87 protein-coding genes and 2 tRNA genes (2 of these 89 running past the window's edge) are annotated in these 115343 nt (G+C 60.2%); 41 read left to right on the top strand and 48 right to left on the bottom strand.

Features of this window, described 5'->3' with window-relative positions:
• Positions 1-1861: the 5' portion of a methionine--tRNA ligase gene (gene metG / locus BR41_RS12250; protein ID WP_035056872.1), read on the bottom strand. The gene continues 158 nt to the left of window position 1, outside the view; 1861 of the gene's 2019 nt are visible here — the first part of the coding sequence; the start codon lies at positions 1859-1861; its stop codon lies beyond the left edge, outside the window.
• Positions 1862-1998: 137 nt separating this feature from the next.
• Here metG and BR41_RS12255 point away from each other — a divergent pair, with 137 nt between their 5' ends.
• From BR41_RS12255 to BR41_RS12265, 3 genes are read left to right on the top strand one after another with little or no spacing between them, the layout of a single operon-like run.
• Positions 1999-2364: an Hpt domain-containing protein gene (locus BR41_RS12255; RefSeq protein ID WP_035056874.1), complete on the top strand. Its 366-nt coding sequence runs from the start codon at positions 1999-2001 to the stop codon at positions 2362-2364.
• Between the two features lie 50 nt (positions 2365-2414).
• Positions 2415-3035, top strand: a complete 621-nt coding sequence (locus tag BR41_RS12260) for a trimeric intracellular cation channel family protein (RefSeq protein WP_035056876.1) — start codon at positions 2415-2417, stop codon at positions 3033-3035.
• Entirely contained in the window at positions 3032-3646 is a 615-nt protein-coding gene (locus BR41_RS12265; protein ID WP_211251735.1) for a CoA pyrophosphatase, read from the top strand. Before BR41_RS12260 ends, BR41_RS12265 begins: the two co-directional genes overlap by 4 nt.
• A gap of 12 nt (positions 3647-3658) precedes the next feature.
• On the opposite strand, the gene BR41_RS12270 is transcribed toward BR41_RS12265, so the two are convergent.
• The 7 genes from BR41_RS12270 to BR41_RS12300 form a co-directional block, all read right to left on the bottom strand.
• On the bottom strand, positions 3659-5068 hold the full coding sequence (locus BR41_RS12270) for a sensor histidine kinase (protein WP_035056881.1): 1410 nt from the start codon (positions 5066-5068) through the stop codon (positions 3659-3661).
• Entirely contained in the window at positions 5055-5756 is a 702-nt protein-coding gene (locus tag BR41_RS12275; protein ID WP_035056883.1) for a response regulator transcription factor, read from the bottom strand. The genes BR41_RS12270 and BR41_RS12275 overlap by 14 nt, the downstream gene beginning before the upstream one ends.
• A 123-nt stretch (positions 5757-5879) precedes the next feature.
• Positions 5880-6935 carry a ferrochelatase gene (hemH, locus tag BR41_RS12280; RefSeq protein ID WP_035056885.1) on the bottom strand — a complete coding sequence of 352 codons (1056 nt, stop codon included), beginning with the start codon at positions 6933-6935 and terminating at the stop codon, positions 5880-5882.
• A 79-nt stretch (positions 6936-7014) separates the two neighbouring features.
• Entirely contained in the window at positions 7015-8973 is a 1959-nt protein-coding gene (locus tag BR41_RS12285) for a transglutaminase TgpA family protein (RefSeq protein WP_051710817.1), read from the bottom strand.
• Positions 8970-9926 carry a DUF58 domain-containing protein gene (locus BR41_RS12290; protein ID WP_051710819.1) on the bottom strand — a complete coding sequence of 319 codons (957 nt, stop codon included), beginning with the start codon at positions 9924-9926 and terminating at the stop codon, positions 8970-8972. The genes BR41_RS12285 and BR41_RS12290 overlap by 4 nt, the downstream gene beginning before the upstream one ends.
• An 11-nt stretch (positions 9927-9937) precedes the next feature.
• The gene (locus BR41_RS12295; protein ID WP_035056893.1) at positions 9938-10849 is read right to left on the bottom strand and encodes an AAA family ATPase; all 912 of its coding nucleotides are present in this window, start codon (positions 10847-10849) and stop codon (positions 9938-9940) included.
• Positions 10850-10932: 83 nt separating this feature from the next.
• Complete coding sequence (locus BR41_RS12300) at positions 10933-11847, bottom strand: hypothetical protein (RefSeq protein WP_035056895.1); 915 nt, start codon at positions 11845-11847, stop codon at positions 10933-10935.
• A 313-nt stretch (positions 11848-12160) separates the two neighbouring features.
• Here BR41_RS12300 and BR41_RS12305 point away from each other — a divergent pair, with 313 nt between their 5' ends.
• The gene (locus tag BR41_RS12305; RefSeq protein WP_051710821.1) at positions 12161-13039 is read left to right on the top strand and encodes a histone deacetylase family protein; all 879 of its coding nucleotides are present in this window, start codon (positions 12161-12163) and stop codon (positions 13037-13039) included.
• Positions 13040-13268: 229 nt separating this feature from the next.
• Here the strand turns inward: BR41_RS12305 and BR41_RS12310 are convergent, their stop codons facing one another.
• Entirely contained in the window at positions 13269-14741 is a 1473-nt protein-coding gene (locus BR41_RS12310) for an inorganic phosphate transporter (protein ID WP_035056900.1), read from the bottom strand.
• 86 nt (positions 14742-14827) lie between these two features.
• Complete coding sequence (locus BR41_RS12315) at positions 14828-16288, bottom strand: protein adenylyltransferase SelO (protein WP_035056904.1); 1461 nt, start codon at positions 16286-16288, stop codon at positions 14828-14830.
• 87 nt (positions 16289-16375) lie between these two features.
• Here BR41_RS12315 and ybaK point away from each other — a divergent pair, with 87 nt between their 5' ends.
• Together ybaK and BR41_RS12325 are read left to right on the top strand one after the other, a co-directional pair.
• Positions 16376-16867, top strand: coding sequence for a Cys-tRNA(Pro) deacylase (gene ybaK / locus BR41_RS12320; protein WP_035056907.1), 492 nt, complete (start codon positions 16376-16378; stop codon positions 16865-16867).
• A gap of 76 nt (positions 16868-16943) precedes the next feature.
• On the top strand, positions 16944-17366 hold the full coding sequence (locus BR41_RS12325; protein ID WP_035056911.1) for a tetratricopeptide repeat protein: 423 nt from the start codon (positions 16944-16946) through the stop codon (positions 17364-17366).
• A gap of 256 nt (positions 17367-17622) precedes the next feature.
• On the opposite strand, the gene BR41_RS12330 is transcribed toward BR41_RS12325, so the two are convergent.
• The 4 genes from BR41_RS12330 to BR41_RS12345 form a co-directional block, all read right to left on the bottom strand.
• On the bottom strand, positions 17623-19239 hold the full coding sequence (locus tag BR41_RS12330) for a response regulator (RefSeq protein WP_035056914.1): 1617 nt from the start codon (positions 19237-19239) through the stop codon (positions 17623-17625).
• A 71-nt stretch (positions 19240-19310) separates the two neighbouring features.
• Positions 19311-22121 carry an EAL domain-containing protein gene (locus tag BR41_RS12335; protein ID WP_051710823.1) on the bottom strand — a complete coding sequence of 937 codons (2811 nt, stop codon included), beginning with the start codon at positions 22119-22121 and terminating at the stop codon, positions 19311-19313.
• A gap of 272 nt (positions 22122-22393) precedes the next feature.
• A tRNA-Leu gene (locus tag BR41_RS12340) sits at positions 22394-22480 on the bottom strand.
• A gap of 44 nt (positions 22481-22524) precedes the next feature.
• Positions 22525-22611 (bottom strand) — tRNA-Leu (locus tag BR41_RS12345).
• A 69-nt stretch (positions 22612-22680) separates the two neighbouring features.
• On the opposite strand from BR41_RS12345, the gene rnr reads away from it, so the two are divergent.
• On the top strand, positions 22681-25701 hold the full coding sequence (gene rnr / locus BR41_RS12350) for a ribonuclease R (RefSeq protein ID WP_084187101.1): 3021 nt from the start codon (positions 22681-22683) through the stop codon (positions 25699-25701).
• A gap of 98 nt (positions 25702-25799) precedes the next feature.
• Here rnr and BR41_RS12355 read toward each other — a convergent pair whose 3' ends face one another.
• Complete coding sequence (locus tag BR41_RS12355) at positions 25800-26129, bottom strand: hypothetical protein (protein WP_035056916.1); 330 nt, start codon at positions 26127-26129, stop codon at positions 25800-25802.
• A 190-nt stretch (positions 26130-26319) separates the two neighbouring features.
• On the opposite strand from BR41_RS12355, the gene BR41_RS12360 reads away from it, so the two are divergent.
• From BR41_RS12360 to BR41_RS12380, 5 genes are all read left to right on the top strand, one after another.
• Entirely contained in the window at positions 26320-26679 is a 360-nt protein-coding gene (locus BR41_RS12360) for a hypothetical protein (protein ID WP_035056919.1), read from the top strand.
• A gap of 68 nt (positions 26680-26747) precedes the next feature.
• A complete protein-coding gene (locus tag BR41_RS12365; RefSeq protein ID WP_035056922.1) occupies positions 26748-27455 on the top strand; it encodes an SIMPL domain-containing protein in 708 nt (235 codons plus the stop codon).
• 10 nt (positions 27456-27465) lie between these two features.
• Positions 27466-27891 (top strand): protein YgfX, encoded by a 426-nt coding sequence (locus tag BR41_RS22965; RefSeq protein WP_051710827.1) that lies wholly within the window; start codon positions 27466-27468, stop codon positions 27889-27891.
• Between the two features lie 271 nt (positions 27892-28162).
• A complete protein-coding gene (locus BR41_RS12375) occupies positions 28163-30805 on the top strand; it encodes a PD-(D/E)XK nuclease family protein (RefSeq protein ID WP_051710829.1) in 2643 nt (880 codons plus the stop codon).
• The gene (locus BR41_RS12380) at positions 30798-34175 is read left to right on the top strand and encodes a UvrD-helicase domain-containing protein (RefSeq protein ID WP_084187104.1); all 3378 of its coding nucleotides are present in this window, start codon (positions 30798-30800) and stop codon (positions 34173-34175) included. Before BR41_RS12375 ends, BR41_RS12380 begins: the two co-directional genes overlap by 8 nt.
• Here BR41_RS12380 and cheB read toward each other — a convergent pair.
• Positions 34076-35395 (bottom strand): chemotaxis-specific protein-glutamate methyltransferase CheB, encoded by a 1320-nt coding sequence (gene cheB, locus BR41_RS22970; RefSeq protein WP_051710831.1) that lies wholly within the window; start codon positions 35393-35395, stop codon positions 34076-34078. The two genes, BR41_RS12380 and cheB, sit on opposite strands and share 100 nt — an antisense overlap.
• Before the next feature lie 192 nt (positions 35396-35587).
• Between cheB and astA the strand changes: the two genes are divergently transcribed.
• The 3 genes from astA (at position 35588) to astE (ending at position 39216) form a co-directional block, all read left to right on the top strand.
• Entirely contained in the window at positions 35588-36625 is a 1038-nt protein-coding gene (gene astA / locus BR41_RS12390) for an arginine N-succinyltransferase (protein ID WP_035056926.1), read from the top strand.
• Positions 36626-36630: 5 nt separating this feature from the next.
• Positions 36631-38088, top strand: coding sequence for a succinylglutamate-semialdehyde dehydrogenase (gene astD, locus BR41_RS12395; protein ID WP_035056928.1), 1458 nt, complete (start codon positions 36631-36633; stop codon positions 38086-38088).
• Positions 38089-38202: 114 nt separating this feature from the next.
• The gene (astE, locus tag BR41_RS12400) at positions 38203-39216 is read left to right on the top strand and encodes a succinylglutamate desuccinylase (RefSeq protein ID WP_051710833.1); all 1014 of its coding nucleotides are present in this window, start codon (positions 38203-38205) and stop codon (positions 39214-39216) included.
• Between the two features lie 96 nt (positions 39217-39312).
• Here astE and BR41_RS22975 read toward each other — a convergent pair whose 3' ends face one another.
• Positions 39313-40206: a C40 family peptidase gene (locus BR41_RS22975; RefSeq protein WP_156970678.1), complete on the bottom strand. Its 894-nt coding sequence runs from the start codon at positions 40204-40206 to the stop codon at positions 39313-39315.
• 88 nt (positions 40207-40294) lie between these two features.
• On the opposite strand from BR41_RS22975, the gene BR41_RS12410 reads away from it, so the two are divergent.
• Positions 40295-41980 (top strand): ABC1 kinase family protein, encoded by a 1686-nt coding sequence (locus BR41_RS12410; protein ID WP_035056930.1) that lies wholly within the window; start codon positions 40295-40297, stop codon positions 41978-41980.
• On the top strand, positions 41977-42303 hold the full coding sequence (locus BR41_RS12415; RefSeq protein WP_035056931.1) for a hypothetical protein: 327 nt from the start codon (positions 41977-41979) through the stop codon (positions 42301-42303). Before BR41_RS12410 ends, BR41_RS12415 begins: the two co-directional genes overlap by 4 nt.
• Before the next feature lie 68 nt (positions 42304-42371).
• On the opposite strand, the gene BR41_RS12420 is transcribed toward BR41_RS12415, so the two are convergent.
• On the bottom strand, positions 42372-42983 hold the full coding sequence (locus BR41_RS12420) for an FMN-dependent NADH-azoreductase (protein WP_035056934.1): 612 nt from the start codon (positions 42981-42983) through the stop codon (positions 42372-42374).
• Between the two features lie 131 nt (positions 42984-43114).
• On the opposite strand from BR41_RS12420, the gene BR41_RS12425 reads away from it, so the two are divergent.
• The gene (locus BR41_RS12425) at positions 43115-44047 is read left to right on the top strand and encodes a LysR substrate-binding domain-containing protein (protein ID WP_051710837.1); all 933 of its coding nucleotides are present in this window, start codon (positions 43115-43117) and stop codon (positions 44045-44047) included.
• Between the two features lie 232 nt (positions 44048-44279).
• Here BR41_RS12425 and BR41_RS12430 read toward each other — a convergent pair whose 3' ends face one another.
• Both BR41_RS12430 and BR41_RS12435 read right to left on the bottom strand, forming a co-directional pair.
• Positions 44280-44717, bottom strand: a complete 438-nt coding sequence (locus BR41_RS12430; protein WP_051710838.1) for a SufE family protein — start codon at positions 44715-44717, stop codon at positions 44280-44282.
• Complete coding sequence (locus BR41_RS12435; protein ID WP_051710841.1) at positions 44714-45925, bottom strand: aminotransferase class V-fold PLP-dependent enzyme; 1212 nt, start codon at positions 45923-45925, stop codon at positions 44714-44716. The genes BR41_RS12430 and BR41_RS12435 overlap by 4 nt, the downstream gene beginning before the upstream one ends.
• Before the next feature lie 313 nt (positions 45926-46238).
• On the opposite strand from BR41_RS12435, the gene nudB reads away from it, so the two are divergent.
• The 3 genes from nudB to clsB are packed head-to-tail and all read left to right on the top strand — an operon-like array spanning position 46239 to position 48716.
• Entirely contained in the window at positions 46239-46682 is a 444-nt protein-coding gene (gene nudB / locus BR41_RS12440; RefSeq protein WP_035056938.1) for a dihydroneopterin triphosphate diphosphatase, read from the top strand.
• Between the two features lie 25 nt (positions 46683-46707).
• Complete coding sequence (locus tag BR41_RS12445) at positions 46708-47469, top strand: endonuclease/exonuclease/phosphatase family protein (protein ID WP_035056940.1); 762 nt, start codon at positions 46708-46710, stop codon at positions 47467-47469.
• Entirely contained in the window at positions 47469-48716 is a 1248-nt protein-coding gene (clsB, locus tag BR41_RS12450; protein ID WP_084187107.1) for a cardiolipin synthase ClsB, read from the top strand. The genes BR41_RS12445 and clsB overlap by 1 nt, the downstream gene beginning before the upstream one ends.
• Before the next feature lie 66 nt (positions 48717-48782).
• On the opposite strand, the gene bamC is transcribed toward clsB, so the two are convergent.
• The 4 genes from bamC to BR41_RS12470 all read right to left on the bottom strand — a co-directional run bounded on the left by bamC (position 48783) and on the right by BR41_RS12470 (position 55384).
• Positions 48783-49931, bottom strand: coding sequence for an NlpB/DapX family lipoprotein (gene bamC, locus BR41_RS12455; protein ID WP_169741294.1), 1149 nt, complete (start codon positions 49929-49931; stop codon positions 48783-48785).
• 58 nt (positions 49932-49989) lie between these two features.
• On the bottom strand, positions 49990-50865 hold the full coding sequence (gene dapA / locus BR41_RS12460) for a 4-hydroxy-tetrahydrodipicolinate synthase (RefSeq protein WP_035056942.1): 876 nt from the start codon (positions 50863-50865) through the stop codon (positions 49990-49992).
• Between the two features lie 148 nt (positions 50866-51013).
• Entirely contained in the window at positions 51014-54181 is a 3168-nt protein-coding gene (locus BR41_RS12465; protein ID WP_084187121.1) for an efflux RND transporter permease subunit, read from the bottom strand.
• A 66-nt stretch (positions 54182-54247) separates the two neighbouring features.
• Positions 54248-55384 (bottom strand): efflux RND transporter periplasmic adaptor subunit, encoded by a 1137-nt coding sequence (locus BR41_RS12470; protein WP_035056943.1) that lies wholly within the window; start codon positions 55382-55384, stop codon positions 54248-54250.
• A 359-nt stretch (positions 55385-55743) separates the two neighbouring features.
• Here BR41_RS12470 and nagE point away from each other — a divergent pair, with 359 nt between their 5' ends.
• Entirely contained in the window at positions 55744-57768 is a 2025-nt protein-coding gene (gene nagE, locus BR41_RS12475; protein ID WP_035056946.1) for an N-acetylglucosamine-specific PTS transporter subunit IIBC, read from the top strand.
• 158 nt (positions 57769-57926) lie between these two features.
• Here nagE and BR41_RS12480 read toward each other — a convergent pair whose 3' ends face one another.
• Complete coding sequence (locus BR41_RS12480; protein ID WP_035056950.1) at positions 57927-58907, bottom strand: malate dehydrogenase; 981 nt, start codon at positions 58905-58907, stop codon at positions 57927-57929.
• 238 nt (positions 58908-59145) lie between these two features.
• Here BR41_RS12480 and BR41_RS12485 point away from each other — a divergent pair, with 238 nt between their 5' ends.
• The 12 genes from BR41_RS12485 (at position 59146) to sucD (ending at position 72829) form a co-directional block, all read left to right on the top strand.
• On the top strand, positions 59146-59874 hold the full coding sequence (locus BR41_RS12485; protein WP_035056951.1) for a GntR family transcriptional regulator: 729 nt from the start codon (positions 59146-59148) through the stop codon (positions 59872-59874).
• 123 nt (positions 59875-59997) lie between these two features.
• Positions 59998-60372 (top strand): succinate dehydrogenase, cytochrome b556 subunit, encoded by a 375-nt coding sequence (sdhC, locus tag BR41_RS12490; protein WP_035056954.1) that lies wholly within the window; start codon positions 59998-60000, stop codon positions 60370-60372.
• On the top strand, positions 60366-60713 hold the full coding sequence (gene sdhD, locus BR41_RS12495; protein WP_035056955.1) for a succinate dehydrogenase, hydrophobic membrane anchor protein: 348 nt from the start codon (positions 60366-60368) through the stop codon (positions 60711-60713). The genes sdhC and sdhD overlap by 7 nt, the downstream gene beginning before the upstream one ends.
• Positions 60713-62485, top strand: a complete 1773-nt coding sequence (gene sdhA, locus BR41_RS12500) for a succinate dehydrogenase flavoprotein subunit (RefSeq protein ID WP_035056957.1) — start codon at positions 60713-60715, stop codon at positions 62483-62485. The genes sdhD and sdhA overlap by 1 nt, the downstream gene beginning before the upstream one ends.
• A gap of 13 nt (positions 62486-62498) precedes the next feature.
• Positions 62499-63209 carry a succinate dehydrogenase iron-sulfur subunit gene (locus tag BR41_RS12505; RefSeq protein ID WP_035056958.1) on the top strand — a complete coding sequence of 237 codons (711 nt, stop codon included), beginning with the start codon at positions 62499-62501 and terminating at the stop codon, positions 63207-63209.
• A 35-nt stretch (positions 63210-63244) separates the two neighbouring features.
• Entirely contained in the window at positions 63245-63493 is a 249-nt protein-coding gene (locus tag BR41_RS12510) for an FAD assembly factor SdhE (protein ID WP_051710870.1), read from the top strand.
• Between the two features lie 45 nt (positions 63494-63538).
• Positions 63539-64825 carry a citrate synthase gene (gene gltA, locus BR41_RS12515; RefSeq protein WP_035056964.1) on the top strand — a complete coding sequence of 429 codons (1287 nt, stop codon included), beginning with the start codon at positions 63539-63541 and terminating at the stop codon, positions 64823-64825.
• Positions 64826-64951: 126 nt separating this feature from the next.
• Positions 64952-67759, top strand: a complete 2808-nt coding sequence (locus tag BR41_RS12520; protein ID WP_035056967.1) for a 2-oxoglutarate dehydrogenase E1 component — start codon at positions 64952-64954, stop codon at positions 67757-67759.
• A 131-nt stretch (positions 67760-67890) separates the two neighbouring features.
• Entirely contained in the window at positions 67891-69117 is a 1227-nt protein-coding gene (odhB, locus tag BR41_RS12525) for a 2-oxoglutarate dehydrogenase complex dihydrolipoyllysine-residue succinyltransferase (protein WP_035056970.1), read from the top strand.
• Between the two features lie 128 nt (positions 69118-69245).
• Positions 69246-70679, top strand: a complete 1434-nt coding sequence (gene lpdA, locus BR41_RS12530; RefSeq protein ID WP_035056972.1) for a dihydrolipoyl dehydrogenase — start codon at positions 69246-69248, stop codon at positions 70677-70679.
• A gap of 62 nt (positions 70680-70741) precedes the next feature.
• Positions 70742-71914 (top strand): ADP-forming succinate--CoA ligase subunit beta, encoded by a 1173-nt coding sequence (sucC, locus tag BR41_RS12535; RefSeq protein WP_035056976.1) that lies wholly within the window; start codon positions 70742-70744, stop codon positions 71912-71914.
• A 27-nt stretch (positions 71915-71941) separates the two neighbouring features.
• Complete coding sequence (sucD, locus tag BR41_RS12540) at positions 71942-72829, top strand: succinate--CoA ligase subunit alpha (RefSeq protein ID WP_035056978.1); 888 nt, start codon at positions 71942-71944, stop codon at positions 72827-72829.
• A 496-nt stretch (positions 72830-73325) separates the two neighbouring features.
• On the opposite strand, the gene BR41_RS24195 is transcribed toward sucD, so the two are convergent.
• The 5 genes from BR41_RS24195 to BR41_RS12560 form a co-directional block, all read right to left on the bottom strand.
• Positions 73326-73496, bottom strand: a complete 171-nt coding sequence (locus tag BR41_RS24195; protein ID WP_156970679.1) for a hypothetical protein — start codon at positions 73494-73496, stop codon at positions 73326-73328.
• Between the two features lie 706 nt (positions 73497-74202).
• Positions 74203-74694 (bottom strand): DNA-deoxyinosine glycosylase, encoded by a 492-nt coding sequence (locus BR41_RS12545; RefSeq protein WP_035056980.1) that lies wholly within the window; start codon positions 74692-74694, stop codon positions 74203-74205.
• A 96-nt stretch (positions 74695-74790) separates the two neighbouring features.
• Positions 74791-76593, bottom strand: a complete 1803-nt coding sequence (locus tag BR41_RS12550; protein WP_035056982.1) for a methyl-accepting chemotaxis protein — start codon at positions 76591-76593, stop codon at positions 74791-74793.
• A gap of 90 nt (positions 76594-76683) precedes the next feature.
• A complete protein-coding gene (locus BR41_RS12555; protein ID WP_035056985.1) occupies positions 76684-77100 on the bottom strand; it encodes a hypothetical protein in 417 nt (138 codons plus the stop codon).
• Complete coding sequence (locus BR41_RS12560) at positions 77097-77534, bottom strand: acyl-CoA thioesterase (protein WP_035056988.1); 438 nt, start codon at positions 77532-77534, stop codon at positions 77097-77099. The genes BR41_RS12555 and BR41_RS12560 overlap by 4 nt, the downstream gene beginning before the upstream one ends.
• A 106-nt stretch (positions 77535-77640) precedes the next feature.
• On the opposite strand from BR41_RS12560, the gene BR41_RS12565 reads away from it, so the two are divergent.
• Positions 77641-78111, top strand: a complete 471-nt coding sequence (locus BR41_RS12565) for a universal stress protein (RefSeq protein ID WP_035056990.1) — start codon at positions 77641-77643, stop codon at positions 78109-78111.
• Positions 78101-78970 carry a radical SAM protein gene (locus BR41_RS12570; protein ID WP_051710845.1) on the top strand — a complete coding sequence of 290 codons (870 nt, stop codon included), beginning with the start codon at positions 78101-78103 and terminating at the stop codon, positions 78968-78970. The genes BR41_RS12565 and BR41_RS12570 overlap by 11 nt, the downstream gene beginning before the upstream one ends.
• A gap of 25 nt (positions 78971-78995) precedes the next feature.
• Here the strand turns inward: BR41_RS12570 and BR41_RS12575 are convergent, their stop codons facing one another.
• On the bottom strand, positions 78996-79313 hold the full coding sequence (locus tag BR41_RS12575) for a helix-turn-helix domain-containing protein (RefSeq protein ID WP_035056993.1): 318 nt from the start codon (positions 79311-79313) through the stop codon (positions 78996-78998).
• 122 nt (positions 79314-79435) lie between these two features.
• Between BR41_RS12575 and BR41_RS12580 the strand changes: the two genes are divergently transcribed.
• Positions 79436-80233, top strand: coding sequence for a ferritin-like domain-containing protein (locus BR41_RS12580; protein ID WP_084187123.1), 798 nt, complete (start codon positions 79436-79438; stop codon positions 80231-80233).
• Here the strand turns inward: BR41_RS12580 and BR41_RS12585 are convergent.
• The 8 genes from BR41_RS12585 to rpe form a co-directional block, all read right to left on the bottom strand.
• The gene (locus BR41_RS12585; protein WP_035057172.1) at positions 80223-80894 is read right to left on the bottom strand and encodes a phosphoglycolate phosphatase; all 672 of its coding nucleotides are present in this window, start codon (positions 80892-80894) and stop codon (positions 80223-80225) included. The genes BR41_RS12580 and BR41_RS12585 overlap by 11 nt on opposite strands.
• Positions 80895-80942: 48 nt before the next feature.
• A complete protein-coding gene (locus BR41_RS22980; protein ID WP_051710849.1) occupies positions 80943-81368 on the bottom strand; it encodes a hypothetical protein in 426 nt (141 codons plus the stop codon).
• A complete protein-coding gene (locus BR41_RS12595) occupies positions 81365-82669 on the bottom strand; it encodes a phosphatase PAP2/dual specificity phosphatase family protein (protein ID WP_035056996.1) in 1305 nt (434 codons plus the stop codon). The genes BR41_RS22980 and BR41_RS12595 overlap by 4 nt, the downstream gene beginning before the upstream one ends.
• A complete protein-coding gene (locus BR41_RS12600; RefSeq protein WP_035056998.1) occupies positions 82666-84414 on the bottom strand; it encodes a bifunctional alpha/beta hydrolase/class I SAM-dependent methyltransferase in 1749 nt (582 codons plus the stop codon). Before BR41_RS12600 ends, BR41_RS12595 begins: the two co-directional genes overlap by 4 nt.
• Entirely contained in the window at positions 84401-85114 is a 714-nt protein-coding gene (locus BR41_RS12605; RefSeq protein WP_051710851.1) for a lysophospholipid acyltransferase family protein, read from the bottom strand. The genes BR41_RS12600 and BR41_RS12605 overlap by 14 nt, the downstream gene beginning before the upstream one ends.
• Positions 85114-86064, bottom strand: a complete 951-nt coding sequence (locus BR41_RS12610; protein WP_051710854.1) for a phosphatidate cytidylyltransferase — start codon at positions 86062-86064, stop codon at positions 85114-85116. Before BR41_RS12610 ends, BR41_RS12605 begins: the two co-directional genes overlap by 1 nt.
• Positions 86061-86660: a CDP-alcohol phosphatidyltransferase family protein gene (locus BR41_RS12615; protein WP_035057001.1), complete on the bottom strand. Its 600-nt coding sequence runs from the start codon at positions 86658-86660 to the stop codon at positions 86061-86063. Before BR41_RS12615 ends, BR41_RS12610 begins: the two co-directional genes overlap by 4 nt.
• A 151-nt stretch (positions 86661-86811) precedes the next feature.
• A complete protein-coding gene (rpe, locus tag BR41_RS12620) occupies positions 86812-87495 on the bottom strand; it encodes a ribulose-phosphate 3-epimerase (protein WP_035057003.1) in 684 nt (227 codons plus the stop codon).
• 158 nt (positions 87496-87653) lie between these two features.
• Between rpe and BR41_RS12625 the strand changes: the two genes are divergently transcribed.
• A complete protein-coding gene (locus BR41_RS12625; protein WP_035057004.1) occupies positions 87654-89171 on the top strand; it encodes a DNA recombination protein RmuC in 1518 nt (505 codons plus the stop codon).
• A 185-nt stretch (positions 89172-89356) separates the two neighbouring features.
• Here the strand turns inward: BR41_RS12625 and ispH are convergent, their stop codons facing one another.
• From ispH to flgA, 6 genes are all read right to left on the bottom strand, one after another.
• Positions 89357-90307 (bottom strand): 4-hydroxy-3-methylbut-2-enyl diphosphate reductase, encoded by a 951-nt coding sequence (ispH, locus tag BR41_RS12630; protein WP_245615876.1) that lies wholly within the window; start codon positions 90305-90307, stop codon positions 89357-89359.
• On the bottom strand, positions 90304-90801 hold the full coding sequence (lspA, locus tag BR41_RS12635; RefSeq protein WP_035057006.1) for a signal peptidase II: 498 nt from the start codon (positions 90799-90801) through the stop codon (positions 90304-90306). The genes ispH and lspA overlap by 4 nt, the downstream gene beginning before the upstream one ends.
• Positions 90794-93664, bottom strand: coding sequence for an isoleucine--tRNA ligase (ileS, locus tag BR41_RS12640; protein ID WP_035057009.1), 2871 nt, complete (start codon positions 93662-93664; stop codon positions 90794-90796). The genes lspA and ileS overlap by 8 nt, the downstream gene beginning before the upstream one ends.
• A gap of 66 nt (positions 93665-93730) precedes the next feature.
• Positions 93731-94675, bottom strand: a complete 945-nt coding sequence (locus BR41_RS12645; protein WP_245615878.1) for a bifunctional riboflavin kinase/FAD synthetase — start codon at positions 94673-94675, stop codon at positions 93731-93733.
• A 179-nt stretch (positions 94676-94854) separates the two neighbouring features.
• Positions 94855-96039, bottom strand: coding sequence for an AGE family epimerase/isomerase (locus tag BR41_RS12650; RefSeq protein WP_035057011.1), 1185 nt, complete (start codon positions 96037-96039; stop codon positions 94855-94857).
• A 105-nt stretch (positions 96040-96144) separates the two neighbouring features.
• The gene (flgA, locus tag BR41_RS12655) at positions 96145-96855 is read right to left on the bottom strand and encodes a flagellar basal body P-ring formation chaperone FlgA (RefSeq protein ID WP_156970681.1); all 711 of its coding nucleotides are present in this window, start codon (positions 96853-96855) and stop codon (positions 96145-96147) included.
• A gap of 98 nt (positions 96856-96953) precedes the next feature.
• Between flgA and apaG the strand changes: the two genes are divergently transcribed.
• The 3 genes from apaG (at position 96954) to BR41_RS12670 (ending at position 99871) form a co-directional block, all read left to right on the top strand.
• A complete protein-coding gene (gene apaG / locus BR41_RS12660; protein ID WP_035057014.1) occupies positions 96954-97337 on the top strand; it encodes a Co2+/Mg2+ efflux facilitator ApaG/CorD in 384 nt (127 codons plus the stop codon).
• Between the two features lie 119 nt (positions 97338-97456).
• Complete coding sequence (locus tag BR41_RS12665) at positions 97457-99232, top strand: ABCB family ABC transporter ATP-binding protein/permease (protein ID WP_035057016.1); 1776 nt, start codon at positions 97457-97459, stop codon at positions 99230-99232.
• 186 nt (positions 99233-99418) lie between these two features.
• Positions 99419-99871: a hypothetical protein gene (locus BR41_RS12670; protein ID WP_035057018.1), complete on the top strand. Its 453-nt coding sequence runs from the start codon at positions 99419-99421 to the stop codon at positions 99869-99871.
• 99 nt (positions 99872-99970) lie between these two features.
• Here BR41_RS12670 and BR41_RS12675 read toward each other — a convergent pair whose 3' ends face one another.
• From BR41_RS12675 to BR41_RS12685, 3 genes are all read right to left on the bottom strand, one after another.
• Positions 99971-100189, bottom strand: a complete 219-nt coding sequence (locus BR41_RS12675; RefSeq protein WP_035057021.1) for an MbtH family protein — start codon at positions 100187-100189, stop codon at positions 99971-99973.
• Positions 100190-100404: 215 nt separating this feature from the next.
• The gene (locus tag BR41_RS12680) at positions 100405-102051 is read right to left on the bottom strand and encodes a cyclic peptide export ABC transporter (RefSeq protein WP_035057023.1); all 1647 of its coding nucleotides are present in this window, start codon (positions 102049-102051) and stop codon (positions 100405-100407) included.
• A gap of 67 nt (positions 102052-102118) precedes the next feature.
• Positions 102119-115343: the 3' portion of a non-ribosomal peptide synthetase gene (locus BR41_RS12685; RefSeq protein WP_035057026.1), read on the bottom strand. Its footprint extends 710 nt past the window's final position; only the last 13225 of its 13935 coding nucleotides appear in the window; its start codon lies off the right edge, out of view; the stop codon is at positions 102119-102121.

Here is a 115343-nt window from a genome sequence, read left to right on the forward strand (position 1 = left end):
CTTCCGGTTTGTAGGCGGATTTGATGCCGGCGAACACGTGGCGGGTTTCGGTGCCGATATCGAGCGTGAGCGAAACGAGCTTGTCCGCGCCTTCGACCGCCTTGGCTTCGACAATGCGGGCCACGCGCAGGTCGATCTTCATGAAGTCATCGATGCTGATCGTCTCGGCAATCGGCGGCACGTCGTAATCGAGCTTCGGTGCTTCTACCACCGGGGCAAGGCTTTGCTTGTTTTCTTCAACCATGGCTTCTACTTGTTTCGGGTCGATGCGGGTCATCAGGTGTTGATACGGGTTGATGACGTGGGCGAGCAGCAAGGTGCCGGCATCCGCCCAGCTGAGCGGCGCGAGATTGAGGAACGCTTCGATATCGGCTGCGAGCTTCGGCAGCACCGGCTTCAGGTAGATGGTGAGCAGGCGGAACGCGTTGATCAGCACCGAGCACACATGCTGCAGCTCGGCATCGCGGCCTTCCTGCTTGGCGATTTCCCACGGCTTGTGCTGATCGACGTATTGGTTCACCTCATCGGCCAGCGCCATGACGTCACGGATCGCCCGGCTGTATTCGCGTGCTTCGAACAGGGCGGCGATGTCTTGTGCGCCGGCCTGCAGTTTGCTCAGCAAGGGGATATCGCCGAGATCACGCGTCAGCTCGCCGCCGAAGCGTTTGCTGAGGAAGCCGGCGGCGCGGCTGGCGATGTTGATGTACTTGCCGATCAAATCGCTATTCACGCGGGCTACGAAGTCTTCGAGATTCAGGTCGATATCTTCGATGGCATTGTTCAGCTTGGCGGCAAAGTAGTAGCGCAGCCATTCCGGATTCAGATGGTTCAGGTAGCTTTCGGCGGTAATGAAGGTGCCGCGCGACTTGGACATCTTCGCGCCGTCCACGGTCAGGAAGCCGTGCGCGTTGATCGCGGTCGGCGTGCGGTAGCCGGCGTATTCAAGCATCGCGGGCCAGAACAGCGCGTGGAAATAGAGGATGTCCTTGCCGATGAAGTGGTACAGCTCGGCGTCCGAATCCTTGTTCCAGTAGCTGTCGAAATCGATGCCAAGGCGGTCGCACAGGTTCTTGTGGCTGGCCATGTAGCCAACCGGCGCATCCAGCCACACATAGAAATACTTGCCCGGCGCATCGGGGATTTCGAAGCCGAAGTAGGGCGCATCGCGACTGATATCCCAGTCGTTCAGGCCGGCTTCGAACCATTCCTGCATCTTGTTGGCCGCGCCTTCCTGCAGCTTGCCCGGTGCACGGGTCCAGCTCTTGAGGAAGTCTTCGCACTCGCCGAGCTTGAAGAAGAAGTGTTCGGAATCGCGCAGTTCCGGTGTCGCGCCGGAGACGGCCGAGTACGGGTTCTTGAGGTCGGTCGGCTGGTAGGTGGTGCCGCAGACTTCACAGTTGTCGCCGTATTGGTCTTTGGCACCGCACTTCGGGCATTCGCCTTTGACGAAGCGATCCGGCAGGAACATGTTCTTCACCGGGTCATACAGCTGCGAAATGGTGCGCGAGACGATCTTGCCGTTGGTTTTCAGTGCGTTATAGATGCGGTAGGAAAACTGGCGGTTTTCCTCGCTGTTGGTGCTGTAGTAGTTGTCGAAGCCGACGTGGAAACCGGTGAAGTCACGCAAGTGCTCACCATGCACGCGCTCGATCAGCGCCTCGGGGCTGATGCCTTCCTTCTCCGCCCGCAACATGATCGGCGTGCCGTGCGTATCGTCCGCGCAAACGTAATGGCAGGTGTGGCCGCGCATCTTCTGGAAGCGCACCCAGATATCGGTCTGGATGTATTCGACCAGGTGGCCGAGGTGGATGGCGCCGTTGGCGTAGGGCAGGGCAGAAGTGACGAGGATTTTGCGGGACATGCTCGATTCTTTTGGGCGGGCAAGGGAATCGCAGATTATACCGCAGCGACAGAGACGCCCATCGCGGCGGCGGCGATTCCAGACTAATATTCGCAGGAAGTCGCCGCAACCCAGTACAAGAGCATATCGAGAGGCCGATGGAAGACACCGTTTACCAGCATGAGCTGGCCAGTGTGGAAGCCACGTTTGTCCAGCTGCAGGAGACCTTGGGCATGGACTTGCGCAAGGAGCTGCTCGATGCGTATTTCGCCACGCAGGATGAGTGCTTGCTCAAGCTCGATCTGGCCTTGCCCGATCAATCCGCACAGGCGGTGATCGAGGCGGCCCATAAGCTGAAAGGCGCTGCGGCGCAGCTGGGCGCATTCGCCATGGCGGATCACTGCAAATGCATGGAGCAAGGTGCGCGGTCCGGACGGCTGGATCAGGCGGCTGAACATCTGCAGCCGATTCGTGCTTTGGCGTCTCAGTTGGCCTCAGACCTCAAGGCCCCTGGTTTCAAGTAAGTTCGAGCGCACACGCGTAAACTGGCGCTTTTCCGATTTCCCCGTCTTTCATGCATACGCAGTTTCAATTCGATTGGCTGTACCTGATCGGTACGGCCGCTTTTACCATTTCCGGCTACCTGATTGGCGCCAAGAAGCGCTTCGACTTGCTCGGCGTCATCATTCTCGCGCTGCTGACGGCCATTGGCGGCGGCATGATTCGCGATGTGCTCACCAATCATTTGCCGCGTGTGTTTACCGATGCCAGCCCGCTTTACACCATCTTCGCCACGCTGGCGATTGCATGGGCGATCAAACTGCACCAGAAGAACAGCCGGTTGCTGCACAGACTGTTCATCGTCGCGGATTCGATTGGCCTGGTGGCGTTCAGCATTGCCGGCGCGCAGGTTGGCATTGCCGCAGACCTCAACCTGTTTGGCGTGGCTTTTCTCGGGTTCGTAACTGCCGTCGGCGGTGGTCTGGTACGGGACATGATGGTCAACGATGTGCCATTCATCCTGCACGAAGATTTCTATGGCACCGTCGCCATTCTGGTGGCGGTCATTCTGTTTGCGCTGGATTCCTTCGGCTATTCCGGTCATATCGTTGTCTGGCCACTGTTTGTTTGCGGTCTTGCCTTGCGCCTGATTGCCCATCTGCGTGACTTCCGCTTGCCGAAGGTGGCCGATTGATTCCGCACGATGAAATGCTGATTCCGTGGCTACGCGAGCGATTGGCGGCGCATGTGCCAGCGCATGCGGCGGATCATCCCGATTACGCGGGTGCCAAACCGGCTGCGGTGCTGATTCCGTTCGTATTGCGCCCGGATGGTCCGACGTTGTTGTTGACCGAGCGCTCGGCCCATTTGCCGACGCATGCCGGCCAGATCAGCTTTCCGGGCGGGCGTATCGAAGCCGGTGATGGCAGTGTCGATGCTGCGGCATTGCGCGAAAGTCGCGAAGAAATCGGCCTGGATGCGGCTAGAGTGACGCTGGTCGGCCAACTGGGCAGCTATTCGACCATCAGTGGCTACCGCGTCACGCCCGTGGTGGGGGTGGTCGATCCGACGGGTTTGGCGCTACGACCTGATCCGGGTGAGGTGGCGTCTGTGTTTGAGCTGCCAGCTTGGCCGCTGCTGCAGCCGTCCGGCTATGAACGACGCTGGATTGAACGGCGTGGCGTGCGAGGCAAGAGCCACTTCATCGAGTGCGAGGGCCGGACAGTGTGGGGCGCGACGGCGGGGATGTTGTTGATGCTGGCCGCTGCGCTGGGTATCGACGGCAAACCGGTCGACGTTGACTAGCCGGCTGTTTGCTTATTGGCCTTGCAGCTGGCCGGGCGTGGATTTGGGCAGGGTCACCCGCACGATCAAGCCATGCGGTTGCGCATCGCGCAGTTCGACCTTGCCGCCTTGCCGTTCGGCAATTTCCTTCACGATCGCCATGCCGAGCCCGGAGCCATTACCGTCGTTCTGATTGACGCGGAAGAAGCGCTCGAAAATCCTTGGCTTCTGTTCATCCGGAATGCCGTTGCCGTCATCCTCGACTTCGACCACGTATTCCGCGCCAGCATCCGACAGCCTGACCGTGATATTGCCGCCACGTGGAATGTATTTGATGGCATTTTCGATCAGGTTGACGAACAGCTCGCGTAGCAGTGCCGGGTTGGCGTCGATCATGGCGGCTGCGAGCGAGGTATCGCAGCCCAGATCCATGCCGGCCGCCAGTGCGCGTGGCACCGATTCGGCAGTGAGCTCGCGGATCAGCTTGGCGAGATCGACCCTGACCGTTTGCATGCTGGTCTTGGTGCCGGGTTCTGAACGGGCGAGGGTGAGCAACTGGTTGACGAGGTGAATGCTGCGGGTGGCGCTGGCATGCACCATGTTGAGCCGGTCACGCAGGACTTCTGGCGATGTTTCGCGCAAGGCCAGTTCAGTCTGTGATTTGAGCCCGGCGAGTGGCGTTCGGAGTTGATGCGAGGCATCGGCAATAAAGCGCCGGTGCCGGCCAATGCTTTCGTTGGTGGTCGCCAGCAGCTGATTGAGTGCGTTGGTGATGGCGTGGATTTCTTCCGGGGCATCAACCAGCTCAAGCGGAGCCAGATCCAGTGCCGAGCGATTGCCGACCAGTTTTTGCAGCCGTGTCAGTGGTAGCAAGCCGCGGCCAATCCCCCACCACACCAGAAGACTCATGGCGATGATTAACAGGCCCAAGGGCAGGGCGGTTGCCAGCAGGATTTCACGGGAGAGCTGATTGCGGCTGACCAGGCTTTTGCCAACCTGTATATGCAGCCACTGGATGCTGCCAGGCGTGCCGAGCGAGGTATGCAATGAAACCAGTCGCAGCGTTTCGCCTTTGATTTCAACGTTGTAGAAGACGGGGGTGTCGGCGGAGACGAGCTTGGCCGGCGATGCGGGCAGGTTGCGATTGGTGAGGACGATGCCGCCGGATTCGGTGCTGACGGTGTAATAGAGCTGGTCGTCCGGGCCATCATCAAGCAGGACTTGCGCTGCGCGGGGGAAATCGACGATCAGATGACCATCGCTGATATGAACCTGGCGACCGATGGCTTTGGCAGTCTGCAACAGGTTGTTGTCGATGACTACGTTGGCATAGTGGGTCGCTACGTAATAACAAAGCGCAGCACCCGCCAGCCATAAAACCAGTTGAGGAAACAGCAGCCACAACAGTAGCTGCCGTTTCAGCGAGAACTTATCCTGCTGCATCCTGTTGCGCGAACGGCTGCTGCTTCTCGAGGAGGTAGCCAAGACCACGGATCGTGCGGATCACGACGCCGCAGGGCTCAAGCTTCTTGCGCAGGCGGTGAACGTACACTTCGATCGCGTTCAGGCCGACTTCGGCGTTGTCGGAACCCAGTTCGGAAACAATCTGTTCCTTGGTCACGACGCGGTCGATGTTGGACATCAGGATCTCAAGCACGGTCAGTTCGCGAGCCGACAAATCGAGCGGCGTATCGTTGCACCAGGCACGCTGGCCGGCACGATCCAGGCGCAGGTTGCCGAGTTGCTGTACCGATTGCGGCAGGATCTGGCTGCGGCGCAACAGTGCACGCAGACGTGCTTCGAGTTCTGCGAACTCGAATGGCTTGGCGAGGTAGTCATCCGCGCCGGCATCCAGGCCTGCAACACGCTCGTCGAGTCCGTCGAGTGCGGTCAGGATCAGGATAGGTAGCGACGGTTTGTGTTGACGCACATTCTTCAACACAGTCAGGCCATCCATATTCGGCAAGCCGATATCGAGCACGACCACGTCATAATCGTTGTGCAGCAAAATTTGTAAGGACAGTGCGCCATCATTGACGCAATCGACCTGGAAATCCGCTTGCGACAGGCTGGTTTTCAGCGCATCCGCCAGAATAAGGTCATCTTCGGCGAGAAAAAGCCGGGTGCTCATGGGGCCAAACCTCCGGTTGTAAGTTGAATCTTACTGCTGAGTTTAACTGTAATTTCGTGAATACCCAAGTTAATTTTGAGCGCCTCACGCTGCCATGCCTTACTGGCTTTCCGTTGCAGGCTTTTAGGCCGTTTCTGACAGTTGGTTGGAGGGAAGCCAAGCTGAAAGCTCACGGGTTACCAGCGCCGACAAAGCGCTGATCCAAGCAGGGGAATCGTTCAGGCAAGGGACGTAACGATAATCCCGACCGCCGGCTGTCAGAAATACATGCTTCCCCTCAATGGCGATCTCCTCCAGCGTCTCCAGACAATCAGCCACGAAGCCGGGGCAGACCATGTCTAATGACTGAATACCGTCTTTCGCCAGTTTTTCAAGCACGTCGACGGTATAAGGCTTGATCCATTGGGCTTTGCCGAAGCGCGACTGAAACGCGACGGTGTATTGCGCACTGGTCAGACCGAGTGCCGCGCCGAGCAGTTCGGCCGTTTTGAGGCAATGCCGCTGATACGGGTCGCCGAGATCGACTGAGCGTTTCGGAATGCCGTGAAAACTCATCAACAGATGTTCTGCCCGGCCGCCATTGAGTTGCCAATGCGCACGAATGCTTTGCGCCAGCGCTGCAATATAGCCCGGATCATCGTGAAAACTGCGGACAGTGTGGATCGCCGGCTGATCGCGATAGCAGGCCAGTCGGGCGGCCACCGCATCGCCCACGCTGCCGCTGGCGCTGGCGGCATATTGCGGATACATCGGCACGATCAGGATGCGGTCGCACCCGGCGGCCTTCAGCTCATCCAGCCGGGTGGCGACCGATGGCTCGCCATAGCGCATGGCATAGCTCACCACGAGCGGCGTTTGCAGCTTTTCGCCCAGATAGCCCTTGAGCAGACTGGCTTGCTTGGCGGTCCAGACTTGCAGTGGCGAGCCGTCGCGTGTCCAGATGCTGGCGTATTTGGCCGCCGATTTCTTCGGCCGGGTATTGAGGATGATGCCGCGCAAAATGGGTTGCCAGATCAGCCCTGGAATCTCGACCACGCGGGGATCAGAGAGGAATTCGCGCAGATAGGGCCGGAGTGCCTTGGCTGTTGGCGCGGTCGGTGTGCCGAGATTGACGATCAACACGCCGATCCGTGCGGCTTGGTCGGGATGATGTTGGGGCTCTTTGAGGAAGCGGGGCATGGGGCTCTATCGTTGGCGAGATCAACACAGCGACGCAGGATAGCAAGAAGCCACGATGCGCCGCAGCTGGCATTGTTGGTTATCCCGGCCGGAACGCGCTCACGTGTCGGCGTAGCTCCGCCAACGCTTCTGGGCGGTCGGCATAGCGGGTGGCGATGTAGGCCGCGCCAATGGCGTGTGCGGCGAGGGCATTGGCCGGCAAATGGCGCGCAACGCGCTGGGCAAAATCGCGTGGCCCTTCGCTGGCACTTGGAACCAGTCCCTGTTTGGCCAGCATCCGCAACCAGCGCGACCACTGTTGCCGGGCCGCATCCTGTGTTTTTCGGCTGCGCTGCGCGTTGAGGATGGCCCAGTACAACAGCAATAGCGCCAGCAGTGTGCCGCTTAGCCAGCCAATGAAGCGCGGTGAGCTGAAATCGTCGATGCCCAACTGCCCGAACAATTGCAGCTGCCGCTGCGTGTCGTAGCCGATCACCCAGCGATCCCAGCCGTACACCACCGCATCCCAGCGCAGGCGCGCTGCCGCCAGCCACGCCGCATTTTCCTGTAACAGCAAGGGCAGACGTTCCGCACCGCGCACGCTGTGAGCAATGCCCTGCGTGACTCGCCCCGGCGCGACCACTGCCGTCGGGTCGACCCGTTGCCAGCCGAGTCCGGGCAGCCAGACTTCCGCCCAGGCGTGGGCATCGGTCTGGCGGACGATCAGGTAGTTGTCGTTGAACTCGCCGCCGAGATAGCCACCGACGACTCGGGCGGGTACCCCGGCGGCACGCATCAGATACACAAACGCGCTGGCGTAGTGCTCGCAGAATCCTTCACGGGTTTGGAATAGCAGCGTATCAACCGGGTCCGGCCCGAGCAGTAGCGGCGCATCCAGCGTGTAGGTGAATTTGCCTGAGCCAAGGAAGGTCAGCGCAGCGGCGAGGCGGGCGTTGGGTGACAGATTCCGCCAGCCTTCCGCCAATGCGCGCGCACGTGGATTGCCGAGGCGTGGCAGCATTTGGTTCTGCAGCAGGTTTTGTTGGAGCGCTGGATTGTCATCCGCCATTTTCCACGTCAATACACTGCTCAAGGTGACCCGCTTGCGCTGGGTGACCACTTGTTCGCTCACCGCTTGCAAACGGGAGGTGATCCGCACGCCGCTGAGCGTCTTGCCGGGCGTTGGCAGATCGAGCCCGAGCAGCCACGAGCGGTTGTGCGGCTCCAGCGTGACCGTGTAGTTGTAGGTCGGCCCGATCGCTTCGTACGTTGGCGTTGTGGTGGTACCGAAGGCTTGCTCCCAATTGCGGCCATCGAAGCGCTCATAGACTGGGCCGCGCCAATACAGGCTGGATTTGGAAGGCGGCTTGCCCTCGAAATCGACCCGGAAAGCCACGCTGTCATCCAGTGCCAGATCGGTAAAGCTGCCCGGCGACATGCGATCGGACAAACCACTGCTCGCACCGGGTTTGTCGGCCGGCATTTGCCACAAGGGGCCGGACAAGCGCGGGAAGATCACGAACAGCAAGAGTGCGACGGGGAGGGCTTCCAGCAACATCCAGCCGGCGCGTCTGTATTCTGTCCAGGGCAGCTTGCCGTCCAGCCGCTGCCAGCCGTGCAATTGCGCCGTGATGACCAAGGTGCAGACGATGGTATAGGCCAGCATCCAGAACGACTGCGAGACCAGGAAAGCCGCGCCGGTAGTGAAGTAGGCCAGCAGGCTAAGGATACGGGCATCGCGTCGGTTGGCGGTTTCCAGCAATTTGGCGGAGACGAGGCTCGCCAGCAGGACCACCCCGCCATCACGACCGATCAGCGTTCTGAATTGCACGAAGACAATCAGCATCAGCCCCGCGGCGCACACCAGCCGCAACCAGCGCGGCGGTAGGGCTTTGCCGCGCCATGCCAGCCATGCCCGCCATGCCAGCGGCAAAAGAATGAGCGCAGCGTGCCACAGGGCAAGTTGGGTCAGATGCGGCAGCAGCACCAATGCCAGCGCCGCGACGAGGCCATAGAGCGGTTGGCGCGGCAGGTCGTCACGACGGTGTGTCGTCCTCATGCTTGCGCCTCGAATAGCGCCAGTGCCGTGAGGCAAGCGGTGCGATGGGCCGGGCCGTGATCCAGCGGTAGCGTTGTGCCGGGCAAGGTCAGGCCGTAGCGATCACCGGCGAGGTCTGCGGCCAGCACCCAGGCGGTCAGGCGGGATAGCCGGGATTCAGCGGATTGCAGCGCGAGGTCGTGCCAATCAAACCGGTAGGCGGCGCTTTGCGGGCTGTCAAATTGCTTGATGCTCAGATGCTCGTCTCGTGCCGCTTGCTTCCAGGCGATGCGCCGGATCGGATCGCCGGGCTGATAGCGGCGCAGGCCGGCGAAGTCGTCTTCACCACGCCGCCAGACGGAGCCGCCTTCGTCGCTATTGCTGGCCAGCTGGTAGGGCGGCGCATTGCTTTCCGGTTGTGGATAGACCAGTACGCGCGCGGCAAGGCGGGCGTAGCTCCAGGCGCGGCAGAGCTGAGTCGGGTAGCGGCTTTCCAGCTGAACAGTGGGCAGCACCAGCCAGCCACGCTGGATAGCGGGCACGGGCAACCAGGTTTCGTTGCTGCTGCGTGGCTGGATGTTGGCCGCAACGACGCTGTCACGCCCGGCGCTGAGGTAGATCGAGATGCGTGCCTTATCGCTGATCAGCCGGATCGGGAAGTGGGCGTTTTCACCGGTAAATACCGGTTCGGCCTGGCCGACAGTCACGTGCAAGCCCAGCAGATTGCGGAAACCCTGCAGCAGGCCGGCGTGGCCGATCCCGAACATCAGGAACGCAAAGGCATAGGCAAGGCTGAGCTGGTAGTTGATTGCGCCAATCAGCACCAGCAGCGCCGTGACGGCGAACGCGAAGCCGAAGCCCGTTGGCAGCACATAGATCTGGTTGTGCTTGAGCCGGGTGGTATCGGTGCTGGTTGGGTGGCGACGCGTCAGCCAGGTCTGTCGGCGGCGTTCGAACCAAGCGGGGCGTTTCATGCCGGGGCTGCTCAGGGCACCGCAACGGCTTGCAGTAGCTCGACTGCCGTGCGTGGATCAGGCCGGCCGCTGGAGCGGGAAGGCAGCCGATGCCCGGCCACACAGGCGAAGACCGCCTGGACGTCTTCCGGGATCACGTAATCCCGATCATCGAGCCAGGCCCAGGCCCGCGCGGCGTTCACCAGACCGAGCAAGGCGCGGGGCGAGAGGCCGTAGGCGAGGTCGGCATGGCTCCGGGTCGCGGCCGCGAGTGCCTGGATGTAGTCGAGCAGCGCGCCACTCACATGCAAAGCGGCGACTTCGGCTTGCGCCTTGGGCAGCGTGGCGGGGTCGATGTCGTTGCCGAGTTGGGCAATCAGGCTGCGCCGGTCTGCGCCGGCCAGCATGGCGCGCTCGGCTTGCGCGTCCGGGTAGCCCAGTTCCAGCCGCATCAGAAAACGGTCGAGCTGGGATTCGGGCAGCGGAAAGGTGCCGATCTGGGTTTGCGGGTTTTGCGTGGCAATGACGAAGAAGGGTTCCGGCAGCGGGTAGGTGGTGCCGTCGATGGTGACTTGCCGCTCTTCCATCGCCTCCAGCAGGGCGGATTGGGTCTTGGGCGGCGCGCGGTTGATTTCGTCGCCGAGCAGCACTTGCGTGAAGACGGGGCCGTGGTGGAAGCGGAATTCGTTGCTGTTGCGCTCGTAGATCGACACGCCGAGCAAATCGGCGGGCAGCAAGTCGCTGGTGAACTGCACCCGCTGGAACTTGAGGCCGAGGCCGGCGGCCAGCGCGTGCGCCAGCGTGGTCTTGCCGACGCCGGGCAGGTCTTCCAGCAGCAGATGCCCGCGTGCCAGCAGGCAGGCCACGGCGAGCCGTATCTGTGTTTCCTTGCCAAGAATGATCTGGTTGAGTTGATCGAGCGTGCTGTTCAGCGGGTGCGGCATTCCCTGTGTTCCCGAATCAAATGCGAAGGTGGTGGGGCCAAGTGCGTTCGCGTTTGACTGGATACAAGCGTCAAGACCGGGGTTTAGAACCGGCCGTTGAAATTGACGCCAATCATCCGCGATGGGCGATAGTGGTCTGACGATATGGCATTACCATTACTGTCGTCGACATTGAGTTTGCCGCCAAATAGAGCAGCGGCATAGATATCGATCTTCCAGCCCGGCTGCATGCTGTAGCCGAAGCGCAGATAAACCGGGACTGCGCTGGCTTCGCCCACGCCGTTGCGGGCTACGCCATTGTTATCGGACAGCCGGAACAGATCGGAGCGCCAGCTGCCCCCGGCCGCCAATTGCCACGCCTGACTGGATTGGTAACTGAGTTCGACGCCGGCCGGGCCGGTGAAGCTGGTCTGGTTCGGATTTGCTAGCCGCCACTGATTGTTGATGTGCCAATCGACCAGCACATAGGGGAAGACGCGGGTCTGGTCGGCTTGCCGGAATACCCCGGCGCCCAGGCCGAGGAGCAGATTGGGCTGAACCTGATGCGAGGCCGCGAACAACGCCCCCAATCCCATCGACGCGCTTTGATTGGCACCAGCCTCGCCGGCATAGGCGATGGAAGGCTCAACGCTATAGCGCCAGCCCGGCGAGCCTTGGTAATCAAGGCGCACGCCGACACTGCTGCGCGTCACATCGCCCCAAGGCGCATTGCCACCGAATGCGGCTGGCGAGTCGAAATGCCAGTGCTGCTGTTCCAGCCTGATGTCGATGCGGCTGTCCCAGTCAGTCGGGGGGGGCAGTGTGTTTCCGATATCGCTACCTGACGTGTCACTGCCAAAAGCAAAGCGATCCTGCGTTGCCTGCCCACCGCCACCCAGACTGCCCGGCGAGCCAAATAGCCCGTTCGCACTCCAGGACGTCTCCCCTGCAAGCGTTGCCGCCGACAGCACGAGCGGCAACGAAGCGGAGAGTAAGGCAAGCAAGCGCAGGTGCATCATGTTTGTTCCCCTGGCAAGGCGGTAAAGCTTCGGTGGTTCGAGTGGCACCGATTGCTTAATGCGAATTTTCATTCTGGTGAAAGAATTCGCACAAAGCAAAATGCAGAAAGCATATTTATTTTTGAGTGCAGATTTTGGGGATTGGTTCGATCCAAAGACATGTGCAAACCGGTCGTCCCCCCGACCAGTGAACTGGTTCGCGCTGGCGCTGCGGCGTACACTTTCGCCCTCACTCAGAGGGACGCAGATCTTGTATTCGGCAGAAGAGGGCATTACCGCTTACCTGACCCACCCATCATGCTCGATGCATGAAATGGGCCGAGGTCACCCCGAGTGCCCGGCACGATTGGCCGCCATTCAGGATCGCCTGATCGCCGCCCAGCTATGGGATTTCCTGTTGCACGTCGATGCGCAGCCGGCCACGTGGGAGCAATTGGCACGCGTGCATGATGCCGATTATCTCGACCGGCTCGCCACACTGGTGCCGGCGCAGGGCTACGTTCATCTCGACCCGGATACCGCCATCAATCCCTACAGCTTGAACGCTGCCTACCATGCGGCCGGTGCAGGCGTGTTAGCAGTTGATCTGGTGATGCAAGGCCGCGCCAATAACGCATTCTGCGCTGTGCGCCCGCCGGGCCATCACGCTGAGCATGACCGGGCGATGGGGTTCTGCATCTTCAACAACATCGCTGTGGCGGCCCGCCATGCGATGGAAGCGCATGGCATCGAGCGCGTGGCGATTGTCGATTTCGACGTCCACCACGGCAATGGCACCGAGGACATTTTCTGTCACGACGAGCGTGTGTTGATGGTCAGCATCTTCCAGCACCCGTTCTTTCCCTACTGTGGCGACGTGCCACGTGGGCCGAACATGTTGAACGTACCAATGCCCCGTGCCAGTACCGGCGTGCAGTTCCGTGAGGCGGTGACGGAAAAGTGGCTGCCGGCGCTGGATGCCTTTGCGCCGCAATTCATCTTCATTTCTGCCGGATTCGATGCACATCTGGAAGACGACATGTCGTCGATGGGCTTGGTCGAAGCGGACTATGCGTGGGTGACGCGGCAAGTGCGCCAGGTGGCGAAGAAGCATGCGCAGGGGCGCATCGTGTCGATGCTGGAGGGCGGCTACGATCTATCTGCGCTGGGGCGCAGTGTGGCGGCGCATATCAAGGAGTTATCGGGGTTGTGATTCCTTGCCCCCGTAGCCTGGACGGCTTTACCGGCCGGGGCAACGCTATTTGATGCTGAGCTCCCCGTTGGTTACGGGTCGAAACGCGCTTAATGGTGTTGTAGGAGCGAGCTTGCTCGCGATGACGACGGTCAATGAGACGATGCAATCGCGAGCAAGCTCGCTCCTACAATGTGCAAATTGAAAAGGCCACGCATCTGCGTGGCCTTTTTCATGGCGGTGCCGGAGGTCAGACAAACAGCTTGACCGACAACCAGAACAAGCCAGCGGCCAGCGCCATCGACGCCGGCAGTGTCAGCACCCAGGCGAGCAGAATCTTCTGCACGGTAGAGAGCTGCACGCCAGTACGGTTGGCAACCATGGTGCCGGCCACGCCGGACGACAGCACGTGTGTGGTCGATACCGGCAGGCCGAGGATGTTGGCCATCCCGATCGAGATCGCCGCCGTGATCTGCGCGCTCATGCCCTGCGCGTAGGTCATGCCTTGCTTGCCGATCTTCTCGCCGACCGTCAGCACCACGCGCCGCCAGCCCACCATCGTGCCCACGCCGAGTGCCAGCGCCACGGCGATGATCACCCAGAACGGCGCATATTCGGTGGTTTCGGTCAGATCCTTGCGCAGCTTGTCCAGATCGGATTTGTCTTGCGACGAGAGGTGCGGCAGCTTGGTGACCTTCTTGGCGGTGTCATCCAGGCACAACAGATAGCGGCGCACCTGTGTGCGGGTATCCGGGGAAAGCTCGCGGTAGTCCTTCACGCCATCCAGGGACTTCAACAGCGCGTTGATGGTCGGCTCGGTCAGGGTCGGCTCGCATTTGAAACGGGATGGCAAATCGCTGCCATTGCCTTTGCCGAGCGCCAGATAGTCGGTCAGGCTGGCCGCATTGCGCTGATAGAACTGTTGCAGGTGCACCGTCGCATCGCGGGTGCGCTCGATCTGATAGGTGGTGCTATCGAGGTCGAGTACGAATTTGCCCGGCACGATGCCGATCAGCACCAGCATGATCAAACCGATGCCTTTCTGACCGTCGTTGGAGCCGTGCGCAAAGCTCACGCCCATGGCGGAGAGCACCAGCACCAGCCGGTTCCAGAATGGGGGGTGTTTCTTGCCATCGAGCAGGCGGCGGGATTCGGGCGTCTTGTGCATCTTGGCCAGCGGCAGATAGCGCTTGAGCAGCCACAGCAGCAGGCCGGCGATGACAAAGCCGACTATGGGCGAAATCAGTAGCGACAGACCGATATCGATCGCTTTCTTCCAGTTGATCGAATCCACCAGCGAGGCGTGGGTGATCAAGGCATTGGTCAGGCCGACACCGAGGATCGAGCCGATCAGGGTGTGCGAGCTGGAGGCCGGCAGGCCGAAATACCAGGTGCCGAGATTCCAGAGAATGGCGGCGGCCAACAGCGAGAACACCATCGCCAGGCCACGGCCGGTGTTGACATTGATCAGCAGATCGACCGGCAGCAAGTGGACGATGGCATAGGCCACGCCCAGGCCGCCGAGCACCACGCCGAGGAAATTGAAGAAGCCGGACAGCATCACCGCCAGTTCCGGTGGCATGGCCTTGGTGTAGATCACGGTGGCAACCGCGTTGGCGGTGTCGTGAAAGCCGTTGATGAATTCGAACAGGAGAACAAAAGCAAGCGCCAGAGCCAGACTCAGGCCGACGGTCCAGTCAAGGCCGGCGAAAAGATCGAACATGAAGAACTCATGAAGGAAAAATGACAGCGCGGATTATCACAGATTACCGGGCCGGCTGTCTGCGCGACAGCCGGCCCGTTGCAGCATCAAGAAGAGCAGGACACCGAAAGTTCGCTGGCCCAGCTGGGTGGCAAAGCCGCATAGGCATCGAATTCCGGCGCATCGTCGAATGGACGCATCAAACAACGTTGCAGGCGTTCGATCTCGCTGAAGTCACCGGCTTGCGCTGCGCGGATGGCGTTTTCGGCCAGATGGTTGCGCAGAATGTATTTCGGATTGGCTGCCTTCATGGCGACGCCGCGTTCTTCCGGCGGGCGATTTTCCTGCGCCAACCGTGCATGGTAGAGGTCGGCCCAACGGTCGAAGGCATCGCGGTCGAGGAAGTCGTCGCGTAGGTGGTCGGATGTATCGAAATCGCACAGTGCGCGCCAGAAACGGGTCCAGTCGGTACGCGCGGCTTGCATCAGCTCCAGCAACTCCGTGAACAACGTCCAATCCGCTTCCTGCCACGTGATCAAGCCCATCTTGCGCCGGATCTGTTCACTGAACGCTTGTTCGAAGATCGATTGATAACCATGCAGCGCCGCAATGGCGGCATCGCGCTCCAAGAGCGGTAGCAGCGCTTGTGCCAGGCATTGCAGGTTGAACAGGCCGATTTGCGGCTGCTGGTTGTAGGCATAGCGACCGGTGTCATCCGAGTGGTTGCAGATGTGGCCGGCGTCGAAGCCATCGAGAAAGCCGAACGGGCCGTAGTCCAGCGTGAGGCCGAGAATGGACATGTTGTCGCTGTTCATCACGCCGTGGCAGAAACCGACGGCTTGCCATTGCGCGATCAGCTGCGCGGTGCGTGCGATCACGCTTTCCAGCAGTGCCTGGTAGGGATTGGCAGCATCGCGGCATGCCGGGTAGAAATGCTCGATGACCCAGTCGGCCACGGTTTTCAACAGCTCGTGCTCGCCTTGGTAGAAGAAGTATTCAAAGCTGCCGAAGCGCACGAAGGTCGGCGCAACGCGGGTGACGACTGCCGCGGTTTCCATCGTTTCGCGCCAGACCGGTTGCGGCGAGCCGGCAATGCCCAGCGCCCGCGTGGTCGGGATGCCCAAGCCATGCATGGCCTCTGAGCACAGGTATTCGCGAATCGACGAGCGCAGTACCGCGCGACCATCAGCACGGCGCGAGTAGGGCGTCGGGCCAGCGCCTTTGAGCTGGATCTCTTGCACTGCGCCGTGGACGTCTGGCGTTTCCGCGATCAGGATGGCCCGACCGTCGCCCAGCTGCGGCACGTAAACGCCGAACTGATGGCCGCAATACACGCTGGCAATGGGTTTGCTGCCGGCAGGCAACAGGTTGCCGACGAGGTAATCGGCCAAGTGCTGATGGCGGGAAGCATCGGCCATCAGGCCAAGTTCAGCCGCGAGTTCGCTGTTCCACGCCACCAGATGCGGTGCGGCCAGTGGCGTAGGTGGAACGTTGCTGAAGAAGCGGTCGGGCAGGGTGCCAAAGCGGGTTTGCAGTGGCAAATGGGCGATGCTGTGCGGGTGCGGCATGGCGGGTTATTGAGTTGCGTAGGAGGGTATTGTACGCTCGACAACCCGGCGATCCCTTAATTCCACCTTGTTTACCTTGCCTTGCTCATGAGTGAAAAAACGCCCGTCACCCCAGCCATCCGCGTGCTGCGTCAGCACAAGATCGCGTACACCGACCACTTGTATGAATACGAGGAGAAAGGCGGTACGGCGGTCTCGGCCCGTGAGCTGGGGGTGGAGGAGCATGCCGTGGTGAAAACACTGGTGATGGAAGACGATGCCAAGCAGCCGCTGGTGGTGCTGATGCATGGCGACTGCGAAGTTTCCACCAAGAATCTGGCGCGTTTCCTCGGCAAGAAAAGCATTCATCCGTGTACGCCGGAGGTGGCCAACAAGCATTCCGGCTACATGGTCGGCGGTACGTCGCCCTTCGGTACCAAGAAGGCGATGCCGGTGTACATGGAGCGCAGCATCACCGCCTTACCCAGGATTTATATCAATGGCGGCAAGCGCGGCTTCCTGGTTGGCATGACGCCGGCCGACGCAATCACCATTCTCAAGCCGGTGTTGGTAGACGTAGCCAATGCGCACGGAGAATAATCCCGGTCTGCAAGCAAGACGGTGGCTGGCTCGACCGGATTTGTATGCCAGATCGTCATAACAACGGATATTGGATATGAGTACTCTCCCGGCGATTCTTCACGAGCAGATTGCCGCCTTGCTGGAAGCGGGCGACCGACTGTTCGAGCGGGGCAACGATGATGCCGCGCTGGCCAAATACCGCGAGGCGGAAGCGCTCCTGCCGAGCGAGCGCGAGCGCTGGGAAGCCTCGACGCTGGTGTTGACCGCCATTGGCGATACGCTCTTCCAGAAAGGCGATTTTGCTTCCGCAGCCGAGGCATTGCTGGATGCCATCGATTGCGTCGGCGGCGAGGAAAACCCGTTCATCCACCTGCGGCTCGGTCAATGTGCGTTTGAGTTGAGCGAGCTGGATGGCGCAATTGCATCCCTGCGCATTGCCTATGAATTAGCCGGGCCGGATGTATTTGACGATGAAGACGAGAAATATCAGGAGTTCTTCCGCTCGCGGCAAAACTAGCATTCTCGGCGTCTGACTGAAGCATTCTGTAGGAGCGAGCTTGCTCGCGATGGCAATGGTGAATGGACCTGAGCCATCGCGAGCAAGCTCGCTCCTACATTGTTTTCCAAGTCGCAAAAGCTTGAATCTGGTTTCGTAGGGCGGGTTAGCAGCTTGCTGCGTAACCTGTCGCATGATCGGTATGCCACGGTCGTGTCCAGCGGGTTACGCAGCAAGCTGCTAACCCGCCCTACGTAATGACGTGTAGGCGTAGCGTTCAGGGCTTGGAAATCAGTGTATCCAACTCGCTACGCAGGTGATAAAGCACGCCTTCGTCCGTCGTGCCTTTCAGCCGTTCCAGAAACTGATCGATGGTGCGGATGAGCTGCTTGCGATCCGTACCCAGGACTTTCTCCTCTTGCAGGCACTTGATTGCGGCGTGTGACGCGGACAGCATCAATCGCTGGTTGAAGGTGGTCTGCGCCACCGGCAACAGCTTCTCCATCGCCAGCATGTGCTGGTTTTGCATCAGCAATTGCACCCCTTGGCGGTTGACCTCGCCAATCTCCTGCCCGACCTGTTGAATGTAGGCCCGCCATGCCGGCCGTGCATTGGCGGCGCTTTCCAGCATGCCGGAAATATATTTGGTGGTCGCAAAACGGCGTGCCAGCGCCGCCAGCCACTTGTAGGGCGGTACGCTCTCGTTGGCTTCTTCGCCCGGCATGGTTGGCGGACAGACCTGATCGGCGGTCATGATCCAATTCACGGCGAGTTCCAGCGTGAAATCGGGCCGGTCGATCAGATCGGATAGTTCGGTGAAGGCGTCGGCCTTGCCGGCGTGGATCGCGGTTGCCAGCGCGCTGACCACACGGTTTTTCAGGGTGTCTTCGCGTTGGCAGACCGAGTGGGCCATCTTCAGGTATTTCTCGGCATCGCCCAGCGCGTTGTCCCGTTTGGCGGCCAGTGCCAGTTGCAGCACGGTTTCCGGCGCGAGTACCGATGAATTGCCGCCGCAGGTCACCGCATGCTCCAGCAACTGCCGCGCCTTGCTGGAGTCGCCCAGCATATTGGCGAGGTTGCCCGCCTTTTGCAGCCGCCCGACATTGTTCGGTGTGAGCGACAGGCAGCGATCGAACACGGTCATTGCCTCGTCGAGCCGGCCCTCCGCCATGTACATGCTGGCGAGTTCTTCGTAGGCATCGACATACTGGGCGTGTTCGTTGATCGCGCCTTGCAGCATCGCTTCGGCTTGGGTCTTGTTGCCTTGCTTGTTGAGCACGCGGGCGAGGTTGAGCTTGGCCCACGGCACAACGCGGCTTTGCAGGATTTCTTCCAGCAACAGGCGGGCTTCGTCGAGCCGGCCGGTTTCCAGTAACAGGTTGGAAAGCAGTCGCAGCGCATCGGTGCGGTACTGCTCGGCGCTATCCAGAATGTCACGCAGCGCGTCGATGGCACCATTGGTGTCGTCAATGTCGAGCTTGTCGTAGACCGGCCTGAAAAACTGTTTCTTGACCCAGGCAATGGCCAACCGGTCAGTCAGCAGGGCGCTGGTGAAGGGTTTGATCAGGTAGTCATCCGGCCCGATCTCGGCGACGGCAACCACTTTTTCGTAGCTCGCCTCGGCGGTGATCATGAACCAGATGGTGGCGAGCGGTAGCTCCCCGGTGTGGCGCATTTCTTCCAGCAATTCTTGCCCGGTGCTGCCTTCGCCGAAGTAGTAATCACAGAGGATGACGTCGTACATGCCGTTCTTGAGCCGCCGGCGTGTTTCGCCCACGCTGCTGGCGGTATCCACGCGGGAAATTCCGGCTTGGGAGAGGGTCATGCGAATGGATTGGCGCACCGATGATGAATCGTCGGCGACCAGGACGCGTGCTTCGCTGAAATCCGGCATCGCTTTCTCTTGCAAAGACAACTATTTCTAATATCGCCTGAATTGGCGCAGTTTGCAGATACCGACACTCTTTATATTGTCGGAATTGACTGTGTACTGGAACGAATTGACGTCGTAAAGGGGGCGGGCCGGGCAATGCCATAGCCCTGGATGTAATCGACGCCAATTTCTTGCAGCTGTTGAATGATGGCGTCGTTCTCGGCGAATTCGGCAATGGTGCGTTTACCCATCACGTGGCCGATATGATTGATGGCGACCACCATGGCTCGGTCGGTCGGGTCGGTGGCGAGGTTTTTGACAAAGCCGCCATCGATTTTCAGGTAGTCCACCGGCAGGTGCTTGAGATAGGCAAACGACGACATCCCGGCGCCGAAGTCGTCGAGCGAGAAGCGGCAACCCAGTTGATGCAGCTCGTGCATGAAATGGGTGGCACGCTTGAGATTGGCGATGGCGCTGGTCTCGGTGATTTCAAAACAGATCGAGTCTGGCGCAACACCGCTGTGGGTAAATTGCTCGTGGATGAAGTCGAGGAAGGTGTCGTCGCCAAGTGAAGAGCCGGAGAGGTTGATCGCGCATACCAGTTTGTCCGCGCCCTGACCGTCGGGATAGCGCTCGGCAATCGTGCTCAGTGCGGTACGGACAACCCAGCGATCGATCTGCGGCATCAGGCCAAAACGCTCCGCAGCGGGGATAAAGGCGATCGGCGGGACGACCTCGCCGTGCTCGTCACGCAGCCGCAGCAGCAGTTCGAAATGCGCACCGGTCTCATGATTGCGGACCGGGACAATCGGCTGGCTGTAGAGACAGAAGCGGTCTTCATCCAGTGCCAGCCGCAGCCGGTGCACCCATTCCATTTCGCCATGCCGAATCGTCAGTTCGGCATCGTCCGGCCGGTAATGCTGCACGCGGTTGCGGCCTTTTTCCTTGGCGAGGTAGCAGGCGGCATCGGCCGAACGCAGGATGTCTTCCAGCGTGGTCAACGGGCTCTCGAAGTTGACCAGGCCAACGCTGATGCTGATCGGGAACGGTTGGTTGCCCCAGGCGAAGTGCAGGTTTTCGATGGCAGCGCGCAGGGCTTCGGCGATCCGTTCGGCGGGGTCGGGTCGACAACCGGCCAGGATGACGCCGAATTCATCGCCGCCCAGGCGGGCCAGCGTATCGCCTTCGCGCAGGTTCTGGATCAGCGCATTGCTCACCTGGCGCAACAGCTCGTCGCCGGCGGAGTGGCCGCTGGTGTCGTTGACGATCTTGAACTGGTCCATGTCGATGAAGAGGACGGCGTTGTGGGTCGGTCGCCGTTTCATGTCTTCGAGCAGTCGCGAGAGGCGAAGCTCGAACTCGCGGCGGTTGGCGAGGCCGGTCAATTCGTCGTGGCTGGCTTGCCAGGAGAGATTGGCGACGTACTGGCGTTCGCGCGTCATGTCGTGCAGAGCGAGTACGACACCAGCGACTTTGCCTGCTTCATCGTGCACGGCAGCGGCGACCAGTTGCACGGCGATCTCGCCGCCATCCGGGCAGATCAGCAGCAGGTTGCGGCCTTCGGTATCCGGTGTCTCGCCGGCGAGGATCTGGGTGGCGGGGTCGATCGGCGTCTGGCGGTTTTCTTCGTCGATGATGCGGCAGAGCGTGGAGAACGATTCGCCGCAGGCTAGTTCGTTGGTGCAGCCGAACAACGATTCGGCCGCCGTATTCATGTAACTGATCTGGCCGGTGGTGTCGGTGGTCAGGACGGCATCGCCAATGGCGGCAAGCGTGACGCTGGCGCGTTCCTGTTCTGCACGCAGCGCTGCTTCGATGCGCTTGCGCTCGGTGATGTCGTCGAAAGTGCCGGACATCCGGTAGGGCCGGCCTTGCGCGTCGCGACTGGCTTTGCCGATGACGTGAATCCAGCGATAGGCGCCCGGCAGGCCGAAGCGGTATTCGATGTCATAGGGTTGATTGTCTTCGAGGTGGGCAGTGAGCGTGGCGAGGGTCACTGCGTGATCGTCCGGGTGCAGGCGATCGACCCAATCGATATATCTGATCGGCTGATCGTTCTCCGGCAGGCCGAACAGCTTTTTGTACTGGGGCGAGATATAGGTGCGCTCAGCGGGGATGTCCCAATCCCAGATGCCATAACGACTGCCGCTAAGGGCCAGCTGCAGGCGCTCTTCACTGGTTTGCAAGGCGCGCTCCAGGGCGGCGCTCTCAGACAGCAGTTTGTAGGTGCGCCGGGTGGCAAATGAAATCAGCAAGATGGCCGCGCCGATGTTCACGTAGAGCAGTGCGTCGTGAATGACCCATGATGCCTCGCTCAGCGTGGCGGAAAACGCGGTTTCCAGCGGGGTCAGCCTGTCGTTGATCGTGCGGATTTGCGTGTGAAAGCGCATGTACGTGTTTTCGTCGATCGCGCGATGGGTGAATCCGTCGTGGATTTGCGCGGCGAGCTGATTGAGTCGCTCGATGTGTTGGTCTGCTTCCGCCCAAATGCTGATTGCCCGCTTGAGGTAGCTGACCTGCTGGAAGTTGCGGTACATCCAGATCATGACCGGAATGTCGGCCTGGCGGTTGCCGCCGCCAATCAATCCGGCACGCGCAGCCTCGAGATCAGGTTGGGGCAGATTAAGCGCCAGACGGGCAGCATGGTCGGAGAGCGGAATGGCAATGGCGGTCTGGTAGCGGACATAGTCTTCGTTCTGGCCGGTCTGCAGATAGTTGCCGAGCGCGTAGATGGCGTCTTTCTGGCCTTTGGACCACAGGCTTTCCCCGCCGACGTACGCACGTACCGCAGACATGAGATTCATGCTGAGCACGGCAAGCAGGGTGAGCAGCACCAGAATGGCAATGAACGGCCAGATCAGCCGGAAAAGCCGTCGATAGCTGCTGCCAGAGTGAACGCCCATTGCAAGTCCATACCAGTCGGCGATCAATGGAGCAACGCCGTAGTCAGAGTGGAAAGCTTGTCGAACGCTTACATCGCTTTGAGTGCCCTGACTGTCGGGCCATGCTCAAGCATCAGCCAAATATAAACCAACGATGATGGTTCGCCAGAATGACAATGGTATTGGTTGCAGGAAGGTGACAAGGGGAGGGTGGTAAATCGAATGACCGGATGGTCGGAAGGAATGACCGGAAACAAAAAACCCCGACCTGTCGGTCGGGGTTTTTGTGAAATTGGTGCCCAAGAGAAGACTCGAACTTCCACGCCCTTGCGAGCGCTAGGACCTGAACCTAGTGCGTCTACCAATTCCGCCACCTGGGCATTCTTCGTTATACAGTGCTCGATTTCATCGCTTAGGTAGTACGTGGTGCCCAAGAGAAGACTCGAACTTCCACGCCCTTGCGAGCGCTAGGACCTGAACCTAGTGCGTCTACCAATTCCGCCACCTGGGCCACGAGCTACGCTAGAATGAACCGGCGCACTGCAGTGAAGAGGCGCAATTATCAGGAAACCCTAGACCGATGTCAACCAAGAAAACAGAGAATATCGAAACATCCCGTCGACCCCGAAAACTCAAGGGCCTACGAGCCCAAGACCCCTGGCTGGAACGCGAGCGCGAGCGTTACGAAAACCCGCTGCCCAGCCGCGAATATATCCTCCAGATACTCACCGAGCGCGGCGCACCGACCGAAGTCGCCGAGCTTGCCAAGCAACTCTCCATTACCCAATCCGAACTCCCTTTCTTTGAACGCCGCATCGGCGCCATGGCGCGTGAAGCGGAGCTGATGATCAACCGCAAGGGCGCGTTGTGCCTGCCGGAAAAAGTCGATTCGATCGTTGGCCGCGTGCAAGGGCATCAGGATGGTTTTGGCTTTCTCGTGCCGGATGATGGCAGCGATGATCTCTATCTTGGCCCGAAGGAAATGGACAAGGTATTGCATGGCGACCGCGTGCTCGGCCAGCAGATCGGCTTCGATCGTCGCGGACGTCGCGAGGGCAAGATCATTGAAGTGGTTGATCGCGCCAATATCCGCCTCGTTGGGCGCTTCCATGTCGAGCGCGGCGTAGCGATCGTTGCCGCCGAAGAAAAACGCATCAGCCAGGATTTCCTGATTCCACCCAAGGAAGTCGGCAAGGCTCAGCCGGGCCAAGTGGTGATGATCGAGATCATCCAGCAGCCGGCACGCCATGTGAAACCCCTGGGCCGCGTAGTCGAAGTGCTGGGTAATTACGATGACCCTGGCATGGAAATCGAGATCGCGCTGCGCAAGCACAACTTGCCGCACGAGTTCTCCAAGGAAGCCGAAGCGCAAGGCCAGGCCACGCCCAAGAAAGTCCGCAAGGTGGATTGGAAGCCGGTCGATGGCGTAGAGCGTGTCGACCTGACCGAACTGCCGTTGGTGACCATCGACGGTGAAACCGCCCGTGATTTTGACGATGCCGTTTACGCAGAAAAGAAAGGCAAAGGCTGGCGACTGATCGTCGCGATTGCCGACGTCAGCCATTACGTGCAACCGAACGATGCGCTGGATCAGACCTCGATCGAGCGCGGTAACTCGGTCTATTTCCCGCGTCGGGTGATCCCGATGCTGCCGGAAGCGCTTTCGAACGGTATCTGCTCGCTCAATCCGGAAGTCGAACGGCTGTGCATGGTGTGCGACATGCAAGTCGCCGCTGATGGCGAAATCAAGAAATACAAGTTCTATCCGGCAGTGATGTTGTCCAAGGCGCGCCTGACCTACACCAAGGTGTGGGACATGCTCTCCAATCCAAAGGGCGACACCGCCAAGGAGTACAAGAAGGTATTGCCGCATCTGGAAACGCTGTACGCCTTGTTCCAGACCTTCGCCAAAGCCCGCCAGCAACGCGGCGCTATTGATTTCGAGACGACCGAAACTGAAATCCGCTTCGACGAATTCGGCAAGATCCGCGAAATCGTGCCGGTGGTGCGCAATGACGCCCACAAGCTGATCGAGGAATGCATGCTCGCCGCCAACGTCTGCGCGGCGAATTTCCTGATCGAGAAAAAGCACCCGGTGCTGTTCCGCGTGCACGAAGGCCCGACCGAGCAGAAGCTCGACAAGTTGCGCGAATACCTGCGCAGTTGCGGCCTCTCGCTGCCGGGCGAGGATGACCCGAGCGCCAAGGATTACGCGCAACTGCTGGAGAAGATCAAGCTGCGCCCGGATGCGTCGTTGCTGCAAACCATGCTGCTGCGTAGCCTGTCGCAAGCGGTCTACAGCCCGGATAACGCGGGTCACTTCGGCTTGAGTTACGAGGCCTACGCCCACTTCACCTCGCCGATCCGCCGCTATCCGGATTTGCTGGTCCACCGTTCGATCAAGGCCGTGCTCGCCGGCAAGAAATACAAGCCGGCGCAAAAGTGGGATCAGCTCGGCGTGCAGTGCTCGATGACCGAGCGCCGCGCCGACGAAGCCAGCCGCGATGTGCTCAACTTCCTCAAATGCTATTTCATGCGCGACAAGGTGGGCGAGTCGTTCGAAGGCACCATTTCGGCCGTCACCAACTTTGGCTTGTTCGTGCTGCTGGACGATCTGTACGTCGAAGGCTTGGTGCACATCTCCGAACTGGGCAAGGATTACTTCCAGTTCGACGACCGCCGTCACGAGCTGCGTGGCGAGCGTAGCGGCCAGATCTACAAGTTGATGGATCGCGTGAAAGTGCGCGTGGTGCGCGTCGACATGGAAACCAACAAGATCGATTTTGTCTTGCTGGAAGAGCGGGGCGTCTTCACGCCGCAGCCGGTGTCCAGAGCACCGGACAATAAATCGGGTGGCAGAAAGCCCGCGGGGAATCAACGGGGCGGCCAGCGCACTGGCGCTGCAAGCTACGGTGGCCACGGCAAAGGGCAGGCAGGAAAGCAGTTCTCTGCACCGGTAGCGGCAAAGCGGACGGAAGAGCGCAGTGCATTCACGCCACAGACGGCCCCCGGCAAACCAACCGCCAAGCCAGCCAGCAAGCAGGCTACGGTCAAGCGGATCGGTGCGACGGTGCAGACGAACCAAGCGAAGGGCGGGGCGAAGAAACAACCCGTCGTAGCCGAACCGGTCGTGACCAAGCAAGCTGCAGCGCAGGGCGTATCTGCACCGCAGGCAACCGCTGGAAAGTCCGCAGCCCAGCCAGCACCCAAGCCCGCGGCCAAACCATCGGTCAAGTCGTCAGCCCGCAAACGCGCTGGTGCAACGGGCCAGGCCGGGCAAGGTCAAGCGAAGAAGCAAGCGGTGGTGGCTAAACCGGTTGTGACCAAGCCAGCTGCAAAGCCGGCCCCACAAGTGGCCAGACTGCTGGCACCTCCGGTACCACCGGCTGTGGCCCAGCCAGTCGCTGCACCCGCTGCGAAACCGGCAAGCAAACCGGCAGCGAAATCCGCGACCAAGCCGGCAGCTCAACCGGTGGTGACGCCGACCGCTGCGCCACGAACCGCCAAGCCGCCACGTGGCAGCGCAGAGGCGAAGAGCACGGATCAATCTGCGCAACCAGCAGCGAAACCGGCCGCAACAAGGCGTCGCAAGCCGTCGTGATGAGGTTGTTAGGTAACTGGGGGCGAAAGCCCCGGTGAGTCAGGAGCAGGCCTTGTGCCTGCTCCTGTCACATTCAGCGGTCGCTAAAGCAGCGGCGGTTAGCCTAGGGCGTGATTCAGCTGGTCTTGCTGCGCCGTCGGCATGTCAACGATCTGGCCGATCAGCTTGAAGCGATCAGCCTGGAGTGTGGCGGTGGTGACTTTGAATTTGCAGTCGAGGTAGTTGCGCTGCCCGTTGGATGGCGTTGGCAAGTCGACGAAAAGGCGGCAGACGTGCCCGGCGCGGATTTCCTGCTCAGTGAGGATCACGAAGCCGGACGGCGATGCCTCGATGATGCGGCCAAGGATCGGCTGCGCCTGCGCGCCAAGCATGATGGCAGCGCGCCAACCGACAATCTTGCGTTGGTTCCTGGATGATTGGTCGTTCATGGGATATCGAGAGAGTGAAACGGTTGCAGCGGTGAAAAGGGTGTTGCTGGCCTGCAGCAAACTACCTCGGCATAATACTCTCCGCATCGGGGTGCTGTAGCATCCAAATCATTAAAATTGTGTTCCATTCAGAAGAACAGCCGGCCCGTCACGCAGGCCGGCGCTCATGTCAGCCAGGAGCTCCCCTTACATGTTCATTGTCGATCGTTCTGCCGCCCTGATTCGCCCGAAACAGCCCTTCCTGGATTGGCTGCTGGCGCTGCCCGGCAACGATATTCCGCTTACGCTGGAAGATATTCGCACTGATTGCACCGTGATCCTGATTCCGGAAGCGGCCGAACCGGAAGACGGCATTGCCTATATCGATGACGTTGCCGAGAAATTATTCGAGATGGAATTGTCATCCTGGGTAGGGGATGAGGAACTCTGGCCGAAGAAGCGCAATCTGAAGCTGTTCTGGGAGTGGTTCGACGTGGAAATTCATCTTGGCGTGATGGATAGCGTCGACGACGGGATTCACAACACCCCGTCGGACCACGGTTACCACTGATCCCGGTTTATGAACAATCTTGTGAATCAAAGCGGCGCCTGATGCGCCGTTTTTCATGGAGAGTACCGATGCGAAACTGGATGACTGGTCTATTGCTTGCCACGGCCGCTACCGCTGTTTATGCCGAGCCGCTGAACTACAACGTCGTCAATCTCGAAGCCTCAGCGAGTCGCGAGGTGAGCAACGATACGGCCTACGCCACGTTGTTCGTCGAGATGACCGACAGTAACCCGTCGCGCTTGGCCGAGCTGGTCAACACCACGCTGGCTGCAGCCTTGAAGACCGTCAAGCAAGAGCCGGCTGTGCAATCGGCTGGCACCGGTTATTCCACCTATCCGGTCTATGGCAAGACCAACAAACAGGATGGTTGGCGTGGCCGCGGCGAGTTGCGCCTCACCAGCAAAGACTTCCCGGCCCTCTCCAAACTGCTTGGCCAGTTGCAGCAGCCCCAAGCGAATGGCCAGAGCCTGCAATTGGCCGAAGTCCGTTACGGCGTATCCGAGCGGCAACGTGAGTTGGTCGAGAACGAGCTGATCCAGGAAAGCCTCAAAGCCTTCCGCCAGCGTGCCACGCTGATCGGTGAAGGGCTTTCTGGCAAGTCATGGAAAATCGTCAATCTGAACGTTCATGCCGGCCAGCCGATGCCGCCGCCGCGCCCGGTGCTCTATAAGGCCGCCGTCATGTCGGCATCTGCCGATGCCGCGCCTGCGCCGCTGGAAGGAGGCGAAAGCCGCGTTTCGGTCTCGGTGGCCGGTAGCGTGCAGATCGTTGAATGACACGGTTTGAATGACGCTGCCGCCCTCCCTGCTGCTCAATCCGTCCAAACAGGCCCGTTATCTGGGCCTGTTTTTGCACGTGGCGGCACTGATCGTCGCGGTTTGTCTGCCGTTGTCGTGGATGGTTTTCGCGCTGCTGCTGGTCGTTGCTTCGTTCTGGCTGGCGCGACGCAGTCGCCCGCAACCACAGCGGCTTGAGGCGTTGCCCGACGGGCTGGTCCGTATACGTTGGCCGGACGGGCGCACCTTGGATGCCACCGTGCATGTCAGCACGCGTGTGACCAGCTGGATTACCGTGTTGCAGCTCGACGCGGAAAAGCTTCGCACTACCTTGCTGCTCTGGCCCGATAGCGCCGCCGCCGATCCGTTGCGGCAATGGCGGGTCTGGCTTCGCTGGTCGCAGCCCAGCAAGACCGTGACCGACGATCAACACTGACGCCGGGCGTAGTAAGAACCTGTTCAAAGTCTTTTTTGGCAACGTTTACGTTGCCATTTCCCCCCTTTTTGAAGGGGGCAAGGGGGGATTTCTGCGGCATCTCCACATCCACTTGCGTCGAAATCCCCCTCAGTCCCCCTTCACGAAGGGGGAAGTAAAGCCCAGCAGCGCTTCACGTTGGCGGTTTGCGAGACTTTGAACAGCTTCCAAGAGGGACCGAGCGCCAAGCCCGGCTGCTATCATCGGCAGCGAATTGTCGAAAATGTGTGCCATGGCTGTCCTGCCCGAAGAAACTCCAATCTCCTTTGTTGACGTGCTGCGATTACCCGTCGCGGGCACCGTGCTGCTCACCGTCAACAATCGCTTGGCCCGGCGTTTGGCCGCGGATGTACTCGCTCAGCACGCCGCCAACGGCCAGCTGGTGGCGGAGTTACCCGTCATCCTGCCGCTCTCCGCCTGGCTGGCATCGCTCGATGAAGCAACCGCTTTCCTGCCGGATGTATCGTTACCCGCCCACCGCTTCGATGACTTCGCCGCCCAACTGATCTGGGCACAGGCGATCCACAGCGAAGAAAAAGAACGCCCGATCTTCGATGAACGCCAGCTGGCCGCCCTTGCAACGCAAGCCGATGCCCTGCAAGCCGATTGGGATGTGCGCATCAAGCCGGACGAGGCGACCGAAGAAGCCATTCGCTATTCCCATTGGCAAAGCCGCTACCGCAAGTTGCTGACCAAGCTGGATGGGGATGATGACAATCAACGCATTGAGCGCGTCTCACGCTTGCTGGAAAGAGGTCAGCTGACCATCCCAAGCATGCTGATTTTGGCCGGTTTCCGCGAACTCTCCCCGCGACTAACGCGCTTGCTCACAGCGATCGCTGCTCATGGCTGCCGCATCCACCATCTGCTCGACGACGGAGAGACAGCAACCGAGCCTCCGCGCCGTTTCGCCGCCACCGACCGCACGGGCGAATGGCGCGCCGCTGCTGGATGGGCCGCGCAGCAACTCGCCGCCAAGCCCGAAAGCCATTTCGCCATCCTCGCGCCACGCCTGGAAAACGATGCGCCATTCGCTCGACGCGTACTGCTGGATGCCATGGGCAGCGGGGATGCCTTCAACGTTGCCATTGGCCGTCCGCTGGCTGATTGGCCGCTGGCGCGTGCGGCGTTGGCCTGGTTGGTTGTCCTCACCGAAAACAAATCCTGGCAGCCCGCCGATCTGGGGGCCGCGTTATTGGCTGGCCATTGCGCGGGCGATGCTGGCGAGGCAGCCGAGCGGGCGCGTATTGATGCCCGTTGGCGGCAACGTGGCGTGCTGAAGGTAGATCGGCACGATTGGCTGCGTGAGCTGTTTACCTGTCCGCGTTTGTCGGCGGCTTGGTTGGCAGCGAAAGCGATCATCGACGATGGCCGGCGTAATGTACGCTGCGATGACTGGGCCAAGCGCTTCAGCTCGGCGCTCGATGCACTCGGTTTTCCGGGCGAGCGCGGGCTGGATAGTGTGGCATTTCAGGTCATGAACGAATTACAGGCTATGCTCGGGCGCTTTGCCGCGCTGGCCCCCGCCGCTGGCGAACTGAATGCCCGCGCCGCCGTGCAGCTCTTGACCCGCTTGGCGCGGGAAACGCCCTTCCAGCCCGAACGTAGCGCCACGGCCCGGCTGGATGTGTTGGGACTGCTGGAAGCGGAAGGGGGCCGCTGGGACGGGGTGTGGATACTCGGCCTGACCGACGACATCCTGCCCAGCATCCCCAAGCCGAATCCCTTGCTACCGCTATCCGCCCTGCGTGCCGCCGGCGCGCCGCGCTCGACCCCGGAGCGAGAGCTGGCCTACGCCCACGAGCTGTTCGAACGGCTCTGCCAATGCGCCCCCAATATCATCGTCAGCCATGCCGAACTGGACGGCGAACGCGAGCTGCGCGCCTCGCCCTTGATCGCGGCCTTGCCCGAATTCGACTGGATCGCCCCCGCTGCCGCATTGGCAAAGCCCGCTATCGTCGAACGCCTGCAAGACGAGCAAGGCCCGGCGCTGAATGAGCGGGATACCGTCGCTGGTGGTACAGGCGTGCTGGAAACCCAAGCCAAGAACCCGCAGTGGGCCTTTGTCCGCTACCGGCTTGGCGCGCAACAGCTGCCAGCGTACGCCGAGCAATTCACCGCCAATCTGCGCGGCATCTTTTTACACCGGGCGATGGAAGCGCTCTGGCGTGCGTTGCAAACGTCGCAAGTGCTGCAAGCGGCCCGTGCGGATGGATCGCTCGCCAGTCGCATCGGTGATGCAGTTACCCAAGCTGCAACGGATACGCTGGGCGATCTGCCCGAGGCGATTCGCGTGCTCGAAGCTGAACGCGCCGTGGTCGTGATCCGCGAATGGCTGCTGCTGGAAGCGCAACGCCTGCCATTTACCGTCGTCGCCACCGAATCGCCCCACGTGTGGCGACACGGCCCGCTTAATCTCAAGTTGCGACTGGATCGCCTCGACCGTGATGAGTTCGGCGGCGCAGTGATCATCGACTACAAGACCGGCAAAACGCTCGACACCAGCGGCTGGGCGCGCGAGCGGCCGACCGAGTTGCAACTACCGCTGTATGCAGCCGTGATCGGCGAAGATGTGACCGGGCTGGTGCTGGCTCGTCTCAACGCCCGCGAAGTCAGCGCCAAGGGGCTGGCGGCCGGTGAGTTTGGCTTGCCGGGCGTGAAAACCACAGCGGAACTCGACGAGCGCAAGGACGCGCTGGCTGGGGTGGCGTGGCATGACTTGCTCGGGCTGTGGCAAGGCCGCATCGCTGCTTTGGCGGATGAATTCGTCGCCGGCTACGCCGCCAATGTCACCGCCAACATCGGCGACCTGAATTACTGCGACGTGCTGCCTTTCCTGCGTGTGGCGCTGGAAGAGGAGGCGGACAGTGAATAAACAACCCCAAGACTGGCAAGCCCGGCTCGATGCCGTCGATCCGGCGCGTTCCTTCCTCGTACAAGCGCCAGCGGGTTCCGGCAAGACCGAGCTGCTGACGGATCGTATCCTCGCCCTGTTGCCGACGGTGACCCGGCCGGAGGAAATCGTCGCCATCACCTTCACCCGCAAAGCCGCGGCCGAAATGCATGCTCGGGTGATGCAAAAGCTCGCGGCTGGGCGCGGGCCAGCGCCGGATGCCGAACATCTGCACCGCAGCTGGCAACTGGCACGCAAGGCCTTGGAGCATGACGCAAAACAAGGCTGGCATCTGCTGGAGCACCCCGGCCGGCTCACCATCCAGACCATCGACTCCTTCTGCGCCAGCCTGGTGCGGCGCATGCCTTATCTGAGCCAACTCGGCGGCATGCCATCGACCGTGGATGACGCCCGCCCGCATTACCTGGCCGCCGCCCGCGCTACCTTGGCATTGGCCGAAGAGGAAGCGCTTGGCGCACCAATCCGCACGCTGCTGGCGCATCTGGATGTCGATCTGCGCGCGACTGAGGCGCTGATTGCCGACATGCTCGCCAGTCGCGATCAATGGCTGCCTTTGCTGGGTGGATTTTCAATCGTCGCGGACGATGCGGAGCGTGTCGCGCTGGAAGGCAATCTGCATGCGGTCGTGAGCGAAGAGTTGCAAGCCTTGGCGAATGCGATGCCGATGGGCTGGCAGTTTGAATTGCCGCCCATCGCCCGTGCGGTGGCGAGTTGCCAGCCGGAAGACTCGCAAGCCGCCGTCTTGGCCGGTTGGGAGGGGGACCTGCCAGCCACGCCAGACGCATTGCCCTACTGGCAAGCCTTGGCTGCGCTGCTACTCACCGGCAAGGGCGAGCTGCGCAAGCCGGGTGGCTTGAACGTCAAGAATGGCTTCCCCAAAGACACCGCGCACAAGGTGCAGATGGCGGAGTGGCTGGACGGGCAGGGCGTCAATCCGCAAGCGGAATGGATCATCCGGCTGGCGTCGGTCAATACCTTGCCGGAGCCGGTGTTCGCCAATAGCCAATGGACGGCGCTATCGTCACTGCTGACCACCCTCAAACTTGCCGCCGCGCAGTTGATCGTGCATTTCGCCCAGACCGGCGAAGTCGATTTCACCGAGATCGCGCAGCGGGCGTTGAATGCACTCGGCCAAAGCGATGCGCCGAGCGATTTGCTGCTCAAGCTCGATGCGAGCATCCGCCATCTGCTGATCGACGAATTCCAGGATACGAGCCAGCCGCAGATCGATTTGCTGGCACGGCTCACGGCCGGTTGGCAGACCGATGACATGGGGCGAGGCGATGGCCGCACGCTGTTTCTGGTCGGCGATCCGATGCAGTCGATCTACCGCTTTCGCAAGGCAGAGGTCGGCTTGTTCCTGGCCGCACGCGATCATGGCGTCGGTGAGATCAGTCCGGCCTTTCTGGCGCTGACCGATAACTTCCGCTCGCAAGCGGGCATCGTCGATTGGGTGAATACCAGCTTCGCCAAGCTCTTTCCACCGCATGACGACGCGGAAAGCAGCGCCATTGCCTACGCCAAATCCAGCGCCTTCAATGCGCAGCTGGAAGGTCCGGCGGTCACTTTTCATCCGGTCTGGAAACGCGATGGTTTGGCCTTGGCGCAGCCGGAAGACGCCACCGTGCTGCAGCTGGTGCAAAACGCATTGGCGGCAAATCCAGAAGGTAGCGTCGCCATTCTGGTGCGTGCCAAGAGCCATGCCCACGCGATTGCACGCTCGCTGACTGGTGCGGGTATCGCGCACAAGGCGGTCGAGCTGACCCCCCTGGCACAGCGGCCGGTGGTGGCCGATCTGGTGCAACTGGCGCGGGCCTTGTCGCATGGTGGCGATCGATTGGCGTGGTTATGCGTGCTGCGTGCGCCGTGGTGTGGCCTGACGCTCAACACGCTGGCGACCTTGTTCAGTCGCGATTTTGAAACGACCATCCCGGCTTTGCTGCGCCACTCGCCCAATGTGGCCGCCTTGCCGGATGACGAACGCCAGCGGGTCGAAGCCGCCAGCGCCATCTTACTGGACGACAGCAATGCCAGCGGCGCGTTGCCGTTTGCTGCATGGGTGGCCAGCATCTGGCGCAAATTGGGTGGGCCGAACCTGTACGCGACCGCGCGCGATGCGATGGATGCCGAGCGTTTTTTCCAATTGCTCGAGGAGCTTGCGCCTTATGGCGGGCTTGATCCGGCGACGCTGGATGACGCGCTGGCGCGCTTGTTCGCTGCTGCTGATCCAGCTGCCGGCCGGGTCGAAATCATGACCATGCACAAGTCGAAAGGCTTGCAGTTCGATACCGTGATCTTGCCGGGCTTGCAGCGCAAATCGCCGCCGGATCATCCACCGCTGCTGCGGCTGGAGTTATCGCAGGGCCGGTTGTTGTTGGGGCCGATCAAGCCACTGGCCGAGACTGAGCATGATCCCGTGTCCAGATACCTCGGTGAGCGGAACAAGCGGCGGGCGGAGTACGAAATCGACCGTTTGTTGTACGTCGCCGCCACGCGGGCCAAACATCGGCTGCATCTGGTGGGCGAGCTGAATCTCAACAGTGAAACCGGTGAGATTCGCAAGCCGCAGGCATCCAGCTTGATGGCGCGACTGTGGCCGGTGCTTGTGATCCCCGCGCCACCGGTGGCAGAAGTTGCGACAGCGGCCCCTGAATCCGCAGGAGAATGGCTCGGGCCGTTATTGACGCGCGTTGCCAGCATGCCTGGGGCCGAGTCCGCGCCAACCAGTCAGCCAGTGGCATCACCGCGTTTCGGACTCGGTCACGCCAAGGTCGAGAGTGCAGTCGGCACACTCGCTCACGCGTGGCTGGAGCGGATCGGTCAGGACGGACTTGCTCGCTGGCCGGCTGCTGCGTTGACCGCAGCGCTGCCGCAGATGCAAACCCAGCTGACGCGGAGTGGTGTGCCGGCCGTGACCGCCAGTGCGGCGGCACGCACCGTTCTGGATGCGTTGCTGGCAACGTTGGAAGACGAGCGGGGGCGGTGGTTGCTCACCCAGCCGGCACGGCGGGAATGGCGCTTGCACGATATGGCGGGTCGTCAGTCGATCATCGATCTGGCGCTGGAAACGGCGGAGGGGTGGCTCATCGTCGACTACAAAACGACACGTCGGCAGGTGGAGGAAACTGCGGAAGCCTTTGCTGCCAGACTCGTTGCCGCTTATCGGCCACAGCTGCGTCGCTACGCAATCCAGCTGCAACAGCTCACCGGCCGGCCGGCAGTCGGGGCGCTTTATTTACCGCTGGCGAGTCTGTGGCTGGATGTGCCCGTCGATGACGGACTGATGGCCGAAGTGGTCGACGGTGCAGCAGACGGGGTGCCGCGCGCGTAGCTGGCGATCAGCCGGGGCACGTCATGCAGGGATACGACATTGGTCACGCCACCTAGTCGAATCGCCTCGCGTGGCATACCGAAGACGGTGCAGGTTTTTTCGTCTTGTGCGTAGGTCGTGCCGCCCACTTCGTGCAGTTCGCGCAAGCACTTGGCGCCATCGTCGCCCATGCCGGTTAGCAAAAAGCCGATGCCGTTCTGGCCGGCCGCGTTGGCGGTGGAGCGGAATAGCACATCCACCGACGGACGATGCCGGGTGATCAGCGGCCCGTCGATGATTTCCACATGGTATTGCGCGCCATTGCGCTTGAGCAGCATGTGTTTGCCGCCAGGCGCGATCAACGCCACGCCGGGGCGCAGGCGTTCGTTATTCGTGGCTTGCCGGACTTCGATTTTCGACAGGCTATTGAGCCGCGCCGCGAAATTGGCAGTGAAGTTCTCCGGCATGTGCTGAACGATGATGATCGGCGGGCTGTTGGCCGGCAGGTGCGGCAGGATCGCCTCCAACGCCTGCACGCCACCGGTGGATGCGCCAATGGCGATCACCGGCCCGGTGAGCTGCGCCACGCCGTTGCGCGTTGGTGCGGGCAACAGCATATCGGGCGAGAGCTTGGGGCCGGACATGCGCTCGTTGATGACCGAGACCGAGGCGTTGGTAGTAGCGGGCCGGGGCGCCGGGGCGGGGGCGGAAGGTGGCGCGACATAACCCGAACGAATCTGGCCGGATGGCGTAATCGGCGTGGTGGCACGGGCGGTAATTGGTGCAGGAGGGGGCGGAGGCGGTGGTCGCATCGCCCCGATTTGCGGCATGCCACGATGACCGCCACGGCTTTGCGCAGCGGCGCGTACCGCCTGGACCAGATTCGCGGAATTGTCTTGAATCTGGCGCATCATCAACGAGGCCCGGTTCACCACCGCCACCGCGCCGTGTTCCATCATCTGCAGCGCCAGTTTGCTGGAGCGATCGGTTTGCGAGGCAATCGCGACCGCTGGGGTCTTTCGCTCGCTCTGCAAGGCGCGTAGCAGCGCCACGCAATCCAGACCGGGGATATCCGTATCGATCACTACCACGTCCGGCTGCTGACTGCGAAACAGGCTGCGCGCTGCATGCGGTTCCCCCGCCAGCCCGACCACCACGAACTCGGATACAGCCTTGAGCGAATCACTCATGGCGAGCCTGGCGATCGGCGAGTGGTCGATGATGAGGACTTTGGTGGGCATCAGTCGCTTTATAGCGTCTCGTTGGCGCTGGATTGAAATGGGCGAATGTTTCTTTATAGCGATGCTGCAGGCGAATCGTGACACGAATGCTGCAATGCCATTGGGCTAAAAATTGCCTTGATTGGTGCTTTACCGGATGGCCCGACCCTGAGGCGGTGACTAGGCTCACTAAGCAAAGACAAGGTTCAAACCATGCGAATCCGCCTTCTGAAAACCGCCGATCTGGACGCCGTGCTGATCTTGGCCGGTGCGGCTGGCGTTGGTGTCACCACGCTGCAAGCCGATCCCGAACGACTGGCCGCTCGTATCGCCGGCAGCGAGGCATCGGTCGGCGGCCGCTGGGAGTTGGCAGAGGCCGGCTACTTCTTTGCGCTGGAAGATGAAACCAGCGGCCAGCTCGCTGGCACGGCAGCCATCGAGGCTGCCGTCGGGCTCAATGACACCTGGTACAACTATCGCGTCGGGTTGTCCGTTCATGCCTCGCGTGAGTTGGGCATCTACAAGCAGCTGCCAACGCTGTTTCTGACCTCTGACCTGACCGGCGCATCCGAGCTGTGCTCCCTGTTCCTGCACCCGGATTGGCGGCGCGATGGCAATGGCTCGTTGCTGTCCAAGAGCCGCTTCCTGTTCATGGCCGAATTTCCCGACCGCTTTTCAGAGCGGGTGATTGCGGAAATGCGCGGTGTTTCGGATGAGACTGGTCGCTCGCCATTCTGGGAAAGCCTGGGCCGGCACTTCTTCAAGATGGATTTCGCCCGGGCGGATTTCCTCTCCTACGTCGGCAGCAAGTCGTTCATCGCCGAGTTGATGCCCAAGTACCCGATCTATACCGCGCTGCTGTCGGCCGAAGCGCAGGCCGCCATCGGGGAGGTTCACCCAGCGACCAAGCCAGCGCGTGCCTTGCTGGAGGGCGAAGGCTTTCGCTACCAGGGTTACATCGACATTTTCGATGCCGGCCCGACGCTGGAATGCTCGCGCAATGACATCCGTGCGATGCGCGACAGCAGCGTTTTCAAAGCATTGGCGGCGATGGGCAACGGTAGCGCGAGGGGGAAGAAGGGCGACACAACGTGGCTCGTTTCCAATCGCCGGCTGGATCGCTTCTGCGCCACGCTGGCAGCAACCCACCCCATGGAAGACGTACTGCCGCTGTCCCGGGCGGTGCTGGATCGACTCGATATTGCAGAGGGCGATAGCGTGCGCGCGGTGCCGCTATCGATCAAGGAGTAGCAAACATGTTGTTGATTAACGGACAGTGGTTGGCAGGCAACGGCGCGGCATTGGCATCGGTGAACCCGGTGACGCAGGCGCAGGTCTGGGCCGGCCATGCCGCGGACGCCGCGCAGGTCGATGCTGCAGTCTCTGCTGCGCGGGCCGCATTCCCCGCATGGCGAGATATGGATCTGGGCGAGCGCATCGCGGTCATGCGCTGCTTTGCCGATCTCTTGCGCGGCAATCAAGGGGAGCTGGCTGCGATCATCGGCCGCGAAACCGGCAAGCCGCGCTGGGAGGCCGCGACCGAAGTCACCACCATGATCAACAAGGTGGATATCTCGATCCGGGCGTATGAAGAGCGCACCGGCATCAAGGAAAGCACCCAAGGCGATGCCATTGCCGTGTTGCGGCATCGCCCGCATGGCGTGGTCGCGGTGTTCGGGCCGTATAACTTCCCCGGCCATTTGCCGAACGGCCATATCGTGCCGGCCTTGCTGGCCGGCAATACCGTGATCTTCAAGCCCTCCGAGCTTGCCCCGCTGACCGCGCAACGCACGACCGAACTCTGGCTGGCTGCCGGTTTGCCGATCGGGGTATTCGGGCTGTTGCAAGGTGGACGCGACACGGGCCAGACACTGGCGGCGCATCCGCAGCTGGATGGCCTTTATTTCACCGGTAGCGCCGCTACCGGCTACCACCTGCACCAAGCGTTTGCAGGCCATCCCGACAAGATCCTGGCGCTGGAAATGGGCGGCAACAACGCCTTGCTCGTCGATGAAGTCACGGATATTCCGGCGGCGATTCATCACGTGTTGCAGTCGGCTTTTGTCTCGGCCGGCCAACGCTGCACCTGCTCGCGCCGACTGCTGGTGCCGCAGGGTAAATGGGGGGATGGTTTTATCGCCGCGCTGAAACAGGCCAGTGAAGCGCTACGGGTTGGGGCGTGGGATGAGAATCCACCGCCGTTCATGGGGAGCGTGATCTCGCTGGCCGCTGCCAATGCCTTGCTTGCCGCACAGGCCAAGTTGATCGCGTTGGGCGGGAAGCCGGTACTGAGTTTGCGGCGGCTCCAAGAAGGTACCGCGCTGCTATCGCCGGGGTTGATCGATGTGACCGCCATTGCCGATCTGCCCGACGAGGAATACTTCGGCCCGCTGCTGCAAATCCAGCGCTACGCCTCGTTCGACGAGGCGCTGCGGCTGGCGAATGCCACCCGATATGGACTTGCCGCCGGCTTGCTATCCGACTCGGCCGAGCGCTACCGGCTGTTCTGGCGCGAAGTGCGTGCCGGCATCGTGAACTGGAACAAGCCGCTGACCGGCGCATCGAGTGCAGCGCCGTTCGGCGGGGTTGGCGCTTCGGGCAATCACCGGCCGAGTGCATACTACGCGGCGGATTACTGCGCTTACCCGGTTGCCTCGCTCGAAGCGGAGACGTTGGCACTACCGCCGCAATTGCCACCCGGCATGTCGCTTTGATTTTGTAAGAAGGCGAGCCAAGATGAAGACAATGGCATGTACGGGACTTGTCGAACTGACAGCCTTGCCGGCCATCGGTAGCATTTACACTTTTCCAGTCGAATAGTACCGATCATGTCCAATCACTCTTTCCTGCAGCAGACGCTCGACGGCAAAACAACGCTTGGCTTGCCGTACTGCTTGTTCAACGGCGTGCGTGTACAGGTCATGGACGAAGGGGTGATTCGCTTCGAGCCGCACGATGGCGAAAACCGCAAGCTGGATCTGGTGATTTCCTGCGGCATTCATGGCAACGAGACTGCGCCGGTCGAGCTGGTTGATCGTTTGATCTCGCGCCTGTTGGCCGGCGAGTTGCGCCCGAAGTCACGCGTGTTGTTCGTGTTTGGCAACGTCGACGCATTGCGCAGTGGCAACCGCTTCGTCACGCAAGACATGAACCGCTTGTTCTGCCGCGTTCCCGAAGTGAGCGACGATCAGGAGCAGCGCCGCGCCACGATGCTGGAAATGCAGTTGATGCGTTTCTTTGCCCGCGCCATGCAAGACGGCAAACCGCGCCTGCATTACGACTTGCACACCGCCATCCACGGGAGCCTGGTCGAGAAATTCGCCATTTACCCGCTGCCGCCGATCGGCAAGCAGTTCGAACCGGTCGAGATCGCCCGGCTGGCGCAGGCCGGCATTTCCGCCGTGTTGTTGCAATCGACCACCTCGACGACCTTCTCGTTCTATTCCAGCCGCCATTGCGATGCGACCTCGTTCACCATCGAGCTGGGCCGCGCCATGCCCTTTGGCCACAACGCAGGGGTCGATCTATCCGAGATGGAGCAATATCTCGCTACCTTGATCGAAGGCGAATTGCCGCCGGCGGATCTGGTGCCGGAAACCACGCAGGTGTTCCGCGTCTCCCGCGAGGTGATCAAGGAAAGCGATGCGTTCAAGTTGTTGATCGACGCCAAGACCGATAACTTCATGCCGTTGCCGCAGGGCATGTTGCTGGCTGAAGACGGTGAGAAGCGCTGGATCGTGACCGAGGAAAATGCCCGCATCATTTTCCCGAACCCGGATGTCGCCGTGGGCCAACGCGCCGGGCTGATCATCGTGCCATCACGCAGCTATAGCCGGAATTGAGTCACGGTTGGGCGAGTGAAACGCACCCAATAAAAAACGGGCAGCTGAGGCTGCCCGTTTTTTATTGCGCTGACCGGTCGATCAGCAATGCAATCATCAATGGCGTGATTTCTTTTTCGTTGCGGATTTCTTGGCCGCTTTGCCACCGCTCTTGCCCGCCTTGCCACCCTTGGCGGACTTGCCGGCCGACTTGGAGGACTTGGACGTGCGTTCGCACACCGTCACGGTCTTCTTGTGCTTGCCCTTGCCGCGCACGACCTGTTTGCAGTGCTTGCCGCCCTCATCCGGATTGAGCTGCACTGCTTCAGGGTTGCCTGCCACAGCCAGCAGGCCGGCCAGATTGATGCCTTCGCCGCTTTCACTGGCAACGCGGCGCGCGCCGTTCCAGCGCTTTTGCCAATAGGCTTCGCCCAGACTGGACGTTTCGACGCTCTTGCCGGCGCGTGGTGAGTGGATGAAACGGTTATCACCCAGATAAATGCCCACGTGGGAGAACGTTCGCCCCAGCGTGTTGAAGAACACCAGATCGCCCGGCCGGAGTTCGGTGCGGTCGATATTGGCGCCGATCCGGCTCATGGCGAGCGCGTTGTGGGGCAGGGCGATGTTGAGCGAGTTCTGGAATACGTACCGGACGAAACCGCTGCAATCAAGGCCGGTTTCCGGGTCTTTACCGCCCCATTTGTAGCGCACGCCAACCAGGCCCATGGCTTGCAGCAGCAGCTGTTGTGCCGCGGTCGGGCCGGCTTCTTGTGACGATGCTTGCGAGGAAGTCTGTGCGGATTGTGTGCTGGGGGAGCGGGGTTCCCGTGGCTCTGGCGAGGCGGCCTTGTTGGCGCCCCAGCCGCTCGACGGGTTGTCAGTCGCGGCAGACGGATTAGCGGGCGTGTCGTCCGCCCATGCCGCAAACGCCAACAAGCCGGATACAAGCCCACAGCAAATCGCCGCCCAACTGGAGCCCACACGGGCTGCTGCGTGCGTAGATAATTTCATGGGCATCGAATGTAGCGATGTGCAAATGACGTGTAAAGCCTAAAATCCGCACTTGCTCATCATCAAAGAACGCCGTCAGCGAGGCTCCATGCTCAAAGAAACATTCACTGTCATGCGCGACCTGCCGCGAGTACGCGAGATTACCGCGATTCTGGTGCGGCACGGGCTCGGCAATCTGGTGCAACGGCTCGGGTTGGCGAAAGGGGTCGAGCGTGCCGGCGATCTGTTGCACCTGCCTGGCAGCCATGAAATCGAGCAGCTCGATCCGCCGGTGCGTGTGCGACGAGCGCTGGAAGAACTCGGGCCCACTTTCATCAAGCTCGGTCAGGTGCTGGCAACGCGCGTCGACGTATTCGGGCCGGAATGGATCAACGAGTTCGAGAAGCTGCAAAACAATGTGCCGTCGCTGCCGTTCAACGTCATTCTGGCGGAACTGGTCGACATCTTCGGCTGCGATCCGCACAACTACTTTACCGACATCGATCCAGACCCGGTTGGTTCGGCCTCTATCGCGCAGGTGCATCACGCCAAGCTGCGGGATGGCACCGAAGTCGTCCTCAAGTTGCGCCGCCCCGGCATCATCCCGACCATCGAGGCTGACCTGCGCATCCTCGGGCATATCGCGGCGCTGATGGAGTTCGAATTCCCGGAAACGCGTCGCTACCAGCCGGCGAAGATTGTCGAAGAGTTCGCCAAATCCCTGCGGCGCGAATTGAATCTTTCGTCCGAAGCACGCAATCAGGAACGGTTTGCGCAGAATTTTGCCGACCATGCCGAGATCGATATCCCGCGTATCTATTGGGAATACACCTCTGATCGGCTCAACGTGCAGAGCTGGATGGGTGGCTGGGCCGGCAACGACGTGCGCACGCTCGACGAAGCCGGGCTGGATCGCAAGCTGCTGGCCGCGCGCGGGGCGGATGCAGTGCTGAAAATGGTACTGATCGACGGCTATTTCCACGCCGATCCGCATCCTGGCAACGTCAAATTCCTGCCGGGCAACCGTATCGGCTTTCTCGACTTCGGCATGGTCGGCCGCTTACCGCATCCGCGCCGCGATCAGATCGTCGATCTATTGGCCGCGTTATCCCGGCGCGATGAGCACGACATTCTCGAAGTGCTGATGGAATGGACCGGCGATACCGTGATCGACGAGGAGAAGCTCGCCGCCGATATCGCAGACTTCATGTTCAACTACGAAAACCTGCCGCTGAAGGACATCTCGTTCGGGCTGTTGCTCAACGACGTGGCCGGCATCATGCGCAATCATGAAATCACGCTGCCGTCCGATCTCACACTGCTGTTCAAGGCGCTGATCACGCTGGAAGGCTTGGGCCGCCAGCTGGACCCGGATTTCCAGATGGTGCAGCACCTCACGCCATTCGTGCGCGAGGTGATCGTCAACCGCTACAAGCCCGGAGCGCTGTTCAAGAAGGGCAAGGACAACCTGCTCGAGGCATTCGGCGTGCTGGCCGGCCTGCCGCGCGACGTAGGCAAGCTCATCAAGCAGGCCCGGCGTGGCAATCTGAAGATCGACCTCGATCTGAAACGGCTGGATCGTTTCGGCACGCAACTGACCCGCAGCGCCAACCGCCTGACCATGGGCATCGTCACCGGCTCGCTGATCATCGGCTCCAGCATCGTGATGACCATCAAGGTCGGCCCGACACTGTTCGGCATGCCGGCGCTGGGCCTGCTAGGCTTTATGCTCGCCGTGGCAAACTCGTTCTGGTTGGTTTTTTCGATCTGGGTGTCCGGCAAGGAGGAACGATGAAACCGGTGCTGCGAGGTTTGTGTTGGGCAGTGATGCTCTTTGCGACTGCGGGCCAGGCGTCGGCCCACGCCTTGCGCTTTACGGGTGTTTACCATTGCGATAACGACGTTACGTTCAGTCTGGGCACCAATATTCAGGGTGATATCGTTTATCTGCATTGGCAGAACGCCACCTATTTGCTGCATGAAACGTCGGTAGAGGGGGCCACCATTGCCTGGGCAGACAAGCAATTTGCGTTGCAAGGTTCGCCCGCAGAAAGCACCTTGAAGCGCGATGGCGCGGTCGTCGCCACGCATTGCGCCAAGACGACGGCGACCAAATAGGTTTTCAAACGCGACGCTCAAAACAAAACAGCCGCCCTTGTGAGGCGGCTGTTTTGTTGGCAGGGAAATCAGGCAGCGATCGCTTCGATTTCCTTGTGGGCAGCCTCAAGGGCTTCGGCTTTCTTGGCCTCCCCCATGGAGATGCCCTCTGCACGGACAAAACGCACGTCGCTGATGCCAAGGAAGCCAAACACGGTCTTCAGATAGCTTTCCTGATGATCCAGCGCACGCATGGCTTCGGTGGTGGAATACACGCCGCCACGGGTCGAGGCCACGATCACGGTCTTGTTGCCAGCGAGGCCGACCGGGCCGGTTTCGGTGTACTTGAAGGTACGGCCGGCAACAGCGATGCGATCGATCCAGGCCTTGAGCTGGCTCGGCACCGAGAAGTTGTACATCGGCGCGCCAATCACCAGCACATCAGCGGCCAGGAATTGTTCGATGAACGCGTTGGTCAATTCGGTTTCGCGTTTTTGCAGATCATTGTGGGCATCGGCCGGGGTGAAGCGGGCGCCGAGGATTTCGCCGGACAAATGGTCCGGGGCATCGGTGGCAACGTCGAGGGTTTCGACGACGAGGCCAGGTTGGGATTTCTTCCACTCAGCCACGATACGGGCGGTGAGTTGGCGAGAAACGGAGTTGTCAGCGAGGACGCTGGAATCAATGTGCAGCAGTTTCATGATGTTTTCCTTTGGATGTCGTCCGCGTTGTTGCGGCGTTGGAGTGCATTCTGCTGGTGGAACGAAGTGCTGATAAGTCGGCGAAAATGCGATAAATTGTTCCATGGGTAGAACAATGGAATGAGAAGCCAATGCAAGACGTCAATGACATGCTCTTCTTTGCCGAAATCGTCGATCACGGCGGTTTTGCGGCAGCCGGGCGGGCGCTGGGCGTGCCGAAATCGCGTTTGTCACGGCGTATCGCCGAATTGGAGGCCGGGCTGGGTGTGCGGTTATTGCAGCGCACGACGCGCAAGCTGGCGCTGACTGATCTGGGCGAGCGTTATTACCGGCATTGCGTGGCGGTGCGAGATGAAGCCAATGCCGCACGGGAAGATATCGAAGCCCTGCAAGCCGAACCCCGCGGCGTGGTGCGGGTGAGCTGCCCGACCACCTTGGCGCAATTCAGCGTCGGCCCGTTTTTGCCGGAATACTTGAGTCGCTATCCATTGGTGCGGGTGCAGATGATCATCACCAACCGGGCGATGGATGTGATCGAAGATGGCATCGATATCGCCCTGCGCGTACGGCCGACACCGCAAGACAGCGCCACCTTGATCGTGAAGCAACTGGGCGCAAGTCCGGGGATGCTGGTGGCCAGCCAGTCGCTTTTGCTGCGGCAAGGCACGCCATCCAATCCGGATGAACTTGGCTGGCTGGATACGCTCGCCATGAACGCCACCGATGGCCGCGCTGCCTGGACCTTGTACGGACCGGACAATGCGAGTTTCGACATCGTCCACCAGCCGCGATTGGTGGCGGATGACATGCAGGTGCTGCGCGAGGCGGCGCTTGGCGGCATCGGTGCGGTGATTTTGCCGAGCTTCATGGTGTACGAAGACGTGCGCGCAGGCCGGCTGTTGCAGGTACTGCCGGACTGGGCACCGCAACCGGGCCTCGTGCACGCGGTTTACGCCAGCCGGCGCGGCTTGCTGCCGGCGGTGCGGACGTTTCTGGACTTTTTGGGCGAGAAGTTGCCGGTGCAATATCAGACGTGCCGGGAAATCGAGAGCCAGCCGTTTTAGGGGCTAATCATCCCGTAGCCCGGACGCATTTTGCGGCCGGGGTGGTTTCGTTAACCATTACAGCCCCCTGTAGGAGCGAGCTTGCTCGCGATGGCAATGTTGGATGGAACGATGCAATCGCGAGCAAGCTCGCTCCTACAAGGGTTTGATCATGCTTACGCAACTTGAAACAGGCAGGTAACCGAGGTTGTTTCGTCATGCATTGCCGCCCCGGCCGCAAAGTGCGTCCGGGCTACTTATCGCTGGCCGCCGCCACGATCTTGCGCGCAATCGCCCGCAGACCATTCCCGCGTGAAGCAGACAAGAAGCGGGTGAGGCCCAGTTTAGCCAGCCAGCCTTCCAGATCGAATTGGCGGATCGCATCCGGTGCTTGGTCGTGATATGCGGTCAATAGCAGCGTCAGCAGGCCCTTGATGACGCGGGAGTCGCTATCCGCAGCGACTTGTAGTCGGCCATCGTGCCAATATGTCATCACCCAAACCGTGCTCTCACAGCCGGAAACGCGGTGCTCTTCGTTGCGCTCGGTGTCCGAGAAGCCGGGCAACTCGCGGGCCAGTTGCACCAGCAGGCGGTTTTTCGCTTCCCAACTGTTGGCCGCATCCAGCCGGGCGGAGAGTGCAGTGCGGTCGATCGTGCTGCCGAAGGGGTGCTGAAAGGCCGGGGAGATCATGCGAGGTCATCCAGCGTTTCGGCCAGCGCGGCGAGGAACCGTTCGACGTCGCGGACCGTGTTGTACGCCGCGAACGACACCCGCAACGTGCCAGTAACCCCGAGCGATTCCAGCAACGGTTCGGCGCAATGCCGGCCGACGCGCACGGCGATATCGCGGGCATCGAGGAACTGCGCCACATCGAACGGATGGGCATGCTCGAACACCAGCGAGCGTAGCGGGGCGCGGTCAGCGGTGTTGCCGATGACTTTTACCCCGGCAATCTTGCGCAAACCAGCATCGAGCAGGGCGCACAGATGCGCTTCGTGTTGGCGCAGTCCGGCTCGGTCATGGGTATTGAGCCAATCGATGGCCGCAGCGAGCCCGACAGCTTGGGCAATGGCGGGCGTACCGGCTTCGAAGCGGGCGGGCGGTTCGGCGAAGGTCGTGCCATCGAACGACACCCGATCGATCATCTCCCCGCCGCCTTGCCACGGCGGCATGCCGGCCAGCAGTTCGGCCTTGGCGTACAGCACGCCGATGCCGGTCGGGCCGTACATCTTGTGGCCAGAGAACACATAGAAATCCGCACCGAGCGCCTGCACATCCACGCTTTCATGCGCGATAACCTGCGCGCCGTCGATCAATACACGCGCGCCAGCGACGTGCGCAGCAGCGGTCAGCTCCAGCACGGGCAAACGGGTGCCGATGGCATTGGAGGCATGCGTGATGGCGACGAGTTTGACCTGTGGCTGCAACAGCGACAGAAACGCCGTGCGGTCGAGCGAGCCGTCTGCCAGGACGGGGATGGCCCGGACGGTTGCGCCGGTTTGGCGGGCGATCAACTGCCACGGCACGATGTTGGCGTGATGCTCTAGCGCAGTGACCAGCACCTCGTCGCCTGGTTTGAGATTGGCGGCCCCCCAGCTATAGGCCACCAGGTTGATCGCTTCGGTCGTGCCACGGGTGAAGACGATTTCGTCGTCACGCTCGGCGTTGATGAAACGTGCCACCTTGGCGCGTGCGGCTTCGAACGCTTCCGTCGCTTTGATCGAGAGCCGATGCGGGCCGCGATGCACATTGGCGTTGGACGTTTCATAAAACGCACGCTCGGCATCAAGCACGGCGCGTGGTTTCTGCGTGGTGGCGGCGTTGTCGAGGTAAACGAGATCCGGGTAGTGACCAAACAGGGGGAACTCGGCGCGCAGGGCGGAGATGTCAAGGGACATGGGGGAGGTTAGGCTCTGTTGACGTAGGTTTTGTGGGTCGCGTTTGCCCGGATTTGGGCCTATTGCCAGGCGAAAGACGTACCGCGTAATCGATCACGCAAGCGGCTTTCAACACAGCAAGAGGCCCAAATCCGGGCAAACCCTTCGGGCGGAGCCGACTTTTGCGGTCACTCCGCGTTATAAGGCGCTGACATAACCTGTTATGCGGCGCGCCTTATGCCTTGATTGACCGAAAAATTCGGCACCGCGCGACCGCAAAACCTACGTCAACAGAGCCTAAAGAAGGTTGGTCTGCCGATTGTATAATGCGGCGATGACCTACAAACAACCGATTTCAGTCCTTGTCATCATCCACACGCCCAGCCTGAAAGTCTTGCTGATCGAGCGCACCGATTTTCCCGAGGCATGGCAATCTGTAACTGGCAGCCGCGAAGGCGAAGAGCAGTTGATCGATACCGCCATCCGCGAAGTTGCCGAGGAAACCGGCATCGTGGTGACGCGTGAATCGATGCGTGACTGGCAACTGTCCACTGACTTCGAAATCTTCGATATCTGGCGTCACCGTTACGCGCCCGGCGTGACCACGAATACCGAGCATGTGTTCAGCGTGCAAGTGGTTGAGGAGGTCGACGTGGTGCTGTCCGAACGTGAGCACTGTCGCCATCGCTGGGTGGAATGGGCGGTGGCCGCAGAAATGGTGTTCTCGCCATCCAACGCCGAGGCGATCCGTATGTTGCCGGAGCGCGTGGCGCACTAATCCTATTCATCAAAAAAAAGACCCAATGGCCGAACGTACGCTCCGCGTTGCTTCATACAATTTGCACAAGGGCTTGTCGGCCTTCAACCGCCGGCTGGTCGTGCACGACGTCCGCGAGGCCATGCGCCAGCTGGCCCCGGATCTTGTCCTGCTGCAAGAAGTGCAGGGCGAGCATCGGCGCAACGAGCAGCGTTTCCTGCATTGGCCGCAAGACCCGCAGCACGAGTATCTGGCAGGTGATGAACTGAACGCCATCTATGGCTGCAATGCAAATTACAAGCACGGCCATCACGGCAATGCGCTGCTGAGTCGTTTCCCGATTCGCCGTTGGGACAACCACGATCTGACCTTGCACCGCCTGGAGCAGCGCGGCGTATTGCATGCGGTGCTGGAAATCCCGGGCTGGGATCGGCCGTTGCATGCGTTATCGGTTCACCTCAACCTGCGGGCACAAGACCGGCGCAAGCAACTCGCGCTGCTGGCCGAATACGTTCACGCGGAAGTACCGCAACAAGCGCCGATGGTGCTGGCCGGCGATTTCAACGATTGGCGGCAAGAGGCGACGCCATTCCTGCGACGGGAGCTGGGTTTGTCCGAAGCCTTCGAGACGCTGCATGGCAGCGCGGCGCGTAGTTTTCCGGCCCGTTTGCCCATCCTGGCGCTGGATCGCATCTATGTGCGTGGCTTGGGGATCGAAAGTGCCGATGTGCTGGCCGGCGCACCGTGGGTGGGTTTGTCTGATCACGCGCCGCTTTACACCTTGTTGTCACGCGGGACGGTGAACTGATGCCGTCCAATCTGCTTGATTCAGCGCTGGATTCGGCACAACGCTGGCGACAAGGTTTACGGAAAACCTTGCGACCCCGCGCTGCATTCCAGCCGGGGCATCGTGTCCGGTTGCTTTACAACGGCACCGATTATTTCCCGGTGTTGCTGCAGGAAATTGAAACAGCCCGACACGAAATCTTTCTCGAAAGTTATTTGTTCGAGACCGATGACATCGGGCGGCGTGTGGTCGCGGCACTGGTGGCGGCAAGCCAGCGCGGTGTCGTCGTGAAAGTCCATCTGGATGGTTTCGGCGCAAAGGCGTTCCCGGCCTTGTGGCGGGATGAGTTGGAGGCGGCCGGTGCCTGCCTGCTGTTCTTCCGCCCTGAACCACGCCATTTCTCGCTCAACCGAGCCCGCCTTCGACGCCTGCATCGCAAATTATCGGTGTTCGACGGGCAGGTGGCTTTCGTCGGTGGTATCAATATCCTGACTGATATCGAACCGACCAATCCCCATCTGGCTCCTCGCTATGACTATGCCGTGCGTATCGAGGGGCCGGCGGTCCGGCCGATCCACCGCGTGGTGGATCGCCTCTGGCGGCAGACCGCTTGGGCGCGCCTCAAATCGGAATGGGCATCACCGAGCCCACTGGTGCCGTCGGAGCACTCGGTTGGCGATACGGTGGTCAAGTTTCTGATTCGTGACAATCTGAACCACCGGCACGATATTGAAGACGAATATCGCCGTGCCATCCGTTTGGCCAAGCGTGAGGTGGTGATCGCCAATGCTTATTTCCTGCCCGGCTATCGCTTTCGGCAGGAGTTGCGCGCTGCGGCGGCGCGCGGGGTCAATGTGGTGATCCTGCTGCAAGGGCAGGTGGACCACTTTCTGTTGCATTGGGCGACGCGCGCCTACTACCGGCGCTTTCTTGCTGCTGGCATCGAGATCTACGAATACACCGCTGGTTTCATGCACGCCAAGGTCGCGGTCATCGATGGTGAATGGGCCACCGTCGGTTCGAGCAACCTCGACCCGTTCAGCTTGTTGCTGGCGCGGGAAGCGAATCTGTTCGTGCGCGATCATGGCTTTGCAGGTGCTTTGCGGAATGACTTGAACCGCAAGCTGCTGCGTTGTGCGCGCCGGGTCGAGACCAGTCGCATCAGTCAAGCCAGTTGGCTGAAGCGGGCCGTGGTCTGGGGCTGCTTCGGCCTGGTGCGGGTGCTGATGAGCCTGACCGGGTACGGCGGGCGGCGTTACCTGGAATAGCTGCTGCGCTGGGCGTTGCAACAAAAAAGCGGCCTGTTGGCCGCTTTTTTGTGGGTGAAGCAACGCTTACTTCAGTTGCGTCAGCAGTGCGTTCAGCAGTGGTTGCTGCTTGGCGGCATCGACGGGCTTGCCATCCTTGCCCAAGACCGTGACCTTGGTCTGGTTGACGGCTTCTTCGACGTGGATTTCGAACTCGCCTTGCTGAACCTTGTCGGCCGCCTTGGCCTTCTCGTCGCCACCCCAGAACTTCAGCTTGGAGAGGAAGGAACCGCTGTTGTCTTCCTTGCCGATATCGCTATCTGCATGGCGCACGTAGTAAACGCCCTTGCTACGATCGCGGTCGGTGACGATGTAGCCGCTCATGTCGAGCGCCAGACCAACACGACGCCATGCGCGGTCGAAGTTGTCGTACACGGCCAGCGTGCGATTGTTATCGATCAACGCGGCGCGGGCTTGCAGCGTAACCGGCTTCTGCACGGTGGCTTGTGCTTCTTCCGGAGTCATACCGAAGCGTTGCAGCATCAGCGACAACATTTGCGCTTCCAGCTCCGGATCGGACGGGCGCGGTGTCCAGATGGTCTTGGTGTTGGTGGTGCCGGCGGCGGAGTTGCCCTTGGCGTCGGTCGAGCCGTCCGAGAACACTTCGGTCATGCCGCGATGCGTGATGTAGATGTCGGTCACGTCAGCACCGCTGCCGCGCTCGATCCGGGTGCGGAATTTGTCGAGTTCGCCGGTGGAAATGAAGCTGTCCGCCACTTTGCGCAGCAGCTTGGTCACCAGGTCTTGCGGCAGATTGGCGCGGTTTTCCAGCCAGTCGGTTTCCATGATGCCGATGGTCGGGTTATCGATGGTCAGCAAGAAACCGTTGTCGAGCCAGAACTCGCGCAGTTGCGGCCAGACTTTGTCCGCGCTGCCCTGGATTTCCAGCCAGCGTTGGTTGCCGTCCTGCACGATGCGCGCTTTGCTGGTGACCGGCAGCACGGTTGACGCCGGTGCGCTGGCGTTCTGGTATGCCGCAATCGATTTGCCCGGGACGGAGAAATTGGTGCTGGCCGCTGGCGAAGTCAGATCAGGCGGTACTTCGAGCGGGTTCTTGGTGAGGTTGTCGCTACCGGAGCGGTAATCGACCTTGCGCTGCAGCATCAGTTGGTCGCTGCTGCAGGCCGCCAGGGAGAGGGCAGCGATGATCGGGATCAGTCGGAACGCGTTTTTCATGAAATCTTTCGCCATTGGGTTCGCAAACATCGGGTCGCAGACGTCGAGGTCGCGGAGCTTAAAGCACGCCAGCCAGGGTCAGTGCTTCACGCACTACGCCTTGGTTGGCCGGGGAGAGACGGGTCAGTGGAAGCCGGATGCCCGGGCCGATCAGGCCTAGTTGCTCCATGGCCCATTTCACCGGGATCGGGTTGGCTTCAACGAACAAGTGCTTGTGCAGCCCTTGCAACTTGTCGTTGATGGTACGGGCTTCGTCAATCTTGCCGGCACGAGCGGTGGCGCAGAGGTCATGCATCGCGCGTGGCGCAGGATTGGCCGTTACGGAGATCACTCCATGACCACCCAGCAGGATGAACGGGAACACCGAAGCATCGTCGCCGGAGAGCAGGGTGAAGTCTTTCGGTGCACGTTTGACGAGTTCCGCTGCACGCTCCATGTTGCCGGTGGCGTCCTTGATGCCGACGATGCCCGGCAATGCTGCCAGACGCAGCGCGGTGTCATTGGAGAGGTCGGTGATCGTGCGACCGGGAACGTTGTATAGCAGCATGGGCAGATCGACCGCTTCGCTGATCGTCTTGAAGTGCTGGAACAACCCTTCCTGGGTCGGTTTGTTGTAGTAGGGAACGACAGATAGGCCGTAGTCCGCGCCGACTTCCTTGGCACGGCGGGTCAGCGTGATCGCTTCCTTGGTCGAATTCGCGCCGGTGCCGGCGACGACGGGCACACGGCCTGCGACTTGCTCGACGATGGTGCGAACGATTTCGATATGTTCTTCCACATCGACGGTCGGCGATTCGCCGGTGGTGCCGACGGCGACAATACCATCGGTGCCTTGTTCGATATGCCAATCGACCAGCTTTCTGAGGCTGGCATAGTCAAGACTGCCGTCCTCGAACATCGGGGTGACGATTGCCACCAGACTGCCTGTAAGCATCGAGCCTACCTATCGGAGAGTGAAACGTGGAGAAGGGGCATTCTAACCGATGCCCCGGTGAGCGGAAACTCAATCTGAGACATTTCCCAAGCGCAACCCGAGGATGCGTGGGCGATGTGGAATAATGCCAAATACATCAGTGCCCCGGTCAGCGTGGGTGCTTCGTCGAACCCTCGTCGATATCTACCCGATCGTCGACTGGATCGATGTCCCAACGCGTCGGTACATGGCCCATCTTGCGCAAGATCCAGGCACCCAGATCATCCAGCCAGGTGAACACGACCGGCACGACCACCAGCGTGAGCAAAGTGGAGGTGATCACGCCGCCGATGATCGCATGCGCCATTGGTGCGCGTTGCTCGGCACCGTCGCCCAATGCCAGGGCCAGCGGCATCATGCCGAATACCATCGCAGCAGTGGTCATCAGGATCGGGCGCAGCCGTACCCGGCCGGCTTCGGCAATCGCTTCCATCCGCTCCACGCCTTGGCGGCGCAAATGGTTGATGAAGTCGACCAACAGAATCGCGTTCTTGGTCACGAGGCCCATCAGCATGATCACGCCGATGATCGAGAAGATGTTCAGCGTACTGCGCCAGAGCAGCAATGCCAGCAACACACCGACCAGTGACAGCGGCAACGACGTCATGATGGCGAGCGGTTGCAGGAAGTGGCCGAACTGCGACGCGAGAATCATATAAATGAACACGATGCCCAGCAGCAGTGCCGCGACGGCGTAACCGGCTGATTCCGCCATGCTCTTGCTATCCCCGCCGGTCACGAAGCGATAGCCGGCCGGCATCTTGAAGCTGGCCTGCAAGGCGTCGATCTGCTTTTGCACCTCGCCCGTGGTGTGGCCGGCCACGTTGGCGGTGATGTTCACCTCGCGGAACAGGTCGCGCCGGTTGATCTGCACCGGACTGGTGGTGTGCTGGATCGTTGCCAGCTCTGACAAGGGCAGGGTGATCGGCAGGCCGTTGGCGTCGAGGCGGGTGCTGGTCAGGTAGATGTTTTCCAGCTGGCCGGCGTTTTCGCGCTGACTTTTCTGCAGCCGCACGTTCACGTCGTAGTTCTCGCCATCCGGCGCTTGCCACGTGCTGGCTGCCACGCCGGCGATCATCGGCCGCAGCGCGTTGCCGATTTGGCTGACGTTGAAGCCCAGGCTGGCGGCGCGTTCGCGATTGATTTGCACATCGAGTGTCGGTTTCTCGTCGCGCATGCTCGAATCGATATCGACCACGCCCGGAATCTTGCCCAGTTCATCGGTAAACGCTGTGCTCAGTTTGCGCAATTCAGCGAGATCGGCACCTTGCATCGAGATTTGCAATGGTTTACCGGGCGACCCGCCGCCGCCCAATGGGCTGATTGCACGCAATTCCACGCCGGCAAGCCGTGTCAGGCGGGTGCGGAACAGATCGATCAACTCGCTCTGGCCGCGCTTGCGCTCCTTCTTGGGCTGCAGCGTCACGGTCATCATGGCGCTGTTCTTGCCTTGGGCCTGGCCGGTGTTGATGGTGGTGTACACCTCTTTCACTTCGGTGAACTCATTCAGCGCCGCCTCGACCTGATGCACCTTGCCAGCGGTGTAGTCGAGCGACGAGCCTGTTGGCGTAGTGAACTGGATCGAAACTTTGGAGAGATCGGCCTTCGGCACGAATTCGCTGCCGATGAAGCGGGCCAGCATGAACGCGGCGATCAGGCTGCCGATGGCGAGGGAGATCACCGCGATGCGATGCTTGAGCGCCCAATGAATCAACCGGCCGTAGCGATCCGACAACTTGTTCATGCCGTTTTCCAGCGCATCGAGCACCCGCCCCAGCGGTCGTTTGCCGCCGTGCATGTGCGGATCGCGCCAGATCGACGACAACATCGGATCGAGTGTGAACGAGACGAACATCGAGATCAGCACCGCCGCGCAAACGGTGATGCCGAATTGATGGAAGAAGCGCCCGATGATGCCCCCCATGAAGCCCACCGGCATGAACACCGCCACGATGGTCGACGTGGTTGCCAGTACCGCCAGACCGATTTCCTTGGTGCCATCGAGCGCGGCGCGGAAGTGATCCTTGCCCATCGCCGCGTGGCGAACGATGTTTTCGCGCACCACGATGGCATCGTCGATCAGCAAGCCGATGCAGAGCGATAGCGCCATCATCGTCATCACGTTGATGGTGAAGCCAGAGAGATACAGCGCGTAAAAGGTGCCGATCAGCGCCACCGGCAAAGTCAAACCAGTAATGACCGTGCTGCGCCAGGAGCCGAGAAACAGGAACACGATCAGCACGGTCAATACCGCGCCTTCGAGTAGCGAGGTTTTGACGTCTTTCAGCGAGGAGCGGATGCCTTCCGAGTTGTCATACAGCACCGAAAGCTTGATGCCCTCGGAGGCCAGCTCCTGATTGAGTTTGGCCATTTCCTTGCGCGTGCCGTCGCTTACTTGAACGGTATTGGCCTTGTTGACCTTCTTGATATCCAGCGAGATGGCGCGTTTGCCGTTGACGAGCGCAAGTGATTCTTCCTCGGCTTGCCCATCGCGGATGTCGGCAACGTCGGCCAGATACACCGGCGCGTCATTACGCCAGGCGATGACGATGCGCTTGAAATCTTCCGCCGACTGCAGCCGGCCTTTGATCTGCACCACCTGTTCACGGCCTTTGCCCTCGATGGTGCCGACCGGTACTTCGGCGTTCTGTTGCTGAACGGCATTGTTGACGTCATTGATGCCGATCTTCAGCGCGGCAAGGCGCTCCGGCTTCAGATCAATGTTCACCTGACGGGTCACGCCACCGATCAAGGCCGCTTGGCCGACGCCGGGGATGGTCTCGAAGCGTTTCTTGATGAATTGATCGGCGCGACTAGTGAGTTCGCGTGGCGAGAGGCGATCCGAACTGATTGACAGCGACACGATCGGCAGGTCGTCCGGGTTGTAGCGGCTGATGGTCGGCGCTTTGACTTCGGCGCGGAAAGTGGGCGTCACGGCGGCGACTTTCTCGCGCACGTCCTGCACCACTTTGTCCGGATCAACGTCGAGATCGAACTCGGCAATGATTACCGACACGCCTTGATAGGTATGTGAATACACCTGATTCAAGCCGCTGATGGTGTTGATGCTTTCTTCTAGCGGCTTGGTGACATCGCTTTCGACGATTTCCGGCGCAGCATCCGGGTAGTTGGTCGAGACGACGATGACCGGGAATTGCACATCCGGCAGTTCTTCAACCGGCAGCCGACTCAAGGAAAACAGGCCAAGCACCAGCAGCGAAACCATCATCATGGTCGCGAACACCGGGTTTTGGATACTGACTCGGGTAAACCACATCGGGGTGGTGCTCCTGGAAACTTGAAACGGCCCCGGCGCGATCGCCGAAGGCCGTGTGATGAGGGCTTACTTGCGGGCAGTCACTGCACTGGCTGGCAGCTTGACCGCCATGCCGGATGTCAGGCGCACGCCGCTGACCAGGATGATGGTGCCGGCGTCGATGCCCTGTGCGATCTCGACGCGATCCGCCACGGCATCTTCCGCACCGATCGACACATCGCGGCGAACCAGCTTGCCCTGTTCAATCGCCAGCACGTAGCGCTTGCCGTTTTCATCCCGTACGGCTTGCTTGGGTACGTTGATGACAGCGTGGCGGATATCGAGCAACAGATTGCCTTGCGCGAATAGCCCATCCCGCAATGCGCCATCGGGGTTCGGCACCTGCAGATAAATCTGCACCGTTTTGCTGCTGGCATTGACGCTGGGGTTGATGCGGCTGACTTGCCCGGTGAACGGATGATCGAACCCGTCGACGCGGAATTCGGCTTTCTGCCCCACCTTGACGTCACCGATGCGGCCGGATGGCACCTCGCCCACCCATTCGAGCTCTGACAGATCGACAAGGGTAAACAGCTTGCTGTTCATGCCCACGCGTTGCCCCGGTTCCGCCAGGCGTTCGGCCACGGTGCCGGCAAATGGTGCGCGGATGGATGTCTTGGCAAGCGATTGCTTCGCCAGGGCAAGCTGCGCTTCGGACGTATGCGCATCGGCCTCGGCCGTACGCAACTGGCTATCGCTGGAGTCGAAGGCGTTCTGCGAAATGAAATTCTGCTTGAGCAGATTGGCGTTGCGTTCGTTCAGCTTGTGATTCAGCGCCAACTGCTCACGGCTCTTGGCGAGCTGCGATTGAGACACGGCCATTTGCTTTTCAAGATCACTCGGGTCGAAACGCGCCAATTCTTGCCCGGCCGTGACGCTTGCGCCGGGCCTGACGGCGACGCTGGCGATCAGGCCATCGATTTGCGCGGTGATTGTGGTTTGTCGCAGCGCCTGCAGATTGCCAGTCAGGGCAATGGAGCGGTTGAGGTCGCCTTGCTGAGCAGTCGTTACATCATCAGTGGAGAGTTCGGCCGCGGCTTGCGTGGCCGCAGCCGGGCCACTGGCTGCTCCAACAGCGCCCGGCGAGCGGTTGCAGGCGATCAGCGAGAGCGAAAGCGCCAGGGTGAGGCCGAGCGTCAGCAATTTGGATACAGCATGCGACATAAGAAGTCTCTAAGTAGGGCAAAACGTACAGCGCGGATTCTAACGGTCGTTTGCCCAAGCGAATACCACCGCCAGGACTGTCCGCCGTAAAAAGCGGTCATGGAGGGTGCGTTTGCCCTTTTTTGGAGCATGAGTGGGTGGTTGAATTTCTTGTGAATTGCTTGCCATGTCAGCTGCTTAGCCGCTCAAGCCATGACATATTGCTGCAATGCAGCGTGGAATGGCGATTGCCGTGCGTCAGGGGCGGTGAAATAATCGGCCCAGCATTACATGCAAGAACCATGACGTTTACGCAAAAATTGCACGCCAGAGGCCGTTCTCGATAGGTTTCGGGTATCCAACATGAATCAGGAGGCAAGATGAGTTTACTGGGTGGGCTTCAAAAACTCGGCCGATCGTTGCAGTTGCCGATCGCGGCGTTGCCAGTAGCGGCGCTCATGCTGCGGATCGGGCAGCCAGACATCATGCATCCGGAGGTATTCGGAAGCATTGGGGCATTCGTTGCCGCAGGCGGCGATGCATTGTTTGCCAATCTTGCGCTGCTATTTGCGATTGGCGTTGCTGTTGGATGGGCCAAGGATGGTCACGGTTCTGCCGCTTTGGCTGGTGCGGTGGGTTACTACGTATTAACCAAGTGCATGGATAACCACTGGGCGGTCAAGGCGTGGTTGGCGGCCAACCCCCACGGCAAGATCGGTATGGGGGTGTTGGCGGGTATCCTGGCCGGCTGGATAGCGGGGATGCTGTACAACAGGTTCCACGATATCAAGCTGCCTGATTGGGCCGCGTTTTTTGGTGGAAAGCGCTTCGTGCCGATTATTACCGGTCTGGCCATGCTGGTACTGGCCTTGGTACTGGGTTATGTCTGGCCACCGATTCAAACCGAAATCAACGCTGCGGGTAACTGGATCGTAGGGCAGGGCGCGCTGGGTGCCGGCATCTTTGCCACCGTCAACCGCTTGCTTATCCCGACCGGTTTGCACCAGTTGCTCAACTCTATTGCCTGGTTCCAGATCGGTGATTTCAATACGGTCAAGGACGGCGTGCAAACCGTAGTTCACGGCGATCTGTCTCGTTTCTTTGCTGGCGACAAGACCGCAGGGATGTTCATGACCGGCTTTTTCCCGGTCATGATGTTCGGTTTGCCGGGCGCGGCTCTTGCCATGTATTTCGCTGCGCCAAAAGAGCGTCGTCCGGTCGTTGGCGGTGTGTTGTTCTCGGTAGCATTTACGGCGTTCCTTACTGGTGTGACCGAGCCACTCGAATTCCTGTTCATGTTCCTGGCGCCAGCGCTTTATCTGGTGCACGCGGTGCTCACCGGTATTTCAGCCTACATCCTGACCGCGCTGGATTCGCATCTCGGCTTTGGTTTCTCCGCCGGTGCTTTTGACTTGGTGTTGAACTGGGGCCAGCCGGCATCGAGCAATCAGATCTATGTGGTTGTGGTCGGCGTGATCTGGTTCGTGATCTATTTCGCGTTGTTCTCTTTCTTCATCAAGGCGTTCAACCTGAAAACACCGGGTCGTGAAGACGCTGCAGATACCGTTGAGTCTGGTTTTTCCGGTGGTACGAGCGGTGATTTGGATCATCTCGCTGCTGCTTATCTGGGTGTTGTGGGCGGTGCTGCAAACCTGACGGCGATCGATGCCTGCATCACCCGTTTGCGTTTGAATGTGAATGACTCGGCGCGCGTCAATGAGATGGAAGCCAAGCTGCTGGGTGCTTCTGGCGTGGTCAAGCTCAACAAGCAAACCGTTCAGATCATCGTCGGGCCGAAAGCAGAGATGGTTGCGGATGCCATGCGTAAGTTGGTGACTGGCGGCGTAGCGCCAGCCGTTACGATTGCGCAAGCCCCGATTGCACCTGCACAGAAAGCCGCTGCGGCAAGCACGATCCAGACGCCGCCGCCTGCACCAGTCAAGGGTGAGTTGGTGCTGGTGGCTCCGGTAACTGGCGACATCGTGCCGTTGTCGGAAGTGCCGGATGCTGCCTTTGCCAGCAAGGCTGTGGGTGATGGCGTTGCTATCAAGCCGACAGGCCGCCTGGTGGTTGCGCCGACTAGCGGTACGCTGGTGAAGATTTTCAACAGTAATCACGCCTTTGCACTTCAGGCTGATAACGGAGCGGAAATCATCGTTCACATCGGTATTGAAACGGTGAAGCTCGGCGGTCAAGGGTTCCGGCGTCTGGCAGAGCAGGGCACGCATGTGAACGCAGGCGAGCCGGTGCTCGAGCTTGATCTGGATTATCTGAACGAACACGCGCAGTCGTTGATCAGCCCGATTGTGATCAGCAATATTGACCAGTTCGGTGGCCTGACCAATCTGGCTAGCGGCGCAGTTGCTGCTGGGCAGAGCCCGCTGTACACGTTGAAGCCGCGCTAAGCAGGTTTGACGTAGCCAAGCCGTAGTGAAACGGGCCGATGATTCGGCCCGTTTTCGTCTCTACCTACATCTGTACCGGGATATGTGTAGTGCGAATCCGGTAGGCAACAAAAAGGCGAACCATAGGGTTCGCCTTTTTGCTTGGAGCGACGGACTGATTAGCCGATCAAATGCTTCACGGCATCACGCTCTTCAGAGAGTTCCTTCGCGGTCGCATCCATGCGGCCACGGCTGAATTCACTGATTTGCAGACCTTGAACGATGGTGTATTTGCCATCCTTGCAAGTTACCGGGTAACCGTAGATCAGATCGCTATAGCCGTATTCGCCATTGGCCGGCACACCCATCGTGACCCAATCGCCTTCCGGCGTGCCCAGCACCCAGTTGCGGATGTGGTCGATGGCTGCGTTGGCGGCCGAAGCGGCGGAAGACAGGCCACGTGCCTTGATGATTGCAGCGCCGCGCTGTTGCACGGTCGGGATGAAATCGCCTTCCAGCCATTGCTGATCGTTGATCAGCGTAGCGGCGTTCTGGCCCTTCACGTCAGCGTGGAAGATGTCCGGATACTGGGTGGCCGAATGGTTACCCCAGATGATGACTTTCTTCACGTCGGTGACGGCATTGCCGGTCTTCTGGGCAATCTGGGTCAGGGCGCGGTTGTGGTCAAGACGCATCATGGCGGTGAAGTTGGCCGGGTTCAGATCCGGTGCGTTCTTCATGGCGATGTAGGCGTTGGTGTTGGCCGGGTTGCCGACCACCAGCACCTTGACGTCACGCGAAGCGACGGCGTTCAGTGCCTTGCCTTGCGTGGTGAAGATGGCGCCGTTGGCTTCGAGCAGATCCTTGCGCTCCATGCCAGGACCGCGCGGACGGGCGCCAACCAGCAGGGCGACGTCGGCATCCTTGAATGCGACCATCGGATCATCGGATTGAACGATGCCTTGCAGCAACGGGAAAGCACAGTCGTCGAGTTCCATCACGACGCCATTGAGCGCCGGCAGCGACGGAGTGATGTCCAGCAATTGCAGGATCACCGGCTGATCCGGGCCAAGCATGGCGCCGGAAGCAATACGGAACAGGAGGCTGTAGCCGATTTGACCGGCTGCGCCGGTTACGGCAACGCGTACAGGTTTCTTCATGGGATTGACTCCGGATCTCGGCGGTTGTCCGCCAACTCACAACTACAGCAAGAAGCGGCATGCTCTTGCATGTTCTGAAAAAAACGGGTGCGAAACGTGCGGATTCTAGCACGGTGGAATGACGGCGCGCTTGCGAATCGAGCGGTTTTGCCATCTGAACGGCATTTGTCTTTTGTCTTATATAAGACTGTAGTAGACTCCATGCCGACAACATGATAAAAAGCGAACCTAATACGTAATGGCCAAGCTCAGTCACCAGCCTTTGTACCGCCAAGTCGTGCGCGAAGTGCTCTCCCGGATCGAAGCCGCCGAATGGCGCGACGACGAACCGTTGCCTAGCGAAACCGAGTTGGGAAAAAACTTTGGTGTGAGCCAGGGAACGGTGCGGAAAGCACTGGATGAACTGGTGGTTGAAGGTGTGCTGTACCGTCGCCAGGGCGTTGGTACTTTTGTAGCCGGAACCAGTGATTTTCTCGCTCGTAGCCGTTTTACCCCATTGACCGGGGTTGGCGGCGAAGCGCCAAAATTCGAGCTGCTCGGCTGTGTGCGGATCAATGCCGGCGAGCAATTGGCTGAGGTGTTAGGCCAGCGGCGCGGCGCAGTGCTCTGGCAGGTACGCAAGTTGATCCGCGTTGCCGGTGCCGCAGTTGGCCTGGAAGAAATACTGTTGCCGGAGAGAAGTTTCCCGGATCTGGATATGCGCCGGGTGCGTGAGTTGAAAGGTAACGTGCCGGAATTATGCTGGCGTGATTACGGTGTGCGGCTCAAGGATGGCGAAGTGCGTTATCGCGCTGTGCCGGCTGCGCAGGCGGAAGCCAGATTGTTGCAGGTCGAGGTGGGTGAGCCCTTGCTGCAGCTGGTGCGTTTGTCGCGTGATTTTGACGGGCGACCGCAGGTTTGGAGCGTGGCTTGGCTGAAAACAGAACGCGATGCGTTCGAGCCGGCAACGTCAGCCGAGCAGGATTGATAGTGTTGGTTTGACGGTTTTTGATTGCGCATGGGGTGTAAGCCCGGTGCGGAAGTGAATGGGGCCTAGCCCTGCGGCGGCGTCGCCTGGCGACGCCAATGTTTTAACCAGTGAGGAAAGCGTATGAGTCAAAAACGCCCCAAGCACCTCGCGCTGTGGCAAATCAGATTGCCACTGCCGGGGATCGTCTCGATTCTGCATCGGATCAGCGGTTTGCTGATGTTCGTTGCAATTCCGGCCATGTTGTATGCCCTTGAAGGCACGCTTTCCTCGGCCGAACGCTTTGAAGCGTTCAGATCCTGTATTTCAAACCCGATCGTCAAGATCGGTCTTCTTGCCGTGCTGTGGGGCTTTCTGCACCACGCCTGTGCCGGTACCCGCTTTCTCTTCCTGGATGTCCATAAAGGTCTCGACCTGCCGACTGCGCGCCTGACCGCGAAGATCGTGCTTGTGGTGAGCCTGTTGCTGACTGTCGTGATCGGGGTGCTGGCATGGTAAATCGTGAAGTTGTAGGCGCTCACTACGGTCTGCGCGACTGGCTGGTGCAACGTGTCACCGCCGTCATCATGCTGGTTTACGCCATTGCGATTGGTGTGTTCGTGCTGTTTGCGCATGACGCCAATTATGAAGCGTGGCAGTCCCTGTTCTCGATGACCTGGGTCAAGGTGCTCACCACCGTTACCGCGTTTGCGCTGCTCTGGCACGCATGGGTCGGTGTGCGGGACATCTGGATGGACTATGTACAGCCGGTCGGCATCCGCCTGACGCTGCATGTCCTGACCCTCGTCTGGCTGATCTCCAGCCTTGTTTACGCCGTTAAAGTGGTTTGGGGTGCGTGATGACCGTTCCAGTTCGCAAGTTTGATGCAGTCATCGTAGGCGCCGGTGGCGCTGGCCTGCGTGCCGCACTGCAGTTGTCCGAAGCCGGCCTGAAGACCGCCGTGCTGTCGAAAGTTTTCCCGACCCGCTCGCACACCGTTGCTGCGCAAGGTGGTGTATCCGCATCGCTGGGTAATTCCGAGCCGGATCACTGGCACTGGCACATGTATGACACCGTCAAGGGCTCCGACTGGCTCGGCGACCAGGACGCGATTGAATTCATGTGTCGCGAAGCACCGAATGTCGTGGTTGAGCTCGAACACTACGGCATGCCGTTTGACCGTAACGCGGATGGCACCATTTACCAGCGCCCGTTCGGCGGTCACATGTCGAACTTTGGCGAGAAGCCGGTGCGCCGCGCCTGTGCTGCTGCTGACCGTACCGGCCATGCCATGTTGCATGCACTGTATCAACGCAACGTGCGCGCCAATACCCAATTCTTCGTCGAATGGATGGCGCTTGACCTCGTTCGCGACGAGCAAGGCAATGTGCAAGGCGTCGTGGCGATGGAAATGGAAACGTCCGACGTGTACGTGTTCCAGGCCAAGGCCACCCTGTTCGCTACCGGCGGTGCCGGCCGTATCTTCGCTTCTTCCACCAATGCCTTCATCAATACCGGTGACGGTCTCGGCATGGCGGCTCGTGCCGGCATCCCCCTGGAAGACATGGAATTCTGGCAATTCCACCCGACCGGCGTGGCCGGTGCAGGTGTGTTGATTACCGAAGGCGTGCGCGGCGAAGGCGGCATTCTGCGCAATAGCAACGGCGAGCGCTTCATGGAACGTTACGCGCCGAACGCCAAGGACTTGGCGTCCCGCGACGTCGTATCCCGCGCCATGGTCACTGAAGTCAATGAAGGTCGTGGCTGTGGTCCGAACAAGGATCACGTCTTGCTCGACATCACCCACCTGGATCCGGAAGTCATCAAGTCCAAGCTGCCGGGTATCCGCGAGATTTCGATCAAGTTCGCCGGTGTCGACCCGATCAAGGCACCGATTCCGGTCGTGCCGACTTGCCACTATCAGATGGGCGGCATTCCGACCAACTATAAGGGCGAAGTCGTCGTCGACAGCAAGATCGTCAGCGGCTTTTACGCAGCTGGTGAAGTCGCTTGCGCATCGGTGCACGGTGCTAACCGCTTGGGCACCAACTCGCTGCTCGATCTGTTGGTATTCGGCAAGAGCTCCGGCAACTCGATGATCGAATTCATCAAGACCGCGCCGCACGATCTGCCGACATTGGCGATGGCCGATGTCGAGCGCTCGGTGGCTCGCGTTGAGCGCCTGAACAAGCAAACCAACGGCACGCAAGTGAACGATGCCCGTGCCGCCATGCAGCGCACGATGCAGAACCACTGCGGCGTGTTCCGCTTCAAGGACATGCTCAAGGAAGGCGTGCAGAAGATTCTGGAAGTCGAACAGATGGTCAAGACCACTGAAATCGCCGACAAGTCCAAGACCTTCAACACCGCCCGTCTCGAAGCGCTGGAGCTGGAAAACCTGATCGAAGTCGCCAAGGCCACGATGATTTCGGCCGAAGCCCGTACCGAATCGCGCGGTGCTCACGTGCGTGACGATGCGCCGGATACCGAAGCGCATCCGAACGGCCGTGATGACGAAAACTGGCTCAAGCACACGCTATGGCACCTTGAAGGCAACCGCCTTGACTACAAGGCCGTGAATCTCAAGCCGCTGTCGGTCGATACGATCGCGCTCAAGACCCGCTCCTACTGAGGGGAATGCAAGAATGACTACCCGTACCGTCAAATTCAGCATCTACCGTTTCGATCCGGAAAAGGATCAGAAGCCCTACATGCAGGACTACAGCGTCGAACTCGATTCGACCGATCGCAAACTGCTCGATGCCCTTGTTAAACTCAAGGTTGTCGACGATGCCATCTCGTTCCGCCGCTCCTGCCGTGAAGGCGTCTGCGGTTCGGATGCGATGAACATCAACGGCAAGAATGGTCTGGCCTGTGTGACCGATATCGATTCGCTCAAGCAGCCGATCCAGATCCGTCCGCTGCCGGGTCTGCCGGTGGTGCGCGATCTGATCGTCGACATGACACAGTTCTTCAAGCAGTACCACTCGATCAAGCCGTATGTCGTCAACGACACGCCGGCACCGGAACGGGAGCGCCTGCAAAGCCAGGAAGACCGCAAGGAACTCGATGGTCTGTATGAGTGCATCCTGTGCGCCTGCTGCTCCACGTCTTGCCCATCGTTCTGGTGGAACCCGGACAAATTCGTCGGCCCGGCTGGCCTCTTGGCGGCATACAGATTCATTGCGGATACCCGCGATACCGCCACAAACGAGCGTTTGGATAATCTCGAAGACCCGTACCGGTTGTTCCGCTGCCACACGATCATGAACTGTGTCGATGTCTGCCCGAAGGATCTCAATCCGACCAAGGCCATTGGCAAGATCAAGGATCTGATGGTCAAGCGCATTGCTTGATCGGATCGATGCCTAACGTGCCGGATGTGAACAACATGATCGACGAGGTTGAACTCAAGCGGATTCTCTGGCGCTCGCGCCGGGGGCTGCTTGAGCTCGATCTGCAACTGGAGCGCTTCGTCAACGGTGCGTTCCAGGGTCTAAGTGCCGCAGAGCTGGAGGATTACCGCCGGCTCCTGCTGCTGCCGGATCAGGATTTTCTTGAATATTTAAACGGCAAGGCCGAATGCCCAGATGTGACGCTTCGCGCGATCATTGAACGCATCCAGGCCGAGCAACGATAAAACGGGCCCGGCATTGGCCGGGCTGCAACCTTGGAGTCACACGAGATGGAAAACAAAGTCACACTGACTTACCAGAACGGCGATCAAACGATCGACTTCCCGATTCTGCCGGGCACATTGGGCCCGGATGTTGTCGATATCCGCGCGTTTTCGAAGACTGGCATGTTCACCTTCGACCCGGGTTTCCTTGCCACTTCCTCATGTGAATCCAAGATCACCTTTATCGACGGCGATCTGGGCCAGCTCTACTACCGCGGTTACCCGATCGAGCAACTGGCAGAGCACAGCGACTACCTCGAAGTCTGCTACCTGCTGGTGTTCGGTGAACTGCCGACTCCTGCACAGAAGGAAGAGTTCGATCGCACCGTGATGCGTCACTCGATGGTGCACGATCAACTGACCTCGTTCTTCAAGGGCTTCCGCCGCGATGCGCACCCGATGGCGATGATGGTTGGCGTGGTGGGTGCCTTGTCCGCGTTCTATCAGGACAGCCTGGACATCAACAATCCGCGTCACCGCGAAGTGGCCATCTACCGCCTGATCTCCAAGATCCCGACCATCGCGGCGATGTGCTACCGCTACAGCAAGGGTCTGCCGTTCAACTACCCGAAGAACGCACTGGGCTACACCGAGAACTTCATGCACATGATGTTCGCGACCCCGTGTGAAGAGTACAAGCCGAGCCCGGTGCTGGTGCAGGCGCTGGATCGCATCTTCACGCTGCATGCCGATCACGAGCAAAACGCTTCCACCTCGACCGTGCGTCTGGCTGGTTCCTCCGGTGCCAATCCGTTTGCATGTATCGCTGCCGGTATCGCTTGCCTGTGGGGCCCGTCGCATGGCGGCGCCAACGAAGCCGTGCTGAAGATGCTGGACGAAATCGGCCACGTCGATAACGTGCCGGCGTTCATGGAAGGCGTGAAGGCCAAGACCCACAAGCTGATGGGCTTCGGTCACCGCGTCTACAAGAACATGGACCCGCGTGCCGCGATCATGAAGAAGACCTGCGACGACGTGTTGCAAGAGCTCGGCCTGCACAACGATCCGAAGTTCAAGCTGGCAATGGCGCTGGAAAAGATCGCGCTGGAAGACCAGTACTTCATCGACCGCAAGCTCTACCCGAACGTCGACTTCTACTCCGGCATCGTGCTGACCGCGCTGGGCATCCCGGTTTCCATGTTCACCGTGATCTTCGCGTTGGCGCGTACCGTGGGCTGGATCAGCCACTGGAACGAAATGATCGCCGATCCAGGCATGAAGATCGGTCGTCCGCGCCAGCTGTACACCGGCGCGCAACGCCGAGATTACGTCGAGGCCGCCAAGCGCGGTTGATGCAGTAACCAGGCGTTGTCCGGTTGATCATCGGACAGCGCCTTTTTTGTACCAGGCTGTTTATTGCTACGTGTATTGAATCTGGCTTGGCCGGTGTAACACACCGGCAAACAGGACCAAGAAAAAATGATGAAAGAACTCGAGTTGAATTCCCACCTGTTTGGCGGGAATGCCCCGTTCGTTGAAGAACTCTACGAACAATATCTGACCGATTCCGCTTCGGTCGACGCCGAATGGCGCGATTACTTCGACAAGCTCTCGGCTGGTTCGGCCAACCGCGATATCCCGCGTGCGCCGATTGAAGAATCGTTCCGCCAGCTGACCAAGAGCCCCGTGCGTGTGGTGCAAGGCGCCGCAGCTGATGAAGCGGCCATCGAGCGCCAGGTCAACCTGCTGCGCCTGATTTCCGCCTACCGGATCATGGGTAGCCGCCAGGCCAGCCTTGATCCGCTGCAGCGCATGGATCAGACCGCGATCCCCGAGCTTGATCCCAGGGCGCACGGCCTGACCGATGCCGATATGGGCATCATGCTTGGCACCAATATCCGCAGCCTGCCGCGTGCCACGCCGGCTGAAGTGCTTAGCTTCCTCAAGCAGACCTATTGCAGCAGCATCGGTCTGGAATACATGCACATCACCAACAACGAGCAGCGTAAGTGGGTGCAGGAATACTTTGAATCACGCCGCTCCACGGCTGCATTCACCAAGGCCGAGAAGCAACGCATCCTGAAGCAGGTGACTGCGGCCGAGACGCTGGAGCTGTATCTCGGCAAGAAATACGTCGGCCAGAAGCGTTTCGGTCTGGAAGGCGGCGAAAGCATGATCGCTGCGCTGGACCGTCTGGTGCAGGGTGGCGGCCGTGATGGCGTGCAAGAACTGATCATCGGCATGGCCCACCGTGGTCGTCTCAATGTGCTGGTGAACACGCTTGGCAAGTTGCCGCGTGAACTGTTCAGTGAATTCGAAGGCCGCCCGACCACCGAACTGCCGTCCGGCGACGTGAAGTACCACAACGGTTTCTCGGCCGACGTGCCGACACCGGCTGGCCCGATCCACCTGTCGCTGGCGTTCAACCCGTCCCACCTCGAAATCGTCAACCCGGTGGTTGAAGGTTCGGTGCGCGCCCGTCAGCAACGTCGCGGCGACAAGACCGGCGAGCAAGTGCTGCCGGTGCTGATCCACGGCGATTCGGCCTTCATTGGCTTGGGCACCAACCAAGGCACGTTCAATCTGGCCAACACGCGTGGCTACGGCACGGGCGGCACGGTGCACATCGTCGTCAACAACCAGATCGGTTTCACCACCTCCGATACCCGCGACACCCGTTCGACGCTGTATTGCACCGACATCGCCAAGATGATCGAAGCGCCGATCTTCCACGTGAACGGCGATGATCCAGAGGCCGTGTGCCTCGTCACCGAAGCCGCACTGGCATTCCGCAAGGAGTTCCGTCGCGATGTGGTGATCGATATCGTCTGCTTCCGCCGTCAAGGCCACAACGAAGCGGATGATCCGTTCGTCACGCAGCCGATGATGTACAAGAAGATCGCCAAGCATCCGGGCGTGCGCAAAAAGTATGCCGATCGCCTGATTGCCGACGGCGTCGTGACCGAAGCCGAAGCCAATGGCTTGATCGATGCCTACCGTGCCGCGCTGGATCGTGGCGAGCACGTCGAGCAGACCACGCTGACCGACTACAAGCGCTCTTACGCGATCGATTTCAGCAAGTACATGGGCAATCACTGGCGTCATCCGGTGAGCACCGCTGTGCCGCTGACCGATCTGCAACGCCTCGCCGAAAAATTCGTCAAGGTGCCGGACAACTTCAAGTTGCGCGCCAACGTCGACAAGATCCTCAAGGATCGTGGCGAAATGGTGAAGGGCAATCAGGGCGTCGACTTCGGTATGGCCGAATCGCTTGCCTATGCCACGCTGCTGACCGAAGGCTATGCCGTGCGGATTTCCGGTGAAGACTCCGGCCGTGGCACCTTCAACCATCGCCATGCGGTGGTGCACGATCAGAATCGCGAAAAGTGGGACCAAGGCGTTTACATCCCGCTGCAGAACCTCTCCGACAACCAGGCGCACTTCCTGGTCATCGACTCGATCCTGAATGAAGAAGCCGTGCTGGCGTTTGAATACGGCTACGCTTCTTCCGCGCCGGACGAGCTGGTGATCTGGGAAGCGCAGTTCGGTGACTTCGCCAACGGCGCGCAAGTGGTGATCGACCAGTTCATCACCTCCGGCGAAACCAAGTGGGGCCGTCTGTGCGGCCTGACCATGCTGTTGCCGCACGGTTACGATGGCGCGGGCCCGGAGCATAGCTCCGCACGCGTCGAGCGCTTCCTGCAAATGTGCGCCGAGCACAACATCCAGGTGGTGCAGCCGTCCGAAGCTGCGCAAATGTTCCACGTGTTGCGTCGCCAGATGCTGCGCCCGGTGCGCAAACCGCTGGTCGTGATCATGAGCAAGCGTCTCTTGAAGGCCAAGAACGCCGCCAGCCCGATCGAAGATTTCAGCAACGGCGAATTCCGCCCGGTGATCGGCGAAGTGGCCGAACTCGATGCCAAGAAGGTCAAGCGTGTTCTGCTGTGCGCGGGTCAGGTTTATTACGACCTCGTCAATGCGCGCCAGGAACGCGAGATCAAGGACATCGCGATCGTCCGGATCGAACAGCTGTATCCGTTCCCGACCGAAGAATTGCGTGCCGAGCTGGATAAATTCCCGAATGCCAAGGAACTGATGTGGATTCAGGAAGAGCCGCGCAATCAGGGCGCGTGGCACCAGATCCGCCACCGGCTGGAAAGCGCCATGTCACCGAAGCAGACCTTGCTGTACGCAGGCCGCCCGTCTTCGGCATCGCCAGCCGTCGGTTACATGAGCAAACATAACGCGCAGCTGAAAGCCTTCATTGATGAGGCGCTTTCGCTGTAATTCCAACGCGGTCACATGCGACACCCTCGGGTGTCGCGCTTTCGTATCGAACGTGACCGCGTCTTGCCTATCGGCCGCCTTGCTTGTCGGCAGAGGCTGAACGGACAACAAGATCCACTTGGAGAAACACCATGATTGTTGAAGTCAAAGTACCGCAATTGCCGGAATCGGTCGCTGAAGCCACGCTCCTGCAGTGGAAAAAGAAAGTCGGCGAGGCTGTTGCCCGCGACGAAAACCTGATCGATATCGAGACCGACAAGGTCGTGCTCGAAATCCCGGCGCCGCAAGCTGGCGTGCTGGCTTCCATCGTTCAGCAAGAAGGCGCCACCGTGGGCAGCCTGGACCTGATCGCCACGATCGATACCGAAGCCAAGGCCGCTGGTGCGCCGCAAGCTGCTGCAGTGCCGGCACCTGCCGCCGCTGAGCAGACCGCCAAGGTTGAAGCTGCAGCCAAGGCTGCCGGTGTTGACCCGAGCGCGGTTGGTTTCGGTACCACCGTGATGCCGGCTGCCAAAAAGCTGGCTGCCGATACCGGTGTTGATGCTTCGAAGATCGAAGGCTCGGGCCGCGGTGGCCGCGTGCTGAAAGAGGACGTGCAAAAAGCTGCTGCGGGTGGTGCCAAGCCGGCTGCTGCGCCGGTTGCGCTGCCGGTTGGCGATCGCGCTGAACAGCGCGTGCCGATGAGCCGCCTGCGTGCTCGCGTTGCCGAGCGTCTGCTGCAATCGCAACAGACCAACGCCATCCTCACCACCTTCAACGAAGTGAACATGAAGCCGGTGATGGATCTGCGCAACAAGTACAAGGACAAGTTCGAGAAAGAGCACGGCGTGAAGCTGGGCTTCATGGGCTTCTTCGTGAAGGCCGTCGTTGCCGCGCTGAAGAAGTACCCGATCGTGAACGCGTCCGTTGATGGCAGCGATATCGTTTACCACGGCTACTTCGATATCGGCGTGGCTGTCGGCAGCCCGCGTGGTCTGGTGGTGCCGATCATCCGCAACGCGGACCAACTGAGCCTGGCCGAGATCGAGCGCACCATCGCCGAATTCGGCAAGCGCGCCCAGGAAGGCAAGCTGACTGTGGAAGAACTCACCGGCGGTACCTACACCATCTCCAACGGCGGCACCTTCGGTTCGATGATGTCCACCCCGATCATCAACCCGCCGCAATCCGCGATCCTCGGCATGCATGCCACCAAGGAACGCGCAGTGGTCGAGAACGGCGAAGTGGTCGTTCGCCCGATGATGTATCTGGCTCAGTCCTACGATCACCGCATCATCGACGGCCGCGAAGCCGTGCTGTCGCTGGTGGCGATCAAGGAAGCGATCGAAGATCCGGCTCGTCTGTTGCTCGATCTGTAGTACGTGAGGGGTGAGGGGTGAGGGGTGAGGTGTAAGCCCGCTCGTCATTCCAGCCCCTGTGATCAACCCAGATGGTGTGGGTGTTTTCTCCTCACACCTAACGCCTCACACCTCACAGGTTCACCAATATGTCCCAACAATTCGACGTCGTCGTGATCGGTGGCGGCCCAGGTGGTTACGTTGCAGCGATCCGCGCAGCGCAGCTTGGTTTCAGCACGGCTTGCATCGATGCCACCAAGGACGCTGTGGGCAAGCAAAGCCTCGGCGGTACTTGTTTGAATGTCGGCTGCATCCCGTCCAAGGCGCTGCTGCAATCGTCCGAGAACTACCACAACGCGGTGCATGGCTTTGCCGATCACGGCATCAATGTCGGCACGGTCAAGGTCGACATCGCCAAGATGCTGGCCCGCAAGCAAGACATCATCAACAAGAACACCGGCGGCATTGCCTACCTGTTCAAGAAGAACAAGGTCACGTCCTTCCTCGGCTACGGCAGCTTCAAGGCCCGTAATGGCGACAAGTGGCAGATCGAGGTCAAGGACGGTGACAAGGTCGAAGTGATCGAAGCGACCCACGTCATCATCGCTACCGGTTCCAAGGTGCGCCAACTGCCGGGCGTTGCCATCGACAACCAGCTGGTGCTGGATAACGAAGGCGCGCTGGCGATTCCGGCCGTGCCGAAGAAGCTGGGTGTGATCGGCGCTGGCGTGATCGGTTTGGAAATGGGCTCGGTCTGGAAGCGCCTGGGTGCCGACGTGACCGTGCTGGAAGCCATGCCGACTTTCCTCGGTGCTGCCGACGAGCAAGTCGCCAAAGACGCGTTCAAGTACCTGACCAAGGAAACCGGCCTCGCCATCACCAACGGCGTGAAGATCGGCGAGATCAAGGTCGGCAAGAAGGACGTGACCGTTAACTGGACCGACGCTGCCGGCGCGGAACAAAAGAGCGTGTTCGACAAGCTGATCGTCTCGATCGGCCGTGTGCCGAACACGGACGGCCTGAACGCCGATGCCGTTGGTCTGAAGATCAATGAACGCGGCCAGGTTGAAGTCGATGATGACTGCCGTACCGCGCTGCCGAATGTCTGGGCGATTGGCGACGTGATTCGTGGCCCGATGCTGGCGCACAAGGCGTCGGAAGAGGGCGTGGCGGTTGCCGAGCGCATCGCTGGTCAACACCCGCATGTCGACTACAACGTGATTCCGTGGGTGATCTACACCAGCCCTGAAATCGCTTGGGTCGGCAAGACCGAGCAACAGCTCAAAGCCGAAGGCATTGACTATAAAAAGGGTCAGTTCCTGTTCTCGGCCAACGGCCGTGCGCTGGCGCTGGGCGAGGCCAAGGGCTTCGTCAAGATGCTGGCCGATGCCAAGACGGATCGCATCCTGGGCGTGCATATCGTCGGCCCGTTTGCCTCCGAGCTGATTTCCGAAGCGGTTGTGGCCATGGAATTCAACGCCTCGTCCGAAGACATCGCCCGCATTGTCCACGCTCACCCGTCGCTGTCCGAAGCGCTGCACGAAGCAGCGCTGGGTTGCGACAAGCGTAGCCTGCATAGCTGATTTAGAACCCCTCGGGCTGGCCCGGCCAGCTCGAACCCTTTTCCTCACAAAGGATCATTGAGATGAATCTGCACGAGTATCAAGCCAAGGAACTGCTGGCCAAGTACGGTCTGCCGGTACAGCGCGGCATTCTGGCGAACAGCGCCGAAGAAGCTGCGGCTGCGTATGACACGCTCGGCGGCAAGTTCGCCGTCGTCAAAGCCCAAGTTCACGCGGGTGGCCGTGGCAAGGCCGGTGGCGTCAAGGTGGTGAAGAGCCGCGAAGAAGCCGCTGAAGTCGCCAAGACCCTGATCGGCACCAATCTGGTGACCTACCAGACCGACGCAGCCGGTCAGCCGGTGCATTCGGTGCTGGTGTGTGAAGACATGTACCCGGTGCAGCGCGAACTGTACCTGGGCGCCGTAGTGGATCGTTCCAGCCAGCGCGTGGTGTTCATGGTTTCCACCGAAGGCGGCGTGGAAATCGAGAAGGTTGCTGAAGAAACCCCAGAAAAGATCATCAAGATCGAAGTCGATCCGCTGGTTGGCATGCAGCCGTTCCAAGGCCGTGATGCTGCGTTCGCGCTGGGCCTGTCCGGCTCGCAAATCGCCGCCTTCACCAAGCTGATCCTCGGCTCCTACAAGGCATTCGTTGAAAACGACTTCGCCCTGTTCGAAGTGAATCCGCTGGCGCTGCGTGAAAACGGCGAACTGGCTTGCGTCGATGGTAAGATCAACCTCGACTCCAACGCCCTGCATCGTCACCCGGAACTGCTGGCACAACGCGACAAGTCGCAAGAGAACGAGCGTGAAGTGAAGGCTTCCGAGTTCGATCTGAACTACGTGGCGCTGGAAGGCAACATCGGCTGCATGGTGAACGGCGCCGGTCTGGCCATGGCCACCATGGACATCATCAAGCTGAAGGGCGGCCAACCGGCCAACTTCCTCGATGTGGGCGGCGGCGCAACCAAAGAGCGCGTGATCGAAGCGTTCAAGCTGATCTTGGCCGATACCTCGGTCAAGGGCGTGCTGATCAACATCTTCGGCGGCATCGTCCGCTGCGACATGATCGCTGAAGCGATCATCGCTGCCGTGAAGGAAGTGCACGTGACTGTGCCGGTCGTGGTCCGTCTCGAAGGCAACAATGCTGAACTCGGCGCCAAGATCCTCGACGAATCCGGCCTCAAGCTGACTTCGGCCCAAGGTCTGAACGACGCTGCCGAGAAGATCGTTGCCGCCGTCAAGGCCATCTCCTAATCACCTGCACGAACTAAGGAAAAAACCATGAGCGTTCTGGTTAATAAAGATACGAAAGTGCTGGTGCAAGGTTTCACCGGCAAAAACGGTACCTTCCACGCTGAACAAGCGCTGAAGGTCGGCACCAAGGTTGTTGGTGGCGTGACCCCGGGCAAGGGCGGTTCCGAGCATCTCGGCCTGCCGGTGTTCAACACCATGAAAGACGCCGTGCGCCAAACCCAGGCTGATGCTTCGGTCATCTACGTGCCGGCAGCGTTTGCCAAGGATTCCATCCTTGAAGCCATCGATTCCGGCGTGAAGCTGATCGTCTGCATCACCGAAGGCGTGCCGACGCTGGACATGCTGTACGTGAAGAAAGCGGTCGACGAAGCCGGCATCCGCCTGATCGGCCCGAACTGCCCGGGCGTGATCACGCCGGGCGAGTGCAAGATCGGCATCATGCCGTGGCACATCCACAACCCGGGCCGCATCGGCATCGTGTCCCGCTCCGGCACGCTGACCTATGAAGCCGTGGCGCAAACTACCGCGCTGGGTCTGGGTCAATCGACCTGCATCGGTATCGGCGGCGACCCGATCCCGGGCACCAGCCACATTGATGCACTGAAGCTGTTCCAGGACGATCCGGATACCGATGCGATCATCATGATCGGTGAAATCGGTGGTTCAGCTGAAGAAGAAGCTGCTGAGTTCGCCAAGGCCTACGTGAAGAAGCCGGTGGTTGGCTACATCGCTGGTGTGACTGCCCCGAAGGGCAAGCGCATGGGCCACGCTGGCGCGATCATCTCCGGTGGCAAGGGTACGGCAGAAGAGAAGTTTGCCGCGTTCGAACGTGCTGGCATCGCTTACACGCGTAGCCCGGCCGAGATCGGCAAGACCATGTTCGAATTGCTCAAGAGCAAAGGCATGATCAAGTAAGTCACGCAGCCCAAACTTCGGGCTTGCTTGAAATGAACAACGCCACCGTCAGGTGGCGTTGTTTTTTTGCAAGGCGTGGATAATTGCTGCAAATGCGTAAATCAACGCCCATCAAAAAGCCCCGCCGATATCGACGGGGCTTTCAATTCGGTACTCGGTCCAAGCGGTATGCCGCTTAGGCACCAAGTGCCAAATTAGTCGTTCGGACAGTTTTGAACAGCGATGATGCAAACCGAGTTGGTCGAGCCCTGATCGCATACATGATGACGGATATCGCACCACAGTGTGTCAGCAAAAGCCGGTCCGGCTACCGCAAATGTCAGTCCCAAACCCATAAGCAGCGAAGCAACGATCTTTTTCATAATGCGTAGTCCCTTTTTTGAGTGGTTACTGCTAAATGTCTGCCAATTGGCAGATTCTTTTACGCGCAAAAACTTGTTTTGCACTTTGATTCATTTCAATTGCGTTTAATTGCGACTTGTCGCGCGGCGACAAATCAGCCGTTTACGCAGTATTCGTTTGCAAGGACGCAAACGTTATTGGTCGAGCCTTGATCGCAGACGTGATGCTTGATCTCACACCAAAGCCCACCGTCGGCTGATGCCGGCGCAGCTACAGCAAAAGTCAGACCCAAACCCATCAGCAGTGAAGCAACAATCTTTTTCATATTGCGTATTCCTTACTTGAGCGATTGACAGGGGAGATCTACCTATTGGCAGATCCAGAACTTATGCTGCGCAGCCAATCAGCCAATCAGCCAATCAGCCAATCAGCCAATCAGCCAATCAGCCAATCAGCCAATCAGCCAATCAGCCAATCAGCCGTTCGGGCAGTTTTGATATGCCTGCTCGCACGAAATATAGGACGGATCTTTCTCGCAGACATGATGTTTGATATCGCACCAAGGATTAGTGTCAGCGAAAACCGGAGCCGACACGCCAAGCGTAATTCCCAGACCAATTAAAAGTGCAACGATTGTTTTCATATTGCGTAGACCTTTTCTTGAATTGTGACCGCTAAATATCCGCAGGGGTGCGGATTCTTTTGGTGCGCTAAAACGCATTCTCTTTGAGCCATCAAAAGGGGAAGGTTATCCACCCGCAAGACTGCACTCGATGGAACTAGGGAATACACTTACGTTGAGGTGCGAATGAATTGAAGCATGCACACTTATTTCTTGCAAATAAAATTTCTACTTGCTGAATTTATTCTTAATTTCGACAAATGGTTTGAAGGAATTTTGGCGAAAATGCTAGGAGTTTCGAGTAAGAATGTTGCATCAAGACAAATACATCTGTGTTGTTTATTCAACAGTTCGATTCGATGCTCGGCACATCCGTAGCAGGCGGCGACGGTTTGTTAGCGTCGCCAAATCAACCGTGGAGGTGGGGATGCAAGACGGACCAAGCCTGCAATTTGGCAGCAAATGCCGTAGTCAATGCCGGGCTGGTGGAGGGAAGGGCGTAGTACGGTAGATGCGGGGGCAGTTGCTTATGCCCAAGCTTGTAGGCAGTTTGGCCGTTGAAAGCGATAGCCTGGAGCCTGGGTAACGTTGTGATTAGTTCAAACAGCGGATTGGTCGACACATCACGCAGATCGGCATCCAGGCTGCCGCGTCGCTTGGCTTGCCCGACGACATCCCAAAGTCCTACCCCGGCATCAAGCAAGGCCTGCAATCGTTCCATGTAGGGCAGGGCAGCAAGCGGCTGCTGCGTGAGTGCCGCCATGATGGGCCAGAAGGCGTTGCGCGGGTGGGCGTAGTAGGCCTGCTGCGCTAACGAGGCGGCACCGGGCAGGCTGCCCAGCACCAGCACGCGAACATCCGGATTCACGACGGGGGGCAGGCAGTTGAGCGCGGTTTGCATGAGGTCGGTTCAGTCAGGGAAATTGGTCAATGAAAATTGGTTGAGGAAAAGAAAACGCCACCGGATAGCGGTGGCGTTGTCGGCGCGAAGCAGCAATCAGCCATTCTGTTGCATGAATACACTGGCGTCGAAACCCAGCCGCAAGCCGCCCCAGTGACGACCTTCCACCACAATGGGCACATCCAGTTCGGTCACGATCTCGCCGGTATCCCGGACATAGGTCTGCAGCAGGAAACGCTGTGTGTTGCGCGCGGCGCGCAAGCCGGTCGGGTCGTTGAAGATGCGTTTATCCCGGCTGTTGACGAGATCCACTGCCTTGTCACCGGTTTGCGGTTTTGAGTACCAGCTGTTGTGGGTAGGGCCATAACCGTTGCTGTCTACCGCGAGCGAGAACTTGCCACCCGGCGTTTCTTTGACCAGCTGGTCATACAAGGGCTGTATTTCTTTCTCGAACAGCTGGTCGTAGCTGGTCTTGAACTTGGGCGGATTGCTGCCGGCCACGGCTTGATAGCTTTGGTCGAAGATGTTCACCCCGCGTTGGCGGAAGGATTCGATTTTGGCGACGACCTGGTCACGGAAACGGCCGCTGCGCTGAATCGCGGCATCGAGCTCACCCTGGCCTACGACGAAACGCCCGATCATCTCCTGTACTTTCTCGGCGGCGCGGGACAAGTCTTGCGACGATTGCGCCGAGCGCGTCATCCGCTCGTTAACGGCCAGAGAGAGTTGATGGATTTCCGAGACGTTCGAATTGACGAGGTTGTTGGCGATGCTGAATTCTTCCAGCGTGCCAGCGATACCTTGCAGCGCATCGCTGGTCGATTCGAAATCGCCCATCATCTTGGCAAACTGACCGGAGGCGCGCTCGACCACTTCATGCGTGAGTTTGGCATCGTGGTTGATCAGCTCGGTTTCCGAGAGCGTTTCCGCCACTTGCGAGAGCATGCTGTCGATATTTTGCGAAATATCATCGGTGGCAACGCCGACCTTTTCGGCCAGCTTGCGTACTTCGTCGGCCACCACCGCGAAACCACGGCCTTGTTCGCCGGCACGAGCGGCTTCAATGGCCGCATTCAGTGCCAACAGGTTGGTTTGACCGGAGATTTCCTTGATCAGATCGACGATGGTTTTGATGCTCGACGAACTGTTGTTCAAGCCGTCGACGGTGGCGCTGAAGTTTTCGATCTTGGTGGTGATGGCGTTGATGCGCGAGGTAACGTCTTGCAACTCGGCATAGGATTCGCGCGCCAGAATCAGATTGTTGCCGGTGGTGTCTGAAATGGCCTGCGTGCGATGTGTCACTTCGTTGATGCCGCTGGTGGTTTCATTGCTGGCATCGACGACCTTCTGCGCCAGCTGGTCTTGCTGCAAGGTTGAGGTCGCGGAATCCTTGATGTTCTTCATCGACTTGGCGGCTTCAAGCGCGATGCCGACGGTCATGGTCTGGACGCTGGAAATGATCTCGCGCTGCTTGGCGAGGAAGGCGTTGCAAGCGAGCCCAAGCTGAGCCACTTCATCGCTGGTGGTGACGGGCACGTCGGCGGAAAGATCGCCTTCGCCATTGGCGACCTGGCGCAATGCGCCGGTAATCCGCCGGACTGGCCGTGTGATCCAGTAATTGAAATAAATCATCTGAATCGTGACCAACGCCACGCTCAGTACCAGTGCAGCCCAGCTCAAGGTTCGTACGCCAGACAGCGTATCCGTCAGCTTGGCTGCTGCCACGGCATCCAGCTTGAGCGCAGCAGCTGCAGCGGCGAGACTGTCAGCAGCCCAATAGCAGGCGATCAGGATGGCGAGCGGGAACAGCGCAAACAGATAGAGAAAAGCGAATTTGCGCCCAAGGCTGGGTAGCAGGCTGCGTTCCAGGCTGGTGTGGAATTCTTCGAACCAGTTCATGCCAATTCCTTGGGCCGGGCGAATTTTTATGTAAGGTTAGTTGCTATATCGGCAATTTGCATCAAACCGGTGCGGGTCGCCAGACCAGAATCAATCGCCGGCGAATGCAGCTTGCAGTTGATCCAGGCTCAAGTGCCAGCGATTCAGCATGTGCCCGAATACGGCGAGTTCGGCCGGGCTGAAGTCATCGTCGGCTTTGGAGAGGTCAAGTGCCAGTGCGGCCAGCAACAAACGCTTTTTCGGGTCATCCACGGTATCGAGCAAGGCATCGATGCGTTCGCGGTCGATCAGCTTGATCTGGCCTTCATCGTCGGCTTCGTCGGATACGTCATTACAGTAGTCCTGCAGGACGGTGATGAAGCCCTTGCGGCTGATGTCGAGTGCTTCGTAGACCCGCAGATGTTCCAGTTCGTCGATTTCTTCCGGATCGAAGTTACCGTCACACATCATTTGCATGACCAGAATGCGGGCCATCGCTTCCGGGCTGTTATTGGCATATTTTTTCATGGGAATTTCCTTGCAGCTTGTAGTGACTCAACGAAACCGGCAGGTATGACAACCGACTTCCGAGCAGTGTAATCAAAAAATACGATACGGGTTCTGGCATCCGCCACAGGGCGCGTTCCGGCGCTCACACGGTAATACAGATCAAAGCCGGTGCGTCCCATTTCATCCGCTGCGACCTCGATCGTCAATTGCTCTGCGGCAAATGCTTCGCTTCGGTAGGTGACGGCTACGTCCGCCAGGATAATGCCGGGCCGGGTCGATGTGCCGAGCTCGTCAAAGCCGAAACGCGCCAGAAAACCGACACGCGCTTCGTTGAGGAGTGCGAGCAAGGACTGATTGGCCAGATGACCACCGTAATTCAGATCGGTGATGCGCACCGTAAGCGTGGTCGAGTAATCGACGTATTCGGGAAGGGCGAGTTTGAGGCGGGGCATTACAAATGAGTTTGCGCCAAATCGAGCAAGTGTAAGGGCTACCCCCTGCGCCCGCAACCGGCGGCTCTGCTAGACTTGTAATAACGATCAAGCCAAGGAGGCCATCATGTATCAGAAAATTCTGGTGCCTGTGGATGATAGCGATACCTGCGCCGCAGCACTCAAGGAAGCCAGCCGTTTTGCCAAGGATCAACGTGCCAGTGTCAGGCTCGTACACGTGATCGATCTGGCCCAGTTTGCCTGGAGCGCCAACGAGTTCCTCGACGTACCCCAGCTGCAAGAGGCGCTACGCCGAGCAGGGCAGCGGACGCTGGATACCCAGCGCGACCGTTTGAAAGAAGAGGGCGTGGAAGCCGAAACGGAACTGCTGGAAGCATGGGGTGGCAACCTGGCCAAGACCATCGTTGAGGATGCGGCGAAGTGGGGCGCGGAGCTGATTGTGATGGGCACGCATGGCTACGGTGGGTTGACACACTTGCTGCTTGGTAGCGTCGCAGAAGGGGTGATGCATCAGACCCCCATTCCGGTGCTGCTGATTCGCGCAAAGGCGAACGACAAAAAGTCGAATGACAAATAGCAAGCTGTCGTCCATCGCGCTGCGTACCGACAATCACGACCGTGACAGCGCGGGTTTTACTTATGTGTATCCCGTGGTGTCCCGGCGTGCTGGCGGTGTATCGATCGGCATCAATCTGAACCCCAACAATGCGTGCAACTGGCGCTGCCTGTATTGCCAGGTGCCCGATCTCAAACGCGGCGGGCCGCCGCCCATTGACCTTGTCCAGCTCGAATCCGAACTCGTGACCATGCTCGATGACATCGTCCATGGCGATTTCATGCTGCAGCGGGTGCCGGAAGGTGTGCGGCGCTTGAACGACGTGGCGTTTTCCGGCAATGGCGAGCCGACGATGAGCGCTGAGTTTCCCAAAGCGGTGGCGCTGGTCGGTGAAGTACTGACCCGCTTTGGTCTGCTTGGCGCGGTCAAGCTGGTGTTGATCAGCAATGGTAGTCAGTTCTACAAGGCGCAGGTTCAGCAGGCCGTTGCAGGTATGCGTGCGTTGGGTGGGGAGGTCTGGTTCAAGATTGATCGCGCGCCGCAGGATGGCTTCAGCGTCACCAATCAAGTGCAGCTGAATCGGGCGGCGGTGACGCGCCATCTCGCGGCGGCCTGCGCAGCCTGCCCGACTTGGGTGCAGACCTGCATGTTCGGTTTGGATGGCGCATTGCCGAGCGAAGCCGAAATCACCGCATATCTCGACTATTTGGCTTGCTTGCCTGCACAGGGCATTCGTATTGAGGGTGTCTTGCTATATGGATTGGCTCGGCCATCCATGCAGACAGAAGCGCCGCGTTTGACCGCCGCGCCAGCGGCGTGGATGGAAGCGCTGGCGGCGCAGATCAGGGCGTTAGGGCTGACCGTCAAACTGAGCGTTTGACGGTACTGGGTTGGACGCTAGCGGTTTAGCGGCGGGCAGTTGCGCGTTCGAGGCTGGCAGGCGCTTTTTCCTGCGTGCTGGCTTCGAGCAATAACTTGTAGAGTTCTGGCCGGTGCGACTTCAGGTATTGCAGCACCTTGGCATCGTCGCGTTCCAGTTGGGCGAGGTCGATTCGTTCGATGTGCACCACGCGTAGCAGTTCGCGCACCGGTTTCGGCATTGCCCGGCCGCTTTCGTAGCGCGAGCCACCGCTTTGAGTCACGCCGATCTTGCCCCAGAATTCTTGCTGGTTCATGCCCAGATGCTGGCGGATGTCGCGCGGATTGACGATTTTGGCAGACATGGTGTTCTCCTGTCGGATAGCTGCCCCGCGAAGGGCCGAATGTTGCTGTCATCTTAAAATTCGCGACGATGACGTGCCCGTAACTATTCGACCGACATTTTGTGAATTAATCACCATGATTTATGGGAACTGAACATACAAATATGTATGACGTTGTGTTTGCGGCGTTAATGGAATGTGATCCGGCGACCAAAGTGGCCTCGGTGGCGTCGCTTCGCGCCGATTTCCAGCGAAATGTGGCACCTGCAGTGATCTCCGTGCCAGTGCCGGGCCGGCCTCTGAAACCGCTGCTGGTGACACCAAACGAGCTGACTAAACGCAGCATGAATAGTGACGAGGGGCGGGCGGCGTTGCTGCACGCGATCGCTCATATCGAATTCAACGCCATTAACCTGGCGCTGGATGCCGTTTACCGATTCCGCGACATGCCGGATGCCTACTACGCCGACTGGTTGCAAGTGGCGCGTGAAGAGTCGCTGCACTTCACCTTGTTGCGGCAACACTTGCAATCGCTGGGTTATGACTACGGCGACTTCCCGGCTCACAACGGTTTGTGGGAGATGGCAGTCAAAACCGAAAGTGATGTACTGGTGCGGATGGGCTTGGTGCCACGCATTCTGGAAGCGCGTGGGCTGGATGCCACGCCGCCCATCCGCGCCAAGCTTGCTGGTGCGGGCGATAGCAAAGCCTGCGAGATCCTCGACATCATTCTTCGCGACGAAATCGGCCACGTGCAGATCGGCAACCGCTGGTTTCATTGGTGCTGCGAACAACGTGGGCTTGAACCGATCCCTACTTTCGTGCGCTTGCTGCGTGAGCATGAGGCCCCGGCCATTCGTGGCGCGCTGAACTACCCGGCGCGACGGCAGGCCGGGTTCAGTGAGGACGAATTGATGCTGATCGAATCGCTCAAAGCTTAAGCTGTTCGATCACGTCCAACAGTTCGCCAAAGTTGCTGATCACGGCATCGGCAGCCATGTCCGCGACATTTTCGCCGTAGCCATAATCGACCATCACGACTGGCGAGCCGGCAGCACGCGCTGCGAGCAAGTCATTCTTTGAATCCCCGACCATCAACATCTCGCCCGGCGGTACACCTAGCTTGTCGGCGACATGCAGCAAGGGTTCGGCGGACGGTTTTTTCTGCGGCAGCGTATCGCCCGCCACTACACAATCGAAGTGCTCGTGAATGCCCAGCAACGCCAGCAGCGGCAAGGTAAAGCGCTCGGGTTTGTTGGTAACGATGGCGAGTGGATAGCCCCGCTGGTGCAAGGTGTGCAAGGTTTCCTGCACTGCGGGGTAGAACTCAGTGGCGATCTTCAGGCCCTGTTTGTAGTGCGTGTCGAATCGCGCCATTGCCTCTTTCTGCGATGACGTACCGGTGAACTCGGCGGCGTAATCATTCGCGAGCGTACGGGCCACCAGACTGGCTGCACCATCGCCTACATAGCTTTCCACCGTCGCGACCTCAAGCGGTGCGAGGCCAAGATCGGCTCGGGCAAGGTTGGCGGCGCGTGCCAGATCGGCAATAGAGTCGACAAGCGTACCGTCGAGGTCGAAGGCGAGAGCGGTGATGGGCATGGGCGTATCCGGCAAGCAAAGCGCCATTTTACGTCAGCGGCTTTGCGCTTAGCGTGCGGCAGCCAGCGCGATGACGAATGCGGCCAATTGCAACGTCAGTACGATCAGAAAATACCGGATCAGGCGGCGTACGCCATGCCAGCGACTTGCCAAGGTACGCGCCGGCAATGCTGGTTTGCCGGTGAGTGCCTCCAACGCATGATCAAAGGCCACGCTGTCTGCGTTCTCGGCATAAAGCGCCACAAACAGCTGGCGATCAAAGTACAGCCGCGCGGCGTAGTACTGCGCGATCAGGCCCAGCAGGACGACGACCAGCGACAGCTCGCGGCTGAATTTGCTCGTCGGTGCAAACAACACCGCCAAACCTGCCAGCATCAACACGCCAAATGATAGCCACGCGAGCCGGCTGCAGGTTGCCAGCACCGCGATCAGCACGCCGCCAGCGCTGGGATGGACGAGTTGCTCGTCGCTCATGTGCGCGCCTCCGCCCAACCCCGTAGTACTGTCTTATGCCCCTCGTGCAGTACCACCCCGGCGCGAGCGGCACGGACACGACTGATTGCATGTTCCAGATCCGGCTCGCGCTTGCTGGCGACCAGCCATGCAGCGACGACTGTGGCGCTACGTGAGAGGCCGAGTGCGCAGTGCACCAGTACCGGGCCGGATTGCCGCAAGCGCTCCAGTTCGTTGACGGCACGTTCCAGCTCAGCGTGGGACGGCGGCACCAGATCAATCAGCGGGCAACTTCCATAAACCAAGCTTGCTGCGCTGCGTGGTAGTTCGGCAGTGAGGTCCAGCACGGCCGTCATTCCGGCCAATTCCGCCTTGCGCGGATAGTGCGAGATCACCACGTCTTCCGTCACCCGGCCCGGTGGCGCGAGCTGAGGTAAGTAGCGCCGATAGGACGGCCATGCACCCAGGCGATAGGGTGCGAGCAAGAGCACCGCCGAGAGCGTGCTGTGGCCGTCCGCATCTTTCTGGAATATCGCCGGGCCGAGGGCGAGGTAGCCAAGCGCTACCAACACTAGTGCCACCGCAGGCCAGAGCAGCAGCCAGCCCCAGCCTCCCAACGCCACAGCAATCAACAGGCAAGCCGCCGCGCCGACTAGATAGAGCGAACCGACTCGCCTTGCCTGTTGCGCATTGCCGGCTTGCCAGCGTTGCCAGCCGTGCGGTGGCATGGGCAAGGCATAACTGATCACCACGCCGACCGCCAAGCCGCTGACCACGTCGATGAAGTGGTGTTGCCACGTAGTCAGCACCGATACACCGATCAAGGCAAACCAACCGTGCACCAGCCACCGCCAGCGTGGCGAGGTATGTGCTGCATAGCGCAGCCACAGCAGCCACAACAAAGAGATATGCAGCGACGGTGCCTGGTTGTAGGGCAGATCGAAGCTGGTCAGCGATGCGAACAACGTGCCAAACACGCCGTGCGTTTCCGGTCGGATGAACGAGAACTTGAGCGGAAACAGCAAAAAACCCGCAACCGACACCAGCGTCGCCGTTGCCAGCCGTAGCGCATGGGTATTGAGTTCGCGTCGAGTCACACACAGGAACACCGAAGCCGCGTAGAAGAAGTCGATGCTCCAGTACGGCACGATGGTCCAAGGCAAGAACGGGATGTGTTGCTCCCAGCCAAAGGCGAGGCTGGCAACGTACGGCAGTTTCGCCGTGTGGTAATTGGCGAAGCCGTAACTGCCAAAGAAGAACGGCCCGAGGAAAACGAGCCAGAGGATGGCTGCCTTCCACGGACGGGGCGTTACCTCGCTCATGCCACGCGCTCAGCCAGTGACACGCTGAAAATGCCCCACTCATCGATGCGTTGCGTGAGCTTCTTGAAGCCAGCAGCTTCGACCAATGCATCCATCTCAGCTTGTGTGCGGCGGCGCATGATCCACGGTTGGCCGTCGCGATGGCTGGTCAGCGCACGGGCGATCAGCTCCAGCTGCGGGTGCCAAGGCTGATTGGTGTAGACGAGGTAGCCACCGACCGGTACCGCATCCGCCAGCCCCTTGAGCGAGGCGAGAATCGGCGCGTTGTCAGGGAATAGCTCATACAAGCCAGACACGATGGCGAGCGTCGGTTTCGGGTCGAGCGACGACAGACTATCGCGATCAAATGCATCGCCCTGCACAAAACGCGCCTTGTGCCCCAGGCCGCGTGCCTCGATCAACTTGCCGCCTTGTTCGACATTGATCGGGCTGTAATCGCGCAGCAGGATTTGCTCGGCTTCGGGGATCTGTTGCAACGCATCGAGCACATAGCGGCCGTGACCGGCGGCGATATCGACCACGCGGATCGGCTCGTTGCGCGCCTTGAGCTGGTCGGCAGCGCTGCCGATCAATTGCTCCAGATGCTGTTTGCGCTTGCGGATGCCGCGCCAGCCGATGCTGTCCAGATAAATCTTGTCGGTCAGTTTGCCCAGCGGCGTAATGCCTTCCACCTGATTGCGGTAGACATAATCGAGCGTGCTGCCCGAATCGAAGCCGGTTTTCAGGCCCAGTTTGATGCCGCTCGAGAGACTGCCGAAGGCACGCATATTGAGCTTGGTCAGCCCGAAGTAGACGCGTTTGGGCGATAGCGGCGACAACGGCTGTTGCAGCGAGCGATATTCCTCTGCGGTGTGGCCGTGGCGGTCGGCGGCAAGCAAATCGGGCTGGACGGCTTCGCTGGCGTACAGATGGTCGATAAAGGCGCGAATCTTGTCGAAGGCGAGGTGGCGATCTTTCTCGCCCAGCGTGTCGTGATAGAAGCCGTCGAGCACATGTTTTTCCTTCACCACGCTGCCCAGCCGGTCAAAGAATGCGTGCTGCGGGCCGTGATGCACCACCCAATCCGCACCGGAGATCAGCAATTGCGTTGGCACGGTGATGGCACCGGCATCAGCGACCACCCGTTCTGCAGCTTCATAGAGAGCCAGCAGGATGTGCGAGGCAATCGGGCGTGTGATCAGCGGATCGGCTTCATACGAGGCGATGCGCTCCGGGTCGTGGCTGAGGAACTTGGCTTTGACGTAGGAGTTGACGAAAAACTGGCCGCGTAATTTTTCCATCAGCGATAGACCTGGCCGTGCAAATGGCACGTACAGCTTGACCTTGAAGGCCGGCGAGGCGAGCACCATGCCGCGAATCTTCGGCGCGTAGTCATGCACCCAGGTCGAGACCAGCACTGCGCCAACGCTCTGCGCGATGACCACGATATTTTCAATTGGCACGCCGGAGACTTGTGCGGCGTGGCGGACGAATTCGTCCACATCGCGTACCGATGACCCAAGGCTGGGGCTGAACCCGCGTTGCCCCGGCGAGCGGCCGTGCCCGCGTGCATCCCAGGCGAACATCGGCACTTCCGGCATCGCCAGCTCATCGACGATGTGCTGCAAGCGGCCGGAATGCTCGTGGCCGCGATGGAACAGCACGATGGCCCGCTCGGGCTTGCCGTTGCCGGTTGCCGGCCAGTGGCGGCAAAACAGCTCGACGCCGTCGAAGGTCTGGAAAACGTGCTCTTCAGCTTGGCGCATGGTGTGTGTCTCCTTGATTGCCGTGCCCCGCTGCCTTGCGTCGCAAAGCGTGGAAACGGGCTTGCAGTTCGGTCTTGAAGTGGGTTTTGTCCTCGTGCCAGTCAATCGGGCGGTCAACGTGGACATCGACGAAAAAGGGCACCGGCACATGCTGGCCTTTGGCCATGGCGCGGCCAAGGCCGTACATGAACACCGGCACGATGGGAATGTCGGGATAACGGCGGGCGAGATACCACAAGCCCGATTTCAGTTCGGAGAGCTGCTCCGGCTCGCCACGCGTGCCTTCGGGAAACAGAATCAGGATATGCCCGGCCGCGAGTGCATCGTGGCAGCCGGCCAGCGGGTGGACCGATTTGCTCGCGCTGCCACGGATCACTGGAATGATGCCGACCACATGACTGGCGAACCACGCCAGCCAGCGATTGGTCAGGAAGTAATCCGCCGCCGCCGCTGGCCGCACATTCAGCACGCGCGAGAGCGGAAACAGGCTGTAGAGCGTAAGGATATCGAGATGGCTGTTGTGGTTGGCGACGATGATGGCCGGCCCGCGCAGGGGCAGCCGCTCGCGATGGCGCACGGTGAGCCCAAGCCACAGCAGCGTCACCGGATAAGCCACGCCTGCCACGAACAGCAGCCGTAACAACGTTTGCCACCAGCGCGTCGTGGTTGGAGATGCCTCGGGGTGCGGCGTATCCGTCATCAGTAATAGAGATAACGCAGGTAATGGAAAAACAGCGGGGCGGTGTAGGTGAGCGAATCGAGTCGGTCCAGAATGCCGCCGTGACCGGGCAGCAGGTCGCCGGTGTCCTTCACACCCAGATCGCGCTTCAGGCCAGACATCACCACGTCGCCAATGAAACCGGTTACACCGATCAATAGCCCCGCAGTTGCCGCATAGAGTGGCGACATCGGCGTGAGTACCGGGCCGAGCAGCCAGCCCAGCAGCGTGGTCGTGGCCGCGCCGCCGACAAAGCCGGCAATGGTCTTGTTCGGGCTGACCTTGGGAATGATCTTGGCCTTGCCGAGCGCTTTGCCCCACAGGTATTGCGCCACGTCGTTCAGCTGGGTGAGGGCGACCAGATACAGTACCAGCATCGGCCCGTTGCCCTTCATCGAACCGGTCGCATCAGTTGGCAGCACCAGTAAATAGGCCATGTGGGAGAGGCTGAACACCGTCGTCATCAAGCCCCAGTGCAAACTGCTGGCCGCATGCAGAAAGCCGCGTGTTTCGCCGATCAGCACCATGCGCATCGGCAGGAACAGGAAGATGTAGACCGGGATGAAGATGATGAACATCCCGTACCAGCCATCCCAGATCCAGAAGTATTGCACCGGGATCGCCAGATAAGCCCAGAACAGCGGCATGTGGTCTTCACGCCGTGTTGGCACCAACGTGAGGTATTCCTTGAAGGCGAGGAAGCTGACGAAGGAGAGCACCAGCAGCGAGACGGTGCGATTGACCGAGATCGCTAGCACGAACACCACCACGATCCACCACCAGGTGCGGATGCGTAGCTTGAGTTCCAGCCAGTTCTTGTGCGGATAGCGACGCGCCAGCAGCGCGATGGTGGTGCTGGCGAAGACCAGCAGGCAGAACACGGCGATTAAAGCGTATTCCAGCGCGCGGGGGGCTTGGGCCAGGAAGCTCATTGCGCTTCCGCCAGCGCAGCGCGGGCGCGGTTGAGGCAGGTCAGCAGCGAGAGGCCGGCCAGCAGCCAGAACAGCACCGCGCTCCACGCCAATGCTGCGGGGTAGTAGGCGATCAACAGCGCATAAGCGCCGATGACAAATGCGCGGTCGCTCTTGCCCAGTGGCCCGTTGTAACGGCGGCTGGCACCGATGGTCTGGCCAAGCGTGCCGGTGAATTCGGTCAAGCCAGCGAAGAGCACGAAGATCACGACCGGCGCGCCTTGTGCATCCGGCAGCAAGGCAAACGGCAGATAGAGCGCGGCATCCGAAATGACATCGCCCAATTCGTTCAGCAGCGCACCCAGCTTGGACTGTTGCTTGAATTCGCGTGCCAGCATGCCATCGATGGCGTTGAGCGCCATCCGTACGAACAGAAAGCCGGGCAACGCGAGAAAGTGAATTGGCAATGGCGAGAACGCCACCCATGCACCAAGAGCAATGGAGGCCAGCATGGCCAACAGGGTGACTTGATTGGCGGTAACGCCTGCGCGATGCAGAAAAGCCAGCAGGGGCCGGAGGAGCGATTGGAAGCGAGGTTTAAGGTCGTAGAGCGTCATGCAGCCAGTTTCTGAAGAGAATTGTCATTGCGGCGTTGTAATCGCGAATGGATTGTTCCCTTAAAATGCGTGACAAGCAAATTCGGCTGTGACAAACGACACAGCCGGCTATTTGCCGGCTGTGGGTGGGTGATGCGAGGAAGAGGGCGCGTTAAGCGGTCGCTGCTGCGATTTCGCTCTTCATCTGCCGGATGACCTCGGCGTAATCCGCATGGCCGAAGACCGCTGAGCCAGCCACGAAAGTATCCACGCCAGCGGCGGCGATCTCGCCGATGTTCTCTACCTTCACACCACCATCGATTTCCAGATGGATGTGGCGGCCGGTTTTGTCCTTGTACGCATCCAGCTTGGCGCGTGCGGCGCGGGCTTTGTCGAGGATGGCAGGGATGAATGATTGCCCGCCAAAGCCGGGGTTGACCGACATCAGCAGTACCATGTCGACCTTGTCTAGCACGTAATCCAGATAATCCAGCGGGGTGGCCGGGTTGAACACCAAGCCGGCCTGACAGCCATGATCGCGGATCAGGCCCAAGGTGCGGTCAACGTGATCCGAGGCTTCCGGATGGAAGGTGATGATGTTGGCGCCAGCGCGGACGAAGTTCGGCACGATGCGGTCGACCGGGCGCACCATCAGGTGCACGTCGATCGGCACGGTGGCGTAGGGCTTGATCGCTTCGCACACCATCGGGCCGATGGTCAGGTTGGGGACGTAATGGTTGTCCATCACATCGAAGTGGATCAGGTCGGCGCCAGCGGCGATGACCTTGGTCACTTCCTCGCCCAAGCGGGAAAAATCGGCTGAGAGAATGCTCGGGGCAATGCGGGGCTGCGTCATGGGGCCTCCTGATCTGTGAATGCGCTCATTCTAATTTAGGTTGCCATCACTGGTCGCGGTACGGATTGTCGCAGCTTGACCACGCGTTTTTGACTGCCGTGCTGGGCCAGCCAAGAGGCAGGCACTAGAATCACGGTCTGCACCCTGGAACCCTCGCTATGCTCGAATCGTTATTTGGAATTACCACTATCGTTGTTTTGCTGGCCGGCGCACTGGTGGCCGTGCGTTTGCAGCAACTGGCGCGCAGTCAGCACGCCGCGCTGGAGTTGCTGGGGCAGGAGCTGGAAGCGCGCCATCGCGAGATGTTGAATGATCTGCATCAAGGCTTGGCGCGGCAGAGCGAGGCCCAATTTGCCACGCTCACCCAGCAAGGCAATCTGCTCACGGATACCGTGACGCGTTCCGGCGAGCGGTTGCGTGACACCATGAACGAGAATTTCGAGCGCTTGCGTGAGGGGGTGAACCGCGAGCTGCAGGAAACGCGCGAGAGCATGAATCGCTTGCAGACGACCCAGACCGATTCGCTGGCAACGCTGCGCTTGGCGATGACCACCTCGCTCTCCGAAGGCCGTGAGCTGACATCGCAACAACTGGCCTCCATTTCGGAAGTGCTGCAAACCAAGCAGGATCAGTTGCGCGAGGACGTATTGGTGAAGCTGGGCCAGATGCTGGCCGAGCAATCACAGCGGCAGATGGAGCAAGTCCAGAGCATGCTCACCAACAGCACGCAGCAACTGACGCAATCGGTGGGCGAGCTGACCAAGACAGCCGATGGCCGTCTGGCGGAGATTTCCGGCAAGGTGACCGAGCGGCTGGATGAAGGTTTCAAGAAGACCAACGAAACCTTCGCCAACGTGATGGCCCGTTTGGCGACCATCGACGAGGCGCAGAAGAAGATCGATGGCCTGACGACCAACGTCGTCAGCTTGCAGGAGCTGCTGGGCGACAAGCGCAGCCGTGGCGCGTTTGGCGAAGTGCAGTTGGAACATCTGGTGCGCAACGTCTTGCCGGCGCAGGTGTACGAACTACAGGCGACGCTCTCCAACGGTACACGTGCCGATTGCCTGCTCAAGCTGCCGGAGCCGACCGGTATGGTCGCCGTCGATGCCAAGTTCCCGCTGGAGAACTACCACCGCATGTTCGAAGCCGGCATCGATCGCGCCATGGCATCCCGCGCGTTCAAGATCGATGTGAAGAAGCATATCGACGATATTTCGAGCAAATACATCATCCCGAACGAAACGGCCGATGGCGCGGTGATGTTCGTACCGGCCGAAGCGGTCTTCGCCGAGATCCACGCCTATCACCCCGATCTGGTGCAGCACGCCATGGTGCGGCGGGTCTGGATTGTCTCCCCGACCACGCTGATGGCCGTGCTCAACACGGCGCGGGCGGTGATCAAGGACGTGGAAACCCGCAAGCAAGTCCACATCATCAAGGAGGCACTGGGCCGGCTGTCGCAGGAGTTTGGCCGCTTCGACGACCGGATGAAGAAGCTCGCCATGCATATCCGTCAGGCGAACGACGATGTGCAGCAGGTGAGCATCACCAGCGAGAAGATTTCACGCCGCTTTATCGAGATCGAGCAGGTGCAGCTGGAGGGGGACGCAGCAGCCTCGCCTGTAGCGGTGCCGTTGGCGGATGGGCCGGATGATTTCGCTGAGGCGGTGATTTAAGGGTTGGATACAGCTGGCTGGCCACATCCTGTAGGAGCGAGCTTGCTCGCGATGACCACATTGAATAATCCAACATTGCTATCGCGAGCAAGCTCGCTCCTACAAAACCTTTGCTGCAAAAAAACACCGCCTTCTGAATGGAGGCGGTGTTTTTTCTTAAAAAAACGGCATTCGCCGCAAAACCGTTAGGCAAGGCCCTTCGGCAGCGAGAACACGATATTTTCCTCAATGCCTTCCATCGGCGAAACCGACTCGGCACCGAATTCCTTCACCTTCGCGATCACTTGTTGCACCAACACATCCGGTGCGGAGGCGCCGGCCGTGACGCCGACCCGCACCTTGCCGTTGAACCACGCCGGGTTCAACTCGGTTTCGTTGTCGACCATGTAGGAGTCGATGCCGAGATTGGCGCCGACTTCACGCAGGCGGTTGGAGTTCGAGCTGTTGGGCGAGCCGACCACGATCAATACGTCCACTTCGCGGGCCAGCTGCTTCACGGCATCCTGGCGGTTCTGCGTGGCGTAGCAGATGTCGTCTTTCTTCGGCCCGACGATGTGTGGGAAGCGGGCACGGAGTGCGTCGATGACCACTTGGGCATCGTCGACCGACAGCGTGGTCTGGGTCACGAAGGCCAGCTTCTCGACATCGGCCACGTCGAGCGCGGCGACGTCGGCCACATCCTCGACCAGATACATGCCGCCTTGTGCCTGGCCCATGGTGCCTTCGACTTCCGGATGGCCTTTGTGGCCGATCATGATGATCTCGAAGCTTTGCTCGCGCAGGCGCTTCACTTCCAGATGCACTTTGGTGACCAGCGGGCAGGTGGCATCGAAGATGTTCAGCCCGCGCTCGGCTGCCTCGGCACGCACCGCTTGGGATACGCCGTGGGCGGAGAAGATCAACGTGTTGCCGGCCGGCACATCGGTCAGCTCTTCGACAAAGATCGCACCCTTGGTTTTCAGGTCTTCGATCACGAACTTGTTGTGTACGACTTCGTGGCGGACATAGATCGGCGCGCCGTATTTCTCCAGCGCCTTCTCGACGATGGCAATCGCACGATCCACGCCGGCGCAAAAGCCGCGCGGCTGCGCCAGGATGATCTGCATGTTCTTGGCGGGGCTTTTCGAAGTGGTCATGCCTGTTCCTTTTTCTTGCCGCGGAAGCTATCCAGCACCAAGAGCGCAGCACCGATGCAAATGGCTGAATCGGCGATGTTGAATGAAGGGTAGTGCCTGATGCCGTAGTAAATATCGATGAAATCGATCACGTGACCGAACGCCACGCGGTCGATGACATTGCCCAGCGCCCCGCCCATGATCAGCGCCAGCGCCAGCGAAAGCCGCGTTTCGCCATAGTGTTTGCGCAGCACGTTGATGATAAAGACGCTGACTGCGAGTGCCAGCACAGTGAAGAAGTGCCGCTGCCAGCCGCCAGCATCTGCCAGGAAGGAAAACGCTGCACCGGGGTTATAGGCCAGGGTCAGGTTGAAAAAGCCGGGGATGACGGGCTTGATCTCGCCATAAATGAACGCAGCTTCAATGGCCTGTTTGCTGGCCTGATCCAGCACGATGACCAGCAAGGCCACGCCAATCCACAGCCAGAAGCGTTTATTCAGTAACGACTCAGGCATGAACGCGTGCCTCACCGTGACCGAACAGGTTGCCGTGGCAACGGGCGCACAAGCCAGGGTGATCGGCATTGCTGCCGACGCTGGCGGTGTAATGCCAGCAGCGCTCGCACTTGGCCTCGGTGGAAGGCGAAACCTTGATCGCCGTCTCGCCGCCTTGGGCAAGGATCGCCTTGGAGGTGATGAACACGAACTTCAGTTCATCGCCAAGGGCTGCCAACGCGCTGTACAACTCGCCATTGGCTTCAAGGGCGACTTCCGCTTGCAGGCTGGAGCCCAGCTTGCCGTCAGCACGCTGCACTTCGATTTCCTTCAGCACGTCAGCACGCAAGGCCCGCACTTGGGCGAACTGTGCGGACAGGGCATCGGCACCCTCGACGGCCGGAACCGCGTACCAAGTCGCCAGCTGGATGTTGTCTTCCAGTGAGCTATCCGCCGCCTTCAACACATCCCACACTTCATGCGCGGTGAAGGAGAGGATCGGCGCCAGCAGGCGAGCGAGTGTCTGCGTGATGTGCCACAGCGCGGTCTGCGCGGAACGACGGATCGCGGAATCGGCCCCGGTGGTGTAGAGGCGATCCTTGATGATGTCGAGGTAGAACGAACCCAGCTCTTCCGAGCAATAGCGGTGGATTTCCTGCACGGCCGAGTGGAATTCATAGCGGCCGTACAACTCGGTGACGCGGGACTGGAACGCGGCTAGTTCGACCAGGGCATAACGATCCAACGTCAGCAGCTCATTGGCCGGTAACACCTGCGTGGCGTTGAAGTCCGAGATATTCGCCAGCAAAAAGCGCAGGGTGTTGCGCACGCGGCGATAAGCATCAGTAGTGCGCTTGAGAATCTCCTGGCTCAGCGACATTTCGCCGGAGTAATCGGCGCTCGCCACCCACAGGCGCAGCATGTCCGCGCCCAGCGTGTTGAAGATTTCCTGCGGTTCGATGCCGTTGCCTTGCGACTTGGACATCTTGTGGCCCTTCTCATCGACGGTGAAACCGTGGGTGAGCAGCTGCTTGTACGGCGCACGGCCTTCGCTGGCGCAGCCGGTGAGCAGGGACGACTGGAACCAGCCGCGATGCTGATCGGAGCCTTCCAGATACAAGTCCGCAGGCCATGCGAGTTCTTCGCGTTGCTTGAGCACGGCGAAGTGCGTCGAGCCGGAATCGAACCAGACGTCGAGCGTGTCTTTCAGCTTTTCATAAGTCTTGGCTTCATCGCCGAGGATTTCGGCTGCATCGAGCTTGAACCAAGCCTCGATGCCTTCCTTTTCGATGCGTTGTGCGACTTGTTCCAGCAGCTCGCCCGAGCGCGGATGCAGGTCGCCGGTTTCCTTGTGCACGAAGAAGGTCATCGGCACGCCCCAGTTACGCTGGCGCGAGATACACCAGTCCGGGCGGTTGCCGATCATGGATTCCAGACGGGCACGGCCCCAGGCCGGGAAGAATTCGGTGTCTTCAACCGCTTGGTTGGCGATGGCGCGCAGCGTGCTGCCGGCCACTTCCTTTTCCATCGCGATGAACCATTGGGCGGTGGCGCGGAAGATGATCGGTGTCTTGTGCCGCCAGCAATGCGGGTAGCTGTGTTCCAGCTTCTTGTTGGCCAGCAGTGCGCCAGTCTCGCCCAATTGGGCGATCACCAGCGGATTGGCTTCCCAGACGGTCTTGCCGGCAAACAGCGGCGTGGTCGAGATGAAGCGGCCGTCGTTGCCGACCGGGTTTTCGACCGGAAGCTTGTACTTGAGGCCGACCAGATAATCGTCCAGACCATGCGCAGGGGCAGTGTGGACGAGGCCGGTGCCGGCTTCGATGGTGACGTGCTCGCCGAGGATGATCGGCACTTGGCGGTCGTAGAACGGATGCTGCAGCTGCAGGCCTTCCAGCGCCGCGCCATGCGCTTGGGCGATGACTTCGTTGGCATCGAGGTCGTAGCGTTGCAACGCGGATTCAGCCAGATCGCGGGCCAGGATCAGCAGGCCTTTCTCGGTTGCGATCAAGTCGTAGATCAGTTCGGCATGGACGGTGACGGCTTGATTGGCTGGCAGCGTCCACGGGGTCGTGGTCCAGATGACGGCGAAGGCTGACTGGTCGCCGACGTTGACGCCACCGAAGGCCTTCGAGAGCGCCGCGGTATCGACCACCCGGAAACCGACGTCGATCGCCGGCGAGACTTTGTCTTCGTATTCGACTTCGGCTTCAGCCAGCGCCGAGCCGCAATCGACGCACCAATGCACCGGCTTCTGGCCTTTCACCATGTAGCCGTTGGCGTTGATCTTGCCGAGCGTGCGCACGATGTCCGCTTCGGTCTTGAAGTCCATGGTGCGATATGGGTTTTCCCAATCGCCGATGATGCCAAGGCGGATGAAATCCTTTTTCTGGATTTCCACTTGTTTGGCGGCGTAGTCGCGGCACAGCTCACGGATAAAGGCAGGCGTGAGTTCCAGCGACTTGGCATCCAGACCGTTGGCCTTGCGGTATTCGACCATGCGCGCATGGATGTCCGGGTTGGCCTTCACCGCCTTGCTGTCGCCCTTGGCGATCTTTTCGATCTGGTGCTCGATCGGCAGGCCGTGGCAATCCCAGCCCGGTACATACGGGGCATCGAAGCCGGCGAGGCTTTTCGATTTGACGATGATGTCTTTCAGGATCTTGTTGACCGCGTGGCCGAGGTGAATCTCGCCGTTCGCATAGGGCGGGCCGTCATGCAGGATGAATTTCGGGCGGTTTTGTTCTTTCGACTTGGCGCGCAGCTTCTTGTACAGCTGCTGGTCCTGCCATTGCTTAAGAAAACCCGGTTCGCGCTTGGCGAGATCGCCGCGCATCGGGAACGGCGTGTCGAGCAGATTGACGGGGTATTTGTTGTCAGCCATGGGGCACTCAGGTTAAGACTTTGAATATGTTGGGATTATGTCAGAAGTGGGGTCAGGCGCTGCACTTCACAATGGCGCTCTGGCGGCAAACCAGGCTCGGGCGTCGTCGCAATCCTTGCCAATCTGCGTAATCAGCTCGGGCAGGCCGGCGAACTTGGCTTCGTCGCGCAACTTGTGCAGAAAGTCGATGCGCAGATGGTGGCGATAGATTTGCCGGTTGAAATCGAACAGGTGCACTTCCAGCACCGGCGCGGCGCCAGCGCCTTTCACTGTTGGGCGAACTCCCAGGCTGGCGACGCCATGAATGGGTTGTTCCAGGCCATGTGCTTCGACCACGTAAATGCCGAGCATCGGCGGGCGGTTATGCCGCAGGCGGATATTGGCGGTAGGGAAGCCCAGCTCGCGGCCGAGTTTGTCGCCATCGACCACTTGGCCGGAAATCGAATACGGGCGGCCGAGCAGTTGTGTGGCGTGTTCCATATCGCCATCCGCCAATGCGCGGCGGACAGCCGTCGAGGAAATGCGCAGCTCACGCAGAGCAACGGTGGGCAGGCTGGCGGCTTCGAAACAGGAGGATTGCGACAGCAGCTTGAAATCGCCGGCCCGCTTGGCGCCAAAGCAGAAATCGTCGCCCACCAACACATAGCGGGCGTTCAACTGCTTGGCGACGACTTCATCGCGGAAGGTGAGGGCATCGATGCCGGCAAAGCCGCGGTTGAAGCGCTGCACGATCAGGTAGTCGATGCCTTCGGACGCCAGCCGCTCGATTTTCTCGCGCAGGCTGGTAAGGCGGGTTGGGGCGGTATCCGGGGTGAACAGCTCGCGCGGGTGCGGTTCAAATGTCAGCACCGCTGTTTTCAGGCCACGTGCGGCGGCTGCGGCGCGTAATTCGGCCAACATGGCGCGGTGGCCGAGGTGCAGGCCATCGAAATTGCCGATGGTGAGTGCGGTAGGGGGAAGTTGGGCGGCGTGAACGCCGCGGACGATGCGCATCCGTTTGGTTGCCAGCATTGACGCGTTCAAAACACGCGATTTTACCGGCTGGGTGGGGTTTTGTCAGAGGCTGTTTGCATCTGTCGCTGGCAAGGTCGAAACGCAGGATGGGTTGAGCGTAGCGATATCCATCAATCAGGCTCATCGCATCTAGCAACGATGGGTATCGCTGCGCTCAACCCATCCTACGAGTTTGATCAATCCTTGATGGCGTTCAACGCCTCGTAACACGCGCCCATGGTGTGGTAGTCGGTCTTGCCGGCCGGCGATTTTTCGTCGTCCACCTTCTTGTTGTCCGGCGTCAGGATGCGGAACCACGCGCCGTGCTGGTGATCGACGAAATGCGCCCAGCTGTAGGCCCAGATCTTGTCATACCAATCCCAATACTTGGCATCGCCCGTGCGCTCGGCCAGCAAGGCGGCGGCGGCGAAGGATTCGGCCTGCACCCAGAAATACTTGTCTTCGTCGTAGGGTTGGCCGTCGAGGTCGTAACCATAGATCAGGCCGCCATGCGTGTGATCCCAGCCGGAGGCCATGGCGGCATCGAAGAGTTCACGGGCACGCTGCAAATGCCAATCCGCCGGGGCATGGCGATCGAGGATCAGCAGCAGCTTGGCCCATTCGGTCTGGTGGCCGGTCTGGAAGCCCCACGGGCGGAAGATATTGGTGCGGTCGCCCTTGTTGTATTCCAGATCGGGCGTCCAGTCCGGTTTGAAGTGTTCCCACACTTGTCCGCCAGTGAGCGCGGCCTGGCGGCGGGTGAAGTTGTCCGCCAGCAGCCTGGCGCGATCCAGATAGCGTTGCTCGCCAGTGGCCTCGTACGCGGCCAGCATTGCCTCACAGCCGTGCATATTGTCGTTCTGGCCACGATAGGCAGTGAGTGCCCAGTCGGCGCTGGCTTCGCTGGCATAGACGCCGTATTCCGGCAGCCAGAAGCGTTGCTCCATCACGTCATAGGCTTCAGCCAGCCACGCTTTTGCTTCGGTGATGCCGGCCTTCACGCCGCAGGCATAAGCCAGTATCACGAAGGCCAGGCCATAACATTGGTTGGTGGCGTCGACCACTTGCCCATCGCGCAGCAGCCAGCCGTAACCGCCAGTCGCCGGGTTGCGATGCACATCGCGGATATACGCCAGCCCGTGCTTCACCCACGCCAGATATTCCGGCTTGCCGAACTGCTTGTAGGCCATCGCATAGTTGAATACGAAGCGCGTGCTGGAGACCAGATGCCGCGTATGCGCGTCGTAAACCGTGCCGTCGTCCTTGTAGAAATGGTAGAAGCCACCCGCCGGATCAACGGCGCGCGGGTCATAGAACGACAGGGTGTGAGCGATATGGTCGAGCAGGAAGGTGCGGGATTTGAAGTGCGGCAGGGCGGACATGGGCGTGTTCCGTTGGATCAATGGCCATGAGCATAGCGCCGAGCTGTGGCGAAGAAACTAAGGCGAATTACTAGCCAGAAAGCTGCGGCCGGAATCCGGCTGGAATCAAGGCGTTACTTCGACCATGCCATTGCTATGCGCGATGCCCTGAATAATCTGGTTGTTCCCCACGCGCACGCGCACCGTTTGGCCTTCGCTGGCATTTTGCAGCGCCGTGCCTTCATTGCTGACTTCCACATCGCCATCACGGAAGATGATCTTTACCCGCTGATTCTGCTGAATCACCACTGCCGCCCGCAGCATTTCGCCGCGCAGCACGCCGCCGGAGGGTACGGCGGAATTCAGCATTCTGCCGATCGCCTGGGTTGGATCGAGAATCACGCTACCCGGCAAGAGCGATAAATCCCCTTGCTGCGGGATCAGATCGCCCGGCTGGATTTCGCTGCCGGCCTTGAGCGGGCGGGCCGCGACGTAATAAGTGCTCTGGATCGATACCTTGACCGGAACGTTGATCCCCCAGGCGGCACCATCGATGCACCGCACGCGCACCATCGTATTGCCAACCAAGCGTGATCCCGCCGTCATCTGGATATCGAAGCGCTGGCAGGCATCCAGCCGCAACCGGCTGTCGATTTCTCCAATCTGATAATTGGCGGTGCCTTGGCTATTGGCCAATTGGCCTTCCAGCCAATCGCCGACGGCGCGCTGAATGGCTTTAAGGTCTTGAGCCGGGCCGGCCGCTAGCGTGGCAGTGGCTGTTGCCGCCACGGCAAGCAGGATCGAGAGGCGCAGGATTGATAGGTAGATGGTACGCATGGCGTGATGATAACCGGCCGATTCGCCCTTTGCAGGCAAAGGTTGCGCGCTGCAATCGGCTAGAATCCCCTTAATCTACTTTTCAGTATGAGGTTGTCATGGCCGAGCCCAATCGCCACCCCATTCGCGTGGTCGCCGAATCATTCTTCCTGCCCGAGCAGTCGGATGAAGACGAAAACCGCTACGTCTTCGCCTACCAGATCACCATCGTCAATCAGGGCGAGGTGACCGCACAGCTGGTTTCGCGGCACTGGATCATCACCGATATGGAAAACAAGGTGCAGGAAGTGCGCGGTCTGGGCGTGATCGGCGAGCAGCCGGTGCTGGAGCCGGGCCAGTCATTCGAATACATGAGCGGTGCCACGCTCGAAACCCCCGTTGGCACCATGCGCGGCAGCTACCGGATGCGCACCCTGGACGGCAGCGAATTCGATGCGGAAATCCCCGAGTTCGTGTTGTCGATCCCACGCACCTTGCATTGATGGCGATGATTTAAATTCGCGCCTTGCACTTGGCATACACCGCCCGCATTTTCTTGCATTGACGCGTGCAATTACTGCGATCCAATCCCGCAATCCAACCTGAGCGAAAAGCCGACCTCATGGCCGAAACCAAGCAACCCCGCAACGACTGGCAAACCATCCGCTCGCTGCTGCCTTATCTGTGGCAATACAAGCTGCGCGTTATCGTCGCGCTCAGCCTCCTGGTGCTCGCCAAGTTCGCCAACGTGGCGGTGCCGCTGGTGCTCAAGGGCATTGTCGATCAGCTGGATGGCAGCAAAGGCATGTTGTTGGTGCCGCTGTCGTTGGTGCTGGCGTATGGCGCACTGCGGCTGTTCTCATCGGTATTCGGTGAATTGCGCGACGCGGTGTTCGCCAAGGTCACGCAGGGCGCGATCACGCGGATTGCCTTGCAGGTATTCAACCATCTGAACGCGCTCAGCCTGCGCTTTCACCTGGAACGCCAAACCGGCGGCATGAGCCGCGATATTGATCGCGGCACCAAGGGCATCGCCTTCCTGCTCAATTTCACGCTGTTCAATATCTTGCCGACACTGGTGGAAATCGTGTTGGTGGCGGTGATCCTGCTGAAGAAATACGACTGGTATTTCGCCGCGATCACCTTCTTCACCATCGTGCTCTACATTGCGTTCACGCTGGGCATCACCGAATGGCGCATGCATTTCCGCCGCGAAATGAACGAGCTGGATTCCAAAGCCAATACCCGCGCCATTGATGCATTGCTCAATTACGAGACGGTCAAGTACTTCAATAACGAGGGCTGGGAAGCCCAGCGTTATGAAAAGAGTCTGAAAAAATGGGAAGACGCCGCCGTTAAAAGCCAGGTCTCGCTGTCGTTCTTGAACGCCGGGCAGGCCGGCATCATCGCCTTGGGCGTGACTGCACTGGTGTGGATGGCCGCCAACGAAGTCGTGCATGGCCGCATGACGCTGGGTGACCTGGTGCTCGTCAACGCCTTCCTGCTGCAGCTGTACGCGCCGCTCAACTTCCTCGGCTTCGTGTACCGCGAAATCAAGCACTCGCTGGCGGACATGGAAAAGATGTTCACGCTGATGCACCAGAACACCGAGGTGCAGGATTCGGCAGAGGCCCGGCCGCTGGTCACCAACGCGGTGGAAATCCGCTTCGAGCACGTCGACTTCGGTTACGACCGCAATCGGCAGATTCTCACTGACCTGAGCTTCAGCATTCCGGCCGGCCATACCGTCGCGGTGGTGGGCGCGAGCGGCGCGGGCAAATCGACGCTATCACGCCTGCTGTACCGCTTCTATGACGTGTGGAACGGCCATGTGAACATCAATGGCACCGATCTGCGCGACCTCACCCAAGCCAGCCTGCGTGCGCATATCGGTATCGTTCCGCAAGACACCGTGCTGTTCAACGACACCATCTATTACAACATCGCCTACGGCAAACCCGGCTCGACGCGGGAAGAAGTGATCGAGGCCGCCAAAGCCGCGCATATCTACGACTTCATCCAGCGCCTGCCGGATGGTTTCGAGACGATGGTCGGTGAGCGTGGCCTCAAGCTCTCCGGCGGTGAAAAGCAACGGGTGGCGATTGCCCGCACCATCCTCAAGAACCCGCCGATCCTGATCTTCGACGAAGCGACCAGTGCGCTCGATTCCAAGACCGAGAAAGCCATTCAGGCAGAGCTGAAAGCTATTTCCGCCAATCGCACCACGCTTGTCATCGCGCATCGGCTCTCCACCATTTCCGATGCAGACGAGATCATCGTGATGGAAGCGGGCAGGGTGGTCGAGCGCGGTAGCCACAACGCATTGCTGGAGCGTGACGGTGCCTATGCCCGCTTGTGGGCGCTGCAGCAGCATGAGGAATTGGCCGGGGCTGCTTGATCGGGTCAGCCCTTGGCCTGACGCCTGTTGGCTACACGATCGGGTTTGCATGACTTGATCAAACCGGTTTGGTCGGGAAGAATGCACGACTATGTCGATGTGAAAATTGACGCTGGCGTGCAGGGCAAATGACTTGGAATCGAAGTCTGAGCGAGGCGGCGCTTATCCCATCCCGGAGAAATTCCCATGAAGAAATCCATCCTCGCCGCGCTGTTCGCGGTGACGTCCATCGGCGCGGTCGCCATCGAAACTTCTGCGCCGGTTGAATACCAGGCCGCGCAAGACAAGGAAAGAGAAGCCAAGCAGAGCGAGCAACGGGCCGCTGACATCGCCCGCGCCAAGCAGGAGGCGATTGCAAAGGCAGCACGGGATGCGGAAGCCGCCAAAGCTGCCGCCCAATCGGGTACGACGCCGACCAAGTCCGCGCAAGGGCAAGCTGCCCCAGCTGCGGCAACCACAGCCAGTGCCAAGACATCTGCTCAAACGACGCCAGCTACCACCTCTGAATCACATGAATTGAGCTGGGTGGATCGGATCAGTGGCAAGGTGCAAGCAAAGGAATGGCTGACCGCCGATATGCCGCTGCAAGGCGGCACGGTGGATGCGCTGATCGATACCAAGTCAGCGACGGATAAATAACATCGGTCATGCAAATGAAAAGGCCGAAAGCAATTGCTTTCGGCCTTTTCATTTGCCGGGCTCAATAGGGTGTCGCCATCCGAATCCGCTTGATCCTTATTACTGCCCGGCAGATTCCATCTGTTTCCGCAGCGACAGCGGCCGCATATCGGTCCAGACCTCCTTGATATAGGCAAGGCAGGTCTCCTTCGTGCCCGGATTGCCTTCGATATGCCAACCCAAGGGAACGGCTTTGCCTTCCGGCCAAATCGAATATTGGCCTTCATCGTTGACGACCACGTGATACAAGGCGTCGTTTTGGGTATTTTCGTCAGTCATGCGCTTCGATCCTATCAGTACGATTGATTTTCTGAAGCCGCGCCTGCAATGGGCAGGGCAGCAAGGGTTCGTCGAATGGCAGGCCAGCAGGCCTGCCGGACGAATTGATTAAACGGCCTGACCGGATTCGCTCGTGTTGCATCGCGTCCGGCATTGGCCATTTTTATAACATTGCCGGATGTTCTTTGTTGAAATCATCCCGGTGAATGTCGCGATCAAACAACGCTATAGGCCGGTTGTTGCTCCTGATGCTGCAAATGCCCCTCTTCAAGCTTGATGACCCGATCCGCGCACGTGAAATAAGCATCGTCGTGCGTGATCACCAACACGGTCTTGCCGCGCCGTTTCAGATCCGGCAATAGCTCGGTATAAAACACGCGCTTGAATACCGGGTCTTGATCGGCGGCCCATTCATCGAACAGATAAATGGGGCGGTCTTCCAGATAGGCGGATACCAAGGCGAGGCGCTTGCGCTGGCCGGTCGACAAATTGATGGTCGAGAATTTGCCATCAACCACGCTCACCTTATGCGCCATCCCCAGCTTCTCGACGTAATGCATGGCGCGTTCTCGCACCCCGTCCTCATCGGCATCCAGCAGTTGTTCAAACAAATGGAAATCGGCAAACACCGCCGAGAAGTGCTGGCGGTATTGCGTGATGTTTTCCGGGGTCACCAGTGTGCCATTCAGGTGGATTTCACCCGCTTCCGGCGCATAAAGCCCCAGCAGCAGCATGGCCAGCGTGGTCTTGCCGCTGCCGTTGCCGCCGATGATGAACACGATTTCGCCTTCGCCAATGCTTAGATCGATCGGGCCGAGCATGAACTGGCGCTCTTCCACCGGGCCGGGGTAGTGATGCGCGACTTTCTTCAAGACCAGCGACCGTTGCGCCACAGCGGGGAACGCAGTGGTAGCGGCGGCAGTATTGGATAGGGCTTCCGGTTCGCCCAGTGCGCCTTCCAGCTGCCCGATCTTGGCGAGCGAGAAACCGGCCTGCCGGATGACTGGCACGGCATACAGGATGTCGTTGATCGGCCGCATCAAAAACAGCAATACCAGCGTGAAGGTGGTCAGCACTTCAGCTTTGGGCGTAAACCAGATCGGCACGATAAACACCAACACACCGATCAGCAGATAAAACAGGATGTTGTTGAGGTTCGAAATCAGCGCATAGATTTTCATGGTCAACAAATACAGGTTTTTGAAAGCCAGCGAATCGGGTGCCATGATGCCTTCGACGAATCGCTTGCCCCGCTTGGTATTGAGCTGCAATTCCCGGCTGCCTTCGATCAGGCTGCGGAAATTCCGATACAGAAAATCCATCTGTTCGCGCAGTTTGAACATATGGCGCAGTGGAATACGCTCGGCGAATTGATAGGCGACCAGCCCGATGGTCAGGCAAGCCACCGTCACCACCGAAAGTTGCCACGATAGCCAGGTCAGATAGCCCATGCAGCCGATCACGATAATGATGTTGCCGAATGCCGGCGGCAGCATTTGCAGCGCTTGCACCAAGGTGCCGATATCGTTGGTCATGATCGCCAGCAGTTCGGATTGCCCTAGTGCCTGTAGTTTCTTGACCGGCGTGGCAATCAGCTTTCTGCTTAAATCGACCCGAATCCGGTGTACCGCATCCTGCGTTAAATGCATCAGCACGAATTCGGAAATCAGCTTGGTAATCAGAAAGACCGTGCACAGCCCGAAAAAGCGCCATGCCAGTTCCGCCGAGGCATGATGGGCAGTAACACCGTCCCCAATCGTTTTCACGAGGCTGGCCCCGCTGAATCCGCTGATCATGCCGGTCAAGGTAGCCAATAGCATCAGTTGCCACGACTGGCGGATCAATTGCTTTATCATTTCCATGACATAACCTGTTGTGAATGCGCGAATGAATGAATTGCGTAAAGAAAGACGTTGCCAGATCGATCATTCATGAGAGGGTGCCTTCCGCCGTGCGGAGTTCGCTGGTTTCAATGAATTCGATCAAGGATTTGGCAATGCCTGCCCCGTGGTTTTTCAAAATGGCAAGATGCAGGCCATCGAACGTGTCGCTGGCTGAATGCTCGAAAACGGTGGCCCCCCACCCATTGGCTTTGCTGATTTCCGCGCTTTCAATTCTTTTCGCCGGAAAATGCACCGGCGTTCGATCAGGCAGCTCGCCGAATCGCAGCCCGTTTTCATGGTGATCCGCCCAGTATTGGCGCGTCGCCAGCGCGTGATATTTCTCCGCCAGATAGCGCTGCCGCAGGATGGTCCGCCAGATGTCGTGCTCATGCGGGCTGTGCAATGCCATTCTCTCAACCGCAAATTCCACGCACGCCTCCAGGGGCATATCGTCGAATTTGCGCGCGGTAATCGCCTCGCCAATCTTGGAATAGGTATCGCAAATGGCCTTGAAGAACTCGCTCTTGAAGTAATGCTCGTCAAAAGCTTCGAACGTGTGCTCGGCAGACACGATTGCCGTATCGATGAAGCACAGCATGGATTCGGCAAACCCTAGCCGCTGCAACGCCTGCGCCAGCTCGAAACCGATCAGGCCGCCTACGCAGTAGCCCGCCAGCACGATCTTGCCGGTGCGTTGGCGCAAGACCTGCGGTGCGTACTTCTCGGCCATGGCCGCAAAGCTGTCGAGCGGGTCTTCCTCGTTGTCGATGCCATCGTGATGGAAGACGAACACGTTCGCATGCTCCGCCGCCACGCTGCGCGCAACGCCGTTGAACACCTCCGCACTACCGCCTGCGCCGGGAATGAAAAAGATGTCGTGCGTCGCCGTGTGGGGCGAATCTAGCTTGGCGATATTGTTGTCCACCAACACCCAGTTCCGTTCCTGGTTCGTTGCGGGTGTTGTCTGGGCTGCGCTTGTGGGGGTGATGCCAAGCTTCCGAGCAAATGATTCGATGGTGGGGGCTTCGAAAATGGCACGTACGCTCAAATCGCTCTGGAAGACTTCCCGCACCCGAATGGTCAGTGCCGTTGCGGACAAGGAATGCCCGCCAAGTTCAAAGAAGTTGTCGTGCACGCCGACGCGATCCAGCTTGAGCACTTCAGCCCAGATGGCGGCGAGTTGGGTTTCGGTGGCGTTGCGCGGGGCGGTGTAGCTGGTGTCGTCGCGGTTGCGGTCGGGAGCGGGCAGGGCCTTGCGGTCGACTTTGCCGTTGGGGGTGAGCGGCAACTGATCCAGCACGAGGAAGTGCGCTGGGATCATGTAGTCGGGCAGGCGTTGCAGCAATTGTTCGCGCAACGTGGACACGTCGATTACTTGCCCGGTATCAGCGACGAGATAGGCCACTAGGCGCTTGTCGCCCGGTTCGTCTTCTCGCGCCAACACCACGGCATCCCGCACATTGGCGAGGGCGGTCAGGCTGGCTTCGATCTCGCCCAGTTCGATGCGGAAACCACGCAGCTTCACTTGCTGATCGATCCGGCCGAGGTACTCGATCCGGCCATCCGGCAGATAGCGGGCCAGATCGCCCGAGCGGTACATGCGGTCGCCCGTCTGGGTGAACGGGTTCGGTACGAAGCACGCTGCGGTCAAGTCAGGGCGATTCAGATACCCCCGCGCCAAGCCTGCACCGGCAACGTACAGCTCACCCGCCACACCGACCGGCACGGGGTTCAGTTGCGCATCGAGGATGTAGGCTTTTGCGTTGGCAATCGGCTTGCCAATGGGCGGTGAGGCATCGTTGCCGGCCTCGCAGGGTTGCAGGGTGGCGCAGACGGTGGTTTCAGTCGGGCCATAGGCATTGAAGAAGCGCCGGCCCGGTGCCCAGCTATCGACCAATGCCGCCGGGCAAGCTTCGCCGGCGACGATCAGCGTAGTCAGCGCCGGCAGGGTGGAGGCATCCAGCCACGGCAGCGCTACGGGGGGCAGGGTCGCGACCTGAATCCCTAACTGCTGCAAGGTTGCTTGCAACGCTTGCCCCGGCGTCAGATCGGCTTTGCTCGCCAAGCACAGTGTCGCACCCGCACCCAGCGCCATGAAGATTTCAGACGTGGCGGCATCGAAATTGAACGAGGCGAATTGCAGCACCCGTTGACCGGGCTGAACGTCAAAGGCGGCGATCTGCGCCAAGGCCAGATTGACCAAGCTGGCATTCGATAGCAGCGTGCCCTTGGGCCGGCCGGTGGAGCCGGAGGTGTAGATCACGTAGGCCAGTTGCTGCGGCTGGACGGGGAGGGCTGGGTTGGTGGTGGGGTAGGTCGCCAGTAGTGCCGTTGATTCATCCAGGCAGCACAGAGTGACCGTCTGCCCTGCCAACACATGGCGATGTGCAGTTTGCGTCAGCACCAGCTGCGGCTTGGCATCCGCCAGCATGTAGGCCAAGCGTTCGGCCGGATAGTCGGGATCGAGCGGCAGGTACGCGCCACCGGCTTTGAGTACCGCCAGCAGACCGATCACCAGATCGAGCGAGCGTTCCAGGCACAGCCCAACCAGGACGTCCGGGCCAACGCCTTGGCTGCGTAGGTAATGCGCCAGTTGATTGGCACGGCCATCGAGTTCGCTGTAGCTCAGCTGGCTGTCTTCGAACACGAGCGCGATTTGGTCGGGGGTTTGGGCTGCGTGTTGCTCGAACAGCTGATGGATCGTTTGTTCGGTCGGGTACGCAACGGCAGTGTCATTCCACTCCACCAGCAACTGGCGGGATTCCGCCGCACTTAGCAGTCCCAAATCCGCAATCCGTCGCTCGGGCGCAGCAACGATCTGCCCAAGCAGCGTCGTGAAATGTCCGGCCATCCGCGCAATCGTCGCGGCATCGAACAGATCGGTGTTGTATTCCCACTGCAGCGTCCAGCGTTCTCCCTGTTCGATCACATTCAAGGTCAGGTCGAACTTGGCTGCGGTGGCGTCGATTGCGACGAATTCAAGCGACAAGTCCGGTAGCTGCAACGACGGGGCCGGCTGGTTCTGCAGCACCAGCATCACCTGGAACAGTGGCGTGTAGCTGGTGTCGCGTACCGGGTTGAGCGCTTCGACCAGTTGTTCGAACGGCAAGTCCTGATGCGCATCGGCTTCCAGCACCGCCTCGCGCACCTGTTTGAGCAAGGCATCGAAGCGCTGCTCGGGATCGATCCGTGTCCGCAGGACCAGCGTATTGACGAAGAAACCGATCAGGCCTTCGGTCTCGGCGCGGTTGCGGTTGGCGATGGGCGTGCCGATGCACAGGTCGGTCTGGCCGGAATAGCGGGACAACAGCACGTTGAAGGCAGCAGTCAGGGCCATGAATGGCGTGCAGCCGTGTTGCTGGGCGAGCTGAATCAACGCTGCATGATTGGCTACCAGCAAATCCACGACATGACTGGCCCCGGCATAGCTTTGCACCGTTGGGCGGGGCCGGTCGGTGGGCAGGGTCAGCAGGGCGGGCGCGTTGGTGAGTTGCTGATGCCAGTAATCCAACTGGTCTTGCAGCACGGCACCCGTCAGCCATTGCCGTTGCCAATGGGCGAAGTCGGCGTACTGGATCGGCAGCGACCGGAGTTGGGCCGGTCGTTGTGTGCGCTGGGCTTGATACAGCTGGGTCAGTTCATCCAACAACACCCCCATCGACCAACCATCAGCGACGATGTGGTGCAGCGTCAGCAACAGGACATGCGTGGTGGCATCCAGCCGGATCAGACCGGCGCGGATCAAGGGGCCGGTGCCCAGATCGAACGGCGTGCGGGCTTCGTCCTGCGCCAGCCAGCCCAGCTTGGCATCCCGCTCGCCATGCGGTAGGTCGCTCAGATCGGTGACGGGCAGGGCGATTTCCAGCTTTGCGTGGATGTGCTGCGTTGGTTCGTTGCCGTGGGTGATGAAGGTCGTGCGCAGCGCTTCATGCCGTGCGACAACATCATTCAGCGTGTGGCGCAGCGCGGCGATATCTAGCGTGCCGGTCATCTTCAACGCCATCGGCATGTTGTAGACGGCGCTGCCGGTTTCGAACTGATCGAGGAACCACAGCCGTTGCTGGGCGAAGGACAGCGGCAACGGCTGGCTGCGGTCGATGGGCAAGATCGGCGGTGCTTCGACGCTTTGCTGATGACCAGCCAGATGCTTGCTCAGCGCCGCGACGGTCGGCTCGGCAAACAGCGTGCGCAAGGCGAGTTCGATGCCGAAGTGCTGGCGCACCTTCGATACCAATTGCGTCGCCAGCAAGGAGTGCCCGCCGAGTTCGAAGAAGTTGTCGTGCACACCGACCCGATCCAGCTTGAGGACTTCGGCCCAGATAGCGGCGAGCTGCGCTTCAGTGGCGTTGCGTGGGGCGACGAAACTGGCTTCGTCGCGGTTGCGTTCCGGCGCGGGCAGCGCTTTGCGATCCACCTTGCCGTTCGAGGTGAGCGGCAACTGATCCAGTACGACGAAATGCGCTGGGATCATGTAGTCGGGTAGGCGTTGCAGCAGGGCTTCGCGCAACGTGAACACATCGATTGCTTTGCCGGCGGCATTGGCAACGAGATAGGCCACCAGACGCTTGTCGCCCGGTTCATCTTCACGCGCCAGCACGACGACATCACGCACCGCAGGCAGGGCGGTCAGGCTGGCTTCGATCTCGCCCAACTCGATGCGGAAACCGCGCAGTTTTACTTGCTGATCGATCCGACCAAGATACTCAATGCGGCCATCCGGCAGATAGCGCGCCAGATCGCCCGAGCGGTACATGCGCTCGCCTGCTTCACCGTAGGGATTCGGCATGAAACGTTCTGCAGTTAGGTCGGGGCGGCCGAGATAACCACGGGCCAAGCCGATGCCGGCGACGTAAAGCTCACCGGCCACGCCAACCGGTACGGGCTGCAGCGCATCGTCCAACAGGTAAACGCGGGTATTGGCAATCGGGCGGCCAATCGGCGGGGTAGTGCCATTGCCTTCATCGCAACGCTGGATCGTGGCGCAGACGGTGGTTTCAGTCGGGCCATAGGCATTGAAGAAGCGCCGTCCTGGTGCCCAGGTATCGACTAGCGCTGCCGGGCAGGCTTCACCAGCTACGATGAGGGTGGTCAATGCGGGCAGGGTGGAGGCATCCAGCCACGGCAGCGCTACGGGTGGCAGGGTAGCGACCTGAATCCCCAACTGTTGCAAGGTCATTTGCAGTGCTGCGCCCGGAACCAGCTCGGTTTTGGCGGCCAAGCACAACGTCGCACCGGCACCCAGTGCCATGAAGATTTCGGACGTCGCCGCATCGAAGTTGAACGACGCGAATTGCAGCACGCGCTGGTTGGGCTGAACGCCAAAGGCAGCGATCTGGGCCAAAGCCAGATTGGTCAGGCCAGCATGCGACAGCAGCGTGCCCTTGGGGCGTCCGGTGGAGCCCGAGGTGTAGATCACGTAGGCCAGTTGTTGTGGCAACACGGACAACACTGGCCGTTGGGTGGAATAAGCATCGAACAAGGCTGCCAACTCATCCAGGCAGCACAGTTCGACTGACTGGCCAGCCAGAACCGCTCGATGCCGCGCTTGCGTCAACACCAGCTGCGGTTTGGCATCGGCCAGCATGTAGGCCAGCCGTTCCGCTGGATAGTCGGGATCAAGCGGCAGATACGCGCCACCGGCCTTGAGCACGGCCAGCAGACCAATCACCAGATCGAGCGAGCGTTCCAGACACAGGCCGACCAATGTGTCCGGGCCGACACCTTGAGAGCGCAGGTAATGCGCGAGTTGATTGGCGCGAGCGTCGAGTTCGCCGTAGCTCAGTTGCTGCCCTTCGAACACGAGTGCAGTCTGGTTCGGGGTTTGGGTAGCATGCTGCTCGAACAACTGATGGATCGCCTGATCTTGTGGATAGGCAACAGCGGTGTCATTCCAGTCCAACAGCAACTGGCGGGATTCGGTCTCGCTGAGCCACGGCAAGGCGCTGACTTGGCGTGTCGGATCGGCTGCAATGCCCGCCAGCAGCACGCCAAAGTGCTTCGCCATCCGGGTGATGGTCGCGGCATCGAACAGGTCGGTGTTGTATTCCCACTGCAGCGTCCAGTGCTCGCCCTGTTCGATCACATTCAAGGTCAGGTCGAACTTGGCGGCAGTGGCATCGATTGCGACGAATTCCAGCGACAAGTCCGGTAGCTGCAACGACGGGGCCGGCTGGTTCTGCAACACCAGCATCACCTGGAACAGCGGGGTGTAGCTGGTATCCCGCACCGGATTGAGGGCTTCGACCAGCTGTTCGAATGGCAAGTCCTGATGGTCGTAGGCGGCGAGCGTTATTGCTCGCACTTGTTGCAGCAGGCCGGTGAAGGTTGCTTGTGGATCGACGTGGCTGCGCAGCACCAGCGTATTGACGAAGAAACCGATCAAGCCTTCGGTTTCAGCGCGGTTGCGGTTGGCGATGGGCGTGCCGATGCACAGGTCGGTCTGGCCGGAATAGCGCGACAGCAGCACATTGAAGGCGGCAGTCAGGGCCATGAATGGCGTGCAGCCGTGTTGTTGGGCGATCTGAATCAACGCTGCATGATTGGCTACCGGCAAATCCACGACATGACTGGCGCCGGCATAGCTTTGCACCGTTGGGCGGGGCCGGTCGGTGGGCAGGGTCAGCAGGGCGGGCGCGTTGGTGAGTTGCTGACGCCAATAGTCGAGCTGGTCTTGCAGCACGGCACCCGTCAGCCATTGCCGTTGCCAAGCGGCGAAGTCGGCGTACTGGATCGGCAGCGACCGGAGTTGGGCCGGTTGCTGTGTGCGCTGTGCTTGGTACAGCTGAGTCAGTTCATCCAGCAGCACCCCCATCGACCAACCATCGGCGACGATGTGGTGCAGGGTGTAGTACAGCAGATGCTCGTCGTCAGCGAGCCGGATCAGGCCGGCACGGATCAGCGGGCCGGTGCCCAGATCGAACGGACGATTGGCTTCGTCACGCAGCGCGGTGGCGGCTGCATCGGCACGTTCGGCTGCCGGCAGGTGGGTCAAATCAAGTAACGGCAACGCGAAGTCGCTCGCTACCGTGACGACCTGCACCGGCATGCTGTCCTGCTGCGCAAAGTGCGTACGCAAGGCTTCGTGACGGCCGATCAGGTGTTCGAACGCTTGGCGCAGTACCTCAACATCAAGTTCACCTTGCAAACGCAAGGCGGCCGGGATGTTGTAGGAGGCGCTGCCCGGATCGAACTGATCGAGGAACCACAGGCGTTGCTGAGCGAAGGACAGCGGGAAGGTGTGGGTTGCTGCATCAGCACGCGCCAGCGGCAGTAGCGGCGCAGCCACATGCTGGGCACTGGCCGCATCCAGCACCGTCGCCAATGCAGCGATGGTCGGGTGATCGAAGAACTGCCGCAGCGGCAGATCACGGCCGAGCTGGCGGCGCAGTTGCGAGCTGACTTGCGTCGCGAGCAGCGAATGGCCGCCCAACTCAAAGAAGTTGTCGTGGATGCCGATGCGGTCGAGTTTCAACACTTCGGCCCAGATGGCGGCGAGTTGGGTTTCGGTGGCGTTGCGCGGGGCGACGAAGTTGACCGTGTCGTTGCTGCGTTCCGGCGCGGGGAGTGCTTTACGGTCGACTTTGCCGTTCGGGGTCAGCGGCAGCTGATCCAGCAGCATGAAGTGCGCCGGCACCATGTAGTCGGGCAGGCGTTGGCCCAACTGTTCGCGCAACGCGGACACTTCGATTTTTTGCCCTGCATCGGCTACCACGTAGGCCACTAGGCGTTTATCGCCGGGTACATCCTCTCGCGCCAGCACCACTGCACTCCGTACACCCGGCAGCGCCATCAGCGTCGCTTCAATCTCGCCGAGTTCGATGCGGAAACCGCGCAGCTTCACTTGCTGGTCGATCCGGCCCAGATAGTCGATGCGGCCATCGGGTAGATAACGCGCCAGATCGCCGGAGCGGTACATGCGTGCCCCAGCCTGGCCGAACGGATTCGGGACGAACTTCTCGGCGGTCAGATCCGGCCGGTTCAAATAACCACGGGCCAAGCCATCGCCAGCGATATACAGCTCACCGGCCACGCCCACTGGCACCGGTTCCAGATTCGCATCGAGGATGTAGGTCTGTGCATTGGCAATGGGTTTACCAATCGGAATGGCAGTCCCGTCGATCTCGCCGCTCACCGCCTCGGTGCAGGAGAAGGTCGTGCACTCGGTCGGGCCATAGCCATTGGTCAAACGACCACCGGCTGCCAAGAACGCTGCCACATGCGGTGGCGACAAGGCTTCACCCCCCGCCAGCACATGCTTGGCCTTCACCAGCCGTGGCAATTCGTGATCGACCATCTGATTGAATAGCGCCGAGGTCAGCCACAGCGTATCGATGCGTTGGGTGTCGATGAATTCGCCGATCGCCGCCAATGTCAGCCGACCCGGTGCCGGCAGCGCCACGATTGCGCCATTCAGCAACGGCGCCCACAGCTCGAAGGTGGTGGCATCGAAGGTGGTCGGGGCCAGGTGCAGGACGCGGGCATGGGGAGCGAGGGAGAAGTAATGCGTCTCCCGCACCAGTCGCACCACATTGCGATGGGTGACCAAGACCCCTTTGGGCTGGCCAGTGGAGCCGGAGGTGTACATCACGTAGGCGAGGTGGTCGGGCGAAGTCACATCGGTCGGGTTGTGATTGGGCAATCCCGGCAACGAGGCATCGTCGAGGCGCAAGCTTGGCACACTATCCAAACCCAGCGCTGCCCACGCCTCGCCATGACTCAGCACCAGAGCCGGTGCGGCATTGCTCAGGATATAAGCGAGCCGTTGCGCCGGCAGCGCCGGATCGAGCGGCAGATAAGCGCCGCCGGCCTTGAGAATGCCGAGCACCCCAACCAACGATTCAAAGGAACGTTCCGCGCACAGGCCGACCAGTACGTCCGGCCCGACGCCGCGTGCGCGCAAGGCATGTGCCAGCTGATTGGCGCGGCGGTTCAGTTCGCCATAACTAAGTGCCTGCTCAAAACCAACTTCCGCAACGTTGCTACTTCCATTCCCCCCTTCGTGAAGGGGGGCTAGGGGGGATTTCGACGTCATCACAACTTGAGATGTCGCAGAAATCCCCCTCGGTCCCCCCTGCCTGGACGAATCAGGAGATTCGCACGGCACGAGAAGGGGGAGGTTAGAAGCTGCAGCGCTGAGTGCGGACGGCTGGTGTGGTTTTGCGCTTGAATCCCCGTCAAACAGCGCAGCAACCCGCTCCGGTGCAGCAGCAGCCTGCTGCTCAAACAGAGCCTGAATACTCGCCTGCGGATAATCAGTCGCCGTGGCATTCCAATCCGTCACCAGCTGCTTACGCTCAGCGGCAGACAAAATCCCTAGCGTCGCGACAGAAGCATGTGGCGCGCTTTCCAGTGCCACCACCAACTGCTCGATCGCCCGGCCCAGATAGGCGCAGACCTGTTGTGGATGGACGGCGCGGCTGCCCAGCACGGTCAGCGCGAATCCCTCGCCCAGATCGTCGATCGATACCGTGAGCGGATAGCTGGTGCGTTCTTCGCCGCGCAGGATTTCCATACCGTCGAAAACCGGCGACGCGGCGGCTGCGGCATCGCTGTAGCGGTAATTCAGCAGTGACGAAAACAGCGGAACGGACGCCGCAACGCCGCTGCAGCGCTGCGCTTGCACCAGTGATGCATGTTCATGGCGCAGCAACTCGGTGAGCATCGATTGCGTGCCGCGCAGGGCTTGATCGACGCTGGCCGTGCCAGCATCAATGCGGATTGGCAGTGTGTTGATACATAGCCCCATGACGCGATCCGCGCCTTCGCCGCCTTGCAGACGGCCGAACAGGATGGTGCCGAAGACGACGGCGTCGTGTCCGGTGAGGCGGGCGAGCACTACGCCCCAGGCCAAGTGCATCAGCGCGGCGGTGCTGACTTTGCGGGTGCGGGCGCTGTGGCGAATCCGTTGCGCCAGCTCGGCTGGCACGGCTTGGTGCGCTTCCTCGATATCCGCGCCATCGCCGTGGACGTCCAGCACGCCGTAGGGCGCGGTTGGTTCTTCGATTGCGCCGAGCATGTCGGTAAAGAACGCTTCGTGCTCCGCCGTGCCAATGCCCAGCCGGGCCTGCGCGATGAAGTTGCGGAATGGCAGCGGCACCGGCAACTGGTCGGTCTGGCCGGCAAGGATGGTCTGGACTTCCGCGAACAGCAGTTCCAGCGTGGTGTGGTCGCTGATCAGATGGTGGTGCAGCAGCTGCAGCAGCCAGCGGCCTTGATCGGCGTCTTCGGCGACGAAGGCGCGCATCAGTGGCGCTTCGCTGACCGCTAGCCGATAGCGGCGTGGGTCGTATTCGTTGTCCAGCGCGGCCAGCGGCACGTCTTCGACCGGCAGCCGGGCGCTGCGCAGGACGACTTGCACCGGCTCGGCCAGGCCTTGCCACAAGACGGCGGTGCGGAAGGTGTCGTGGCGGTCGATCACGGTTTGCAGCGCGGCGGTGAAGCGGTCGAGCCGCGCGCGGCTGTCGAAGCTCAGTTGCAGTTTGAGCAGGTAGGTGTCGCCCTGCTCGTGCAGCAGGTGGTGGAACAGGATGCCTTCCTGCAGCGGCGCGAGCGGGTAGATGTCCTGGATATTGGCGGCACCGCCCGGCACGGTGGCGACGATGGTCGCGATGGCATCGGGCGTGAGTTCGATCAGCGGCAACATCGCCGGCGTGATTGCATCGCAACCAGCGGGAATCAGGTTGGGCGGGACGGCGGTTGGCGCGGTATTGACCTGCGAGGTGGCGGCGACGGCGGCAATCGTCGGCGCGTTGAATAGAGTGCGGATATCGACCGCCAGCCCGGCGCGGCGCATGCGTTCGGTGAGCGTGACGGCCAGCAGCGAATGCCCGCCGAGTTCGAAGAAATCATCGTGCACGCCGACGCGTTCCAGCTTGAGCACTTCGGCCCAGATGGTGGCGAGCTGCGCTTCGGTGTCGTTGCGCGGGGCGACGAAGCCGGTTTCGTCGCGTGTCCGTTCCGGCGCAGGCAGCGCTTTGCGATCCACTTTGCCGTTCGGCGTGAGCGGCAGTTGCTCCAGCACCACGAAATGCGCGGGTGCCATGTAGTCCGGCAGGCGTTGCAGCAACTGGCTGCGCAGCACGGCGGGTTCCGGCGCGGTCTGGCCGGCGCGGAACACCAGATAGGCCACCAGTTGACGGTCGCCCGGTTCGTCTTCGCGGGCGAGCACCACGGCATCGCGCACGGCGGGGATGGCGGCGAGCGCGGCTTCGATCTCACCCAGTTCGATGCGAAAACCGCGCACTTTCACCTGATGGTCGATGCGGCCGAGGTATTCGATGTTGCCATCGGGCAGGTAGCGCGCCAGATCGCCCGTGCGATACATCCGCTCGCCGCTCTGGCTGAACGGGTTGGGGATGAATTTTTCGGCGGTGAGATCAGGCCGGTTCAGATAACCCCGCGCCAGCCCGGCCCCGGCCAGATACAGCTCGCCGGCCACGCCAACGGGGACCGGTTTGAATTCGGCATCCAGCAGGTAAGCCAGGCTGTTGGCGATCGGCCGCCCGATGGTGACTGCTGGGCTGCCCTTGGCGACCAGCGTGTAGGTGGAATAGGTGGTGTCTTCGGTCGGGCCGTAGAGGTTGAATACGGCGTCGATGGCGTTGTGCTGGTACAGCGATTGCACCAGCGCATTCGGCAAGGCTTCGCCGGCCAGATTGATCACCTTCACCGACGGCGGAATGGCGGCGCTGCGCTGCAGGGCGGCGATGGCTGAGGGCACGGTGTTGATCAGCGTGACCGGGAAGGCATCGGGCTTGGCGACGACGTCCAGTACGTCTTGCACCACCCACACCGAGCCGCCGACGCTCAGTGGCACAAACATCTCGAAGATGGAGAGATCGAAGCACACCGAGGTGGCGGCGAGCACCCGGCTCAGGCAATCCCGATCGAATACCGAGCACGCCCAATCGATGAAGACGCTGGCATTGCCATGCTGTACGCCCACGCCCTTGGGTTGTCCGGTCGAGCCAGAGGTGTAGATCACATAGGCCAGATGGCCGGGCAGGGCGATGTTGGACGGATTGGTGGCGGGAAAGCCTGCCAGCGCTGGCATCCGCTCGTCGAGGCAGAACGTAGCGACGTCGGCCTGGAACCGCCCCAGCAAGGGCCGCTGGGTGAGCAACAGCCGGGGCTGGGCATCTGCCAGCATGTAAGCCAGTCGGTCTTCCGGGTAGGCCGGATCGAGCGGCACATAAGCGCCGCCTGCTTTCAGGATGCCGAGGAAGCCGACCAGCATATCGAGCGACCGCGCCGTGCACACGCCCACCGCCACATCCGGGCCGACGCCCTGGCTGCGCAGGTAATGCGCCAGCTGGTTGGCTTGTGCGTTCAGTTCGGCATAGGTCAGTTCTTGCCCTTCGAACACCGCCGCCAGATGGTCTGGCGTCTTGGCGACTTGGGCTTCGAACAGCTGATGGATGGTGTGGGCAGCTGGCTGCGGTGTTGTGGTGGCGTTCCAGTCCCACAGCAATTGCTTGGTTTCCGCCGCGGTGAGCCACGGCAGATCGCCAATGCGGCGGGCCGGGTCGGCGAGGATGGCATCGAGCAGCGTGGTGAAGTGCCCGGCCATGCGGGCGATGGTGTCGCGGTCGAACAGGTCGGTGTTGTACTCGAAGGCGCAACGCAACTGGCCGTCCACTTCTTGTACATCCAGCGTCAGATCGTATTTGGCGGTGTGCCAGGCCACATCGACGTTTTCCAGCGTCAGGCCCGGCAGCGTGGCCGCCTGGGTTTGCGCGTTCTGCAGCACCAGCATGACCTGGAACAGCGGGGAATGGCTGGCGTGGCGTTCCGGTTTCAGCGCATCGATCAGTCGGTCGAACGGCACATCCTGATGTTCGTAGGCATCGAAGGTGACGCGGCGCACTTGTTGCAGCAGCTCGGCAAAGGTCGCTTGCGGGTCGACGTGCGTGCGCAGCACCAGCAGGTTGACGAACAGGCCGATCAGCGGCTCCAGCTCGCTGCGTTGCCGGTTGGCAATGGGTGTGCTGACGCAGATGTCCTGCTGCCCGGCATGCTTGGCGAGCAGGATGTCGAACACGGCAGAGAGCGCCATGAACAGTGTGGCCTGCGATTGGCGGCTCAGCACGTGCAGCGCGGCGGTGGCTGCTGCTGGCACCACGAATGGCAAGCGGTCGCCACGGAAGCTTTGTGCCGGTGGGCGCGGGCGATCGGTGGGCAAGGTCAGCAGCGTGGGCACGCCGGCCAGTTGCCGGGTCCAGTAGTCGAGCTGTTTGTTCAGCACGCCGCTGGCGAGCCATTGCTTTTGCCAA

Origin of the sequence: Andreprevotia chitinilytica DSM 18519 (genome assembly GCF_000711875.1) — a bacterium.
Lineage (GTDB): Bacteria > Pseudomonadota > Gammaproteobacteria > Burkholderiales > Chitinibacteraceae > Andreprevotia > Andreprevotia chitinilytica.

Excerpts from the sequence above, each read along its gene's own strand:
- BR41_RS12255 (WP_035056874.1), top strand. The coding sequence starts at position 1,999 with ATGGAAGACACCGTTTACCAGCATGAGCTGGCCAGTGTGGAAGCCACG.
- BR41_RS12260 (WP_035056876.1), top strand. The coding sequence starts at position 2,415 with ATGCATACGCAGTTTCAATTCGATTGGCTGTACCTGATCGGTACGGCC.
- BR41_RS12270 (WP_035056881.1), bottom strand. The coding sequence starts at position 5,068 with ATGCAGCAGGATAAGTTCTCGCTGAAACGGCAGCTACTGTTGTGGCTG.
- BR41_RS12275 (WP_035056883.1), bottom strand. The coding sequence starts at position 5,756 with ATGAGCACCCGGCTTTTTCTCGCCGAAGATGACCTTATTCTGGCGGAT.
- hemH (WP_035056885.1), bottom strand. The coding sequence starts at position 6,935 with ATGCCCCGCTTCCTCAAAGAGCCCCAACATCATCCCGACCAAGCCGCA.
- BR41_RS12285 (WP_051710817.1), bottom strand. The coding sequence starts at position 8,973 with ATGAGGACGACACACCGTCGTGACGACCTGCCGCGCCAACCGCTCTAT.
- BR41_RS12290 (WP_051710819.1), bottom strand. The coding sequence starts at position 9,926 with ATGAAACGCCCCGCTTGGTTCGAACGCCGCCGACAGACCTGGCTGACG.
- BR41_RS12295 (WP_035056893.1), bottom strand. The coding sequence starts at position 10,849 with ATGCCGCACCCGCTGAACAGCACGCTCGATCAACTCAACCAGATCATT.
- BR41_RS12300 (WP_035056895.1), bottom strand. The coding sequence starts at position 11,847 with ATGATGCACCTGCGCTTGCTTGCCTTACTCTCCGCTTCGTTGCCGCTC.
- BR41_RS12305 (WP_051710821.1), top strand. The coding sequence starts at position 12,161 with ATGGGCCGAGGTCACCCCGAGTGCCCGGCACGATTGGCCGCCATTCAG.
- BR41_RS12310 (WP_035056900.1), bottom strand. The coding sequence starts at position 14,741 with ATGTTCGATCTTTTCGCCGGCCTTGACTGGACCGTCGGCCTGAGTCTG.
- BR41_RS12315 (WP_035056904.1), bottom strand. The coding sequence starts at position 16,288 with ATGCCGCACCCGCACAGCATCGCCCATTTGCCACTGCAAACCCGCTTT.
- ybaK (WP_035056907.1), top strand. The coding sequence starts at position 16,376 with ATGAGTGAAAAAACGCCCGTCACCCCAGCCATCCGCGTGCTGCGTCAG.
- BR41_RS12325 (WP_035056911.1), top strand. The coding sequence starts at position 16,944 with ATGAGTACTCTCCCGGCGATTCTTCACGAGCAGATTGCCGCCTTGCTG.
- BR41_RS12330 (WP_035056914.1), bottom strand. The coding sequence starts at position 19,239 with ATGCCGGATTTCAGCGAAGCACGCGTCCTGGTCGCCGACGATTCATCA.
- BR41_RS12335 (WP_051710823.1), bottom strand. The coding sequence starts at position 22,121 with ATGGGCGTTCACTCTGGCAGCAGCTATCGACGGCTTTTCCGGCTGATC.
- rnr (WP_084187101.1), top strand. The coding sequence starts at position 22,681 with ATGTCAACCAAGAAAACAGAGAATATCGAAACATCCCGTCGACCCCGA.
- BR41_RS12355 (WP_035056916.1), bottom strand. The coding sequence starts at position 26,129 with ATGAACGACCAATCATCCAGGAACCAACGCAAGATTGTCGGTTGGCGC.
- BR41_RS12360 (WP_035056919.1), top strand. The coding sequence starts at position 26,320 with ATGTTCATTGTCGATCGTTCTGCCGCCCTGATTCGCCCGAAACAGCCC.
- BR41_RS12365 (WP_035056922.1), top strand. The coding sequence starts at position 26,748 with ATGCGAAACTGGATGACTGGTCTATTGCTTGCCACGGCCGCTACCGCT.
- BR41_RS22965 (WP_051710827.1), top strand. The coding sequence starts at position 27,466 with ATGACGCTGCCGCCCTCCCTGCTGCTCAATCCGTCCAAACAGGCCCGT.
- BR41_RS12375 (WP_051710829.1), top strand. The coding sequence starts at position 28,163 with ATGGCTGTCCTGCCCGAAGAAACTCCAATCTCCTTTGTTGACGTGCTG.
- cheB (WP_051710831.1), bottom strand. The coding sequence starts at position 35,395 with ATGCCCACCAAAGTCCTCATCATCGACCACTCGCCGATCGCCAGGCTC.
- astA (WP_035056926.1), top strand. The coding sequence starts at position 35,588 with ATGCGAATCCGCCTTCTGAAAACCGCCGATCTGGACGCCGTGCTGATC.
- astD (WP_035056928.1), top strand. The coding sequence starts at position 36,631 with ATGTTGTTGATTAACGGACAGTGGTTGGCAGGCAACGGCGCGGCATTG.
- astE (WP_051710833.1), top strand. The coding sequence starts at position 38,203 with ATGTCCAATCACTCTTTCCTGCAGCAGACGCTCGACGGCAAAACAACG.
- BR41_RS22975 (WP_156970678.1), bottom strand. The coding sequence starts at position 40,206 with ATGAAATTATCTACGCACGCAGCAGCCCGTGTGGGCTCCAGTTGGGCG.
- BR41_RS12410 (WP_035056930.1), top strand. The coding sequence starts at position 40,295 with ATGCTCAAAGAAACATTCACTGTCATGCGCGACCTGCCGCGAGTACGC.
- BR41_RS12415 (WP_035056931.1), top strand. The coding sequence starts at position 41,977 with ATGAAACCGGTGCTGCGAGGTTTGTGTTGGGCAGTGATGCTCTTTGCG.
- BR41_RS12420 (WP_035056934.1), bottom strand. The coding sequence starts at position 42,983 with ATGAAACTGCTGCACATTGATTCCAGCGTCCTCGCTGACAACTCCGTT.
- BR41_RS12425 (WP_051710837.1), top strand. The coding sequence starts at position 43,115 with ATGCAAGACGTCAATGACATGCTCTTCTTTGCCGAAATCGTCGATCAC.
- BR41_RS12430 (WP_051710838.1), bottom strand. The coding sequence starts at position 44,717 with ATGATCTCCCCGGCCTTTCAGCACCCCTTCGGCAGCACGATCGACCGC.
- BR41_RS12435 (WP_051710841.1), bottom strand. The coding sequence starts at position 45,925 with ATGTCCCTTGACATCTCCGCCCTGCGCGCCGAGTTCCCCCTGTTTGGT.
- nudB (WP_035056938.1), top strand. The coding sequence starts at position 46,239 with ATGACCTACAAACAACCGATTTCAGTCCTTGTCATCATCCACACGCCC.
- BR41_RS12445 (WP_035056940.1), top strand. The coding sequence starts at position 46,708 with ATGGCCGAACGTACGCTCCGCGTTGCTTCATACAATTTGCACAAGGGC.
- clsB (WP_084187107.1), top strand. The coding sequence starts at position 47,469 with ATGCCGTCCAATCTGCTTGATTCAGCGCTGGATTCGGCACAACGCTGG.
- bamC (WP_169741294.1), bottom strand. The coding sequence starts at position 49,931 with ATGAAAAACGCGTTCCGACTGATCCCGATCATCGCTGCCCTCTCCCTG.
- dapA (WP_035056942.1), bottom strand. The coding sequence starts at position 50,865 with ATGCTTACAGGCAGTCTGGTGGCAATCGTCACCCCGATGTTCGAGGAC.
- BR41_RS12465 (WP_084187121.1), bottom strand. The coding sequence starts at position 54,181 with ATGTGGTTTACCCGAGTCAGTATCCAAAACCCGGTGTTCGCGACCATG.
- BR41_RS12470 (WP_035056943.1), bottom strand. The coding sequence starts at position 55,384 with ATGTCGCATGCTGTATCCAAATTGCTGACGCTCGGCCTCACCCTGGCG.
- nagE (WP_035056946.1), top strand. The coding sequence starts at position 55,744 with ATGAGTTTACTGGGTGGGCTTCAAAAACTCGGCCGATCGTTGCAGTTG.
- BR41_RS12480 (WP_035056950.1), bottom strand. The coding sequence starts at position 58,907 with ATGAAGAAACCTGTACGCGTTGCCGTAACCGGCGCAGCCGGTCAAATC.
- BR41_RS12485 (WP_035056951.1), top strand. The coding sequence starts at position 59,146 with ATGGCCAAGCTCAGTCACCAGCCTTTGTACCGCCAAGTCGTGCGCGAA.
- sdhC (WP_035056954.1), top strand. The coding sequence starts at position 59,998 with ATGAGTCAAAAACGCCCCAAGCACCTCGCGCTGTGGCAAATCAGATTG.
- sdhD (WP_035056955.1), top strand. The coding sequence starts at position 60,366 with ATGGTAAATCGTGAAGTTGTAGGCGCTCACTACGGTCTGCGCGACTGG.
- sdhA (WP_035056957.1), top strand. The coding sequence starts at position 60,713 with ATGACCGTTCCAGTTCGCAAGTTTGATGCAGTCATCGTAGGCGCCGGT.
- BR41_RS12505 (WP_035056958.1), top strand. The coding sequence starts at position 62,499 with ATGACTACCCGTACCGTCAAATTCAGCATCTACCGTTTCGATCCGGAA.
- BR41_RS12510 (WP_051710870.1), top strand. The coding sequence starts at position 63,245 with ATGATCGACGAGGTTGAACTCAAGCGGATTCTCTGGCGCTCGCGCCGG.
- gltA (WP_035056964.1), top strand. The coding sequence starts at position 63,539 with ATGGAAAACAAAGTCACACTGACTTACCAGAACGGCGATCAAACGATC.
- BR41_RS12520 (WP_035056967.1), top strand. The coding sequence starts at position 64,952 with ATGATGAAAGAACTCGAGTTGAATTCCCACCTGTTTGGCGGGAATGCC.
- odhB (WP_035056970.1), top strand. The coding sequence starts at position 67,891 with ATGATTGTTGAAGTCAAAGTACCGCAATTGCCGGAATCGGTCGCTGAA.
- lpdA (WP_035056972.1), top strand. The coding sequence starts at position 69,246 with ATGTCCCAACAATTCGACGTCGTCGTGATCGGTGGCGGCCCAGGTGGT.
- sucC (WP_035056976.1), top strand. The coding sequence starts at position 70,742 with ATGAATCTGCACGAGTATCAAGCCAAGGAACTGCTGGCCAAGTACGGT.
- sucD (WP_035056978.1), top strand. The coding sequence starts at position 71,942 with ATGAGCGTTCTGGTTAATAAAGATACGAAAGTGCTGGTGCAAGGTTTC.
- BR41_RS24195 (WP_156970679.1), bottom strand. The coding sequence starts at position 73,496 with ATGAAAAAGATTGTTGCTTCACTGCTGATGGGTTTGGGTCTGACTTTT.
- BR41_RS12545 (WP_035056980.1), bottom strand. The coding sequence starts at position 74,694 with ATGCAAACCGCGCTCAACTGCCTGCCCCCCGTCGTGAATCCGGATGTT.
- BR41_RS12550 (WP_035056982.1), bottom strand. The coding sequence starts at position 76,593 with ATGAACTGGTTCGAAGAATTCCACACCAGCCTGGAACGCAGCCTGCTA.
- BR41_RS12555 (WP_035056985.1), bottom strand. The coding sequence starts at position 77,100 with ATGAAAAAATATGCCAATAACAGCCCGGAAGCGATGGCCCGCATTCTG.
- BR41_RS12560 (WP_035056988.1), bottom strand. The coding sequence starts at position 77,534 with ATGCCCCGCCTCAAACTCGCCCTTCCCGAATACGTCGATTACTCGACC.
- BR41_RS12565 (WP_035056990.1), top strand. The coding sequence starts at position 77,641 with ATGTATCAGAAAATTCTGGTGCCTGTGGATGATAGCGATACCTGCGCC.
- BR41_RS12570 (WP_051710845.1), top strand. The coding sequence starts at position 78,101 with ATGACAAATAGCAAGCTGTCGTCCATCGCGCTGCGTACCGACAATCAC.
- BR41_RS12575 (WP_035056993.1), bottom strand. The coding sequence starts at position 79,313 with ATGTCTGCCAAAATCGTCAATCCGCGCGACATCCGCCAGCATCTGGGC.
- BR41_RS12580 (WP_084187123.1), top strand. The coding sequence starts at position 79,436 with ATGGGAACTGAACATACAAATATGTATGACGTTGTGTTTGCGGCGTTA.
- BR41_RS12585 (WP_035057172.1), bottom strand. The coding sequence starts at position 80,894 with ATGCCCATCACCGCTCTCGCCTTCGACCTCGACGGTACGCTTGTCGAC.
- BR41_RS22980 (WP_051710849.1), bottom strand. The coding sequence starts at position 81,368 with ATGAGCGACGAGCAACTCGTCCATCCCAGCGCTGGCGGCGTGCTGATC.
- BR41_RS12595 (WP_035056996.1), bottom strand. The coding sequence starts at position 82,669 with ATGAGCGAGGTAACGCCCCGTCCGTGGAAGGCAGCCATCCTCTGGCTC.
- BR41_RS12600 (WP_035056998.1), bottom strand. The coding sequence starts at position 84,414 with ATGCGCCAAGCTGAAGAGCACGTTTTCCAGACCTTCGACGGCGTCGAG.
- BR41_RS12605 (WP_051710851.1), bottom strand. The coding sequence starts at position 85,114 with ATGACGGATACGCCGCACCCCGAGGCATCTCCAACCACGACGCGCTGG.
- BR41_RS12610 (WP_051710854.1), bottom strand. The coding sequence starts at position 86,064 with ATGAGCTTCCTGGCCCAAGCCCCCCGCGCGCTGGAATACGCTTTAATC.
- BR41_RS12615 (WP_035057001.1), bottom strand. The coding sequence starts at position 86,660 with ATGACGCTCTACGACCTTAAACCTCGCTTCCAATCGCTCCTCCGGCCC.
- rpe (WP_035057003.1), bottom strand. The coding sequence starts at position 87,495 with ATGACGCAGCCCCGCATTGCCCCGAGCATTCTCTCAGCCGATTTTTCC.
- BR41_RS12625 (WP_035057004.1), top strand. The coding sequence starts at position 87,654 with ATGCTCGAATCGTTATTTGGAATTACCACTATCGTTGTTTTGCTGGCC.
- ispH (WP_245615876.1), bottom strand. The coding sequence starts at position 90,307 with ATGACCACTTCGAAAAGCCCCGCCAAGAACATGCAGATCATCCTGGCG.
- lspA (WP_035057006.1), bottom strand. The coding sequence starts at position 90,801 with ATGCCTGAGTCGTTACTGAATAAACGCTTCTGGCTGTGGATTGGCGTG.
- ileS (WP_035057009.1), bottom strand. The coding sequence starts at position 93,664 with ATGGCTGACAACAAATACCCCGTCAATCTGCTCGACACGCCGTTCCCG.
- BR41_RS12645 (WP_245615878.1), bottom strand. The coding sequence starts at position 94,675 with ATGCTGGCAACCAAACGGATGCGCATCGTCCGCGGCGTTCACGCCGCC.
- BR41_RS12650 (WP_035057011.1), bottom strand. The coding sequence starts at position 96,039 with ATGTCCGCCCTGCCGCACTTCAAATCCCGCACCTTCCTGCTCGACCAT.
- flgA (WP_156970681.1), bottom strand. The coding sequence starts at position 96,855 with ATGCGTACCATCTACCTATCAATCCTGCGCCTCTCGATCCTGCTTGCC.
- apaG (WP_035057014.1), top strand. The coding sequence starts at position 96,954 with ATGGCCGAGCCCAATCGCCACCCCATTCGCGTGGTCGCCGAATCATTC.
- BR41_RS12665 (WP_035057016.1), top strand. The coding sequence starts at position 97,457 with ATGGCCGAAACCAAGCAACCCCGCAACGACTGGCAAACCATCCGCTCG.
- BR41_RS12670 (WP_035057018.1), top strand. The coding sequence starts at position 99,419 with ATGAAGAAATCCATCCTCGCCGCGCTGTTCGCGGTGACGTCCATCGGC.
- BR41_RS12675 (WP_035057021.1), bottom strand. The coding sequence starts at position 100,189 with ATGACTGACGAAAATACCCAAAACGACGCCTTGTATCACGTGGTCGTC.
- BR41_RS12680 (WP_035057023.1), bottom strand. The coding sequence starts at position 102,051 with ATGGAAATGATAAAGCAATTGATCCGCCAGTCGTGGCAACTGATGCTA.